Source organism: Halorubrum sp. CGM4_25_10-8A (assembly GCF_005435025.1).
GTDB classification, from domain to species: domain Archaea; phylum Halobacteriota; class Halobacteria; order Halobacteriales; family Haloferacaceae; genus Halorubrum; species Halorubrum ezzemoulense.
This window is the reverse complement of the sequence record NZ_SGTX01000006.1, coordinates 57,672-173,014: the sequence shown is the minus strand read 5'-3', so window position 1 is coordinate 173,014 and position 115,343 is coordinate 57,672. Positions and strand designations below refer to the sequence as shown.

At 57.1% G+C, this 115,343-nt stretch carries 98 protein-coding genes and 6 pseudogenes (2 of these 104 cut by a window edge); 37 read left to right on the top strand and 67 right to left on the bottom strand.

Annotation, left to right across the window (positions count from 1 at the left end; all coding sequences use genetic code 11):
* Together EXE52_RS09025 and EXE52_RS09020 are read left to right on the top strand one after the other, a co-directional pair.
* On the top strand, positions 1-345 hold the 3' end of the coding sequence (locus EXE52_RS09025) for a GTP-binding protein (protein WP_137692476.1). The gene continues 942 nt to the left of window position 1, outside the view; the window shows 345 of its 1,287 coding nt (coding positions 943-1,287); its start codon lies off the left edge, out of view; the stop codon is at positions 343-345.
* Between the two features lie 2 nt (positions 346-347).
* Complete coding sequence (locus EXE52_RS09020) at positions 348-614, top strand: hypothetical protein (protein ID WP_137692477.1); 267 nt, start codon at positions 348-350, stop codon at positions 612-614.
* Positions 615-947: 333 nt separating this feature from the next.
* On the opposite strand, the gene EXE52_RS09015 is transcribed toward EXE52_RS09020, so the two are convergent.
* The 10 genes from EXE52_RS09015 to EXE52_RS08970 form a co-directional block, all read right to left on the bottom strand.
* Positions 948-1,331: a hypothetical protein gene (locus tag EXE52_RS09015; RefSeq protein ID WP_137703697.1), complete on the bottom strand. Its 384-nt coding sequence runs from the start codon at positions 1,329-1,331 to the stop codon at positions 948-950.
* Between the two features lies 1 nt (position 1,332).
* On the bottom strand, positions 1,333-2,625 hold the full coding sequence (locus EXE52_RS09010) for an FAD/NAD(P)-binding protein (RefSeq protein ID WP_241988233.1): 1,293 nt from the start codon (positions 2,623-2,625) through the stop codon (positions 1,333-1,335).
* Positions 2,622-3,680, bottom strand: coding sequence for a metal ABC transporter permease (locus EXE52_RS09005; RefSeq protein ID WP_137692479.1), 1,059 nt, complete (start codon positions 3,678-3,680; stop codon positions 2,622-2,624). Before EXE52_RS09005 ends, EXE52_RS09010 begins: the two co-directional genes overlap by 4 nt.
* Positions 3,677-4,453 carry a metal ABC transporter ATP-binding protein gene (locus EXE52_RS09000; RefSeq protein WP_137703696.1) on the bottom strand — a complete coding sequence of 259 codons (777 nt, stop codon included), beginning with the start codon at positions 4,451-4,453 and terminating at the stop codon, positions 3,677-3,679. Before EXE52_RS09000 ends, EXE52_RS09005 begins: the two co-directional genes overlap by 4 nt.
* Positions 4,450-4,671, bottom strand: a complete 222-nt coding sequence (locus tag EXE52_RS08995; RefSeq protein WP_137692481.1) for a hypothetical protein — start codon at positions 4,669-4,671, stop codon at positions 4,450-4,452. Before EXE52_RS08995 ends, EXE52_RS09000 begins: the two co-directional genes overlap by 4 nt.
* Positions 4,668-6,263 (bottom strand): metal ABC transporter substrate-binding protein, encoded by a 1,596-nt coding sequence (locus EXE52_RS08990; protein ID WP_137703695.1) that lies wholly within the window; start codon positions 6,261-6,263, stop codon positions 4,668-4,670. Before EXE52_RS08990 ends, EXE52_RS08995 begins: the two co-directional genes overlap by 4 nt.
* Positions 6,264-6,664: 401 nt before the next feature.
* Positions 6,665-7,330, bottom strand: a complete 666-nt coding sequence (locus tag EXE52_RS08985; RefSeq protein WP_137703694.1) for a cobalt-factor II C(20)-methyltransferase — start codon at positions 7,328-7,330, stop codon at positions 6,665-6,667.
* 42 nt (positions 7,331-7,372) lie between these two features.
* Complete coding sequence (locus EXE52_RS08980) at positions 7,373-7,957, bottom strand: molybdenum cofactor biosynthesis protein B (protein WP_137692484.1); 585 nt, start codon at positions 7,955-7,957, stop codon at positions 7,373-7,375.
* Positions 7,954-9,285, bottom strand: coding sequence for a GTP-binding protein (locus EXE52_RS08975; RefSeq protein WP_137703693.1), 1,332 nt, complete (start codon positions 9,283-9,285; stop codon positions 7,954-7,956). The genes EXE52_RS08980 and EXE52_RS08975 overlap by 4 nt, the downstream gene beginning before the upstream one ends.
* Positions 9,285-10,502: a GTP-binding protein gene (locus tag EXE52_RS08970; protein ID WP_137703692.1), complete on the bottom strand. Its 1,218-nt coding sequence runs from the start codon at positions 10,500-10,502 to the stop codon at positions 9,285-9,287. The genes EXE52_RS08975 and EXE52_RS08970 overlap by 1 nt, the downstream gene beginning before the upstream one ends.
* A gap of 97 nt (positions 10,503-10,599) precedes the next feature.
* On the opposite strand from EXE52_RS08970, the gene EXE52_RS08965 reads away from it, so the two are divergent.
* The gene (locus tag EXE52_RS08965; RefSeq protein ID WP_137703691.1) at positions 10,600-11,031 is read left to right on the top strand and encodes a CopG family ribbon-helix-helix protein; all 432 of its coding nucleotides are present in this window, start codon (positions 10,600-10,602) and stop codon (positions 11,029-11,031) included.
* A gap of 7 nt (positions 11,032-11,038) precedes the next feature.
* On the opposite strand, the gene EXE52_RS08960 is transcribed toward EXE52_RS08965, so the two are convergent.
* The 13 genes from EXE52_RS08960 to EXE52_RS08900 form a co-directional block, all read right to left on the bottom strand.
* Complete coding sequence (locus EXE52_RS08960; RefSeq protein WP_137692488.1) at positions 11,039-11,428, bottom strand: CopG family ribbon-helix-helix protein; 390 nt, start codon at positions 11,426-11,428, stop codon at positions 11,039-11,041.
* Positions 11,429-11,562: 134 nt separating this feature from the next.
* Complete coding sequence (locus tag EXE52_RS08955; protein WP_137703690.1) at positions 11,563-12,450, bottom strand: energy-coupling factor ABC transporter ATP-binding protein; 888 nt, start codon at positions 12,448-12,450, stop codon at positions 11,563-11,565.
* Entirely contained in the window at positions 12,447-13,262 is an 816-nt protein-coding gene (locus tag EXE52_RS08950) for an energy-coupling factor transporter transmembrane protein EcfT (protein WP_137703689.1), read from the bottom strand. Before EXE52_RS08950 ends, EXE52_RS08955 begins: the two co-directional genes overlap by 4 nt.
* A gap of 2 nt (positions 13,263-13,264) precedes the next feature.
* Positions 13,265-13,588, bottom strand: a complete 324-nt coding sequence (locus EXE52_RS08945; RefSeq protein WP_137692491.1) for a cobalamin transport operon protein — start codon at positions 13,586-13,588, stop codon at positions 13,265-13,267.
* Complete coding sequence (locus EXE52_RS08940) at positions 13,588-14,268, bottom strand: energy-coupling factor ABC transporter permease (RefSeq protein ID WP_137703688.1); 681 nt, start codon at positions 14,266-14,268, stop codon at positions 13,588-13,590. Before EXE52_RS08940 ends, EXE52_RS08945 begins: the two co-directional genes overlap by 1 nt.
* A gap of 675 nt (positions 14,269-14,943) precedes the next feature.
* Complete coding sequence (locus EXE52_RS08935; protein WP_137703687.1) at positions 14,944-15,354, bottom strand: CopG family ribbon-helix-helix protein; 411 nt, start codon at positions 15,352-15,354, stop codon at positions 14,944-14,946.
* Positions 15,355-15,452: 98 nt separating this feature from the next.
* Entirely contained in the window at positions 15,453-16,241 is a 789-nt protein-coding gene (locus EXE52_RS08930; protein ID WP_137703686.1) for an ABC transporter ATP-binding protein, read from the bottom strand.
* Positions 16,232-17,074, bottom strand: coding sequence for an ABC transporter permease (locus EXE52_RS08925; RefSeq protein WP_137703685.1), 843 nt, complete (start codon positions 17,072-17,074; stop codon positions 16,232-16,234). Before EXE52_RS08925 ends, EXE52_RS08930 begins: the two co-directional genes overlap by 10 nt.
* A complete protein-coding gene (locus tag EXE52_RS08920; RefSeq protein ID WP_137703684.1) occupies positions 17,071-18,096 on the bottom strand; it encodes an ABC transporter substrate-binding protein in 1,026 nt (341 codons plus the stop codon). Before EXE52_RS08920 ends, EXE52_RS08925 begins: the two co-directional genes overlap by 4 nt.
* 164 nt (positions 18,097-18,260) lie before the next feature.
* Positions 18,261-18,689, bottom strand: coding sequence for a CopG family ribbon-helix-helix protein (locus EXE52_RS08915; protein ID WP_053770089.1), 429 nt, complete (start codon positions 18,687-18,689; stop codon positions 18,261-18,263).
* A gap of 151 nt (positions 18,690-18,840) precedes the next feature.
* On the bottom strand, positions 18,841-19,326 hold the full coding sequence (locus tag EXE52_RS08910; RefSeq protein ID WP_137703683.1) for a DoxX family membrane protein: 486 nt from the start codon (positions 19,324-19,326) through the stop codon (positions 18,841-18,843).
* A gap of 96 nt (positions 19,327-19,422) precedes the next feature.
* Positions 19,423-20,052: a nitrous oxide reductase accessory protein NosL gene (locus EXE52_RS08905; protein WP_137703682.1), complete on the bottom strand. Its 630-nt coding sequence runs from the start codon at positions 20,050-20,052 to the stop codon at positions 19,423-19,425.
* Between the two features lie 1,227 nt (positions 20,053-21,279).
* Positions 21,280-21,639, bottom strand: a complete 360-nt coding sequence (locus EXE52_RS08900; protein ID WP_199239143.1) for a hypothetical protein — start codon at positions 21,637-21,639, stop codon at positions 21,280-21,282.
* 113 nt (positions 21,640-21,752) lie between these two features.
* Between EXE52_RS08900 and EXE52_RS08895 the strand changes: the two genes are divergently transcribed.
* Positions 21,753-22,256 carry a helix-turn-helix domain-containing protein gene (locus EXE52_RS08895; RefSeq protein ID WP_137703681.1) on the top strand — a complete coding sequence of 168 codons (504 nt, stop codon included), beginning with the start codon at positions 21,753-21,755 and terminating at the stop codon, positions 22,254-22,256.
* Positions 22,257-22,358: 102 nt separating this feature from the next.
* Entirely contained in the window at positions 22,359-23,045 is a 687-nt protein-coding gene (locus EXE52_RS08890) for an SCO family protein (RefSeq protein ID WP_137703710.1), read from the top strand.
* 101 nt (positions 23,046-23,146) lie between these two features.
* Here EXE52_RS08890 and EXE52_RS08885 read toward each other — a convergent pair whose 3' ends face one another.
* Positions 23,147-23,956, bottom strand: coding sequence for a sulfite exporter TauE/SafE family protein (locus tag EXE52_RS08885; RefSeq protein ID WP_137703680.1), 810 nt, complete (start codon positions 23,954-23,956; stop codon positions 23,147-23,149).
* A 214-nt stretch (positions 23,957-24,170) separates the two neighbouring features.
* Between EXE52_RS08885 and EXE52_RS08880 the strand changes: the two genes are divergently transcribed.
* The 4 genes from EXE52_RS08880 to EXE52_RS08860 all read left to right on the top strand — a co-directional run bounded on the left by EXE52_RS08880 (position 24,171) and on the right by EXE52_RS08860 (position 28,658).
* Positions 24,171-25,046, top strand: coding sequence for a hypothetical protein (locus EXE52_RS08880; RefSeq protein WP_137703679.1), 876 nt, complete (start codon positions 24,171-24,173; stop codon positions 25,044-25,046).
* A 748-nt stretch (positions 25,047-25,794) separates the two neighbouring features.
* Positions 25,795-27,159 carry a DUF6498-containing protein gene (locus tag EXE52_RS08870; RefSeq protein WP_137703709.1) on the top strand — a complete coding sequence of 455 codons (1,365 nt, stop codon included), beginning with the start codon at positions 25,795-25,797 and terminating at the stop codon, positions 27,157-27,159.
* Between the two features lie 164 nt (positions 27,160-27,323).
* Positions 27,324-27,776: a PaaX domain-containing protein gene (locus tag EXE52_RS08865; RefSeq protein ID WP_137703678.1), complete on the top strand. Its 453-nt coding sequence runs from the start codon at positions 27,324-27,326 to the stop codon at positions 27,774-27,776.
* Between the two features lie 375 nt (positions 27,777-28,151).
* Positions 28,152-28,658, top strand: a complete 507-nt coding sequence (locus tag EXE52_RS08860; RefSeq protein ID WP_137703708.1) for a metal-dependent hydrolase — start codon at positions 28,152-28,154, stop codon at positions 28,656-28,658.
* Between the two features lie 53 nt (positions 28,659-28,711).
* On the opposite strand, the gene EXE52_RS08855 is transcribed toward EXE52_RS08860, so the two are convergent.
* Together EXE52_RS08855 and EXE52_RS08850 are read right to left on the bottom strand one after the other, a co-directional pair.
* Positions 28,712-28,993 carry a PadR family transcriptional regulator gene (locus EXE52_RS08855; protein WP_137689226.1) on the bottom strand — a complete coding sequence of 94 codons (282 nt, stop codon included), beginning with the start codon at positions 28,991-28,993 and terminating at the stop codon, positions 28,712-28,714.
* 156 nt (positions 28,994-29,149) lie between these two features.
* Positions 29,150-29,929 carry a DUF5821 family protein gene (locus EXE52_RS08850; protein ID WP_137703677.1) on the bottom strand — a complete coding sequence of 260 codons (780 nt, stop codon included), beginning with the start codon at positions 29,927-29,929 and terminating at the stop codon, positions 29,150-29,152.
* A 258-nt stretch (positions 29,930-30,187) separates the two neighbouring features.
* Between EXE52_RS08850 and EXE52_RS08845 the strand changes: the two genes are divergently transcribed.
* Both EXE52_RS08845 and EXE52_RS08840 read left to right on the top strand, forming a co-directional pair.
* Positions 30,188-30,859, top strand: coding sequence for a site-specific integrase (locus EXE52_RS08845; protein WP_137703676.1), 672 nt, complete (start codon positions 30,188-30,190; stop codon positions 30,857-30,859).
* A gap of 537 nt (positions 30,860-31,396) precedes the next feature.
* Positions 31,397-32,200, top strand: coding sequence for a hypothetical protein (locus EXE52_RS08840; protein ID WP_137703675.1), 804 nt, complete (start codon positions 31,397-31,399; stop codon positions 32,198-32,200).
* 1,017 nt (positions 32,201-33,217) lie between these two features.
* Here EXE52_RS08840 and EXE52_RS08835 read toward each other — a convergent pair.
* From EXE52_RS08835 to EXE52_RS08825, 3 genes are all read right to left on the bottom strand, one after another.
* Positions 33,218-34,015 (bottom strand): recombinase family protein, encoded by a 798-nt coding sequence (locus tag EXE52_RS08835; RefSeq protein ID WP_137703674.1) that lies wholly within the window; start codon positions 34,013-34,015, stop codon positions 33,218-33,220.
* A gap of 269 nt (positions 34,016-34,284) precedes the next feature.
* Positions 34,285-35,472: a hypothetical protein gene (locus tag EXE52_RS08830; RefSeq protein ID WP_137703673.1), complete on the bottom strand. Its 1,188-nt coding sequence runs from the start codon at positions 35,470-35,472 to the stop codon at positions 34,285-34,287.
* Positions 35,465-37,222, bottom strand: coding sequence for a DEAD/DEAH box helicase (locus EXE52_RS08825; protein ID WP_137703672.1), 1,758 nt, complete (start codon positions 37,220-37,222; stop codon positions 35,465-35,467). The genes EXE52_RS08830 and EXE52_RS08825 overlap by 8 nt, the downstream gene beginning before the upstream one ends.
* A 119-nt stretch (positions 37,223-37,341) precedes the next feature.
* Here EXE52_RS08825 and EXE52_RS08820 point away from each other — a divergent pair, with 119 nt between their 5' ends.
* The 3 genes from EXE52_RS08820 to EXE52_RS08810 all read left to right on the top strand — a co-directional run bounded on the left by EXE52_RS08820 (position 37,342) and on the right by EXE52_RS08810 (position 43,174).
* Positions 37,342-40,008: a DUF1156 domain-containing protein gene (locus EXE52_RS08820; protein ID WP_137703671.1), complete on the top strand. Its 2,667-nt coding sequence runs from the start codon at positions 37,342-37,344 to the stop codon at positions 40,006-40,008.
* A 135-nt stretch (positions 40,009-40,143) separates the two neighbouring features.
* Complete coding sequence (locus EXE52_RS08815) at positions 40,144-41,379, top strand: AAA family ATPase (protein WP_137703670.1); 1,236 nt, start codon at positions 40,144-40,146, stop codon at positions 41,377-41,379.
* Positions 41,372-43,174 (top strand): hypothetical protein, encoded by a 1,803-nt coding sequence (locus EXE52_RS08810; protein ID WP_137703669.1) that lies wholly within the window; start codon positions 41,372-41,374, stop codon positions 43,172-43,174. Before EXE52_RS08815 ends, EXE52_RS08810 begins: the two co-directional genes overlap by 8 nt.
* A 3-nt stretch (positions 43,175-43,177) precedes the next feature.
* Here EXE52_RS08810 and EXE52_RS08805 read toward each other — a convergent pair whose 3' ends face one another.
* From EXE52_RS08805 to EXE52_RS08795, 3 genes are read right to left on the bottom strand one after another with little or no spacing between them, the layout of a single operon-like run.
* Complete coding sequence (locus EXE52_RS08805) at positions 43,178-43,573, bottom strand: hypothetical protein (protein WP_137703668.1); 396 nt, start codon at positions 43,571-43,573, stop codon at positions 43,178-43,180.
* A gap of 36 nt (positions 43,574-43,609) precedes the next feature.
* Positions 43,610-46,240, bottom strand: coding sequence for a DUF1156 domain-containing protein (locus tag EXE52_RS08800; protein ID WP_137703667.1), 2,631 nt, complete (start codon positions 46,238-46,240; stop codon positions 43,610-43,612).
* Positions 46,241-46,279: 39 nt separating this feature from the next.
* A complete protein-coding gene (locus EXE52_RS08795; RefSeq protein WP_137703666.1) occupies positions 46,280-49,504 on the bottom strand; it encodes a DUF499 domain-containing protein in 3,225 nt (1,074 codons plus the stop codon).
* Between the two features lie 660 nt (positions 49,505-50,164).
* Here EXE52_RS08795 and EXE52_RS08790 point away from each other — a divergent pair.
* Positions 50,165-50,836 carry a hypothetical protein gene (locus EXE52_RS08790; protein ID WP_199239141.1) on the top strand — a complete coding sequence of 224 codons (672 nt, stop codon included), beginning with the start codon at positions 50,165-50,167 and terminating at the stop codon, positions 50,834-50,836.
* Positions 50,837-51,199: 363 nt separating this feature from the next.
* Here the strand turns inward: EXE52_RS08790 and EXE52_RS18495 are convergent, their stop codons facing one another.
* Both EXE52_RS18495 and EXE52_RS08780 read right to left on the bottom strand, forming a co-directional pair.
* The gene (locus tag EXE52_RS18495) at positions 51,200-52,387 is read right to left on the bottom strand and encodes a hypothetical protein (protein WP_199239140.1); all 1,188 of its coding nucleotides are present in this window, start codon (positions 52,385-52,387) and stop codon (positions 51,200-51,202) included.
* 625 nt (positions 52,388-53,012) lie between these two features.
* Positions 53,013-53,534: pseudogene (locus EXE52_RS08780) on the bottom strand (hypothetical protein); the annotation flags it as partial.
* An 80-nt stretch (positions 53,535-53,614) separates the two neighbouring features.
* Between EXE52_RS08780 and EXE52_RS08775 the strand changes: the two are divergent.
* On the top strand, positions 53,615-54,439 hold the full coding sequence (locus tag EXE52_RS08775; RefSeq protein ID WP_137703663.1) for an IS5 family transposase: 825 nt from the start codon (positions 53,615-53,617) through the stop codon (positions 54,437-54,439).
* A gap of 22 nt (positions 54,440-54,461) precedes the next feature.
* Here EXE52_RS08775 and EXE52_RS08770 read toward each other — a convergent pair.
* Positions 54,462-54,824, bottom strand: a pseudogene (locus EXE52_RS08770) (IS1595 family transposase); the annotation flags it as partial.
* Between the two features lie 205 nt (positions 54,825-55,029).
* Here EXE52_RS08770 and EXE52_RS08765 point away from each other — a divergent pair.
* Positions 55,030-55,632, top strand: coding sequence for a hypothetical protein (locus EXE52_RS08765; RefSeq protein WP_137703662.1), 603 nt, complete (start codon positions 55,030-55,032; stop codon positions 55,630-55,632).
* Positions 55,633-55,672: 40 nt separating this feature from the next.
* Here the strand turns inward: EXE52_RS08765 and EXE52_RS08760 are convergent, their stop codons facing one another.
* From EXE52_RS08760 to EXE52_RS08750, 3 genes are all read right to left on the bottom strand, one after another.
* Complete coding sequence (locus EXE52_RS08760) at positions 55,673-56,914, bottom strand: RNA-guided endonuclease TnpB family protein (protein WP_137703661.1); 1,242 nt, start codon at positions 56,912-56,914, stop codon at positions 55,673-55,675.
* 9 nt (positions 56,915-56,923) lie between these two features.
* Positions 56,924-57,064: a DUF2080 family transposase-associated protein gene (locus EXE52_RS08755; protein WP_137703660.1), complete on the bottom strand. Its 141-nt coding sequence runs from the start codon at positions 57,062-57,064 to the stop codon at positions 56,924-56,926.
* A 220-nt stretch (positions 57,065-57,284) separates the two neighbouring features.
* The gene (locus EXE52_RS08750; RefSeq protein WP_158413995.1) at positions 57,285-58,334 is read right to left on the bottom strand and encodes a PKD domain-containing protein; all 1,050 of its coding nucleotides are present in this window, start codon (positions 58,332-58,334) and stop codon (positions 57,285-57,287) included.
* Between the two features lie 771 nt (positions 58,335-59,105).
* Between EXE52_RS08750 and EXE52_RS08745 the strand changes: the two genes are divergently transcribed.
* Together EXE52_RS08745 and EXE52_RS08740 are read left to right on the top strand one after the other, a co-directional pair.
* Positions 59,106-59,630, top strand: a complete 525-nt coding sequence (locus EXE52_RS08745) for a hypothetical protein (protein WP_137703658.1) — start codon at positions 59,106-59,108, stop codon at positions 59,628-59,630.
* Positions 59,631-59,683: 53 nt separating this feature from the next.
* On the top strand, positions 59,684-60,832 hold the full coding sequence (locus EXE52_RS08740) for a signal peptidase I (RefSeq protein WP_137703657.1): 1,149 nt from the start codon (positions 59,684-59,686) through the stop codon (positions 60,830-60,832).
* A gap of 1 nt (position 60,833) precedes the next feature.
* Here EXE52_RS08740 and EXE52_RS08735 read toward each other — a convergent pair whose 3' ends face one another.
* On the bottom strand, positions 60,834-61,757 hold the full coding sequence (locus tag EXE52_RS08735) for a DUF5305 domain-containing protein (RefSeq protein WP_137703656.1): 924 nt from the start codon (positions 61,755-61,757) through the stop codon (positions 60,834-60,836).
* An 862-nt stretch (positions 61,758-62,619) separates the two neighbouring features.
* On the opposite strand from EXE52_RS08735, the gene EXE52_RS08730 reads away from it, so the two are divergent.
* The 3 genes from EXE52_RS08730 (at position 62,620) to EXE52_RS08715 (ending at position 64,518) form a co-directional block, all read left to right on the top strand.
* Entirely contained in the window at positions 62,620-63,153 is a 534-nt protein-coding gene (locus tag EXE52_RS08730) for a hypothetical protein (protein WP_137703655.1), read from the top strand.
* Positions 63,146-63,643, top strand: a complete 498-nt coding sequence (locus EXE52_RS08725) for a hypothetical protein (protein WP_137703654.1) — start codon at positions 63,146-63,148, stop codon at positions 63,641-63,643. The genes EXE52_RS08730 and EXE52_RS08725 overlap by 8 nt, the downstream gene beginning before the upstream one ends.
* A gap of 278 nt (positions 63,644-63,921) precedes the next feature.
* Positions 63,922-64,518 (top strand): site-specific integrase, encoded by a 597-nt coding sequence (locus EXE52_RS08715; protein WP_137703653.1) that lies wholly within the window; start codon positions 63,922-63,924, stop codon positions 64,516-64,518.
* Between the two features lie 91 nt (positions 64,519-64,609).
* Here EXE52_RS08715 and EXE52_RS08710 read toward each other — a convergent pair whose 3' ends face one another.
* Together EXE52_RS08710 and EXE52_RS08705 are read right to left on the bottom strand one after the other, a co-directional pair.
* The gene (locus EXE52_RS08710) at positions 64,610-66,289 is read right to left on the bottom strand and encodes a hypothetical protein (RefSeq protein WP_137703652.1); all 1,680 of its coding nucleotides are present in this window, start codon (positions 66,287-66,289) and stop codon (positions 64,610-64,612) included.
* Positions 66,290-66,312: 23 nt separating this feature from the next.
* On the bottom strand, positions 66,313-66,921 hold the full coding sequence (locus tag EXE52_RS08705) for a hypothetical protein (protein WP_137703651.1): 609 nt from the start codon (positions 66,919-66,921) through the stop codon (positions 66,313-66,315).
* Positions 66,922-67,723: 802 nt separating this feature from the next.
* On the opposite strand from EXE52_RS08705, the gene EXE52_RS08700 reads away from it, so the two are divergent.
* Complete coding sequence (locus EXE52_RS08700; protein WP_137703650.1) at positions 67,724-68,368, top strand: hypothetical protein; 645 nt, start codon at positions 67,724-67,726, stop codon at positions 68,366-68,368.
* 118 nt (positions 68,369-68,486) lie between these two features.
* The gene (locus EXE52_RS08695) at positions 68,487-72,044 is read left to right on the top strand and encodes a PGF-CTERM sorting domain-containing protein (RefSeq protein ID WP_137703706.1); all 3,558 of its coding nucleotides are present in this window, start codon (positions 68,487-68,489) and stop codon (positions 72,042-72,044) included.
* Between the two features lie 209 nt (positions 72,045-72,253).
* On the opposite strand, the pseudogene EXE52_RS08690 reads toward EXE52_RS08695, so the two are convergent.
* Positions 72,254-72,391: pseudogene (locus EXE52_RS08690) on the bottom strand (IS5/IS1182 family transposase); the annotation flags it as partial.
* Positions 72,392-72,524: 133 nt separating this feature from the next.
* Positions 72,525-73,001, bottom strand: a pseudogene (locus EXE52_RS08685) (hypothetical protein); the annotation flags it as partial.
* Between the two features lie 539 nt (positions 73,002-73,540).
* On the opposite strand from EXE52_RS08685, the gene EXE52_RS08675 reads away from it, so the two are divergent.
* Together EXE52_RS08675 and EXE52_RS08670 are read left to right on the top strand one after the other, a co-directional pair.
* A complete protein-coding gene (locus tag EXE52_RS08675; RefSeq protein ID WP_241988227.1) occupies positions 73,541-76,750 on the top strand; it encodes a DUF5817 domain-containing protein in 3,210 nt (1,069 codons plus the stop codon).
* A gap of 779 nt (positions 76,751-77,529) precedes the next feature.
* Positions 77,530-77,616 (top strand): annotated as a pseudogene (locus tag EXE52_RS08670) (IS5/IS1182 family transposase); the annotation flags it as partial.
* A 1-nt stretch (position 77,617) separates the two neighbouring features.
* Here the strand turns inward: EXE52_RS08670 and EXE52_RS19155 are convergent.
* Positions 77,618-78,079 (bottom strand): HNH endonuclease, encoded by a 462-nt coding sequence (locus EXE52_RS19155; RefSeq protein WP_137703649.1) that lies wholly within the window; start codon positions 78,077-78,079, stop codon positions 77,618-77,620.
* A gap of 294 nt (positions 78,080-78,373) precedes the next feature.
* On the opposite strand from EXE52_RS19155, the gene EXE52_RS08660 reads away from it, so the two are divergent.
* Positions 78,374-78,805, top strand: coding sequence for a TRAM domain-containing protein (locus EXE52_RS08660; RefSeq protein WP_137703648.1), 432 nt, complete (start codon positions 78,374-78,376; stop codon positions 78,803-78,805).
* Positions 78,806-78,870: 65 nt separating this feature from the next.
* Here the strand turns inward: EXE52_RS08660 and EXE52_RS08655 are convergent, their stop codons facing one another.
* A complete protein-coding gene (locus EXE52_RS08655; RefSeq protein WP_137703647.1) occupies positions 78,871-79,218 on the bottom strand; it encodes a DUF6788 family protein in 348 nt (115 codons plus the stop codon).
* Between the two features lie 657 nt (positions 79,219-79,875).
* On the bottom strand, positions 79,876-80,571 hold the full coding sequence (locus tag EXE52_RS08650) for a nucleotidyltransferase domain-containing protein (protein ID WP_199239139.1): 696 nt from the start codon (positions 80,569-80,571) through the stop codon (positions 79,876-79,878).
* A 247-nt stretch (positions 80,572-80,818) separates the two neighbouring features.
* Here EXE52_RS08650 and EXE52_RS08645 point away from each other — a divergent pair, with 247 nt between their 5' ends.
* The gene (locus tag EXE52_RS08645) at positions 80,819-82,096 is read left to right on the top strand and encodes a hypothetical protein (RefSeq protein ID WP_137703646.1); all 1,278 of its coding nucleotides are present in this window, start codon (positions 80,819-80,821) and stop codon (positions 82,094-82,096) included.
* 218 nt (positions 82,097-82,314) lie between these two features.
* Here EXE52_RS08645 and EXE52_RS08640 read toward each other — a convergent pair whose 3' ends face one another.
* Positions 82,315-82,974, bottom strand: coding sequence for a hypothetical protein (locus EXE52_RS08640; RefSeq protein WP_137703645.1), 660 nt, complete (start codon positions 82,972-82,974; stop codon positions 82,315-82,317).
* 667 nt (positions 82,975-83,641) lie between these two features.
* Between EXE52_RS08640 and EXE52_RS08630 the strand changes: the two genes are divergently transcribed.
* Positions 83,642-83,938, top strand: a complete 297-nt coding sequence (locus tag EXE52_RS08630) for an ArsR family transcriptional regulator (protein WP_137703643.1) — start codon at positions 83,642-83,644, stop codon at positions 83,936-83,938.
* 76 nt (positions 83,939-84,014) lie between these two features.
* On the opposite strand, the gene EXE52_RS08625 is transcribed toward EXE52_RS08630, so the two are convergent.
* From EXE52_RS08625 to EXE52_RS08615, 3 genes are all read right to left on the bottom strand, one after another.
* Positions 84,015-86,699 carry a hypothetical protein gene (locus EXE52_RS08625; RefSeq protein ID WP_137703642.1) on the bottom strand — a complete coding sequence of 895 codons (2,685 nt, stop codon included), beginning with the start codon at positions 86,697-86,699 and terminating at the stop codon, positions 84,015-84,017.
* Positions 86,700-86,951: 252 nt separating this feature from the next.
* Positions 86,952-87,137, bottom strand: coding sequence for a hypothetical protein (locus EXE52_RS08620; protein ID WP_137703641.1), 186 nt, complete (start codon positions 87,135-87,137; stop codon positions 86,952-86,954).
* A gap of 151 nt (positions 87,138-87,288) precedes the next feature.
* Positions 87,289-87,501 (bottom strand): hypothetical protein, encoded by a 213-nt coding sequence (locus EXE52_RS08615; RefSeq protein WP_137703640.1) that lies wholly within the window; start codon positions 87,499-87,501, stop codon positions 87,289-87,291.
* Between the two features lie 272 nt (positions 87,502-87,773).
* On the opposite strand from EXE52_RS08615, the gene EXE52_RS08610 reads away from it, so the two are divergent.
* The 4 genes from EXE52_RS08610 (at position 87,774) to EXE52_RS08590 (ending at position 92,537) form a co-directional block, all read left to right on the top strand.
* Positions 87,774-88,142 carry a hypothetical protein gene (locus tag EXE52_RS08610; RefSeq protein WP_137703639.1) on the top strand — a complete coding sequence of 123 codons (369 nt, stop codon included), beginning with the start codon at positions 87,774-87,776 and terminating at the stop codon, positions 88,140-88,142.
* Positions 88,139-89,377: a site-specific integrase gene (locus tag EXE52_RS08605; RefSeq protein ID WP_137703638.1), complete on the top strand. Its 1,239-nt coding sequence runs from the start codon at positions 88,139-88,141 to the stop codon at positions 89,375-89,377. Before EXE52_RS08610 ends, EXE52_RS08605 begins: the two co-directional genes overlap by 4 nt.
* 713 nt (positions 89,378-90,090) lie before the next feature.
* A complete protein-coding gene (locus EXE52_RS08600; RefSeq protein WP_089309333.1) occupies positions 90,091-91,248 on the top strand; it encodes a Fic family protein in 1,158 nt (385 codons plus the stop codon).
* A 902-nt stretch (positions 91,249-92,150) separates the two neighbouring features.
* Complete coding sequence (locus tag EXE52_RS08590; protein ID WP_049933511.1) at positions 92,151-92,537, top strand: nuclear transport factor 2 family protein; 387 nt, start codon at positions 92,151-92,153, stop codon at positions 92,535-92,537.
* Between the two features lie 43 nt (positions 92,538-92,580).
* On the opposite strand, the gene EXE52_RS08585 is transcribed toward EXE52_RS08590, so the two are convergent.
* The 6 genes and pseudogenes from EXE52_RS08585 to EXE52_RS08560 form a co-directional block, all read right to left on the bottom strand.
* Entirely contained in the window at positions 92,581-92,928 is a 348-nt protein-coding gene (locus EXE52_RS08585) for an Hsp20/alpha crystallin family protein (protein WP_089309331.1), read from the bottom strand.
* Positions 92,929-93,261: 333 nt separating this feature from the next.
* A pseudogene (locus EXE52_RS08580) lies at positions 93,262-93,558 on the bottom strand (zinc ribbon domain-containing protein); the annotation flags it as partial.
* Positions 93,559-93,621: 63 nt separating this feature from the next.
* Positions 93,622-94,941 carry a methyl-accepting chemotaxis protein gene (locus EXE52_RS08575; RefSeq protein ID WP_089309330.1) on the bottom strand — a complete coding sequence of 440 codons (1,320 nt, stop codon included), beginning with the start codon at positions 94,939-94,941 and terminating at the stop codon, positions 93,622-93,624.
* A gap of 111 nt (positions 94,942-95,052) precedes the next feature.
* A complete protein-coding gene (locus EXE52_RS08570; RefSeq protein WP_089309329.1) occupies positions 95,053-96,048 on the bottom strand; it encodes a CPBP family intramembrane glutamic endopeptidase in 996 nt (331 codons plus the stop codon).
* Positions 96,049-96,144: 96 nt separating this feature from the next.
* Complete coding sequence (locus EXE52_RS08565) at positions 96,145-96,462, bottom strand: hypothetical protein (protein ID WP_049933516.1); 318 nt, start codon at positions 96,460-96,462, stop codon at positions 96,145-96,147.
* Position 96,463: 1 nt separating this feature from the next.
* The gene (locus tag EXE52_RS08560; RefSeq protein WP_199237896.1) at positions 96,464-96,805 is read right to left on the bottom strand and encodes a winged helix-turn-helix domain-containing protein; all 342 of its coding nucleotides are present in this window, start codon (positions 96,803-96,805) and stop codon (positions 96,464-96,466) included.
* A 123-nt stretch (positions 96,806-96,928) separates the two neighbouring features.
* On the opposite strand from EXE52_RS08560, the gene EXE52_RS08555 reads away from it, so the two are divergent.
* The 3 genes from EXE52_RS08555 (at position 96,929) to EXE52_RS08545 (ending at position 99,745) form a co-directional block, all read left to right on the top strand.
* On the top strand, positions 96,929-97,852 hold the full coding sequence (locus EXE52_RS08555) for a glycosyltransferase family 2 protein (RefSeq protein ID WP_137703637.1): 924 nt from the start codon (positions 96,929-96,931) through the stop codon (positions 97,850-97,852).
* Between the two features lie 142 nt (positions 97,853-97,994).
* Positions 97,995-98,945: an ABC transporter ATP-binding protein gene (locus EXE52_RS08550; RefSeq protein ID WP_049933521.1), complete on the top strand. Its 951-nt coding sequence runs from the start codon at positions 97,995-97,997 to the stop codon at positions 98,943-98,945.
* A complete protein-coding gene (locus EXE52_RS08545; protein ID WP_089309326.1) occupies positions 98,945-99,745 on the top strand; it encodes an ABC transporter permease in 801 nt (266 codons plus the stop codon). Before EXE52_RS08550 ends, EXE52_RS08545 begins: the two co-directional genes overlap by 1 nt.
* Before the next feature lie 1,731 nt (positions 99,746-101,476).
* Here EXE52_RS08545 and EXE52_RS08535 read toward each other — a convergent pair.
* The gene (locus tag EXE52_RS08535) at positions 101,477-102,217 is read right to left on the bottom strand and encodes an HAD-IIA family hydrolase (RefSeq protein WP_241987264.1); all 741 of its coding nucleotides are present in this window, start codon (positions 102,215-102,217) and stop codon (positions 101,477-101,479) included.
* Positions 102,218-102,409: 192 nt separating this feature from the next.
* Here EXE52_RS08535 and EXE52_RS08525 point away from each other — a divergent pair, with 192 nt between their 5' ends.
* Complete coding sequence (locus EXE52_RS08525; RefSeq protein WP_096593637.1) at positions 102,410-103,660, top strand: RNA-guided endonuclease TnpB family protein; 1,251 nt, start codon at positions 102,410-102,412, stop codon at positions 103,658-103,660.
* A 504-nt stretch (positions 103,661-104,164) separates the two neighbouring features.
* Here EXE52_RS08525 and EXE52_RS08520 read toward each other — a convergent pair.
* The 10 genes from EXE52_RS08520 to EXE52_RS08470 all read right to left on the bottom strand — a co-directional run.
* On the bottom strand, positions 104,165-105,793 hold the full coding sequence (locus EXE52_RS08520) for a hypothetical protein (RefSeq protein ID WP_241988226.1): 1,629 nt from the start codon (positions 105,791-105,793) through the stop codon (positions 104,165-104,167).
* 44 nt (positions 105,794-105,837) lie between these two features.
* The gene (locus EXE52_RS08515; protein WP_089309443.1) at positions 105,838-106,707 is read right to left on the bottom strand and encodes an ABC transporter ATP-binding protein; all 870 of its coding nucleotides are present in this window, start codon (positions 106,705-106,707) and stop codon (positions 105,838-105,840) included.
* Between the two features lie 710 nt (positions 106,708-107,417).
* The gene (locus EXE52_RS08510; protein WP_089309444.1) at positions 107,418-108,473 is read right to left on the bottom strand and encodes a DUF4350 domain-containing protein; all 1,056 of its coding nucleotides are present in this window, start codon (positions 108,471-108,473) and stop codon (positions 107,418-107,420) included.
* The gene (locus EXE52_RS08505) at positions 108,470-109,585 is read right to left on the bottom strand and encodes a S49 family peptidase (RefSeq protein ID WP_089309445.1); all 1,116 of its coding nucleotides are present in this window, start codon (positions 109,583-109,585) and stop codon (positions 108,470-108,472) included. Before EXE52_RS08505 ends, EXE52_RS08510 begins: the two co-directional genes overlap by 4 nt.
* A 154-nt stretch (positions 109,586-109,739) precedes the next feature.
* A complete protein-coding gene (locus EXE52_RS08500) occupies positions 109,740-110,591 on the bottom strand; it encodes a hypothetical protein (RefSeq protein WP_307718958.1) in 852 nt (283 codons plus the stop codon).
* 418 nt (positions 110,592-111,009) lie between these two features.
* Positions 111,010-111,426, bottom strand: coding sequence for an SHOCT domain-containing protein (locus tag EXE52_RS08495; protein ID WP_179233699.1), 417 nt, complete (start codon positions 111,424-111,426; stop codon positions 111,010-111,012).
* A 245-nt stretch (positions 111,427-111,671) separates the two neighbouring features.
* Positions 111,672-112,913: an RNA-guided endonuclease TnpB family protein gene (locus EXE52_RS08490; protein WP_137703636.1), complete on the bottom strand. Its 1,242-nt coding sequence runs from the start codon at positions 112,911-112,913 to the stop codon at positions 111,672-111,674.
* A 3-nt stretch (positions 112,914-112,916) separates the two neighbouring features.
* Positions 112,917-113,057, bottom strand: coding sequence for a DUF2080 family transposase-associated protein (locus EXE52_RS08485; protein ID WP_137703626.1), 141 nt, complete (start codon positions 113,055-113,057; stop codon positions 112,917-112,919).
* 510 nt (positions 113,058-113,567) lie between these two features.
* Positions 113,568-114,062, bottom strand: coding sequence for a DUF3592 domain-containing protein (locus EXE52_RS08475; protein ID WP_089309411.1), 495 nt, complete (start codon positions 114,060-114,062; stop codon positions 113,568-113,570).
* 449 nt (positions 114,063-114,511) lie between these two features.
* Positions 114,512-115,343, bottom strand: partial view of an ATP-binding protein gene (locus EXE52_RS08470; protein ID WP_089309406.1) — the 3' portion only. The gene runs 800 nt beyond the window's last position; the window shows 832 of its 1,632 coding nt (coding positions 801-1,632); the start codon falls outside the window, past its right edge — the gene reads right to left on this strand; the stop codon is at positions 114,512-114,514.

The following is a 115,343-nucleotide window of genomic DNA, read 5'->3' as shown; positions in this document are numbered from 1 at the left end:
TCGATCCGAGTTGGGTCGGCTGGTAATTGGATTGCGATGCTGCCGGAGAACGAGCGCGAGAGCTACTTCGAGGCCAATCCGGAGCTCGAAGAGATATGGGACAACAAGTGGGGTGACAGGGGGACTCAGCTCGTGCTCATCGGTACGGACATGGACCACGACGCGCTCCGCACCGACCTCGATGCGGCCCTGCTGACCGACGAGGAAATGGACGCCGACTGGACCGCCTTCGACGACCGGTTCCCGACGTGGGACGACGGAGACTCCGCCACACCTGAAGAGGGGACCGAGGAGCCGACCGAGACGACCGACGACGGCGCCGAAGAGGTCGGCCTCGCGGACTGACGATGTCCTCGCCACGATCCCTCTTCCGGACTGTCGTCAACAAGAACGCACCGCACGAGACCCGTAAAGCGGCGATCGACGAGCTTGCCGAGCTAGACGCGACGACACAGCTTCGCGTGATCGTCGTCGCAGACGGCCTGAACGGGTCGTTCCGCCGGAATGCGTTGAACGCGCTCGGTCGATGCCGGGCTACGACAGAACTCGGTGCGCTGGTCGACGACGCAAGCTTACCGACAGCGCTCCGAGAGCGGGCGGACCAGCTTCGCTAGCGCTCGGTTCGGTTCGTTGGGTTTCGTTTTGAGCACGGTGGTTAGTTAGTGAGCGGTCCAAGTTAATATTCTAAAGCAGTCAACACAGACCATTTCTTAATAACATTCTTCTATATGCCCACCCGAGTTGTTAATGTAATGTCGTACACCTGCTCCAACTGCGATGCACAGTTCCAGAGCGCTGCTGGCGTGACTCAGCACGTTGCGCTTCACCACAACACGTGTGCCGAGTGTAACGAGGAGTTTGAGGAGACCGACGCCCTACGCGACCACATCCACGAGAATCACTGAGCGAGCGGCTCGTCACGAGTTCGCTGGAACTCCACTTCTCTGTCAGGGCCAATCATCGTCGGCTGTTGACACACTCTCAAGCTGCCAGCCTGCGGCCTTTGCAGCCTCCGTCACCGACTGGTAGGCCCAGTCGGGTACCGTCCCTATCACCCCGGCGGTCTCGTCTGTCCCGACGAGCACGTACCGTTCCGTCTCGAAGTGACCGCGGACCGCCGACAACGCCTCCGCTATCGAACGTGGTCCGGACAGGAACTCTTGGTGGTATTCGGCCTCTCGCACCCGTCGCCGTTCGATGTACGACGGCTCCGAGGAGACGATCCCGACGTGGCTGGTCCAAGTGGTGGCGTCTTCGAGAGCGTGAGCGGGCCGTGCGAGTCGATCGAGTGCGCCAAGCGAGACGGCAAGCGTGAGATCGGTCGAAGCCACGTCAGGACCCTCCTCGAGAGCTCATCGGGAGCGGGTCTGTCCGCGCCTGATCTGGTGGGTCGAGAATCCGTTCCGCGGCCCGACTGGCACCGACGATATTGCGAGCGAAGGGACCGACGCTGGGCTCCGCGAGCGCGCCCGAAACGTACACCTCGGAGTCGGCGCCGTCGGTGTGTCTCCACGCGAGGGTTCGATCGCTGAGAACGGGGAATCCTTCGGCTCCACGTGCAAGCGACAGAGATTCGCTGAGGCGGCCGACCAGCGGCTGCTCGGGAACCGGTTCGAGTCCGGTCGCGAGGACGACGCGTGCGGCCGTCGCTCTCGTGCCGTCGTCGAAGCGGAGGGACAGTCCCTCGTCTGTCGCGTTCGCAGACGTGATTTCGCCTTGCCGGTGTTCAAGCGCACCACCGTCACGAGCTTCGGCCAGTCGTCGTTCGACGTACGGTGGGATCGTGGCGTCGTTGCGGACGGCCCGGATCCGATCGAGACGGGCCTCCGATCCCGGAGGGAGTGTGTGGATTTCTTTGCCGATGTGACGCCAGTTGATCCAGTACGGGTCGGCCTCGGTCAGTTCGATCTCGAGTTCGTGACGCGACAGGAGTGTCACCGCGGTCCATTCTGCTAGACGGCAGGCGAGGTGCCCGGCAGTGATACCCCCTCCGACGACGAACGTTTGCCCCTCGAACGGGCCAGGCGTCGCCGGATCGAACGCTTCGTCCCAGACGTGTTCGAGGGGCGCGTCGTCCGGGAGCGACGCCGTCCACTCTGGGAGCGTCGGCGTCGCCCCTAGCCCGACGGCCAAGACGACGCGGTGGGCCTCAATCGCTCCCGCGTCCGTTTCCACCAGATACGTCTCTGTGCCCGCAGACTGGGTAACATCGGTTACCTTCGACCGATGATGACAGTCGGAGAGATCACGGCGCTCGATAACGTCGCGGGCGTGGTCGAGAAACAGGCCGAGAGTCGGTCGGTCCGGGTAGTTCTTCGTCGACACGAGTTCGTTCGCTCGGTGGTGTCCTTCTGCGAACGACTCGAGCGAGAACGACTCGGTGTCGATGTGGTGGACGAACGTCGATCGGAGGGTCTCCATGCCGCACTGATTGGCCTTCTTGGCGAACGAAGCGAGTAACTCCTCGCGCGGGTCGAGGATCCGAATCTCGTCGCGTGTGTATTCACCCTCCGTAATGAGGTGGTTTGCGAGGCAAGTGCCGTGAATTCCGCCGCCAACAATCACGTACTCGTAGGGGGAATCACCACTCAGTGGGTGATCAGCGGTCAACCTACCGACTGTCACTCTCGTTTTCCTCCGTCGACTTCCAGTTCTTTTCGGTGGTGCTTGGACTGACGATCACTGAACCGTTGTACGATCGGGAGCCGATACCCCAACTTTCGACTACTAAGCGCGACGGTGTACACGGCAATCGCCGCGACGACGATCGAGCCGCCGGCCGCAATTCCGTAGACGTACGACAGCGTCACACCGGCTATCGCCGCGAACTCGGCGGCGAGGATCGCCAGCAAGATAGATTGCTTGAAGCTCTCGGCGACTTGCGCCGCAGCAGCGACGGGAACGACGAGCATCGCAGCGACGAGGATGACGCCCATGATCTGCATCGCGCTGACGACGACTAGCGCCGTGAGCACGACCATGAGGCGTTTGTACAGGCGGACGTTCAGTCGCGCCGCGCGGGCAGCCGTCGCGTCGAACGTGACGTACAAGAGTGGCCGATAGGCCAGCGTGACGAGGCTACCGACGAGGACACTCATTAACACGAGGATACCGACGCTCTCAGTCGAGACAGTCGCCAAACTGCCGAACAAGTAGGCGTCGATACCGACCGCGATGCCGCCGTCGGTGGCAGTGATGAGGATACTGCCGACGGCGAACCCTCCTGTCAGAACAATCGCCAGTGACGTGTCGCTGTACGCTCCGGCGTGTTCGACGAGCAACTCTACGAGTAGCGCCGTGACAATTGCGACCACGAATGCGGTGAGCAGCGGCGACAGCGTGAGCGAGAAGGCCGAATTGAGGAATAACCCGACGGCGACGCCGGCAAAGGCTGTGTGTGCGAGCGTATCGCTGATCATCGCCATCTCTCGATGAACGAGGAACGTCCCGACGACCGGCCCAATGAGAGCGATACACAACGCAGCGAGGTAGGCACGTTGCATATACGGGTATTCGAGCATCGGTACGCCCAGCAGGTCGGCCAACACGTCCATTCCGGGACCGAAGACGTAATTGAGGAACCACTCGATAGGGGCGAAGACGTTGACAGCAAAAAGCGGAGCCGCTATCACGTTGTCGAGTGGAACACTCTCTCCGAGGCGACGTAGTGTGAACATCATTTGTGGTCGTGCTGGAGGATGTGTTGGTCTTTCCCATAGGCCTGCGAGAGGGCATCAGTCTCGACGAACTCCTCCGGGTCGCCGTCGAAGAACAACTGACGGTTGAGACAGGCGACATCCGTCGCGTGTGTGGTAACGACACCGATGTCGTGCTCGATCAGGATGACGGTCAGTCCGGTCGCGTTCAGGTCATGGATGAGGCCGTAAAACTCCTCCCTGGATTCGGCATCCACGCCGACCGTCGGTTCGTCGAGCGCGAGCAGATCGGCCTCTGAGGCGAGCGCACGGGCGATGAACACCCGTTGGCGTTGGCCACCGGACAGCCGACCGACCCGGCGAGACGCGAGGTCTGTGATTCCCACCTGTTCCAGCGCGTCTTTGATCGCTTGCCGGTCCGCTGCCGAGAATCGACCGAAAAGCCGCCGCGGGTACCGCCCCATCTCGACAACCTCTCGAACCGTGATCGGCATATCGCGCGCCGCCTTCGTCGCATCCTGTGCGACGTATCCGATCCGCTCACCGGCGTCGAACTTGTGGGCAGATTCGCCGAACAGCGACACCGTGCCTTCGTCTGGTCGACGAAGTCCGAGCATCAAGTCAAGCAGCGTGCTCTTGCCGCTTCCGTTCGGCCCGACCAGTCCGAGAAAGGAGCCGGGCTCGACGTCGATCGACACCGACTCGAGAACCGGGACCTCTCCGTAGCCAAATGTGACGTCGTCGACGCTGATGAGGGGGTCACCCGACTGTTGCCGCTCCATCGTTGCTGTCGTCATCGGTAGTCGTCGAGGTCGACGAACGAGTTGCCGTACGCCGTAATCCAGGTTGTTGTCCGATACGGAACAGCCACGTCCGGCGGATAAATCGTACAGACGGGTCTCTCCGCAGGGCCGACGACCAATGCCATCAGTCCCGAACGAGGGCTCTCGGATGGGCCGGGCTCGGCGTTCCCGTCCCACTTCGGTTCCGTGTCGCCAGACGTGGTGTCGCTCATTCTGCGTCGAGGGCCTGCTTCAGGGTCTCGAGATTGATGTTTTCCATGATCTCAATGTAGCCCCAGCCCTCATCGGCCCACTCTTGGGTCTGTCCAGGGATCGGCGTCAGCGGGAGGACTTCGGTGGCGTCGGTCTCTGCGACGAGCTGGTTCGCCGCTGTCTGGGATTCGAGCGGGTCAGCACAGACGTACTGGAGGTCGTGTTCGGCGATGATCTCTTGGGCCCGTTCGATGTCCCTCGGCGTCGGCTGGTCGTCCGGTGACAGTCCTGTCAGCGTCCGGACCTCGAAGTCGTAGCGCTGGCCGAGATACTGGAAGGCGTTGTGACCAGCGACGAACACGACGTCTTTCGAGGCGTCCCCTAACGCGGACTGGAACGACTCGTCGAGTTCGTCTAGGCGGTTCCGGTACGATTCGGCGTTCTCGGCGTAGGCACTGGCGCTGTCGCTGTCGATATCGACGAATCCGCTCCGGATGTTGTCGACCGCCTGCTTCGCTCGCTTGGGGTCTAGCCAGAAGTGCGGGTCCGCTCCGCCGGAGTGGTTGTGGCCGTGTCCCTCCTCGCCTTCGTGATCGGCTTCTCCCTCGTGCTCGCCTTCGTGTTCTTCACCACTCTCGTGGCCGTGTTCACCCTCATGCTCGCTATCGCCCTCGTGCCCGTGTCCGCCCGCACTCTCAGTCACTTCGGGCTCGATGACCGACCCACTGCCGTCGGTGAGCGTCGCGTCGAACTCAGCGGGAGCGTGCTGGGCAAAGAAGACATAGTGACCCTCTGTTTCGATGTCGAGGGAGAACGTCGTCTCACCGGAGTCCGCGAACTGGAGGTGATAGAGTGACTCACTGGACGGCGTGAGTGTCTCGCCGCCTTCGACCGGTGTGTGCGTGTCGTGGTCGCCGTAGAGGGCTGCCGCAGTTTCCTCGACGTGGTGAATGCCGTGGTCGCCACCCTCGTCGGTCGCGATGACGGCGAGCTGCATCTTCGGATCGGGGCCCTCGTGGAACGTGTGCGTGTAGGTGCCAGCTTCGAGGTGGTAGAGGCCAGCCCACTCCCAAGGAGTCTCCCCACCGTGATCGTGTTCTCCTTCGCCGTCGTGGCCTTCCTCGTGTTCCCCCTCGTGACCTTCCTCGTGTTCGCCCTCATGATCTCCTTCGTGACCGTGATCGTGGTTATGTCCGCCTTCAAGAAGGTTGATACCAGCACCGGCAGCGACCATGTCGACGTCAGCGTCGTCGTCACCGAGACTCGTCACGAGGTCGTCAGCCCACGGCTGGAATCCCTCCATCCCGTAAAGGAAGAGGTCAGATTCGAGGACTGTTCCCTGGATCTGTGGCCCCGGTTCCCACCCATGACCGTGTTGGCCGATCGGGACGAGCGTCTCTGCGGTCGCGGTGTCGCCTGCAACCTGGCTGGCTAAGTCCCCGAATACGAAGAACGAAGACTGGGCTTCCGGCCCGGTATTCTCTGTCGCTGTTGAGCCGTCATTCTCCGCCGCGCCGGAGTCGCCGTTGTTCGATGTACAGCCCGCGAGCGCACCGATGGTTGCCGTACCGAGTCCAGCTACGATGAGTCGACGTCGAGTGTATCGAGGCATCTGTTGATAACATTAGCAAATTAGATAATAAAGACTGTGATTTTAGTCAGCCAAGTTAATAAGAATCACTAACCAAAATCTGAGTTTAGTAACTGGTGTCGTGGTAACTAATGCGAGTCGTAGAATTGCTAATTATTGCTACCTCGAAATCCGTATTACACAACCCCGAGAATGGTGCTAACAGGCTTTTCCTACTCGCATCCCGAATGAATGGATGTAATGTGCCACTGTTTCAGCGACCTAGCCGAGATGAGTGATGAAGAGCGTACGGAAATCCTCAGCGAACACTCGACCAAAGAACTTCGCGCGGAATACTCCACGGAAGAACTAGAAACCCTCGGCGTTATCGCCTGAGGCTAGTTCACGTTGGTCTTACCCGGAGGACCGACACCGTCCGCTCGTCATTTAGACCTAGTCGCCTCCTGTTTCTCTGCGTACGCGAGCGTGTAGTAGTCTCGATCCGTCACCTCACCGGGGTCGTCGGTAACAAGAGTTTCTTGAGTATTCATGAAGAGTCGCCGGCCGAATGTCACCTCGTACCCCGCTTTGGTCATCTTGTCGTAGGTCGTCGGCGCGTCGGTCACTTTGAACAGGATCAACCGTTTCGGACCGATCGGTGCTTCTCCGTCGGTCGCCTCGCGGAGCGTCAGTTCAGCACCAGCGTCGATGTCGACTCCGAGGACTGAAGCGAACGCCGTCACACTGCTGACACCCGGAACGACTTCGATGTCGACGCTGGGATGCTGCTCGCGAAGCGTCCGACGCAGGTGTCCGAACGTCGAGTAGATACAGGGATCGCCGAGCGTGACGAACGCCGCGTCGGCGTCGCGCGCGTTCGGCGCGACTTCCGCGGCCGCCGCCTCCCACGCCGCCTCCAGCTCTTGGGGGTCGGTCGTCATCGGGAACTCGAGGTCACCCAGTTTCGAGTCGGGAACGTACTCGGTCGCGACGCGCCGTGACAGTCGTCCGGGTGAGTAGACGATGTCGGCCGATTCGAGCCGTCGCTTGCCGCGAACCGTGAGCAGGTCAGTCGCGCCCGGCCCCAGTCCAATTCCGTAGAGCGTCATCGTTGCTGCTCCCTCGGTAAGCTTGGGGCTCCGCGCACTTGCTCACCCATCGATCTCACCGACTGTGTGTCGCGTCGCGAGCCCGGCGAGATGCGGGGCCTCTTCGACGATGATCTCGGCCGTGGCGAGTTCAACGGCGTTTACGCTTCCGGGCAGCACGAACACTGGGACGTCGCGGGCGATACCCGCCGTCGCGCGGGTTGCGACGACGCGGGTTCCGACCTCCTCCCACGAGAGCCGCCTGAACGCCTCGCCGAAGCCTGGTAGCTCGCGGTCGAAGAGCTCGCTCACCGCGTCCGGACTGACGTCGTCGACAGTGACTCCCGTCCCGCCGGTAGTTACGACAAGGTCAACGTCCGACCGATCCAGACACCCGCTCACAGTGGTCTTAATCCGGACGTAGTCGTCCGGAACCGTCCGGCGTGACGTGACGACGTGACCCGCGTCGACGAGAGTGTTCGCGACGGCGTCACCGCCGGGATCGGTCGGGTCTGCTTCCGTGGCGGTTCCTCGGGACGACGAGACGGTCACGATTGCGACACCGAGTGGATCAACGCAGTCGTGACCGTCTTCGTCCGTCGTCCGTCGGTCCGCCGCCGACGGGAGCTCCGAGTGATTCCCGGTCACTGTCCCTCACCGACCACGAGACGCTGTTCCATCGGTGGCTGAGACCGGTCCATCGTCCCCGGAAACGGATTCTCGAGTTCGTCCCAGTTCCCCGCCATCTCCGGTTCTGAGAGGAGACAGTCGTCAAGGGCGGCGGCGATGGCCGAGTCGTCCATTCCAGCGCCGATGAAGACGAGCTTTATTTCACGGTCTCCCCACTGTTCGTCCCAGTGGAGATCCGGTCGTGACTCACGGTAGGAATCACGCTGGAACTTTGGGACCGTGACCGCCCATCGGCCGTTGACTTCGACGTGCGTCTGCGTACCCGCTTGGCTCAAGTCCAGCGCGTATCGCTCGCGTCCAGCGACCCACAGGTGTCCTTTCGCCCGGACGACGGACTCGGGGAACGAGCGGAGCCACTCGTTGAACCGTTCCGGGTGAAATGGCCGGTGGCGCTCGTAGACGAAGGAGCCGACACCGAACTCCTCCGGCGGGTGACGGTGATCGTGGTCGTCACCCTGACCATCGTGGGTACCGTCGTGACCGTTGTCACGCTCGGAACCCTCATCGTGACTATGACCGCCACCGTGGTCCATCTCTGCTGATTCCGGATCTCCGGTCCCTCCGTGGTCGCTCGAGAGCACCTGCTTCCACCGAGCGGACCCCTTCGCTTGTTCTCTGTCGGATCGTCCAGTTCCGAGAACGTCGTCGGGTTCGACGGCGCTCTCGGTCGTGCGGGTGATGTCGACTTCGGGGTGGAGCGTTTCGAGTACGCGTTCGACCGCCTCACGTTCGTCTTCCGTGACGAGGTCACACTTGTTGAGGACAAGTACGTCGCAAAACTCGACCTGCTCGGCGAGGAGGTCCGAAAGCGGCCGGGAGCCGTCATCCGTCGACTTGATCGGACGACCGTCGACGAACGCCTGATGGAACTGTGCGGCGTCGACCACCGTGACGGTCGTATCGAGATCGTACAGCGTCGACGCACGTGCGGGCGAGACGAACCGCTGGGCGATGGGGACCGGATCGCTGATCCCCGAGGCTTCGATGATTAGATAATCGAACTCCTCGTCGAAGGCCAGACGCAGCAGCTCCTGGTCCAGTTCATTCTGGAGGCCGCAACAGATACAGCCGTTCGACAGCTCCGTGACGCCGCCGTCTTCCAGCGAGAGCTCAGAGCCGTTCTCGATGAGGTTGGCGTCGACGTTTACTTCGCCGACGTCGTTGACGAGAACGGCGATATCGTACTCCTCGCCGCCGACGGTAAGGAGGTGGTTGAGCAGGGTCGTCTTTCCGGCGCCGAGCCCGCCACTCAGGATCGTGACCGGGGGTTGCTCGTCGACGGCCATCAGTCGTCAGCCAGTGCGAGTTCGCGCTGTTCGTCGGCGGTGAACGGATCCGGATACTCGTTCCAGTCCTCCTCCATTTCTCCGTCTGAGAGGACACAATCTTCCAGTCGCTCGATCAGTATCTCCTGATCGAATTCGCGGCCGATGAATACGAGCTCTGATCCCCGGTCTCCCCACTGGTCGTCCCAGTCCTCTTTGATGCCGGGACGGGCGGCGAAGTAGCGCTCCTGTTGGGCCTTTGGGAGCGTGGCGATCCACGTCCCTTTCGGACCGGCCCGAACCGACTTGCCCGCTTTGTCGAGACCCATCGCGATGTCTTCGCGACCGGCGGACCAGAAGAAGCCCTTCGCGCGAACGATGCCATCGGGGAGGTCGGCGAAGAAGCGAGCGATCCGCTCGGGGTGGAACGGTCGGCGGGATTCGAAGACGAACGAGGTGACCCCGTGTTCGTCGGCGGCCGACTCGTGGTGATGGCCGTGCTGGAGTTCACGCTTCCATCCGGCGGACTGACTTGCGCGATCGAAGTCGAACCGACCCGTACTCAGGATCTCTCTGGGGTCTATTGCCCCGTGTTCTGTTCGGACAATATTTGCTCGCGGTTGGAGCGCCCGTAACACTGCCTCTATCTCTTCAAGTTCATCGTCGGGGACGAGATCGCACTTGTTCAACAAGAGGACGTCGCAGAACTCGATCTGATCCATCAGCGCCTCCTCGGGGACGCGATTCCCTTGTGGATCGATGGAGTCATCGGTGAGGGCCTGACCGGAATCAAACCCCTTCCAGAAGCTGTGCGCGTCAACGACGCTGACCATTGTATCGAGTTCGTAGACCCCCGTAGGGTCGAAATCCGCGTCTTCGAACCCGCGAGCAAACGTCTGTGCGACCGGAATCGGTTCGCTGATCCCAGACGACTCCACGAGGAGGTACTCGAAGTCTCGCTCTTCAGCTAATCGGCCTACCTCGTCAAGCATGTCCCCGCGAAGCCGACAACAGATACACCCGTTCGACATCTCGATGATTTCATCGTCGTTCTGGGTAAGATCCGACTCGCGTTCGACGAGGTCGGCGTCAACGTTCACTTCGCCCATATCGTTTACTAAAACGGCGGCGTTGAGTTCCTGTCCGCTACTAAGAATGTGGTTGAGCGTCGTCGTCTTGCCAGCTCCGAGGCTTCCGCTGAGAATCGTTACCGGGATCGGGTCGTTGTTGGACGGCATACTCTAATTATGAATCTGCTACACTAAAATACTAATTATTATGGTTATACTTTATCGTCATAACAGAAACTAATAAGACTGAATAAAACTTTAATACATGAGCGTCGTTAGCATCTCGATGCCTGAGGCGTTGCTGGAACGCATCGACGAGTTCGCCGAAGAACACGGGTACAGTGGCCGAAGCGAAGTCGTTCGAGAAGGCACACGCACGTTATTCGAAGAGTTTCAAGAGCAACACATCGAGGGACAAAAGCAGATGTGTACGGTAACGGTCGTCTTCGAGTACTGTCAACCTGCCGTCCAGGAGCGTCTCACGAGAGTACGCCACGAGTACGATGCTATCGTCTCCGCAACTACCCACACACACGTCCAAGACCAGTACTGTATGGAGTTGTACGTTTTAGAGGGGGCCACAGAAGCACTATCTGGATTCGTCAACAGCGTTCGAGCAGTGCCGAATGTCCAAGCGGTGGATTACTCGATCACCTCACTGGGCGATGCTCACATCGATCAGCGCATCAAGTCTTGAACACCGCTCAGTGCTCGGCGAGGAGCATCAGTTTAACACGACTTACCGTATCGAAATCGCGCAAGCGATAGGTGAGAGTCCGGACACGCGAGGCTGGCCCGTTACAAAAGAGCGTCTCGAGACACCACTCTCCTTCATGGATATGATTCGTGGTCGTGATGACGTCCTGAAACTGGTGTTGTACGTCGTGAATGTCTTCAATAACCGCTTCGTGTTCGTAATCGAAGGCCATGACGACGACGACGTCGCCTTCGATATCTTCTAATCTGGTGTGTGCCTCAATGTACTCTTGCATCGCTTCGCGGGCGCCACGCGAGCGTGAATCTAATCCCTCTGCTTGCCACGTTACATCGAACTCAGACAGGAGGTCGTCGGGAATGTTGAAGCTCGTGCGCATTACGTTCTCTCTATTTTACCGGTGATTTGTCTCGGAGTGCCCCAATACTTTGAGTCGTGGGAGACCGCTCACGTAGGCTTCGACCACTCGCCTGAGTCTCATCAAGAAGTTGTAAGAGATGCCGAAGAAGGCGGTCAGTCATGTCTTTGTCCGTCTGTGGGGGGTATCGGTGCGGTATTCGAATTTCCAGCCTCTGTCAGGAGCGACACGAGGTCCGTTTCCGTCACCGGCTGTGCCGTCTCCTCGAGCCCTGCGTCACGAGCCACACGAACCGCGCTCGGTGGGTGAAGGTTCGCGTCCGCCAACAGCGCTTCGTCGTAGAACACCTCTCGAGGCGTTCCGCCTCCGATGATGTTGCCGTCGGCCATCACGCAAACTCGGTCCGCGACTTCGGCAGCAAATTCGAGGTCGTGCGTCGACAGGACGACACTGATACCGTCATCGTGAATGTGTTCGATCCGCTCCGCGACCAGCTGGGACCGGTCGGGATCAAGCCCTGCGAGTGGTTCGTCGAGCACGACCACACTCGGTTTGAGGACGAGCACACCGGCGAGGCCAGCGAGCCGTTTCTCCCCGCCGCTCAGGTAGTGTGGGATTCGGTCTTCGAGGTGGCTCGCGTCGACAGTCGCCAGTGCTTCACGAGCGCGTTCCCTCGCTTCGTCTCCGGGTACCCCGTAGTTCTGGAGGCCGAACATCACGTCGTCGAGGACTGTGGGCGCGACGAGTTGCGTATCGGCGTCTTGGAAGACGAAGCCGACCTCTTTTCGCGCGTGTGGCTTGTTGTCCTCGGTGATTGGGGTGCCGTCGACGACGAGCTCGCCGTCGTCGGGAATGAGGGTAGCGTTCAGATGTTCGAGGAGGGTCGACTTGCCGGCGCCGTTGCCGCCGACGAGGGCCACGACCTCGTCGGAATACACGGAAAAGTCGACCTCGTGCATACCAACCGTCCCGTCCGGGTACGTGTGGGCTTCACACTGTAGATCAACTAGGAGCCGCCGGTCTTCAGAATGATCCGTACTCATACTGGAATCACCTCGTAGACGCCGACCAAAGCGTAGGCGACGACGCCGGCGTAGCAAGCGGCGATAACGACGATCTCACGAGCGGGCGGTCGCGGGACGTCCCCATACAGCGTGAGGTCGCCGTCGTATCCACGGGCTTCCATCGACTTGACGAGTCGTTCGGACTGCTCTATCGCCGACAGCATCGTCATGCCGAGTATCCGGGCGTACAGCCGTTTGTTCGACCAGAATTCCGAGAAGTTCGCTCCGCGGGAGAGCGCGGCTTTCACCAAGTCCTCAAGCGTCTCAAGCATAACGAACGTGAACCGATAGGTGAGCAGAGCTATCTGGTCGATCGGTCGCGGGAGCAACCGACCGAGCATGTACGCGACATCGGTGTATTTCGTCGTCATCGACGCCGTCAGCGCGAACGTGACGACCGTGAGTGACCGACAACTGAGCTCCAAGAAGAGGGCGAGACCCTCCCACGTAACCGAGAAACCGCCGAAGGGTGTCGGAACTGCGCCGCCGATCGGCGTCCCCGGTTCGAGAAAGGCCAGCGGTCCGGCGACCGAGATGATAAACAGCATCGGGAGCGTGTACCAGCCGATGAGCCGCCGAAACGGCAGGTCCGCAAGTCCGTAGATCACTAGTACGGTTCCGTACAGACCGGCCAAGAGCGCGAGGCTGTCGAACACCGTGACGGCGAGGACGAGCACGCCAACGACGCCGACCTTTGTCCACGGGTTGATTCGATGTAACGGTCCGTCTCGCCGCTCGGCAAACGCCGTAATGAGCCGGGGATCAGGGACGTGATTTGAGAGCGTTGTCACGGTTACCGTGTCGGTCGTTCTCCGTCATCGAAGCCGCCGTACCGATCGACGTACACGTACAATCCGAGACCCAGGACGGCGAACGTGAGAACGACTGCGCCGAATTCGAGCATCAGCCCGCCCTTCCGAATGGGACCGGCAACGACGATGCCGCGGCCGAGGTTGACGAGAGAGCCGCCACCCTCTTGTACACCGCGTTGAAGTGCTTGCGAGGCCCGCTTTGCCCATGGAACGGCACCACCGGTCGCAGTGAACCCCCAGTAGCCGACGACGAGGAACGCCGAGAAGACGGCAGCCATGCTACCGTACTGCTTCCAGCGCTGCATCAGGCTGTCACCCCCGAGGGCTCATCGCGAGTGTCGCGGTCGGTAAGTCCGACGAGGTCGGGACGCACTGAGGCGAGGAATTGGACGATAAGACCCGTAAGGATCCCTTCGACGACGGCGACACCGAGGTTGAGAGCGGAAAGTCCACCAACGGCGATCAGCAGGTCACCACGCGGGAGCGCGCTCCCGTTGACCCCGCTGATAACGATGATCGCCCCCATCAGGAACGACCCCACTGAGAGACCGAGTGTCGCGGCACTCGCGCTGGCGGGGAAGACGTCCCACTCCATCCCCATCAGCGTCTTGAACGCGTAGTAGGCGACGATCGCTTCGCTGGCGTTGATCAGCGTGTTCGCCCCGATTAGGCCGACCGCTCCGTGTCCGAGCGCCGCTGAAAAGATGTTGACGACCAGCGCGACGAGCGCGCCGAGAAGCGGTCCGGCGATGATACCCACGAGCCCGGTGAGGTTCATATGAATTCCGCCCCACACAGGAATATTAAGCTGGAAAACCGCAAAGCTCGCAGCCGCGCCGATGCCTGCGAGCGCAATTTGATGCGTCTTTATTCCACCTTTCCGTATCCGGTAGACCACAGTGGAGATTAGTCCAGCGCCGATCAGCGTCCACAGCACGAGCGCCCAGAGGGGGAACGACCCCTCTCCAAGGTGAATGTGCGGCATGTCTGTTTGGCAATTACGAACATAGATATAATAACTTTGCTGTACTAGAATAGATGTTATAATAAGAAACACACAAACTGCTCCTGTGAGTTAACTCAAAGCGTGGCGAACGTGCTGGTGACAGCGATGCCGAGATTACCGAAGTTCGAGGAGAAAGCCCCGCGCTTCAGCGCGGGGATGAATCCGACAACAGGGCGACAACCGCCGGAATTAAGCCCTCGAACAGCGTATCTCGCGGTAAGCACAACGGGCAAAAACTGGCGGTTGGATTGGGGTCCGCCCGGCCGACGAAGGCCACCACACCGTTCCCGGAAGGGCGTCTCCGAGGCCGTGGAAACACGGCAGACAAAAAGCGACTCTCGCTCGATTGTGCCTGCCCACTGTGGTACGAAGGGCAGGCAGGCCGATGGCACGGCCCGTGCCCGGACGCGGGGAAACCCGCGACCGGGGGCATCCCCGCCGTCTCTCCGAGGCAAACGGGATACACGGTGCAAGCGGATACCGCGTCCGAATAGACGCCGAATACGCCACACCCCTCGCGGGGCCGACGTATCGCGCACACACCCGGTATCGCCTCGCCGGACCTCGTTTGGCAGGCGAGAAGTTGCCAACGAGGACACGGGAACGCCCCGCTGTCCCACGTTGGAACCCTCGCGCTTCAGCGCGGGGAGGATGTCAAGTGTCGCTCGCTGCTGTGCCGTTTCCGTCGACGGGCACGGCAGTGTATTCCACCGAGACAGACTCGTCAGCTCCTCGAACGGTCCCGATAAAATGGAGAACGTCTTGGTACGCGGCTTCGACGACGAATGTCTCGACACATCCGGCGTTCTCTCGGAGGCAGTTATGCGAGTTCGACCGGATGGACCCTTCGAACTCATGGCGGATATCCATCATTCGGCGCTCAATTTCAGGTTCGTCGTATCCAAATACCGCAGTGACCGTTGCCAATACGCGCCGGTCCTCGTAGTCGCTCTCTTGATACTCTTCGAGCAGTGATTGACAAGCCTCACGAATTACCTCGCTCCGGCCGGTGTAGCCGTGTTCTTCCGCAAACGTGTCGAGATCTTCTCGGAGTCGCTCCGTCATCGAGGAACTCACGATAGGCATATGTTAAAATTTTATTCTAACATAATAGATATGGCGGTCTAAAGAAAATAAATTAATAATTTTGCCGTGGGAGCGTCTCAGTGGTTAGTGTCGACAGGACTCCCGAGTTCATCCCTAATCTGTGCGACGTGGTCCACGAAGTCGCGGGCGGTCCGTTCACGTGGGCGTTCTAGATCAATGGGGAACGTTGATTGGACGGTTCCCGGGTCGGCATCCATAACGATCACGCGGTCAGCGAGGGTCACTGCCTCGTCGATGTCGTGGGTGACGAACACGACGGTCTGTCCGGTCTGGGTCCAGATGTCGAGCAGTTCCGCGTGTAAGCGGTCGCGCGTTCGAGCGTCGACACTACCGAACGGTTCGTCCATCAAGAGGATCTCCGGATCAGGGGCGAGCGCGCGAGCGATACCGACGCGCTGTTTCATGCCGCCGGACAGCTCTTTCGGGTACGCGTCCTCGAAGCCGTCGAGCCCCACCAAGTCGATCAACTCTTGCACCCGCGCCTCGCAGTCGGGACAGTCACAGGCGGGCCGGTCGAGGCCGAATCGGATATTCCCGCGGACTGTCCGCCAGGGGAACAGTGCATATTCCTGAAACACCATTCCCCTGTCCAGTCCAGGGCCGGTAACCGGGTCTCCGCCGACCAGTATCGATCCACCGTCCGGATTGTCAAGTCCAGCGATCGCTCGCAACAACGTCGTCTTCCCACACCCGGATGGACCGACGACACAACAGAACTCACCCTCCGCAACCGAAAAAGAAACATTCGCGAGCGCGTCCGTTGACTCGTAGGACCGGCTGACGTTCTGGATAGTGATTTTCTCACGTGAGTCTCGACTAGTAGACGAGTCCGAACTCAGCGCCATGCGAGGACCCTCCGTTCGAGCAGCCGGAACCCGACGTCCATACAGAGGAACGCCAAGCTGATCAGGAACATGTACGCAACGCTGGTCGCCATCGCGAGGTTGTTCGAGGCGTTGATGATCTCGTAGCCGACGCCTGGTGCACCGAACAGCTCGGCACCGACGACGATCATCCAGCAGCGACCAATGCTCGTCCGGAATCCAGTCAGTACTTGTGGTGCCGCACTCGGGAGCGCGACGAGTTTTAGCATCGAGAGGTCGCGCTCGACGCCGAGCGTCGACGCGGCGTCGGTCAGTTCGGTCGAAACGCCCTCGACGCCGCCATACGCGCCGTAGAAGTTGATCCAGAACGCGCCGACGAAGACGATGAACGCCGCGCCCGTGTGGTGGATACCGAACCAGACGATGGCGAAGACGACCCACGCCAGCGGCGGGATCGGTCGCAGGACCCGGACGAGCGGCCGCAGCCAGTCGTCGAGCGCACCGTTCCAGCCCATCGCCAGTCCGAGACCGACCCCACAGGTCGCACCGAGAAGGAGCCCGGGAACGTAGTGGAACAGCGTCTGCGAGAGATGTGCAAGCCCGGTCGGAAGTACGAGACTCGACCCCAGAACGGGGACCACAATCGTCGTCGAGGTCGCGAACAAGTCGATAAACGCGCGCACCGAATCTAGGGGGCCCGGCACCAGATACGACGGCTGGGTCGTCATCGCGCCAACCCACCAGACGAGCAGGAACGCGAAGAGACCTCCCAAGCCGCGGAGATACCGCCACAGGTCCCCCTCGAAGTTGCCGGCGACCACCGCGTTGGAACTGGTGTCGGTACGTGTACTCATTCCTGGATAGCGTCGTAGGGCTCGAACGCGAACAGATTGTCAGTCGCGACCGGGTCCTCAATGTTGCCGACATCGGCGACGAACTCGCCCATTGTCGCGGCCTGTTCGGTGATTGTGTGCGGGTTCGAGAAGAACTCGGAGGCCTGAGAGTCCATGGCCGCCGTCGCGAGGTCCTCGCTCACGCCGGAGCCAATGACTGAGGCGGCGTGGGCGGCGGCCACGTCTGGTGAATCCCTCGTGAATTCGGTCGCCGCGACGTGCTGTTCGACTAGCGATTGGGCAACCTCGGTGTCGTCGAGCACTCGCTGATTCGCGAACAACACCGTGACCGGGTGGTTCTCCAGTATGTCCCCGGACCAAGCGAGTTCGTCGAAGCCGTCATCTTGGCCGATGACCGTTGCAAACGGCTCCTGGATGATCGTCGCGTCGATGTCACCCGACTGGATCGTCTGAACTGCCTTTGCTGGCGGTACTTTCGACTTGTTGATCGCAGACTCTATCTCTCCGACGTCTAGGTCCTCCTGGATCCAGTATCTGAGGACGATGTCGGGGACGCTCCCGTCCGGTGGGGCACCGAACCGTATCTTACGGCCGCGCTCTTCCTCGAAGCGCTCGAACACGGCTGGGCCCTCCTGTTCGTAGAGATTGACGAGCTCGGTTGTCCCTATAATCTTGAATCCATTCCTCGAGTTCGCGGCGAGGATGCCGGCGTTGGTCCCTTTGTCAACAAGGACCATTGCGGGAGTGATCCCGAAGAGCGCAACGTCGACATCCCCACTCGCGAATGCCTTGACGACACTGGGGCCGGAGCTGAACCGCTCTATCGTGACATCTGTCGGAACGTCCTCGTAGTATCCCTCTTGTTCCATCACGTAGTGTTGCATGTTCGGGTAAATCGGGACGTACGCGACTGTGACGGAATCAAGGGACCCGCCTCTCTGACCGAGACAGCCAGCGACTCCCGTCGCAGCAATCGTGGTTGCGCCCGTCTGGAGTAGTCTTCGGCGCGAGATGTGAGTCATCAGTGTTGTTAACTCTAATAGCAATCATAATAATATCTGCGATTCTGTTAATCTAGATTAATAGCTTTAATCGATGGAGTCCGAAGATATTGATATAAATGGGGGTGAATTCAGCGAGAGAGGCGAAACAGATTGACCTCCTCCCGCGCCTGAAGCCGCGGGAATTAGCTCAGATCGGCCAGCGGGCTGAAATCATCTACTGGTGAGACAGAGTAATCAATTGTGAGTGTATCCTTAGTCGCTCGAATCTTTCCAACAAACGCCGAGATCTCTTCGAGAGACCCTTCGAGTACAAACAGTTCCATACAGTGATGTCCGCCAACGTGACTATGAAAATTCGAAGCGACGATATCCTCGTATTCGTGGCGAAGGTGCATCATCTTCTCTTCGACGGTCGTCGTCTCGTAGTCGAATAACACGGTGACCACTCCCATCAGTTCGCGGCCTTCGAGTTTCTTGTCCTCGAATTCGCCCATGAGGTTCCTGCTCGCCTCCCGAAGGACCTCACTTCGACCCGTGTATCCGTGGTCGTCAGCAAACTGATCAATCCGCTCAAGCAAGTCCTCAGGCATTGAGACGCTTACTACCGTCATATAACAACTTAACCGGCGATATATATTAAGATTTATTATTTCTTCTCACTGGTCGTCGATCGAGGTTCTTCTGAGAGAGAAGCAGAACGTCTCAGCTTCATCGGCTCTGGCTCAAAATTCGTCTTTCAGCACGAGCAGTTAAGTGTCTGATTCACACCGACGCAGGTTCGTCTCTCACAGTACTCCCCAGAACGAGTGCGCCGGCAATGATTACGAGGTTCTTTACGATATACTGACCCTCGACTGTCAACCCGTACGGGAACGTAGTATAGACGACTTCAGGGAGCAGTACCATCGGAAGGAACGTCCCCGGAAGCTGGAGCGCCAGCAATAGCAATCCGACGCGTGTAAGCGGGGGGTAGAGCAGACAGACCCCGATTATCACCTCCCACACGCCAAGTACCGGGACGAAAAACTCAGGCGGAAGAATGTACACCGTTGAGGCGACGAGGTCACTGGCCGGCGAGACACCGAGCACTTTGAGTGCGCCGAACCAGATGAACACCGCCCCGACAGCGGCTCGCAATGCTGGGACGCTCCAACGGTCCATTTTCGATGCGAGTGTCGCGTCGAGTGTATCCAACCGCTCTTGATACACGGTTATCGTGTCTTTCGATTCGTTTTCTGAGGTTGCCATCGCGTGTGTAATAGCTACGATTTTGCCGGACAAAAGGCTTCTAGCTCCTGATCGTCCGTGTCAGATTCGTTGACTAGATCCTGTGAGAAGGGTCAATTAGTTCATCCCAGTCATCTGGATTCCATCAACGAGTGACCGATCGATGTCGTCGTACCCGATCGTCCGTCCGCCGTAATTATCAGCGAACGATTCAGCTTCACTGGTTTCCGAGAACGGCATGAGATCTGGCCCCATTCCACCCATTACATCCGATTCGATGACGTATGTGAGGCCCGTGGCATCGGCGAATGTATCGGGAGCGGTCGGTGCTGGCATCTTCTTTCTCTCAGTGTCTTCAGGGATCTCCCAATCAACACGGGAGTAGTCCGTGACGTATACGACAGTCGCCTCCGCACCGTCAGCTACCAGATTAAAATGGTACGGAAAGAGGCCATGTGCGAGCGTGTGAAACCAAGCAAGGTTCCCAGTTCCTTCGGGGCCTTGGACGGGTCCCTGTCTGGGCTCTGGTTCTGTATCAGCGTAGAACACTTGCCCATTAGGACCCCCATGGTCTCCGATCACCATTCCACCTTGGTAGTCCGTCTTTTGACCAGACAGATCTACCGGTTCTGGGCTTGAGCCAGAGGATCCCCCAACGCAGCCAGCCGTTCCAATTACGACTCCCAAGCCGACTGTGTGAATAGCTTGTCGACGCGATAGCAAATACGAGTCTGATTCAGATTTCATAGCTATAATTCTTCATATAGAGTCAATACGGTTCTGGTGTAACTGTCGAACGTCGTTTGTCATAGGAAATAAACCACCCACAGGAGGGGTTCGCTCCGGGTCACCCAGCGCCCAGATCAGTCAGGAGTGGACGATGTCTGGCACCGATTAGTATACATTGGGGTTGGGTTGCTTAGGGCTCAGCGGCTCTGTTGAAATCCTCAACATATCACTGTTTGAGGATTTCAACAGAGCCGGATATTTATGATACCGTCAGTTTAGAAGTCACTATGGCCCTCTCTCTGTCAGCAACCATCGCTTACAGCTTTTTGGCATCTGCTATCGTTGGCCTTTCTCTTAGCCGTTTTACCGATCGAATATCTGTGAAGATGGCATTGCTCATAGCAGTTTGTACTACGGTTGGCACAGTAGTTGGGAGAATACTATGAGAAGTGTCTACTGAACGGCCTATGATCCACCTGAATTGACCGCAACCGGGTCAGAACATATCACTTGTTTCTGTTTTCGTGCTGAATATAGAGGGCTGTATTCAGTGTTAGCATCGAGTCAGATGTCTCATTCCACAATTTACATGACCTGCCACAATCACGCTCTTTCACGTAGCCTATGTCCGAAAAATCGCCCGACAAGTCCTCCATTTCACGATGGTGGTATGGCGTCGCGTTCTTCATCGTGGTTTTTGTCGTAGTGCAGGCCTCGTACGGTATTCTTCAGTTAGTGAGCGAGCCACAGGCCGGTTCTCCACCGAGCCTTCTGCCCTCCGGTCCGGAGACTGGCCTGCTATTCTTATTCTCCTTGCTCTCGGTGGCAGCGACCGTTCTAATCGGGAGCACGCTAGCCCCACTGTACTCGCTATGCCTCTATCTCGATGCCAGAAAACTCCGTCAGAAAGACAGCGACTGGATACCAAACCGAGTCCTGTGGGGAGGCGTTGCCATACTGCACTTGGGTTCGTTTGTGTTCTCGGCCGTGCAACTAATCACGATTCCGGCCGGTGTTGCTTATCTTTACAAGCGTCACAAGGAAATCGGGCTCGCATAACCACACAAACCGTTTAATTCGCAGTGACCGACTCGCGCCGTGTATTCAGCACGCCGTTTATATCAGTCTTAGAGGATTTCAACAGAGCCGAATATCCTATGGTCAATTCGCAGTTCTCATCGACCGGCTGTTTCAGGTGAGAATATGTCTGAAGAATAGGATTTCAACAGAGCCGGCTCAGCCAAGCTAGTCGCTTGTGACATTCTCACCAAGCGAACCCGGGGCATGGGCGTACACAGCGTATAGGATCATCGCAGCGATCAGGAAGTCGAGGCTGTGTTCGACGAAGTGGTGAACCGGCATCGGAACAGCTCCCAGAACAGTCCCAGCGCCAATCAGTGACCGTAGAACCAGCACCCCAACCGCGGCGCTGATCAGTCGGTACTGGCCGGTCTGGCGGCGTCGATACGCGACGAGGCTCACGACGAAGAGCGCACTGGTTCCGATCCCGGCACACGCGATGACGGCCAGCAGTACGGGCGACCCCTGAACGGTCAATGGCACGAGAGCCGAGAAGACGGCCCGAACGATGAGCGACGCGATCACGACACTGGCCAGTATGCGTTGGGAGTGATAAGAAGACACGGGTAAAACGTTCTCATGGGAGAAAATCTCCCGATAGGTTTTATCTCTCAGCCGATTACAGGCGACTACTCACGATGGCGACGACCAGAGATCGGGTGCGACGACACGTCCGCGAGACACCTGGTGTCCACTTCAACCAGGTGGAACGCGATCTGGACATCGCCACTGGACAGGCGCAATATCATCTCCGACGACTCGTGAACGACGACGAGCTGGTCGTCGAACGGATCGCTGGTCGATCTCACTACTTCTGTCTCACCTTCGACCCGTGGGAACGGCGTGCGCTCGCGTTCCTGCGACGCGAAACCGCCCGTGAGATCATGTTGCGGCTCCATGCGGACGGCCCTCGTCGTCCGGAGACGCTAGCCACGGAATTGGATCTCGCGCGGAGTACGGTTTCGTGGCACGTGTCGAGCCTCAGCGACGCCGGAATCGTCACGAAGTCCGACGACCGCCCGATGACGATCGCGCTGACCCGTCCGGACCACACGGCTGAGCTACTTGAGGTGGTGTCTCCCTCGCTGCCAGACCGGCTCGTCGACCGGTTCATCCGGACTGTCGACAGCCTCTTCGAATGAGGAGCCGACTGGCTGGACCCGCCCGGATTGGACGGAAGTGGCGCATTCGAAGGTCACACCAGATACCTCAAGACCGCGAGACAGATACGCGAACGTATGGACATGGACCGACGGAGTTTTTGTAAAACGGCCGGCGTCGCGGGAGTCACCGCCGGCACTGCCGGTTGTCTTGGCGTTCTTGGTACCAGTGGCGCCGATGGAACCGTTCTCGGACCGCCGGAGCGAGACCTCAGCGAGGCGTCATTCCCGAGCCACGGCGACGAGATGCCCGATTTTACCGTCCCCGACCCGATCCACGGCGAGGAGATATCGACGGCCCAGCTCGAGGACGAGCGCGCGGTGCTGTGGACGTCATTTTACACCAACTGTCCGGACGGGGTGTGCCCTGCACTTATCCTCCGACTCCGTCGTGGGCAGGCAGCCGCCGCCGAGGACGGGTACGGCGACCAAGTCGCGTTCCTCCCCATCACGTTCGATCCCGAGCGCGACACCGCCGAGGCCCTCCGCGAGTACGCTGGCCAACAGGGAGTTGACCTCGACGCGGGTAACTGGCACTTCCTCCGCCCAGAGACCTACGAGCGGGCCCAAGAGATACACGACGAGCACTTCGGTCTGAAGATCGAGAAGCAGCCGGCAGATGACATCGAGAACCTAGAGTATCGCTTCCCGCACTACGGGCTCATCATTCTCGCTAATAAGCAAGGAGTCATCGAGCGGGCGTATCCGCGGGGCCCGCGGACCGACATCGAGCAACTCGTCGACGACCTCGAACGAGTGGCTACTGCGTGATCTCTCCCGGGACCGGCAGATCGCCTTCGTCGTTTCCCGGGCGTGGTGACACCGGAGAGACCGGCTTGCGTGTCGAGCGCGGGGAGGGGAGTCGGTCTCGGTCAATGCCCCATGTGTCCCATCCCGCCACCGAGGGGTTGGTAATGCGGGAGCATCGGATGCGGGAGGTGAACACCGAGCGCCATCAGCCCGTGCGCGAACAGCACGTACCCCAGTACGACGAACACCACGCCGAGCAGCCGATGAACACGACGCCGGTGGGCGACGTCGATCGACTGGATGATCGTCCCATAGAGGAAGACGGCTGGAATCGTCCCAATACCAAGGGCACCGAGAGCGATTCCACCGGTGGTCGGAGAGCCGCTCGCGAAGGCGAACAGATACGCGGGATACAGCATCGGGCAGGGAAGAAACGCGTGGACGGCCCCGAGTCCAACAATGCTCGGGCTGTTCACGTGTCGGTGAACTCTCGCTGCGAGCCACGACGTGACGCGCTGGACGCCAGGGATACGAATATCGCCTCCACTTCCACCAATGACGTACCGAACGCCCGTCGCCACAATGAATCCCCCCACCGCAAGACCGACAGCACCTCGCAGGAGATCGGCGATCGGTGTCAGTTGATCAGCGGTGACGAACACGACGCTTCCGAGCGCACCGAAGAGGGCACCGAGAACTGCGTACGTCGTCGCTCGCCCGACGTTGAACAGGAAGTGCTGGCGAACCTCGTAGGTCGTGAGATGACCGGAACGCCCGTCGTTGGCTGTCACCGTCCCACCGTCTGGCTGCGGAGTCATCTGCTTCGAGTACATCGTCACAAGTGGACCGCACATCCCGATACAGTGTGCGCCGCCGAGCACGCCGATGAGAACGAAGAGTACGACGTCAATCCGGAGGAGTGACTCGATCATAGCCGTTCTCAGTTACGTACGGGTTTGTGTCGTCTGGTGTATCTCTCGAACGAACTCTGCGGATTCAATGAAGAATAGAAAGCGATGCTAGAATAAATATATTATTCCATATATTTAAGTAGAATATAGAAGGCACGCATCAAACACATCCTCCGAGGTTATGTTCGAGCTCGTGAACTTGATTAGTCAGCACTGACGAGTACTTCGTACGCAGATGGGCCACGTCTACTATCATCACCCCGGCGACAAGCAGTTCTCCCTTGACTTTGTCCATCCAGATCCTGACGAAATCGTCTCGCAGATCGTCGGCTACGGCGACGACGTCGCAGTGAAGGTCCAGAAATACGATATAGACGAAGCCTTCTACGTCATCTACACATCCCGCGTTGGCGGTGGACCTGTTCAGGAGATTGATTTTGACCTGAACGAGTCACTCTCAAAGATGAGTGCCGACAACAGCACCATCGTCGTTCGTCTCCTCGAGATTTACCGTGCACTGCTCGCTCAGAACGAAAAAGAAGAGGGAACACCCGTCGAGGCGTACAAGAATATCGACGTCGATGTATTACCAGACGTTCTCGATCGGACATCGTGGGAAGGACCAGCAACAGACGTTGCTGGCCGACTCGCCTCGAACCTGATCCTCAAACACGCACTTCCGAACGCCAATCATCGAACCGCTGTTGCGCTAATTCAGTTCTACCTTCGGCGCCTGAATTCGAACTTCGCTATGCCAGAAACCTCCGTAGAGACCGATCCAGAATCCTACGACTGGCGGGAATGGGTAAACGAGTACATCAACGAATCGAAGCGACTGTTGACCGTTCGACGGAAAAACGTCCTCTTCAAGCACCTGGTTCGCTTCGGTGTGAGAACGCTTGAGCGAAAACACGCGGTCGAGATCGACCTGACTGAATACGAGCTGGATATGTACCCAAGTGAGGCGAAAATCGTCTACGCGGAGAAGCACGAGGATCTCTGGGTCACGTTCGTTGAGGAGGCTGTCGAACGTGCCGGCTTTCCGGAGCTAAAAGAGACGCCGGGACTCTCAAAAGCAGAATTCGCGGAAAAAATCCGAGATATTGACTAAGCGGTTCTGCTAGTCTTGAAGCGTGGCGACTGTTCGGCCCGTTTCCTTGGCCTCTTCGCTGCGCGACATATTGCACGTCGCGAGCGCTTCGTCAACCGCTTGATCGAGACTCATTAGTTACCTGAACTTTGGTTCTCCTGCCGTATAAACGCTTGTGTCAGCCGATCTGTTGTGACCTATCCAATTACGATTCTTCTGCCCGTTCCACAGGGGAGATTCTTGACGGTCTGAAGCGAAGGGAGACGTGATGTTCCGCAAAATACTCTCGGTCGTCACTATCGTCGAGACGCTCTCTCCAGAGAAACTCATCGAGACTGCCGAACAGTTCGCACTCGAGAATCCAGAAGATTGTGAACTCCGGTCGTGGGTCCTCCCCGGCGCTCGATTGGAGGGGCTTCTCTTTCTCGTTCTTATGTGGCACAGCGAGAGCTCCTACTCGACGTTCAAGAAATTTCTCGGTGTCATCGGACACTCGCGTTGTTGTATCCACGTACCTACGTCGACTACGGAACCGAGTTTGCCTACGTCGATGGGACGAAGTGTAAATGGAAACCGTGGGTTTATTCCGGAACCCGAATTGTCGGGCTCCTCTACGTTAGTATCGCTCTCAACGAACTACGGCAGAATCGAATGTCGTACCAGTCGTAGTAGGTCCGGAGCGACGGACAGTCAACCCCACACCAACAGCTTATATTCGCCGCTATAACATGGTGAACCGATGGCGTCGTCGTCGTACGATTTGTCTGCCGTGTTTATGATGACGGTCGCGGCGAACGTCGTCCCGCTGGTCGGCGTATTCCACCTCGGGTGGAGCGCACAGACGTTCGCGGTCATCTACACGATCGAACTGGTCGTTGCCGTCCCGTTTGCCGGGCTGAAGGCGCTATTCGCTCGCTGCCCGCCGAACTACGACGAGCTGGAGCGTTCCGGAGAGGACGACCCGCCCAAGCCCGACGAGCGGGGCGAGGTCTCTGTCGGATCAAGCGACCTCACCCACCGTCGTGGGAGCGTCGCGATCGTTGACCCGCTCCCGCCGATCTACCCCCGGAACGTCCCGTTTGTCGCGCGGGCATTCGGGTCTGCCGTGGCGCTCGTCGGGATGTTCCTCTTCGTGTTGGGCCGGTTTGTCGATGTGCCGGCGACGCTTGCCGATCCGAGTGTGGCGGCGAGCGTTGTCTTCCTGGTCTTCTCCCACGTCGGCGTCGTCAACCGTGAGTACTTCCGGAAGCGACGCCACGAGACGAGCACTCCCCGAGACGTGGTGGCAAGCGCGACGACCGAGGCCGGGCTGGCCATGGTGGTACTCATGTTCGCGATTGTCGGTGGCCCGGTCGGCGCGCTGGTCGCGTTCGTCGCGGTGAAGCTGTTCGCAGAGTGGCGCAGTTACCGCGGTGAGGTGCCGTTCGACCCCGAGGAGGGGATGGGAACACTCTCACCCGTGGCGGCCCCGGACGCGCCGCCGACGGTGGAGGTCCGTCCGGACCGGCGTTCCGTCCGCGCCACCGCGCTCTGGTGGGGCGTGAAGTCCGCGGTTAGCGGCGGCCCGGCATATCTCTTCACATGGGTCGGACTCACTGCTGGGTCGGTAGGGACGATCGCCGCCACGGTGGTCTGTTTTGTCCTCCTGCCGACCGCCATCGGCGGGTTAAAAACCCTCGAGTACGGCCTCACCCACGGCACGCTGGCGTACCAGCGCCGCGATGACACGGTGGTTGCATACGACGACCTCACCGAGACGGTTCAGTGGGTGACTCCCGTCGACGACATACGGGACGCCGAGCTGTGTGAAGGAGAGCTCGTAGACCGCGCCTGCGGCACTCGGACGTTCTCACTCACCACTTTTGCGGGCGAATACGAACTCAGCGTCGCGCACCTCCGGGAGTACGGCCAGGCCGTCGAAGCGTTCGAACTTCCCGTCGAGACGACGGCGTTCGGCCCGCTCGACCAACGCGTGGCCGGGGCGGCGGCCGCGGTCGGGGCCTGTGGTGTCGCCGCCGTGGCCGGTCTCGCCTACTCCGCCCCCACCATCGCGGCGGTCGTCGCCGGGTTCGGTGGCCCGTTCGGCGTCGTCGCCCTCAGATCGGCGTGGCAGTGGGCGCTCCCGGCCGCCTGAGCCGACGCCGAGGGCGGGCGGAGGTGTAGCCCTGATTCAGGGAGAGGACGTCAGCGGCGCCGTCAGACACACTGTGGTACTTGTCGAGGAGGATAGACGTTCGGGAACTCTCTGTATAATTATTACCTACAATCTCTTACAGCCGACTACAAACAGATATTCTCATGCCCATCGACCTCCGAACACACGATTCTTCTGACGACATCCATATCGATCCGAGTACAAACAAGGCTGCGATTATCCAACTGCTCTATACGAACCCAAACTACGGGTTCACGCCCTCCGAAATCCACGACCGACTCGATAACATCCCAAAAGGAAGCATCACTGGTACGCTCACCCGTCTGTTCAACGATAGCGACATCGGCAAGACCGCTGACGGCTACTACCACGCCCTCGAGAGCCGTGACGATCTCCGGCGATTCGCCCGTGGTCTCGTTCAAGTCCGGAATCTCACTGATCGCTACGACGATGTCTTTTCTCCTGCCGACATCGAGCAAACGGATGAACGTTCCCCGAGCGGCGCACAGTCCGAGATCAGACAGGACAGTAGTGCCAACGACGAACCGGCACCCGAAGACTGGATCGCAAGTACCGACGATTCCGAACAGGCGTAGCGACCCGCTATATCCGGGTATTTCAGGGGTATCTGGTCTTTATAGTCGACCCAGACGGGAGCGCATACGAACCACGTCCTGTTGTATTCATCTCGGATGCTGACCAGCCCTACCTAGCAGAGGAAGCGACCATCGTTAGTCTCAGCACGAAGGTCGACGAGCGGTACAGACACTTGACGTTAGTTCTCTCGAACGACGCCATCGACAATGCTCACCTCAAGGAGGCCACGTACATCCTCCCCGTGGGCGACCTCTGCGATCTTACATTGGCTAAACACCAACCGGCACTGGTGGCCTTACAAACTGGTCGCGAGGGTGACTCTCACCGGAAATGCCGAAGGGCTGTTACCGATAGCGTTCGTCACCATAGACAAGATGCATCGACCAGGACACTACGGCGGGTCGCTGCTTGCGTATGCACCAGTCGGCTTTTTCGTAGTCGCGGCCGGTGCTGTGGAGCTCGCGATCGCCGGCGGCGCCGTCGCAGTCGCCGGAGCAATGATCCCCGACTGGGATCAACGTGTACCGTTTGTCCGCCACCGTGGGCCAACGCATACCGTGTGGTTCGCACTTCTTGTCGGTACCGTTCTCGGCGTTGCTGGGGCTCTCGTCGGGAGTAGTATGGGTGTCGGCAGTGCGATCGCGCTCGGCGGTTTCGGATTCGTGGTCGGCGCCATAATCGTCATCGGACACCTCCTCGCGGATGTCCTTACGCCGATGGGCATTCGTCCGTTCGAACCGCTCCGAGACGACACGTACACGCTTGATGTCGCGAAGGCAGCGAATCCCCTCGCGAACTACGCGCTCCTCGCTCTCGGGGCCGTCACCTCAGTGATCGCGTTCCTTGCCGGCAGTGTTGTTGCTGGCGCCCTCGGCGTCTGAACAGCAGGTGAAGCCCTCACAACGCCGAGAGTGGTCCGAGTACGGCAGCTCAGTCACTCACTGTGGTCAATATACCTGGCTTCCCATTCAACCCGAGCTTCAATCTCTCTCGTGCCTCGACGGGTAGTGCTGTACTCGTTGGTTCGTCGATCGCGCTGCCCCTTTTCGATGAGTCCCTTCTCAACGAGCGTATCGAGATTCGGATAGAGTCGGCCATGATGGATTTCTTTTTCGTAGTAGTCCTCGAGTTCGTCTTTGATCGCGAGTCCGTGAGGGTCATCGAGTCCGGCAATGACGTACAGTAGGTCTCGCTGAAAGCCAGTGAGATCGTACATATCATATGTTACGTGTTCGAGTTTTGAAATACTATTGGTCTGGAGACCACGTGTTATGGAACCCGTCTCATACCCTCTAGGCAGTGATTTTGTCCGTTTGATCTCACGCTTGAGTCGGAGGATGAGCGTATTCCCGTCGCTGTCGTCGGGTGGATGCTACAACGTGGACCGGAACTCGGTAGAGAGCGTTTTCAGGTCTACCGTAGCGATTTTGTCAGTTGCGAGAAGTCGAAGGCGTGGGCGGCCAACATCTATTGGGACTTTTTCAGTCTCGATGAGGTCAGCGTCTTCGAGTGCTGATTTGGCCCGTGAGAAGGTTGCTTTCGAAGCGATACCCGCATCTTCTCCCCATTTCGAGATATCGTAGAGGAGGGTCTCGTTGCGGGCTGCGAGGATGAGTATAATCTCGACGATACTGAGGTATTCGTTGCTCTTGGAAATCTCTTCAGCGTGTGCGAGGACTTGGTTGAGCTCGTCTGCGACGTCGTCGCCGATCTCTTCTCGGAGTGTTTCTTTCACTACTGAGTGGGCGGGTGTCCGGAGGTGATACTGCTCGGCGGCTTCGAAACGCGAGTCGAACTCACCGTAGACTGATGAGACCAGCTCGGGGTCCGAGCTCGAAATACTGTGCTTGTCCATCACAGGAACGACGGCCTCAGACTCGGTTGTGAAGATGGTATTCTGGACTGGCTCCGTGAGTGTTCGGAGGCTGAGTTGCTCCCGGTGGATGAGTTCGGCTATCTTCGAGGCCGTGAGGAAGCTGTAGAGGGCGTCTTTGATTTCATCTGAGTCTGCGAGCAGCCGGACCTTGGGCTGGTCTTCAACCGTTACTGCTTCCTCTGCGAAGGCTGCGATTTGTTCAGAGCGGGGAGCGATATACAGTGCTGGCTCGTCTCGATCGGGGATCATCTGTGTGAAAATATGTTGTTTGGCCATTTTCTGTAACTTTGTGGAGATGTACTTAATAGATATGGTATCTGAGTATTGGGCTCCTTCGCCAGTTACGGGATGGAGCTGACTATCCTGTTTCGAGTACGCTCATAGGAAGCAGATTGTTGGTCGCAGTAGCGAACCTCGATCTGGGGTAGTTGATTCCCTGTTTCGCCTACTGATGTGGCTCGATCTGTCCAAAATCAACCCCCTATTGCCCCTATTCTACATGGTTTTTTGTAGGCTCAACCAGTAGAGACTACTATGCGCCTCGACGACTATCCCGAGCGCGAAGATGCGAAGCGTGTCTGGCTCAACCAGACTGAAGCGAACGACGAGGTCGGAGCTCTCATCGATGAGGCGCAGTCTCCACAGCAGGAGATCGCCTTTCGGCTCGGTGCGCAGGCTGGCCTCCGGCGCGAAGAGATTGCGAGCGTCACGGCAAATGACTTCACGCACGCTCCCGACGGGTTCCTCCGCGTCTGGAACGACTACGCGAAGCGCGGGAAATACCGCGAGACGCCGATCCCAGAAGAACTCGCTAGCTCGGTTCGCACGCTCTCTTACGATCGAGATCCCGACGAGCCGATCGTCGGCGTTGAGCCGAATTCGATCTATCGATGGGTGAAGCGTGCCGCCGAGCGTCGCTACGCTGAGACCGGCGACGAGGGATGGACCTACCTCGACGTCCACGACCTACGGCGAACTTGGGGCGGACACCTGCTCTGGGACTGTGGTGTTCTCCCGGCTGTCGTGATGAGCTGGGGAGGCTGGGAAGACTGGGCTACGTTCCGTGACAGCTACCTTGGTGAAATGAGTCCGGCAGCTGCCGAACGGGAGCGTGGGAAGATCTCGTACGTCCCCGGCGACAAGGGAGAGAATTCTGACTCAGGTCCCGTATTCCGTCCGACCGTCGAGACGGCGTCGCCCTACTAGCGTGTAGGCCTTCGAATAGTCTAGTTCTCAGTCCTAATCCAACTGTTCAGATGACGGGGGGTTTTCTGTACGGCAACCACTAGATCATTCGAATATCATTATTTTATCAAATGAAAATTTCAACTGTTAAGCGAAGAGGCGGGTACGGGAATAAATTCGGCGAGTAGATACCTGTTGAACAGGGACTGAAAGTACCACAATCCGGGATAGAAGTCGAGATCGGTGATGGGTGGTCCTATTTTGTTAGTATATCTCTCAATCCGTTTTACACGTGGTCTGACGCGGTTTCAGACAGCTGCTGAAGGGTTTCAGTGGCACCCTGAAACGGTTTCAGGCACCGATTGAAGATTTTCAGAGATGGTCAGATAGTATTTCGAGCGGTAGTTGAAGATTTTCAGCAGTCCCGAGAACTGTTTCTGGCGTGTCAATACGATATGGGATGCGTCCAATAGGTGAGATAGAGCGACCCAGGGTGACGCGGGATGTCCCGTGTTCCTGAAGGCGGGTCGCGTGCGGACACAACGAGGTTACACAACAATGCAACGACGCAAGTTCCTCGCAGGTGTGGGATCGCTCGCCGCTGGCTCGGCGGCCGCAGTAGGTACAGGTGCTGTGACGATTAATTCACAAAATGGGTTTAATGCCCAGGTCGTTGGTAACGGTTCCGCAAATCTTGGTGTTTCCGCCAACACGAGCTCAGACCTCGTGGAATCAGGAACCCCGTTCACTATCGATCTCAACGGTGATCAGAGTAGCAGTACTGGTGGGCTCAACCCGAATAGCATCACGACTATTCGTCCTGCGTTCTCGGTTAGGAATAACCTCACTGACTCGCTCTACGTGGAGATTACTAATCCGCTGCGTAACAACGATATTAGTGGGTCGCAGGAAAACAAACACCCCGGTGCTAGCGGCAATAACAGATTCGACGTGCCTGCAGGTATTGACGTGCAATTTGTTGCTGCATCATCAAGTGCAACCGCAGGAGATACCTCAAATGGGCAGGCCGGTGAGGTTGACTTGATTGATCGATCCCAGGCCCCTGCCAGTGCTCCTGATTTCCAAGAGCGGTTGGATCCTACTCGGTTCAAGACCGATGTCACGGAACGTGGGGTGGTCGGTGGTAATACAAAAATCTTCGACGACTCCATGGCAGGATACATCGAGCTGACTCCCGGAGCATCAGCGGATGTTGTCCTCCGCGCCATCGTAAATGGGTATTCCGGCCCCTTCGACCAAGAGCTGACAAAGGGTGCACCGTTCAACATCCGGGCATTTACTGATGATTCACTGATGGGACTTGATGAGCAGGTAGCTACGTACGGAACTGTGAGCGAGTAACTCACTCCAACTAATTCGGTTTGACAGAGCACGCGAAGGGTTCTCACGAACTCTTCAATACCGATGGACAAGATCAAAACACTCAGTTGGGTTCTTGTACTTGTCGCGAGTACGGGGCTTATCTTCGGCTCATCCGGCTACACGAGTGTCTCAGCAGAACAGGGTATGTCGCTCCAAGTCGTTAATGACGAACCGTACGTAGGATACCAGTCTACTGATCAGTTTGTCCAAGATGGCGATACGACCGACTTGGTAACGATAACAAACCGAGCCTCTAGTAATATTGATGTAACGGACGTCACGATTGAGGACGGTAACTTCACGATCACTGACCCAACACTCCCTACCGATATATCACCGGGTGGAGACGGGACGATCCAGGGGATAGTAGCATGTACGCCGAACGAGACCCAACCGATCAAGTTGGCGGTGACTGTGAAAGGAAGTAATGTTACCACACAACTTGCTGGTGACACGACAACGCGAATATTTCACCTCACGTGTGCGTCAGTAAAAGAAAAAACATGAGAGACGCAGTCTAGTTCCCACAATTTAAGATAAATAGTCTGGTCCCGAATACTGAACCCAGCACACTCTCGCCGGCAGCCGTCGACCCCGACGCCCTCTTGCGTGTTTAATTCAATATGTAACTACTGGTAGATACATCTGACACGGGATCGTCGATGGATATGTCTGAAAAGATATTTTTGCGAGCATTGACGCCCCTCACGTGTTCGCTGTTACAGTTCCGAATATCGTTACAGGTTCTAAGACGTGTTACAGTCTATTCGTTGATGCCGTCGCACCCATCACAGGTAATAGCTTATTAATTGTAGTCTTCAAATCACTCGCTCCTACAGAACAGATAAGCAAATCTCTGACAAAAAAGTGGTATCAGTAATTATTAACGCTCTCATGTAGCAATTGTTGATTTCAGAGAGTAGCCCACGCGGGGGCTAAACCTCAACGAGTGGGAGTTTTAGAGCCGGTGAGTCCTAATCATACTGTGGACTGTGTTCAGTCAAGATTCTCGACCTTCTGTTCGAGTCGCTTGATTCGCTCGTTGAAATCTTCAGGAGGCTCAGCAACGGGTTCGCTCAGTGGGCGAACATCCTCGAGGGCGGCGTCAACGCGATCGTCGTCAGCCTCGCCGCGGAGATATAGCTCCGCGCGGTCGTTATACAGTTCTCGGAGTGTACTCGCAGCGACACCAATGTCGTCGGCGACGTCGGCGAGTGATTCGCCGCCGGCGACTCGCTCCATACCGGCACGGACCCTAAGGTACTCTTCGGGATCGACCCGGAGATACCCATCGACGACCTCAAAGCCAGTCGGTGGTCGACCGGTCCATCTGCCGGCCTCCTGAGCGGCGTCGATCCCTGATTGGATCCGGCGGACTTTCTGTTTCTGTTCGATCCGGGCAAGGTCGCCCATGAGCCCGGCGATCATTTGAGTGACCGCCTGATCGACCATACTGTCGTCGACATCAAGCTCGAGTCCGACCTCGAGGTCTCGGACGCTCGTCTCGTGCTCAAGGGCGTGTTGGAGGAAGTTGTGGATCTCACCCCCACCGAGCCGAGAGAGCCGCGACAGCTCATGAACAACGACGGCATCGATCCCCCCACCGGCGATCGCCTCGCGAAGCCGGCGATACTCTGCGCCACCCTCATCATCAGTCCCAGAAATAACATCGGCGAACCGCTCGACGCTTGCATCAGGATACTCTTCGACGACAAACTCCTCGAGCTCGCGGATCTGCCGCTCATGATCTTGGCGGTCGGTCGAGACGCGGGCGTACAACGCGACGTGGGTCACACTTTCCGTTTTGCCGGGTTAAGTATATAATAGCCACCCCCTTTTCGTGAGTGTCTAATATCAGTACCTTCTCGACGCGTTTTGAGAAAAGATAGCCTGTACTGGGAGAACAAAACAGCAGTATATTCCGGAGTTAGCAGGTTGGGGCTTAGACTCAGAGGATCTATTCAGAGTCAACCTCAACCATATTTTCGCGTTGGTGGCGATACGCACGTGGAGTACCGGCACGGGTTAGCGGCACGAACTCTAATCTCCGCAGGATACACTCGTTATTGGCAACACTGACAGCAAATGTGCCCCGCAACTACACGGATTGGATTCTCTCCGGAGAGTTGTTTCTGACAGTTCTCACACTGTACGTCATCGGTTACACCAACACCGACCGCATACGGCGCACGCACAGCTGTACTCCGACTACCAGTAGCCAGTTCGAACGTGATCTCCCCACGTTCGTACAGTACAATGGTGAACGCTTTCGGTTCAGTAGAAACTTTGATCGCGTGTCGTCGTTCGATCTCCCGTTGTTGTTGGGCATATCCTCTTGACTTCTCCTGGAGAGTCTCCTCGAGTTCGTCCTCGAGCTCCGCTTTCTCCGTCTTGAGTTCTTTCCGCTTCTCGAGCGCCTCTACCCGTTGTTGCGGTGACTCTGGTTCATCGACTTCCGTGCTGAGCTTCTGGAGGCGGGTCGAGAGAGAACTGATCTCATCTTGAAGTTCGTTTATGTGTTGTTCCTGTAGCTGCCGGTATTCCTCAAACTCCGAATCGGCAGCACGCGATGCCGACTGCCGAACCCCGGATATCTCATCTCGAACACCCTCTACTACAGCTTTTTGTCCAGTCGTGATTGCGGTGTTCAGTTTTTCCGACGAAACGCCACTTTCGTCATCGCCGTCTTCAGTTGAACCCGCTGGCCACTCCGACCCAGGCGTAAAGAACTCATCGACGAGTAGCTCCGTGACGTTGGGAAGCTGCTCCGTCGACTCCACGTCCACCGTCACTGCCTCCAAGAACTGTGTCTGGTACTCACTGACCGTCTCGATGTCGATCCGAACGAACATACAGACGGCCGTCCGGTCGTAGTACGGGCTGAACGTCGCGTCAACGACGTCCACATCGCTCTCACGGATCCATGGGGGGTACTGATACGTACCGTCAGTTACCGCCTCGGTAAGCGCGAGCTGGCCGACTGGAGCCGTTTCGGCCGCCTCATCGAGGAGCTGTTGTGTGAACCCGCTTTCGGGAGTGAGTACGTGTACAGAGTCCTCCAATCCTTCCTGTTCGCTATCCAGGGCTATGTCAAACTCGTGGACATCGGTGAAACCGACATGGGCGTGGCTTGGTAGCCGTACGTGCCATCGACTCCCGTCCTCTCGTATCGTCGTACCGAGGTTGCCGAAGTACTCGCGAGCGAACGCCTCCAGTGCGGATTGAGTTACCGCGTGTGTCACATCAGTCATCGTCAGTCCCCAGATCGAAGCTCTCGAAGACGCCGTTGTTGAACGCCTTGACTTTCTGAGAGAGCTCCTGTTGTTGCCCGAGATCGATCGCCATCGAGTCGAAGTCGTTCTCAAGATCCACCTCGGAGTCGGCGTTGACGAGCCGTTCGAAGATCTCGTCTTCGAAGCTCTGCCCGGAGTCCTCCATGCGGGTGAGGATCGTGCTCAGCTCGCCGACCGTCTGCTGGAACAGGTCGATCTTGTGGTAGAGCCGCTCGAGGACGTACTCCTCGATCGTACCCTTGAGCCCCATGTTGAAGACGTACACCTCACGCTTCTGGCCGATCCGGTGAATGCGTCCGATGCGCTGTTCGACCTTCATCGGGTTCCAGGGGAGGTCGTAGTTCACCATGATGTTACAGAACTGGAGGTTGCGTCCCTCGTTCATCGCGTCGGTGGACACCAACACGCCGCCCTCCTCACGGAATTGGTCCACGATGTCTTCTTTCTCCTGGCTGGAGTGGCCGCCGTGGAACGCGTGGGTCGTGTACCCCTGTTCGTTCAGTCCTTCGAGTACCTGCCGCTGCGTCGCACGGAACTGGGTGAACACGATGACTCGACCCATCTCGACGTGGTTTCGGGCCTCCTCGACGATGTCGAACAGTCGGTCCTGCTTGGTAACCGATGCTATCGAATCGATCTTGTCGAGAATAGTCTCGAGCTCGTCGCGGTAGGTGAGCTCGTGTTGTTCGTCGAGCTGTTTGCGGATCGTCCCCTCTAGTGCCGCCGGACTGCTCACGACCTCCTTCTGGAGCAGCATCAACACCAGTTTCTGGCCGCTGTCCTGGCTGTATGCGCCGCGGACGTACTCGGTCACCGCGTCGTAGAGGTCCTTCTCGGCCGCGCTAGGTTCGAAGGTTCGGGTTTCGATGATACGGTCGGTGAAGTCGATGTCCGTGTCCTCGCGTCGGTTTCGGATCATCACCTGCCCCAGACGTCGTTGGAGTTCGTTCTGATTCACCAGCGTGTCCTGACTGCTGTCGATGAAGTACTGATGGAAGGTGTCTCGGCTGCCGAACAAGCCGGGGCGAAGCAGGGTGACGATATTGTACAGATCGGTGAGTTCGTTCTGGATGGGTGTCGCCGTGAGGAAGAACGCGTAGTCGTAGGTGAGTTGCTCGATGAGTTCGTAGCGGTCCGTCTCCTCGTTTTTGACGTAGTGGGCCTCGTCCATGACGAGGACGTCCCAGTCGCGGGCGAGCACGGTCGGGCGGTGGCGCTCGCTTTTTGCGGTGTCAATGCTGGCGATGATGCGGTCGTGCGCGTCGAACCCCTGGAACTCGTCGTCGTAGTTACAGACGAACTCAAGGCCGAACTTCTCGCGAAGTTCGCCCTGCCACTGTTTGGCCAGTTGGGCCGGGGTGAGGATCAGCACGGAGCCGTCAGTTTCGCGGTAGTGCATCTCCTTGAGGATCATCCCGACCTCAATCGTTTTGCCGAGGCCGACCTCGTCCGCGAGCAGCGCCTTGCCGTCCATCTCGAAGAGGGCGCGATGGGCGGCGTCAACTTGGTGTTCGAGAAGCTTCACCTGCTCCGTGTCGACGCCGGCGAGCGACCGGAGTTCGGTGTCCGGCTGGCCGGCAAGGAGACGATTTGCGACGACAGTCTGGTGGTGAATGGAAAATTCACAGATCTCCAAGGAATAGGAGTCAACAAGATCGTCCGGATCATCGTGCGTGACCTCGATGTCGACGAGGTCCTGCTCTTCCATGCTTCGACGAAACAGGTATGTCGTCAAATAGGTTGTGTAGAAGGAGTCATGTTTTACGAGGGGGCTGTAAAGTGTAGTGGATTTATGAGACTTCGGTGGGTTGAGAGGACATATTCACAATGTCTGAGGAAGCCGGTCGCTCTGCTGATCGAACGGAACGGAAGGAACTCCCGATAGAGCGTGGATTCCCTATAGAGCGGGTCAACGAGATAGCCGAGAAAGAAACGCGCGCTAAACAGTGGTATCGGCCAATATATACCATGCACAAATGGTGGGCACGCCGAGATGGGGCTGTCTTCCGTTCTATCTGTCTTTATTCCTTGCTTGACGATCCTGAAATGGTCGATGTGTACGAACCTGGTGACAATGGAGATCTCTCGGATTTCGGTGGCGGTCACAACAACGTTGAAAATCTCATCGAAAACGTCGACCTTGCTGACCCTGAGAGCCTATGGGAACTCTATCCAAAGGATGTTCGCATTAAGAATAAGAAGATTCTCGACCCATTCATGGGTGGTGGAACTTCTCTTGTGGAGGCCTCACGCTTCGGTGTTGAATCAGACGGTTATGACCTGAATCCGGTTGCGTGGTTTGTTTCTAAGAAAGAACTAGACGCTGGTCAAACCGATGTTGAGGAACTTGAAGAAGCATTCCAACAAATCAAACAGGATGTGGCTGGTGAGATTCTACAGTACTACAAAACATCCTGTCCAAATGGCGACCATGACGCCGACGTGATGTACTACTTTTGGGTCAAAGAATTAGATTGTATTTCGTGCGGTAGCACTGTTCCCCTCTTCAAAGACTATCGTGTAGGCAAAGGTAGATATGAAAATGACGATAAATACAACGTCCTATGTCCGGATTGCGAATCTATTGTTTTAGTAGACGATTGGAAATCCCATTCAACTTGTGACGATTGTGGGCATGAATTTGTACCCTCAGAGGGAACTGTTGACCGAGGATACGTTTGTCAAGATTGTGGTCAAAAATACGGGATTTTAGATGGGACTCAAGAACAAGGTAAGGCCGAGGAACGTCTTTACGCGCTTGAATACTACTGTCCGACATGTGATTCTAATGGCCTTTCAAAATCAGATGTTAAGGGTTACAAATCAATCACAGAAGAAGATATATCACTGTACGAAGAAGCGTCAGAGAGATGGAACTCCTCAGAAGAATTGAGAAAATTCGTACCGTCAGAAAACATTCCTGAAGGGATAAAAACAGACAGTACACTTTTCGAAGGCAGTATAGGGGGAGGACATAATGTTCTCCGGCACGGAATAACTCGCTGGACAGATATGTTTAATGAGAGACAATTACTGTGCCTTTCAATATTAATGCGTTCCATTTCCGATATCAAAAACAACAATTTGAGAGAATATTTGTTGATGAATCTCTCAGAATCACTCAACTACAATAGTCTGATGAGTGTCTACAACCCGGCATATAATAAAAACACGAATATTTTTAAATCAAATTCTTTCGACCCGCCGACAAAGCCTGTCGAAAACAATGTGTGGGGTACCAAATTCGGGACGGGTACCTTCACAGCAATGTGGGATATGACTAAAAGGGGTGTTGAGTACGCTCAAGCACCAACAGAACGGTATATAGACAATGGGGAAACGAGAGAATCGGAACCGTTCAACCAGCCAATCGGCCGAGACTCGTCTATTCATTGTGGGGACGCGCGGAATATAGAGGGCAATAACGAGTATGACGCGGTCATTTCGGACCCGCCCTATTACGATAATGTGATCTATTCGGAACTTTCTGATTTCTTCTATGTGTGGCAACGTATTCTATTGAAAGATGAATACGAGTGGTTTGAAGCGGAGAAGACACCAAGAGACGAGAGTATTGTTGCTAACCCTGCTGCTGGGAAAGGAGAAGCAGAATTTGAAGATGAAATTAGGCAGGCTTTCAATTCAATATCGAAAGCACTCAAAGAGGATGGGGTCCTTGTTTTCACATATCATCATAGCGGAGTCGAATCCTGGGGTGAACTTCTCTCCGCCCTTTGTGACGTTGGATTCGAGGTGACCGCAACATATCCCATATCGGCAGATTCGAACAAGTTCTTCGAGGGTGAAGCGGTCGAGTTCGACATCGTGATTGTAGCCAGACCAGCAGGTGACCGACAACCTGTTTCGTGGAACTCACTCCGTCGGAACATCGTTCGGACGGCCAAGCAGACCCACCAGCGTCTTACCGAGGATCGTGAACTATCTGAGGGTGACATTGGCGTTATCGAAATGGGACGTGCGTTCCATGAATATTCAAAACACCACGGAGAGGTACAGCGGGACGGCAAAGTTATGAGCGCCAAAGAGGTGGTGGACGAAATCTATGGAATCATCCAACAAGGAAGCGACATTGGTGAGGTGGACGTGTTCCTTGACCTGCTGGAAATAGACGGCCCTACCTATAGCGACCTGAATATGTTAACTCGGGGAACAAGCGCGAACCCTGACGAAATGAAAGAGATACACCTCTACCGGATGGACAGTGGCGAGTTCATCCTTGGAACATGGGAAGATGAGAAGCGACTTGCGTACGTCCAAGAGCGTGTCAGCGAGGATGAAGATGGGTTGACTCCTCTCGATAAAGCCCAGTTCCTGCGCCACCGCTATGAGCATGGCAAGTCGATCCAAGATTATCTTGAGGCCTGGACGGTTTCCGATGATCTCCGCAAGCTTTGTGACGAGTTAGCAGATGCCAGTGGTGATGATGTCTACCGGCGCATCCTCGGAGGTGATCGAAGTATCGGTGATTACTGATACCCACGCTGGGGTCTTGGGGAAACTGGCTTGTCGCTGTTCTCTATTCCTATTAAGCTCAACCACTATATTGCCATCAATCGGACTAGAATATCTCATGTTGTTTTATGATAGCTCCCCGATACCAGTCGTGTAATGAGTAGTTCGAAGCCGAGTTTCCAGAACTACGACCGGGAGGAGGCCGAAGAGTACAGCGGGTTCCTCCTTACCAACGCTGCCACGGCGAAGGACTTCATCAATCAGACGACAGACCCGGATGCGATCCGATATCTCGTCGAAGATTACACCATCGACGTCGACGTCCCCGGCGCTGGCACCGAACTCAAAGAGGCGATCCTCACCTCGGAAACTGCCCCACTCGATGTGAAACAGACGGTCGCGCAGCGCAACGCCGACCTCGGCGACGTACTCGTTCCGGACACCGTCGAGCGTAACGCCCGCACCGCGCTCGCGGTCGGGAAGCCCATCGTGCTCTACGGGCCGACCGGGACGGGAAAGACCTACTTCGCGAAGCAGCTCGCGCTGGAGACTTGCGTCGACTACGAGGTCCACACCGCGACGCCGACGTGGACCCCGGCGGACATCACCGGCAGCATCCAGCCCGAGACAAAGGACGGGAAGATCACTTATCACCGCCGGGCTGGGTGCGTCTCGCAGGGTATCCAGGAGGCCGAGCGATACGGCGACAACTACGCCGTCATCATCGACGAGATCACCCGCGCCGACATCTCGCAGGTGTTCGGTCCGCTGTACACCGCCATCGAGGACCACGATCAGGTGATATTCCGCGATGAAGAGGGAACCGGGCTGACACTGACCGACGACCTGAAGCTGATCTGTACGATGAACATGTCCGACCGGACAGTGAACGAGTTGGACAACGCCATCACTCGTCGCTTCGCAATGGTTGAGCTGAGCCGATACGATGACGACGCCAGGACGGAACTGTTCGACGACTGGATCGGTGAGTTGGATCCGGGCCCGGACCGTAACATCGACACCGAAGAGCTGAAAGACCTCTTCGAGAATCACCATCGCGGGATCAACGATGGGACGACGACGAACAGCGAGGGCGGAATCATGGAGTTCGGCCCCATGCACTACGTCGACGTGACAAAATTCCTGAAACACGCTTGTGAACCGGGCGGGCCGTACGCAGGAGAGGCGATTACGGCGGTCGGACAGGCTTTCGCCACCTACGTCACACCGCGGCTCCTGAACACGGCGTCACTTCCACAGATCAACCGCATCGCGAGTCACTACGAGACGCTCGACGACCAGTTCCGGTTCGACATGAGCGCTCCGGCCGAGTTGGCGCGTCGGCAGGCTGCCGCCGAGGAGCGCGATATGGGCGTCAGCGCCTATGAGTAGGCCAGTACGGTGTGAGTACGGTACGTCGCTCTGTAGCGTCCAGGAGAACCAAAAGCTGGTTGTCGAAGACTGTGATCCTGATCGTGTCGCAGACGAACTCCGTGCGGCGAACTTCGTCCGCGAGGGGAGTCAGTTCATCAAGCGACGGACGCGACTTCGCCGTAGACGGTCCAGTACCGACAATGAGGAGGATGGGCTTCAGGTTCTCACCGCTCGGATCGTAGAGGATACGCTCCACGTAGAACCCTCTGACGTCGTCGGGGTCGTCCGGCTGCTGCCAGGGATGAGTGTTCAGATAGAGCCGAAGGTGGACTGGGACGACGTTGTCCGAATGCTGCTGACCGTCTACGAGATCGAGCGAACGGACTCCCCCTACGGGATCCCGCTGGACGAGATGACGGCTGGCGGGGTCGACGCGTCCAGAATCATCGCCATCTTCGCGATCAACTACGTCCAAGGATTGCGGACGATCAAGCGAAAGGGCTTCATCCGGAACCTCGAGATCCGCCGTCGGACCGGGTTCGAGGGAATCGGCTCGATCGACATGTCACAGACGCTCTTGAATCAGGCAAGTGGGAACCCGGAACCAACCTGGGTCGAGACGCAGGTCGAGTACAGCAATGTCGTCAACGAGACGATCCATATGGCCGGCAAGCTTCTGCTCCGGTTGCTCCAGCAGACTCCTCACGAGCAGGCACATCCCCAACAGAACGCGTTGTTCTCGATGGTTCACGCGGAGGTCGAGCAGATCGAAGAGCGGGGAGTCAGAAGTTCACAGAAGCGTCTCGGCGCGTATCGACGGGTTTCGCTGTCCGACCTCCCGCGACAGCGTCACTACTACCAGCGGGCACTCCACACATCCCGATCAATCCTCGCCTCGACACTTCTCGGACAAGCTGGGAGCGGCCCCGAAGAGCTGCTTGTGGACTACGCGCTCAGCATGAACTCGCTGTTCGAGGACTACACACAACGCGTGCTCTCCCGAACGCTCGACTCCCTCGAAGACATTGACCACCTCGACGAACTTGAGACGGTGGAGTGTGAGTCAGAGCCACCAGTCTACCCGTTCGAAGGGAACACCGATGCGACCTACTACCCGGACCATCTGCTTACGGATGACAAGGAGACGCTTGCCGTGTTGGACTCAAAGTACTACCGTGAGGGAAAGAATCCGGCTCACGAGTCCGGATCCCGGTCGCGGATGTTCTCCTACGCGTACCTGACTACAACCGATCGAATGGCGTTTCTCTGTCCGCTCTACCATCGGGCATCACTCGACGTGAACCGCGCCGATGCTACGGTGGACATCGTCTCTCCCGACGGGGAATTCTCCTGTGAGACGTACGAGTCGATCCTCCGAGAGTATCTGCTCGACGTGTTAGCCGAGTCGTATCCGGAGTTGGAGGTGTTCGACGCCGTCAACAAGGGGATGCTCTGTCTCGATACCGCCACCACCGAGGACCTTTCACGGATAGAGGACGTGAACGGACCGTTCAGTATTGCGAATCCATCGTCGTTCGCGAACAAGATCATCTCCGCGATCACGTTCTCTACGAGGGGGCCCAATAAACTCGATCTCGAGAACGGTGGCGGATGGACGAAATCCCGACTCAAAGACATCTGTACCGAACAGAACGACGATGGAAGTCCGAAGTATCCTTCCGACCGGACGACGTGCGTTCCGGTTTACAACCCCGACGGGAACGACGACTACGGAACGATCACGCTGTTTCTCATTCGACAGGCGGACGACGGAAGCACAGTTGCGGAATCGGAGACTCGTGCGCTACTATAATCGCTAGACACGGAACGGCGTGGCCAGCCATCCATCCCGCCGTCGTTTGATCTGTCGACCGAAGATCGGTTCAAGCGCATAGAACTCGCCAGCGATCTGTACTTCGAAACTATCGCCGACGCTCTGGAACTCCCCTTCAACGGCAAACTGGATTGATGGGAGTGGATGCTGATTGTTCAAGTAATCCATCTCGGAGCGCATGACCGAAACGAGCCGTTCTCGGAGGTCATCGTCCTCCGATAGCGCCTCCTCAAGCCCGACGACACAGACTTTCTTCGGGAGTGTCCGCTCCTCCAGTTGATGGATGAATTCGTCGAGCGGAAGTTGGTAATCGGCGGTGGTCCGGCTCTCTCGATTCACGATGTTATACATTCCCGCTACTGCGTCGATATCGCTCATCGTTCCCCCCGGATGTGTTTGCCGTCGTGACTGGTTTCACTCATGAAAGAGCCCTCGATAGCCGTCGTCATTCGTAAGCCTCGCTAGCTCTGTCGCCAATTCAACGAGCTCGTCAGTTGTGTCCATGTTCCGTTGATCGCGGAGTTCACCGGTGGTTCCCGACTTCTGGCGGAGCAGATGTACCTGGTCGAGAGGCGTCAGATCTGTGTCTGCCGTCGATGCGAGATACGCCTGTCGGGATTCGTCAGCCCAGGTCGCGATATCGAATGTATCACCGTCCGTAACGAGCCCCCTGCGCTGGAGGTCATCGGGAGAAACGTTGGTGCTGTAACAGAGCCGTTGGAGATCCCGCCGTGATGGCGCGTCTATCTCGAGGAGGCTGAGATAGATCTCGTCAGGCGTGATCTCACCAGAGACGAGGTTCTGGAATTCAGCGACCACTTCGACTGTATCCATCGTCTCTCTCCTCCGGTGGACCTGCCCATGGTGTTGGGAGTACTCTCGAAGGCATCGTCCGAGTTCCATCAGTGAGATCTCTCCCTCGGAAGGCGATTGGTCGCTTTCCTCGATCTGCTCTCTCGCACGCTTAGCCGATCGATGTGCTTTGCGTCGGAGGGCCGACCAGCTAATCGGCTCTCCCTGTGGAGAAGTTACGGGACGCGCGACGACGATGACCGTTACGTTCGGCTTGTTATCACCGAAGAGCTCGCTCGCGTTAGCGGCGATTGGGTACATCGCTGTCAGCTCGAACTGTTCCGAGCAAAGTGCGTCGACGAGACCCCCCCACGCGTCGGCGTCGCCGTTACGATAGGTGAACACCAAGATTCCGTCGTCCGCGAGTAGCTCCCGTATCCTCCCGAATGCGGTTCCGAGTTCGTCCTCGAACGTGGCCCCGTCCTTTCCTGTCGCGGGATTAGAGACGATACTGTCTGACCGCGGGGTCGTCTCGGGCTCGAAACAGTCGTACGAATCCGACAGGAGAAGTCGCTGCCAAACGTAGAAGAAGTCGGACACCTCCGAGTAGACGACGTTGTCGTAGTAGGGCGGATCCGTGATGACCGCGTCGTACTCCTCCTCCAATGAAACGTCACGCATATCGCCCTGAAGGAGCGTATACTCTCCACTAATCAGTTCCTCGAACGATTCCGTCTCGTGGAGTTCCTCATTCTCGAGATACCGCTCAGTCGGGTCATGAGCGAAATCGACCGCGTCTAGTAGTTTCTGCCAAGTCGTGGTGAAAGTCCCTCTCCCAGCCCTCGTCCCCCAGACGTTGTTTTCCGCATAGCTCGTCCGTGGAGTGTAGGAGTTTCGGCCGAGCGCACCCTCGATCTTGCTTCCGGCACTGTTGTATCGCGCGAAGTTGTTCTGGAACAGCAAGGAATCACTAAACGCCAACAGAAGGAACTCTCTAACGTCGGGATCGTCAATCTCGTCAATTGATCGAAGAAGTGTGGAGAGGCAGTATAACTGCCTGTCATTGAACATGTCCCGCCACGTCTCGTACCCATGCTGGAAGATATCGTTTCCACTGATCGAGGAGGCAGCCGTGATCGAACCATCCGGAATCTCTCCGTCCGGAGAATACTCCGATAAGTCGTCGTTCTCCGCCCACTGCTTAGCAGCGTCCTCGTAGCGTTTGACATCCCCCTCGCTCGGGGACGTATATCCCTTGTACGTCGACCGCTCTGCTCCCTCGTCCTCACAGTCAGTACAGTAGTACTCTATCGCGTACAGCTCCTCCTTGTACGACTGACCTTCCGCAATCGCGTCGACGATCGGATATTTGAGTCCGCACGAGGGGCATCCGTACATCCCACCCTGGGACACCGGTCCGTTGGCGGGAACAAACTCATACCCACAGTCCGAACAGACCGATTCCGTCGAGATGTCGTCCGTCAAGAAGATCCCACCACAGTCCGGACAAAGGACGTGGTCACGGTCGCTATCCTCGTATCGCCCCTTTGCCACACGATAGTCTTTGAACAGCGGTATGGTCTCGTCACAGGAAACGCAATCGAGCGAACGGACCCAGAGTGCGTACACGACATCGGCTACGTGGCTACCGTCGTGCGGACAATCCGTTTGGTATAGCTCGGTGAGTTCGTCCGAAACGTCCGCTTCGACCTGTTCGAAGGCGTCCTCGAGTTCATCCGGATCGATTTCGGCTGCCTCGAACTCCTTTTTTGTCACGAACCACGCGACGGGGTTCAGATCGACTCCGGTCACCGATGCTCCGAAGCGACCGGCTTCAAGCAGGCTGGTTCCTCCGCCCATAAACGGGTCGAGGACGGTGCTATCCGCTACTTGGACATCTTGAGGATATAGTTCCCAGAGTTCAGCCGGAGTTTCCAGATCCACACTGTCAATCAGTGCGCCGATATCGAGTTCATCGTCTTCGTTCCCGTCTGTAAACTCCGAGAGGGATGCGTCGTCTCCGTTCCCCGGATAATCGCGGATACTGACCCGAGTTGGATCGTCGAGTAGCGTGTACAGACAGATCGCTCTGAAAACGCTTCCCAGCTGACGAGCCCACCACTTGTGCATCGTGGTCAAGGGACGGTAATGGAGCTTCGCTCGTCCCTCCCGCTCGGCCAGAGCGCTGACTTCTGAGATGGGAAATCCGCGCTCTATCGGCCGCCGCTCAGACTCTTCAGCTGGATCAGTCATGTCGAATCGTGGTCCGGAGATGGTATTTGAATCCTCATCTCATTCGAACTCAAGGCTGATATCGATGCCCGCCGCACTCTCAGGGATCCGTTCGAAGATGTTGGCAACCGTATCATGAGACTGCCCGACCTGTAGTTGTAGCTCTGCGTGGGTTTTTTCGAACGTCGCGTCATCGCCGAAGCCAGCCGGCGCTGCGGCGTCCCCCTGGCAGGTGAATGAGATCGCTCCGTAGCTAATCGTACCTGCCTCGTGAGATTGTTGCCACTCAGAGCGAAGATCAGCCGCACTGTCCCCCTGGTATTCGAACGTCCACGTGTCGTCTTTCGGGACACGGAAGCCCGCACCGGGGAACCAGTCAGACGGATCTGTCGAGCCCATCGTTCCGAGTTCGTATTCGGGGTCGTCCCCACCGAGATGAGCCAACAGGAAGTGACGCACTTCGTCTTCAGTCGCGTCCGGGGCACAGTCCGTCTGAACGTCGCTGATGCTAAACGTCGTTTCGTCGTCGAGACCACCGATGTATTCGAGGATCCGCTCTCCGGTCTCCTCGTCGACCATCGGAACAAGCGTGACGGATAGCGGATCCCGGTTGCCAAGCGAACTGACGTAGTCGCCGCCGGTCTTGATCCGATAGCCATCAGAAACGAGGCCACTCACTGCTCCCCGGAACGCAGATTCCGTCTCGTCGTCCGGAAGGAACACCTCGGGATCGTTCCGAATCGCAGTGAGGACCTGACCGGTGTCTGCCTCGCCTGCCGCATCAATGGCAGTCTCGATACGGGATCGAACCTCGGTAACACCGAGTCGATCAGCGTCGGACACGTCACGGAGCGTTGCGTCCGATCGAGCCTTGGGGATGATCTCACTCCCGCTAAACAGTACGTACTGGTCGTCGGCCGCGAGCCGTCCCACTGCCATCATGATGTTGTCGTGGGGATCGTCGCCCTCGATCCAGACATCCGTTCGTTCCAGAAGCTCCAACTCGAACGTTCCGACATCGACTTCTGTCGTACCACCGCTGAACTGCCGCCGGAGTTCGTTTTCGATGTCATCGACTGTCCATCGCTCGACGTCGTCCTGTAACACCAGAATCGTGTCGGGACTCAGGTTCTGTAACTCGTCGGTGAACCCGGTACTACTGTGAGCGAGAACGGGCTTGTCTTCGAGTCCATCCTCGACCGCGTTGACGACCGCCTGCTTACTTCCGGGGATGGGGTACGTCGGATCCATCAGGAACTGCTCGTAGATGTCGTCTATCGTCGCCTCACCGCGACTACGCAGTCGGTTCTGGACCAGATCCCACACGTGGCGCTGGAGGTCGAACGGGTCCGCTTCGGCGGCCGCGGCGATGTTGCTCGCGCTCAGTTCGTCCTCCGCGGAGACGAAGTTCTCGAGTGTCATCTCCGCGGCGTAGTCGAACTCGTTTAGCAGGTCGTCGCCGTCGATAACCTCACCGTACGCGCTCCGCAGGCGTTCTTCGAGGTCTTCGGTGTACTCCTGGTGGAGCTCCTCGATCCCCTCGACAATCTCGTCGCTCAGATTCGGGTCATCCTTCCGGATCTCCGCACCGATTACTTCCTTCGCCTTCCCGAGGAACTTCTCCTGTTGGTCGGTCGGCGAGATTCGGTTGTCGTTTTTTGGCTGGACGAACACCAGCGTGTTCCGCCACTGTCTACCCGCGGGCTGGTTTTTGATGATCTCGGCTACAGTCGACCCATTCCACGGGCCGCTTTTAACGACGACCTTGATGTTCTGGCTGTCTGGGACGCTTCCAAGTTCCCCGTTCGCGTTGAATCCGACGGGGTACGAGCCGGCTCCGAAGATAGATTCCACCGTCTCCCCGAGGAGTGTCATCGCGTCGGCGTCGTCGACGTCTCTCGCGGCGTTCTTCACCAACGACCGGGGGTTCTCGTCCTCGCGAATGACGAACTGATCATCGTTGCGCCAGAGGTGGTACACCTCCCCCTGGAGACGCTCCAGATCAACGATGATGTCGTTCACTCGGTCATCGGCGTGGTAGGTACCGAGGATGATGTCCGACGTGGTCGCCCCCTCGGCGAGTCCCGGCGTGAGCGAGTAGATGAGGACGGTACTGAGAATCGGGCGTCCGAACGGGATGTCCGTGTCGGCAAGCCGGTCAACGATGTCGTCGTAACAGCGGTCCGGCCGCGCGTGTTCGACGTTGATTCGGGTGAGCTCGTCGTTGTACTCGACCGCATCGACTGTCCCATGGGTGACGATGTCTGTCCCCTGGTAGTTGTCGACGAGTACCTTCGCGAACAGGTACAGCATCCCGCGGGTCGCGCCGGACTCGGTCTCCGCGAAGTAGCGCGTCTTCAGCGAGTCGATCAACTCCGGATGGAACGGGTAGGTCTCCTCCATATCTCCCCGGAGCCCGTCCGGCAAGTCGACGTAATCTGTGCCGTCGTACGCCTCGATATACTCGTCGACGAGCGATTCGACGGCGGCCGTATCCACCGAACCCGGTTCGACAAGGCGGTGACGGAGCACGTCTCGGATGTCCACCTGATTGGACATGTTCACCTCGACGCGGGTCTGTCGCGAGAGGATGTCGTGGACATCGGAGCCTTCGCGTAGCACAGAGACAATGGCGAAGAGGTTCGTCCGCGAGGTGGTCTCCAAGAGCGCTTGGAGGAACCCTTTGTTGGCGCTCAGGCGGCGTCCCTCAAGCGTCCCGAACCAGTCCTCGAGTTCGTCCATGAAGAAGGCGACCGTCCGATCGCCGACCGCGTCCTCAATCACGTCGATGGTCGGATAGCCGCCCTCCTTGTCGTAGTCCTCCTCAGTGACCTCGTAGTCGAGCGCCTCGAACAGCGGCTCCCAGAGGTATTCGTACTGCTCTTTCTGGAGTGAGACGACGACTGGAAGGGCGTTACGGGGAAGGACACCCTCGAAGTCCTCGATCCGGCCGTCTGCCCAGTTTTCGACGACATCCGGCGAGTTGAAGCAGTGGTACATCGCCACCATCTGGTGAGACTTCCCCGTCCCGTACGGCCCGTACATCTCGTGGATTCGGGTGTTATCCTCACCGGAGAACGTGTCGCGGAGTCGTTTCAGCGAGTCTTCGAGTCCGCCGGTCAACAGCGTCCGCTGGAAGAATCGTTCGGGATCCGCCTCCAACGAGCCGTCGTCGTCCTCAACATCATACAGCCGAATTTGGCCTTTAATCAAGCCATCTCCCTCAGTGAGCTCCCTGCTGAGCGTGAGCACGTCGTCGATGCTCGTATCCACTGATCGTTCCATACTCATGTTATTTCGATTCGTCGGCAGGGACGGTTATGAAGGTACGTATCTTGGAGCCGTTCACGTCGTGTGGTTTGTAAAACAGGAAGGACGGTTTCGATGACTGCGACGGTACCAATAGGATAGTAGTACCTGAAGAGATCTTCTTCGTCGGGTTGTCGGTCGGCCTGGAACTCGCTGACGTCGGCGTCGACACCAGACACTGTGAGGTAGGTCTCGTCACCGCTTCCCTCGACAAGCCCCTCACAGAGTTCGCGGTGGCCTTCAGATCGGTTAGATTGGTTCGGTTCGGACATGAATCGGACTTATCTGGAGTACAGGTATCATATATAACACGGTACTGCTGTCCCGGACTTTCTCCGAAATCCCTATCTCACCGAAGCGACGTACGTCTTCCATACCGGTGTGCCTCACGTGGACCTCCCGATAGACCCGACGCAGATCGACGCCTCGCCACAGGAACTACTCCGTGACCTCCCCTCGCAGGTCGCCCGTAGCCGCGTCCTCCAAGCGGCTGACCTCTCCATCGACGTCGACAATCGCGGCTTCGCTGAGACACTTGACGAACTCTCGCAGATCGAAGTTCGTCGCGTCGCGTCGCAGCTCCGATTCGCAGGTGCCCGAACCGTCTACTACTATCGTGTCGACGGACTCCGACAGGTGACGCTCGACGGTGCCACGGGCCGCGTCGACGATGTCAGTTCGTCAGGAGCATACGGTCCCGAGATCCAGACGACCATTAGGGACCTGGATCGGATCTACGTCGTCTGTGACGTCCCCGACACTGGAACACAGACGCAGCTGACCGTCTCGGATACAGACCGGACGACGACCGTAGCGACGTTCAAACCACACACTCCAGTCCTCGCGGTTCGTGCTCCTGACGACGACACTGCCGACGCGACCGTAGGGGCCGTCATAGACTACTTACAGATCGACGACGCGAGTCGGATCTCGTTTCTTGACGGCGGGTTCCGCGGCCGCTTCGAGGACGCCTGCGTGGCCGGCTACTCGACGCTCCGACTCCAGACTGCGGGCAACCGTCACGAGGCATCGCGTATCGAGGTCCGTCCCGAAGAATTGGGAGGTGATTCGTTAAATGACGTTTGCGTCGACCCCGTCGTGAGCGATATCCTCGAACGTGAGGACGTCCGTCTCAACGAGGCGGAAGGCCTCGTGACGGTGGCAGGGGGGATCGATCTGCCGGAATCAGACGGTCGTTTCAGGCCCCGAGTGACAATCGGGTTTTCCGGGGGTCGCGTACGCTTCGAGCAGTTCGTCCCCGAACAAATACTCCTCGAGTTTGATGATGTCGTGCGTGACTCACTGTGATCGGTGAAATTCAGTCAGTACACACGATCTCGAGATGAGGGTACGTGTAGCAGTTGATGTTGTTATCCGCACAGTAAGTCAAAAGATTTTGCTCGTGATTATTGCGCTAATTCCTCCCACTCGGTAGCACAACAGACCCGCAACAGGCGTTTTCGATTGCGTTCATATGACGTCTAGGATCAGCTTCGTACACAACACGTAATGATCTTGTATCGTTGGTTGCGGATGTCGAGCTGTCTTGCGGTTTTTCGAGGTCTCAGTTTCTTGAACCAGCTTTCAGAACGGACGTGGCTTTGGCTGAACTATGCTTTCTCGAGACTGACCGGAGCTAACAAACACTCATCAACGGTCTTCTACTCAACGTCAAAGAATATCATCGGTTGTTTCTGCTGTTCGAAACCGACCCAGTTCGGTATATCGGAGTGAATATGGGACTCGACTTTCGTAGGGGATCGGATCAGTCAGCTCGTATAACGACTCTGGCTCAAACACGACTACCTTCTTATCTTGCCCAAACTCTGCCTGCTCGCCACCATACGATTCCAATGTCCGGGCTAACTCCGCTTCCGGTGCCGGGACGATTTCTTTCGCTTCAGCCACGTACTGCACGGCCTGTACATCATCGGAAACATACATCGCGACGTACTCCGGTTCGCGGTTGATGCGGACGAATCCCCACGCGTTATTCTCTTTTAGAAATTCAACGCCTGAGAGCTGCGACGGAAATACAGCTATCGTAGCATCATCCGGTCCCTCAATTGCGGTCCGAGAGCGCTGCCCGACCACCGCATCGGCCCCTGTCTTTGGCCCTGTCCACTTTGTCGAAGTTGATGCCGGATCGTCCTCAGTAGTGGGGTCGGAATCATCACCCGCAGTCGTCGACGTGATCTCTGTGTTTTCCGTTCGAAACTCGATCACGTCCTGAATCAATGTCACGAGTTGCCCTACGTCGACAGCGTTGATCGGTAACAACACGTCGGCAACCTGCTCGTGACGGAGGCCCGATTCCTCCTGAATCTCCAAGAGCGTGAGCAATTGCGTCGCCGTGATGACTCGCATTCGATCGCGGTACTCCGATCCGAGAATCGTTTGGGCGACTGTTTCAACATCATCGTCGCCGATAACGTAGAGTCCGTACACCTGCGAGCGATCAAGATCCGCGGTTTCAGCCAGCGTCTTCATATACCCGCCTGCTTGCCCCGGATCAATCGAATACGCCGTGGTGGTTTTTGTTTCGACGACAAGATGTGTTGGTGGGTCAGTTGCTGTCGATATCCAATGGCCGTCAAAGCCGATCGTATCAGGACGGCCTTGATACACCCCATACTCGATATCGAACCCCAGTCGTCGGCCAATATTGTTGACTAGATCCTGTAGTGCACGGTTGTGATATGGCTCTGAGCCGGCGATAGCCTCGTCCACATAGTCTGTGATATCCTCGGTAGTTGTCTGTTCGTCGTCGATAATCGCGCGAAACTGCTCGCTCGCTCGAGAGTCGTCAGTCCACTCCCCAGCTAATCCAACGATCCGATCGAGAGTAAGGTCAACCATAAGCAGGGTATGAATTGCCGTCAGGTAAATTACCTCGGGAACAACGAGACGAGTGACTACAACCCTATCTGATTCTATTTACGGCTCTCGATAAGCTAGACGTCATACGAGCCCCATCCGCGATCGGAGGCTTCCTCACAGAGTTCGGATGAAATATTGACTATTTTGCTATCATCAAGGCATGAAATAACTGTAGCACCTTGTCTAACCCCATCCAAATCATGTGCAGAATCAAGATGCCAAATGATTCCCATTCGAAGTCTGGGTTCACCTAGCTCCGCTCCTTTTGCGCCGCAGTATGGTCGCTGGCGGCCACAAATGGGACAGGTTAGTAGGACTGCTTCCCGATGATATTCGTTTTCCAGTTCAGCCTCAAACTCGCTAGGCTCACAAGATTCACAGATCCATTCCTCGTCGATTTTAACCATCATGGAGCCGCAGTCATCACAAAATTCCATATGTGTGAATTTGACGGTGATATATTTCCTACTGATTTATTTATTTTCCCAGTGTGAGAAAACTGGTCGTCCGACTGGGTTGATACTCTTGATCGGTAGCGGGAACACCCACGTCAAGGGCGATGTCGATCATGGCGTGTCTCCCCTCGTCACGCTGCCAGACCGACTCACCGGTCAGCACTTGAGCGCGTGTGATACGACTGTCCAGACTTGAATTCGGTCAACTCCTCGATCCGGGATTCGAGCTCTTCGACTTCGTCACGAAGCTGGTCAGCGTCATCAGCCTCACTCGCCGCAAGCTGGTCTTTCAGCCCTTGGAGCCGTGTTTCCTTGCGATCCTCATCCACCTCGGCTTTCCGGACGTACTCGGTTTCTTCAGTCTCGAAGACATCGCTTTCGGCGACGTCAGTCACCTCAAGGGCATCGTCGACCTTCCCGCGGTCAACGCTCACCACCCGGTCACGGTCGATCCCGGCCGATTCGAGCGTGTCCAAGACCGCTTTTTCGTCTTTGAGCGAGCGGTTCGTCCGAGCAGTCCGCTGGACCGAGCCGTACGATCCCGAGACGGGTCGGTCGTGATGGAGTCGGTCTAAGAGCGTGTCAGCAATCTCCTTGCGGAGATCGTCGGCATTCCGTTGGACATCCGAGAGCAGAGTATACAGGTCGATGAGCACCCCTGTCTCCACTTCTTCTGCTCTGTTGAAGAGCGATCTATTTAGCCGATATCACGGGTTTAGAAGGATGAAGCCGAGGAATTCGATTCTTGCCTATGGAAGTCGACCTCCTCGACTTCGTTGAGCAGTGTCGTCACCTAGCTAAACAAGCGTTGGGGAAGCACGCGGGCGAGCCCGCCAGCGGCGGGTTCGCCCGCTGGGTCCACGTTGTGCTGCACTGCTTTCGGCTCGAAGAAGGTCATAGCTACCGTGAAACGCCGAATCGGCTGAAGTACATGGACGAAGTTCGTGACGCCCTCGGCCTAGATCGGGACGATCTGCCGGATTACAGCACGATCTACAAGTCGTTTGATCGGCTGAAAATGTGGGTGTGGCGGGCGCTGCTGCGCGTTTCTGCGCAGCAGCACCCGCAGTCTGGTCACGCCGCCCTTGACAGCACGTTTTTCGACCGGCGACGTGCATCATCGTACTTCCGCCAGCGGGCGGGACGGACAATACAGACGCTGAAAGTGACGACATTGACTGATGTGGAATCGCTTGCTGTTCTTGACGTTCACATCGCAGCTCGGTGGAAGCATGACACAAAGACTGGACCGCAGGTCGTTCGCCGAAACGCGAACGACCTGCAGTTTGTCGCCGCCGACAACGGCTTCCAAGACTGGCACACCGAGTACGAAATCGCCGCACATGACGTTGAGTACCTCGTTCATTACCGCGGTTCATCAGCGAAAGCAGCCGCGAACAACGCGCTCAATCGAGCAAATGGCTACACTCAGCGGTGGATGGCCGAAACGTCCTACTCAACAACGAAGCGCTCGCTCGGCGATGCCGTGCGAGCGCTGGGCTGGTATCGACAGTTCCGTGAAATTGTCCTCATGTTCGCCATCACTAACATAGAACCGCTGTGTGAACCGCTGTAACCGTGACCCAGCATCTATTCAACAGAGCAGTGTGAACGGTTTTGTAAGCGCGATCAAGTAGCGGCGCGATCTGGTTGATACTCAGCAGCGTGTCTGCGTAGAGGAGAAAAGCGAGAAGCACCTCACCGCAAGAGAGGTGCTTCTCGTGAAACGGTGTTCCGTAGGTGTAGATCGGCTTAAAGTTACAGTCACGACATCGAACCCGGTCACGGGTCTCCGATGTCATGAGACGCTGGTGACCGCAGCGTGGACAGGATGTATTCTCCCAGAACTCTTTGAGTCGTCGCTCGATACAGGCATCGAGCGGCTCCGTGTTGATTTCGATAACTCCCAGCTCAATCAGCTGTCGAAACATCCCGCCGAACGCTGGCTGAGTAGAAGCCATATTGCCAGATTAGTACCGGCTCAGTGTAATTATACGGTCTTTCCACATTTCTACATAAGAGCGCGACGTATTAACCAACAATGGCTGTTACTGTGACAGCGTGTTGGTTAATACTCAGAAGCTGGAGAGTGGACTCCTCGGCGCGACTGACCGACACAGCTGAGAGCGGCCGTATACATTTGTTTCTGCAGTGGTAGTATCTGGTATGTCATTTCATGCTCGCTGGCACGAGCTTCTTGAGCGGCTCCATGAGCTCCCAGAGAAGACAAGACTTCGAACACCGAGAACAGACGTTCTACTCACGATTAATGACATCCAGGAACATCGGATTATCGTCAGGTACGAGCGTCGTGGGGAGACAGAGCCACTCGAAAAAGCGCAGTTCGAAACGTTGTATCGGCGTCTCACTAATTCTGATGGCGGCTACGAGTTGCGACGGCTCCCGCCTGAAGCAGCCCCCTATCCAGCGGTGTTGAGTCTGCATCCGCGGATCAACATTGCTACTGACCGCAGTGTGATCATCGAGACAGATAGTCCGTCCCCGTCCCCATTGCGTGAGGATTCGCTTGGGCCCGGTAGTAGGTCCTCCTCACGGACTGACCCAGATATCGCCGTCTACGCGGATGCCTTGGTACTCGTTGATACGCTCGAGCGTTACGACCCTGACTCTCTAGCTAATCTCGAAACGGAGGTTCTCGTCGATCTGGACACGCTGCTCTCGGACGTTCAGCACCGTGCCGACGAGCTGCGACACCAGATCGGGGACGCACTCGCTGACCGGGATCGACACTCAGACAGACAATTTTGAGACTAGCCGTAGCGCCCAGTTTCAGGTGAACTACCCCACCCTACTCGCCCACGGCTGACGCCGTTCGCTTCTTGAGGGTGGGGCTTCCTGCTTCCACGACGCGCTTTGCAGACACCGAGGTATCCACAGGGAGCGCAGTCTCCACAGGCGTTGATTCGGAGTATCCCACTCCTAGCTGGTCGTATCCGCGAGAAAGGATATTGATCGCTGCGTTCGCGTCCCGATCCGTTTCAAACCCGCAGGAAGGGCAAGAGTGTTCACGAACCCACAGCGGTTTCTCGGTTTTCACGCCACAGGACGCACACTCTTTGGTCGTGTCTTTCGGGTCGACCGCCACAAAGTGCGTGCCTTCACGGTCGCATTTGTATTCGAGCATTCGCTTGAACGTCCCCCACGCCGCCGACGCTCGGTTTCGAGAGTTCCCCGGTAGTTCAACCAACCCTTTCGCGTCCAAGTCCTCGACAGCCACCAATTCGTACTCGGTGGCGTAGTAGTTCGACAGCTTGTGCAAGAAATCACGTCGCTTCCGTGTTAGATCGGAATGGCGCTGGGCAACGACTTTCCGTTGTTTCTCCCAGTTGTTCGACCTATGTTCTTTCCGTGAGAGGTCGCGCTGGGCGCGTTCCAACCGTTCGCGTTCGTCGGACAGGTCAAGCGACCCAACAGCAGTTCCATCGGTATCGTGGGCGTATTTGAGTATCCCAACGTCAATCCCAACACATCGCTCGGAGTCGGTTGGTTTCTCCGGTGTTTGTTTGCCGTCGACAGCGAATGAGGCGAACCACTCACCGGTCGGCTCTTTCTTGATCGTGACCTCTTTGATCGTCACGTCGTCGGGGATCTCTCGGTGGTTCACGATTGGAATATCCGCGAGTTTCGACAGTGACAGTACAGGCTGGCCGTTCTTACTATCGAACTCGAAACCAGACTGTACGTAAGTGAAACTACGGAAGTCCTGTGGGGCTTTCCAGTTGAGACTACCGACGTTGTAGCCCCGCTCTTTCAGTTCGGAGAGAGCTTTGATACTGTCCTCAATTCGCATGACAGCTGCCTGTGCAACTGTCGAGTACAGATCATTCAGCTCATTCCACCACTCTTTGAGGTCAGTGAGTTGATCCCGAACCTGCCGCACTCGTTGGTTGAGTGTCCCCGCCGAGTCTGGGATTTGCTCAAGTTCGTTGAATGCGTGGTTGTAGAGTTGCCTACAGGTGTCACGGTGGTAATCCAGTTGCTCACGTTGTTCGAGCGTGGGATTGAGTCGGAACCTATAGGCGTAGTGCATTGGGAGTAGCTATTCGTCGGGGTCAGACGTTCGGACGATTTTCACGTCTGCGCCACGCCACTGTTTCGGAACGAGGACGTGTGCGCCGTTTCCGGTGGCTTTCACCTCGCCTTCGATGACTTCGTGGCCTTCGACTTCGTGTCTATCCATCACCTGTATTTATATATTGTTTCAACATAAATGCGTTGGCACGTGGGGTGTGGAGTAGTGATAGAGAGCAGTGTATGAGAGACGATGACGGCGGTGTATCCCCTTCCTACTGCGCTACTCGCTTCGCTGCGTTGCTCCTTGAGGAAGGGGGCTTACCGCCTGTATTCAGCTAAAGACGCAGGTATTCTCTTCGATTCCCTATAAAATAGAGAGTAGTCCGTTAGGACCGCCGGCGAGCGAGCACGACACCAGCCACGGCAAGAATCGCTAAGATGACAATCACGAGCACCACGCCCCAATTGAAGCCATCTGGTTGCTCAACACCGTCAGCCATGGCTCCGTCGCCGGCGGTGCCATCATCGGCCCTGACATCACCGGCTGTTCCGTCACCACCCGTCTCAACGGTGAGATTAGCGGTCGTTGTGTCCGTCTCACCAGCGCCGTTGATCACGGTGAGTTCAATGGTGTACTCGCCGCCTTCGTTGAATGCCGTCCGTGCGGTCTCACCCGTGAGCGTCTCGCCGCCAGCAGCCCACTCGTAGGCAACAATCTCGCCGTACTCCGTCGTGGAGTTGATTCCGGACAGCGTGATCTCCTCGCCAGTTTCGACGACACCAGCATCAACACTGATGGCGGCGTCTGGCTCGCTCACAGCGTTCACTGAGAAGACGGAGAAGCCTGGCGTCTCTGCTGTGACAGTGATCATGTCGGCACCACTGGTCTCAACAGTCGTCTCAAGTGGCTCTTGTCCGCTGTCGACATTACGGAAGACCTGCAGGGCCTCCGGAGTCGCTCCGATCTCGTTGAGCCGGTCCTGTGGGATGGTGAATTCGATTGTCGCGGGCGTATCAGCTGACTCATCTGGGACGGTGATATCTTGCACCGCCACAGCAACGCCGGGCGTGTCAATCGCCTCCGTATCGGGGTCGATGGTCGACACTTGGACGTCTCCCACCTGTGCGTCCGTCTGGAACGTAATCGTCTGGACGGTCTCGACTGTGTCGAACGCAGCGACGGGGGTGTCTCCAGAGATTCGTCTTGGAACTTCTGTCTCGGTTGTGATCACGTCAGCCTCATTAATCGATTCAGGTGTGTCACCGGCTGGGACGCCACCACCACCGCCACCGCTACTACCAGCACTATCGTCGCTCCTGGCATCGCCATCATCGTCGCCACCGTCGGTCCTATCACTGCCATCACCGGGTTCATCACCGCCGCCGTTGAGGCCATCGTCACCGTCCCTAGGTTCAGGCGGCTCCGTGACGTTCACGTCAACGGTCACGCGATCCTCATTAGTTAATGAGTCGCCTGAGGATCATCTTTGGCTGCCTGATACCCGATCAGGCGGTCTTTGATCCGTGTTTGTGCCGGGCCACGCCATGGCTGTCGACACAGGCGTAGGACACCATTTAGCTGTATGCAGGTGCTAAGCCCCACCCTCAACGAGTACCGTAGTCCGCGCCAGCGGACAAGGAACGCAGTAGGGGGGATACAGCGCCGTCATCGGTTGTTTGCACGTTCTGCGCCACACTTACTACCCCTGCCGTTGAATGGTGTAGTACGATGCTCACCACACTGCTGACGGTGTTCAAGCGCGACGAGAAGCGCGCACTGTCAGTTGTGGCTGAGTGCCCACCCGGTAGGAGTGGGACACTCCGAACCACCCGTAAAGGGAAGCCGCCTGCGGAGTCTAGAGCCGCTGTGTCCACGTCGGATGCAAGCTCTGACACAGAAACAGGAAGCCCTGTCCTCAACAAGCGAGGGGCGGGTAGCCCCGAGCGCAGTAGGACAGGGTAGTTCACATCCTCCCACGCTTGAAAACGTGAAAATCCCACGGCATGGCACCGCTGAGTTGAGCTGCTGCTATCCCAGATCAATGAGAAGGCCTCGCGCCTGAGCGCGGGAAAGATATCAAACGCCGCGTTAAATTGACGGCCACGACTTCAGTCGGGGGTCACTGACGCCCCCGCCAACTGTCCCGATCGAGGTTGGTGAGCGGAACCACTATATGTCAGTACACAAATATCTAAGGCGGTAGACGATGGAACCTGACACGACGAACACGGGAATGCGAGATGACGCCACAGCGCTGGTCGATCGACTCGTGGCATCATCAGTTGTGACTCTCGATGATACCGGGTCGGATCTCACTCTCACCGAGTCATTTCGCTCGAACTGGCGTCAACGAATCGAGCATCTTCGGGGTCGGGACCGCACCGAATTTTTGGGTCTCCTTCTGGACACCGACCCTGATGTACTAGTCGTTGATGAGGATGAAGACGAATCAACGGTGACAGTAACTAACGAGTCGACGACAATCGGCACTTGGCCTTCTGATGGTGCGCTCATCGCAGACGTGGCTGCGTTCATCACGCTTGGAGAGCACGTGCCTGGATGGGATGACCTATCTGGTGCAGAGCGTGACGAACTCACGGCCAGACTACGTGTTTTTCTTGAGGTGTGCCCGGTCTGCGATGGTTCGGTCCAGGTGACGGTTCAGTCAGTAGACGGCCATGACCGTCCGACCGTCACCTGTGAGGCATGCGAGTCGATCCTTCTTGAGTAACCGATCGATTGTGAACATATACGATAATCACGCAGAGACACCCGACAAAGAGTATGCTCCAAACAACAGCTGAACGCGCCGGGACTGCACTCTTAGTCGTTGTGCTCGTCTCGCTCGTACTTGGCCAGGTGCTCGGACAGCCGGTCTTGTTGGCGTACGTTGACTCCGGGAGCATGGAGCCGACGATCGACGAGGGGGATGGCTTTCTGACGATGCCTGCAATCGTCACCGGCCCACCAGCCGAGGGTGATGTGATCACGTTCCGCGCACAGGAAATCGAAGGTGGCGGACTCACCACACACCGGGTTGTCGAGGAGACAGGTCAAGGGTACATCACTCGTGGGGACGCGAACCCATTCACCGATCAAGACGGTGGCGAGCCCCCGGTTACCCAAGATCGGATCGTCGCCACAGCCGTCCAGGTCGGTGGTACGGTGATCACGATACCTGGACTCGGAACGGCCATCGAGGCCATCCAGGGTGGACTCCTCACCACTGCTACCGCTATCGGCAGCGCAGTTGGACTTACCGGGACTACTGCACCGGGGTCAGTGGGCACCTGGGTGTTTGGACTGGGGCTCGTGTTGTTCGTGCTCTCGTTTCGGCCCGATGACGACGAGGAGCTCGAACGTGACGTGAGCCGCACGACAGACGATGCAGGGCTCAATGGTCGGGTCGTTGCGGCCGTGCTGCTGGTGATCGTGTTGGTACCGGCTAACGCCGCAATGGTCCTCCCGAGTGGCGAGACAACGATAACCGTCGACGGAAGCGAGGTTGCCGAGGCTGAGAGCGTCGCGCCAGGGGATCCAGTAGAAGCAGCGTTCGACGCCCAAAACAACGGGCTGATCACGCTGTTGTTGATCTTCGAGCCGGCCGACGAGGACGTGATCGTAGAGCCTACAGCCCCGGGCATCCCGAGCGGTGAGAGTGCGACAGCCACCGTAACCGTTCCCGCTCCCGAACCATCGGTCGACCGCGACATCGTCGTGAGAGAGTATCGGTATATCGTCGTCCTGCCGGAGTCTATTATCCTCGCGCTGCACGATATTCACCCGTTCGCTGCACTCGGAGCGATCAACCTGCTCATCGGCGGCGGTTTCGTCGGCTTCGTTGGCGGGTTGATCGGCTTCGGCGACGTCCGTATTCGCGACACCTCACGAGAGCTTCCGCTGCGCGTGCGGGTCAAACAGTGGCTACGGTGATTCACTCCGCGTCCGGTGGCGCGTTGCGGCTCGGATCGCGAGTGCGGTCGTCGGGTGTTGTGCCGCCGGTGACGGCCGGTGAGTCGTCGGTGTCTTCACCGCGTGCGGCCGCAGGTGGATCGTAGATGTACCGCACATCGTCATCAAGTACCACGAACCGGGGTGTCGCATCGGGGCGCTCGATCACCCGCCGGTCGCTGTCGATGGCGACGTTGGCCAGATCACGCAGCGAGCTCAACTCAACGATGGTGCGCCCCTCCCGAGGTGGGACCGTTCCCACCGATATCCACTTGTCGAGGTCCGACCGGGCCTGTGAGTACTCAAGACGGACACGCTCGGGATCCGTCAGGGCAAGCGTATCCTCACGCCAGGCGGATCCGGTGGCGACCATTCCAACGACTCCAACAATAATGAGGACCGGACCACCGTACTGCTGGAGCGGGGTTGGCCCGGCCGGTACCTCAATCGTCTCGGTCGCCTCGTACGTCTGGCTCTCTGTGAGCGACGACGAGACGGAGTAGGTGCCTTGACTCGGCTCTAGTGCGAGTCGGTCGGTGCGGGTGTCGACGAAGCGATCGTCTGCGACACTCGCCTCCAGTGTGGTTTCGGCGACGACCGCGATGCGGGTGGTTCCCGGAGACGCACCCAATGCGTCCTCAATAGCTGTGACGCGCTCGTTCAGTTCGGCGACGTCGGCGTCGAACGAGACGCGCCGAGTCTCACCAGGCTCAAGTGAGTCAATCGAGACGCTGTCGATAGGACGGGTTTCACGCCAGTAGGCAGGCGGCTCAGTGGTCTCTCCCTGGTCTGAGCCACCGCTCTCGTCGATGGCTTCGAGCACCAACCGGAGGTCCACGGTCCCGCTTGCGGTCTCGGCGTCTCCACGATGGGTGACGAGGTACTCGCCCGTCAGCTCAGGTGACACACGGGTGAAATACAGCGATCGGTCTTCGAGTCGCTGACCCTCGGTGAAGGTGAACGTGCCGTTCGTGACGACCGCCGCGTGGGTGAACGTCGCGTTGGCGCTCCAGGTGCCAGTCGTCTGTGTCTCGGTCGTCGTCTCCGGAGCGGTCTGTGCCCCGTAGACGAGGAACCCACCGGCAGCAGTGATTAGCAGGAAGACAGCGAAGATGGCTGGGAGGTACTTCTGAAGTACCGACCGATCGCCAATCGAGAGGGCCTCACGAGGCGTGATTCCGGCGCGAGCAACTATCTGCGTGACGATAGAATCGCTCTCGAAACGCTCAGATCTGTTCAATTTCGAGTCGAAACTGTCCTTGTTACGTGTTGGAGTAGTGAACGAATCTTCGTCTGTCTCTGATTGCCCCTCCTCATCACTGGAGGCGTGCTGATCACCCCGACTCACGTCGTCGCGGTCGTTCGAGTCGGACCCCGGTGACGAGTCTCTGTCTTCACTGGTGCCCCCGTCTGGGCGGTCGTCTTCAGTCATGTTCTCAGCGTTGATATCGAGTGCTTCGAGCTACGAGACGCGCTTCTATTACCGTTCGAGTGACTAGTCGTGTGGCAGTGTCCACAGAGCGTAGAGAGATCAACGGTGCGACACCGCGGACGTGGCCACGCGTGACGGCAACTCCTCATACCACCGACAGTAGTGGGAGCGGACTTCACTCTTTGGTTAGGTCGTCAATAGCTTGGTTCGTTACTTCCACCTCGGTTCAGGCACCATTTCGCGTTGATAGATTATCAGTTTTGAAAATTGTGTCAGCCGATAAGTTAATATCGATAGACAGTATTGATATTTCACACACCAATCCAGGATCCCTGATATGTATGCCCCCCACACTAACCGAGAGGACGTGTTCAGTCTGCTCAGTAACCAGCGGCGACGATATGCGGTGCGGGCGTGCCAGCAGCTCGAGACCCCGATCGAACTCGGAGAGTTAGCGGAGTACGTTGCGGCCGAAGAGTGCGACAAAGACATCTCGGCCATCACCGGTGAGGAGCGCCGCCGTGTATACACCTCACTGCAGCAGGTGCACATCGATAAGCTCGAGGAGGCAGGTGTGATCGAGTGTGAGCGAAAGACGATCACACCGACAGAGCGCTTAGAGGAGTTAGAGTTCTACTTGGAGGTCGTGCCCGGCGACGAGATCCCGTGGGCGCAGTATTATCTGGGACTCTCCGGTGTGGCTGGCGTAGTTGTTGTGGCGGCGTGGCTCGGCGTGTATCCGGCGGTCGTTCCGGGGCTCGGATGGGCGCTCGGCGTCGTGGCGTTGTTTGCGATATCGGCCGCGGTTCACTACTATCAGACGCGACGGCATCGGCTGGGTCTCGGTCCCGGGGTGATCGGAAATGAGTGACGACAGTGATCTCCGTAGCTACACACGGCGTGGGGCATTGGGATTGATGGGAGCTGGTGGAGTGTTAGCGGCAACAGAAACGCTTGGATTTAGTAACTTCACTCGAGATAGAAATCTCAATATTGCTGTCACCAACGATCTCAACTCGCTTTTGAAAGTATATGTTGAGAATGAGGCCATTGACGGGCAGACGCTTAACAAGGAGTCGGTGACAGTGTATTTTGAAAATCAGTCGGATATTGAGCTGACCGACATAGAGATAGACATCAGCAACAGCGGGGGAGGATCGGTGGAGTATTATCCTTCATTCAGCGATGCGACTGACCCATTATTTACAATCAGTTCACTCTCTCCCAATGCTACTGAAAATATAACAATCTCGACGCAGAGTAGCGGCACAGCTGACATCACACTTGATGTCTCGTCCGACACACTCCCAGAGCTGTCCATTGAGCTAAGCCGCGGTTTCCACATTGACAATTCTTCTTGACATCCTCCTCCGGCTGGAGCTGGAGTAATCCCGAGTGTTGGGATATTAGCGTTTACAGGCACCTATTTTCTCCTATTGAATGTCTTACTCTCGTAGTCAAGCGGGAAGACTCCAGTCTGTGCTAACCAACCGGTACTTATCTGACCCGTCGGCGGACTCTGCATTATACTTCTGCGAATATTTACCGCACCGTTCAGGTATGCGTTCATCGCCGTCTTGCACGACGAACAGACATATAGACCGGGCTCCATGCGCATAAACATCATCGGTATTTTGGGGTGTTCTTCAGGGATTTCCTCAGTCGGGATATCATCGATGCGTTCGAGACGCCAAGCAAGCGTGCGAAGCCCACGGAGGTGCCGTTAAACGACGACTTCCAGTTGTTTTACAGCGCGTTGGCGAATCCGATGTACAAGACGGCGTTCCTCTTCGCGGCGACGTCGGGGTTGCGGCTAAGCGGACTCTGCCAATTAGCAATAGACGACATCGACGAGGACAAGCGGATGGTCGTTCCTGACAAAGAGTCTTCGACGAAGGAAATTTGGCCCACCTTCTATAATCATGAGGCCGCGGAAGCGTTCGAGCAGTTCAGAGAAGAGTGTGACCCCGGTGACGACCGCGTCTTCCAGACAACAAAGCAACCCCTGAATCGCAAGTTCCGGCACGTGTCCGAGGGGTTCAGTCTAAAGGTCACGGTTCAGCGGCCTCGGCGGTGGTTTGCGACCGCGGTGAGTCGGTGCGGGGTGGACGCAAAGTACATCCATACCTTCTGCGGCCGGACGCTGTCGTCAGTACTGGAGAAACACTATCTCGATTACTCGCCGGACAGGCTCAACGAAATCTATGATGAGGCTGGGCTCACCGTGCTCAAATAGCGCTGTCGCTTGTTGGTGGGTGAAAGAATGGAAGAGGGCGGGTAGTTAGCGAGAGGTGCGAAGCGAGAGTAGATGACGTACCTATCCTAACTCACACAACCTCGAAATTCTGGATAATGATGTCGTTACTGGACAAGTCAGCCCAGGTGCTGGCATCACTACTCTGGTTGAAGTTACCCACAGCGAGGGTCAGCTCTTGTCCCGAATAGGCGTCAGGGACGAAGAAGTATGCTTCCCCACCACTGAGAATGACGTTAACGTACAGCACTTGGCCAGTTTCAAGCACGTAGGCACCAGAGATGGCATTATCACCCCGATTCACCGGAGTATAGGAGTTGTCCGTGTTGATATCATCCGGCTCGATGTCCACGCGGACGTACCCAGGCGGTAAGCCGCTCCCCGAGGTTTGCTGACTGGCAATGCTCTGGCTATCCAGTCCGTCAGTGTAACTATCTGATAGGGCGAGATACCCACCAGCCACTGGATTACCCGCGTCCAAGTCATCGGTAAGCGCCTGCGTAAACTCTCCGTCGGTGGTCACGGGTACGGCCGCTTTTAATAGATTATCAGTCTGCTTAACTCCCGGCTCAAACGTGTTTTCTGACTGGATAGCCCCGAGGTCAACCCGCCCGTCGTCGTCCACGAAGGTCGGAGCGTACTGGTTTCCAAGGAAGTTGTCAGCGTTAGCCTGGAAGGTGTTGTCTTCAATCGTCTCGGTGACACCAGCCCCGCTTCCAGCTTGGATGCCAACGGCCGGATTGTCGGTACCAGTACCAGCGGTCAGGTCAAACGTGTTGGCCGTTAGCGCGACTGCCGCACTGTCGCTGACACCACCAATATCCACGGCGGTCGTGCCGTCGCCGGCTTCAACGGTGAGGCCGTCAACGGTCACGTCATCGGCGTTAACGTCGATGACCGTACCGCTGTCCTGCGTAATCGTCGGACTTGAGCCATCACCGGCTTCGAGTGTCAGGCCCTCGACACCGATTGTCACTGAGCCAATTTGATCGGTCCCGACCTGTATTAGATCCCCTGTGTTGGCCCCATCCACCGCAGATTGAATCGACGTATGGGTCGTGTCCTGCGTGACGTTCACGATTCCACTGTCACTCACCGTCGCATCGGTCGGGAACTCATTGGTGAGGTTCGGCCCAGCGCGGAACCGGACAGTCCCCTTGATATCTTCCGGCTCAGTTGTGCTGGCTGTCTCCAAGAGAATCGCAAAGTAAATTTCGCTATCGTGCGCGACATCATTAAATATGGCTTGACTGCCACCAGAAACGACCTCGGTGGTAGAATTATCACTCCCAGGATCGACCGTCCCAATAAACGTGAGGCTGCTTTGTGGTTCGTTAGTTGAGTCTACAGCAATATCTTCCAAATTGATGGCGATATCGATTCCATCGTTGCCATCGTCGTCACCGGGGACGGTCTCAAAGTTGTTCGTGAGTTTGAACGCGACTTTCGCGTCGTTTCCGACCACAGACGCACTGCTCAGATCTGACGGTATCCCATCTCCGGCTGTCTCGCCAAGTAATACGGTCGATCCGACACTAAATCCTTGATTGCCACCGTTTGTAAGGCGTTCAGTGTCGATAACAAGCTGGCCACTTCCGTCTGTATCAACCGATCCAACCCCGCTGCCGGGTGTGAGCTGAAGCAGTGCGGCGCTGTCCTCGTCAATACCGATCGTGACGCTCCGTTCCGCTTGTACTTGGGTGAACGCACCCGACCCGAAGACAGCCCCAGCACCAGCCGCAGTGGTTCCCATTCCGAGGAGGAGACGTCGTCGGTTCATGATTCTGGCTCTGGCTCTGCGCTAATCGTTACATTACCCGTGAAGTCATCCGGATTCGTTGCTTCATCAGTGTCAATATACAACGCAAAGTAGATCTCGTCCTCGTGACTCATGGTATAATGTGTACTTTGATGCGTTCCGTCTGACCTTTCAATTACCTGTGTCTCTGTAGCCGACTCGCCATCGTACTGCGTTCCAATAAAGTAGAGAGAAGCGTCGAGTGTTCCGTCACCCTCCTCACCAGCTGCGCTTATCTTATCTGTATCTATCGTGACCCGAACCTGATCATCACTAGTCCCTCCAGGAACAGTCTCGAAATTATTTGTTAATTTGAAAGCAGCATCACTATCTGTATCCGTCACTACGTTGTCACCAATTGAGGTAGGATCTACAGAATCAGCAGGGTTTCCCGAGCCGTCTTCTATCCGGCCAATTTGAACCGTTGCCCCGACATTGAACCCTTCTCCATCTGTACTCAGTTCCGTCGTGTCAATGACGAGCTCCCCAGTGCCATTGACATTATTATCCTCGGAGTCATCATTGTACACCGAAGCAACGTTATCGCCGGCGTCCAACGCGAGTAACGCGCTGTCGTCTTCGCTCACGCCAATAGTAAGGCTTCGATCCGCCTGCACCTGTGTGAACGCGCCCGAGCCGAATACAACACTCGATCCCGTTGCCGCTGCCGTCAGTCCGATCAAAACGTTTCGTCGATTCATACGGTGTGTCACCGTACAAGACAGTCATGACTGCCCACCACTTATTCATGAGTTAGCACAACATCCTCACCGTTGCCCTGAACCTCAGGCCATAGAGTGATGAGCGATGTCACGCACACCCGTATGACGCTCATGGGGCCCCTGAGATGTCCTCATATGGTCACAATACACCTCCTGGCCCGCGTGTAAGCGCTGTCTTCTTAACCACTGAGTGGCCGAACAAGTAGATACTCAGTAGCTGTCGAGAATCCCAATCGGCGAGCAATCTTCTCTCTTGATACAAACCGCACGCGCAAGGCCATAATTCGCGATTTCAGGTACGCACTGATCCGGTTTGGTGATACTCACTCACTGCCTGAATTGGCGTGGCAACCGAAGCGGTCACCTCAGGCCACTCATTAACATAACCGTCTGTCCACATACATGACCCAGACGCCGAACTGAAAACCAACCCTACTCACATGCTACGACCACGACACAGCCTGATGGCTTACACTCCCACACGTGACCACAGCGGCAACACAGTCTCGGCGCAAGTGCCACCAGAACTGTCTCTTCTCCCGTGGCAGCAGAACGCGTGGGCACGTCAGCGACCCACATTTCACCATCAGATGAGGGTGTGCAGTAGACACAGTACACCGGTCAAAACTCGAGAGGGCTCAGGTCGGCTACAGATGGAGGACACACGATGGACCTAAACAAGCGGACGATACTCAGCGGCATCGGTGCAGTGGCAATGGGCGGCGCGACAGTCTTTGGCTCGGGCGCGTTCACCCAAGTCGAAGCAGATCGGACATTCAATGTGACCGTCGCCGGAAGCGATACCGAATCCCAGTTAGTGATCGAAGATATCGGCCGCGAGTCTACCGCAATCACCACGAACGAGGACGACGGGACGTTCACAATCGATGCGAGTGGAGCCCAGCCGGGTGCGGTAACCACGTTCGGTGAGTTTGCCACGACAGCCGACGCAACCACGCTTGAACAAGGTACCTTCGCTGTCCGGAATGCAAACGAGACTGGAGAGCCTATTGACCTCACACTTCAACTCGGACTCGACGGGAGCTCAGAGGCCGTCGTCACGTTGGCTGCCGCAGTTGACCCAGCAAATGATACAATCCAAACGACCGATACAACCACTGGTATCGATGGCGGAGAGTCTATCTCCCTAGTAGATATTCCGTCTACAAACGCCGAGAGCACCAGCGACGGCGAGGCAGAAGTCGAATGCGGGCTTGTAATCGATACGACCGAAGGGGGAGTCGGTGAAACACTCAATCTCACGTTTGCGGTCAAAGCCGTGCGCTCTGCTGTCACAGATGAACCAGTATAATTAGTATGACACGAGACACCGCCACAGCGCAGCCACCGCACATCTTACGTTTAGCTGCTCACCACACAGTGGGCCGGCGCAATCCTGCTGACAAGACACCACGTCGCTGGGGGCCACAATGAGACGACTCCTCCTCGCACTCGCCGCCGCCGTCCTCGTCGTCGGGTCAGTCTTCGGGACCGGTGCAGTCGATGACATCGTCGCCGATGATCCGACCGTCACGCTTGACGACGGCGTGATTCTCGAGCCCGCGGACACCCCAGAGGGGCAGACCTACGTCCGCGGTGGCGACGGTGAAGACGTCTCTGTGTCGATCGGTAACCTCAGTCCGGACGCGACGACACAGGTCGATGACCTCGTCCGAGTGGCCTTTGACGACGCGAACGCCACGCAAGCACGCGTGTACGTCACAGACGGAGGCAACGAGAACGTCCAGATCGTCGCCACGAGTGCTGACGAGGAAGTGAGCTTCCTCCAAGCAGAGAACCCAGAGGAGCCGCTACGTGTGCCGGTCGAAGGCGAAGATAACGCAGTCGTGATCCCCGCGACAGAAGGGACGGCAAACGCGAGCGTGCTGCTCGGCGCGGAAGTGGACGCGACCGGTGACACCACGAGTGTCGACATAGACGATCTCACCTTCGTCGCCGAGATCCCTGCCGACTTCTCGATTGAGGCGTTCGAACCGACCCAACAGACCGTCGTCGAAGGCCAAGACATCACCCTCCAATCGACGGTCTCGAACGTCGACACGGTCCAGTCGTTCAGAGAACTGGAAGTCATAAACACCACTGGCGAGTCGTCCACTACCATTGATACCGTTGAGGGTCGCTCTATCGACGCCGGCGCAAGCGGATTGAACACCTTCACGGTAGAGACCGCGACCGTCGACGAAGAGACGCCCCGAAGCTTCGAACTCGTTGTTCGTGACTCACGCATCGCGGCTCGAAACCCGGTGAACGAGGCGCAGGCTATCGATGCCACCGCAAGTACCGAGGTCACTGTCCGACCAGCTAACCCTGCCCTTACACTGTCAACCGACCCGGCGTACGGAGCTCCGGAAGCCGTCTCGGTCGCATACCAGGCCCAAGAGACCTTCCAGGTTCAAACGTTCGAGTACGAACTCGAGCTGCTCGAGGCCGATAACGAGACCAACACGAATCTCGAAGGGACGATCGGCACGGTACCCGTTGAGGATCTTGCGGCGACCGACACAGCGGCTGGCGAACTCCAACCGGCTGGAAGCCTCGACACCGAGCTCGTTGATGGCGAGTATCAGATCACCGCAACCATCGATGAGGGAGAGGACGGCCAGACGGTCACCGATACGACCACCTTTACGATCGACTCTGGTCTCCCGTCGATCGACACTACGATCACCCGTGAGGTCGGGAGTACCCAGCGACCAGCTGAGATCGACGTTGCACTCGACTCGGAGAACGCCAACTCCGGAACGCTCCGAGTTCGTGATGGCGGCCCCGATGGTGAGATATTGTTCGAACAAGACATCACCGGCGCGTTCGTCGACACTGAAACGGTCCAGTGGGACACGACCGACCAGGGCGGCACACCAGTCGCTGACGGCGAGTACACCGTGGTCGTCACGGCGAGCAACGACTTCGACGGCACGGTGAGCCGGACACGGACCGTGACGGTCGATAATAGCCCGCCGGTCGTGGAGAACGTCGCGGTCGGTTCTGACGTCGCGAACGAGGAGGTCACCGTTCGAGCTGACGTCTCGCAGGTCAACAGTCCTCTCGAGGATGTGCAACTTGGTCTCGAAGCCGACTTCACGTCCTTCCAGACCACGCCAGAGACCGCGAGTATCGACGGTGAGAGCGGAACTGTTGAGGCGACAGTTGACGTCACTGCCCTTCCAGCCGACGGTGACTACACCGGTGTGGTGACTGCCACAGACACCGCAGGCAACGATGCTGAAGACACTGGCGGGTCGGTCGCCGTCGATACCACGGCACCAGTGGTACAGGCGCGTGCAACGGGATTAGGCACCGAAGACGGCTCACTGGAACTCGAATCGAGTGAACCGGTGAGTGTGACAAGCTTGGAGGTGACCGTGGACGGTAGTGACCGGTCACCTGCTCCAGAGGCGTTACCCGCCGACAGTGCAACCGAGTTTAATCTTGGCTTTGACGCGAGCGAGGGGACCGGTGATGAGACGACTTACGATATCACCGTCACAGCAGAAGACCCCGCAGGCAACTCGGCGAGTGACAACGTAGAATCAAGCGTCCTCAACACACAAACCGACGAGAACGGGACTGCGAGGATTGATCCATCGAACACTGAGGGGCTCATCATCGTCAACACTACTGTTGACGACGAACCGATCGTCGCCGAGATCACACAGACAAAGGCCCCGCCTGCTGGTACGGAGGTCGAAGAGAACCAAGTCCCAGCAGCCTTCATCGACGCGGGTGTAGATGTCGATCCTGAAAACATCATCAACGCCTCCATTCGGCTGCCCATTGACAGCGACCTCGTTGTCGACCCCAATGCTGGCTTCGATCCAAACGACCTCGTCATTTACCGCTCACCCGACGGTGACACTGGATACCAGCCAATTGAGTCGACGACAGCGGTCGACACAGACGGTGATGGAGAGATTGATGAACTTCGGGCCACGTTCCCCGGATTCTCTCAGTTTACCAGCGCTGGGACCGTCACGAACCCACCCAGTATTACCGACACTGCTGTTGAAGAAACCGCTGAAACCGGTGGAACGGTTACCAAAATTGTGACCTTTCAGTACGAGCCGGCGAACCCGTCAGTGTCGACGATAGATGTCCCGGCAACCGAGATCAATGCCACCGTCGACGGTACGCGTCTAACTCGTCAGATAGACACTGATAACGCACGCATCGAGATCAATGGGACTGCTCCAGACGAGACGATAGAAGTGACACTTGACGTCGCTGACAACCGTGGTAATGTTCGGACCGAAACGGTCACGCTGAACCCGCCTGAGCCGGCGGACACCAGTAGTAGTAGCAGCAGTAGCGGCGGAGGTAGTCCCCTCATCGGAACGACCTCCACGTCAAAATCCATCACCGACGCCGACGCTGATACGCCGGGAATAACGGTCACCCTCAGCCAGACTGCTGTCCAGTCGATCACGTTCGAGAACGAGGACCTCACCGGTGTGGTGTCTGTAGACCAACTGGCGTCGCCGCCAGCTGGAGCCCCATCGCTTGGAGAGCGACCGTTCTTGACCGGCTTCGAGGTCGGCACCTCAGCCGAGTCTGATGACCAAGCCGCGGCCATCGAGCTTGATGTGCCGAGTGATGAGGTCAATGCTGCATCGGCTGCGCCCGAAGACCTCGTCGTGCTCGCGGTTACCGGAGATGGCTACCAGCAACTTGAGACGAGCGTTGTTGACACCGAGACCGACGTGACGCTCTCTGCAGAAGCCTCAGACCTCGGTGCATTTGTGGTCACGACTCAAGCCGACGATACTGCTGATCAACCAGCTGCCTCCGATACGGACGAACCAACCGGCGAACCAGCGAACGAGACAGACGAGGCTGCAGACGATGAGCCAATGACCGATGCTGAAGAACAGGCCGATGGTGCCACTGAAGACGGTATCCCCGGCTTCGGCCCACTCGTGGCCGTCCTCGCGCTCGTCGCACTCGCACTCGCAGCGCGCAGAAAACAGTAACTACCACCCGCGATTCGGCTATTTTTTCGCTGGCAATCGCACTCTCGAGCACCGCGTAGGTCCCACGGTAGCCAGATCATACTGCTGTCGTTGTGGGGCCGTGACTCAACTCGCATTCACAGATGTCCAGGTAACGACTCAAAGCTGAATACTGTCAACGATCGCGGATTCCTCGACTCAGTGCTGGTTTATTGCTCGTCTCAGCCCGGCCGAACTTCGCCCATGTACTTCAGCCGATTCGGCGTTTCACGGTAGCTGTGACCTTCTTCGAGCCGAAAGCAGTGCAGAACAACGTGGACCCAGCGGGCGAACCCGCCGCTGGCGGGCTCGCCCGCGTGCTTCCCCAACGCTTGTTTAGCTAGGTGACGGCACTACTCGACAAAGTCGAGGAGGTCGACTTCCATAGGCAAGAATCGAATTCCTCGGATTCATCCTTCTAAACCCGTGATATCGGCTAAATAGATCGCTCTTCAACAGAGCAACTTCTTCAAGTGCTGTAACCTCGTGACGTTCCAGCGCGTCGACGAGCAAGAGCGCATCCGCGTAGACATCAAGATCAGGCTCTGTTCGCTCGTCGGGAGCTGAGTCAGGAGAGGCGCTTTCACCGAGTAACAGGGAGGTCGTTGGCTCCTCCGTTTCGATGATCACACCCTGGTCGTCGTTCACCTCGAATCGTGGATGGAGACTCAATACTGCCGGGTATGGGTCGGCATCGGATGGGAGTCGGTCAAGTTCAAAGCCGTCCTTAGAGTCAGTAACCTGCCGATACAGTGTCTCGAACTGGTCTTGCTGGAGAGGTCTCGACTCACCGCTGTCAGCAAATCTGATGATGACACGGTGTTCCTGGACGCCAGTGACCTGAAACCGATCGTTCGAGAGTGGTGTTCGGAACGTGGCTCCTTCCGGGAGTTCATCTAACCGCTCAAGGAGATCGTGCCAGCTGACCCGAAACGACATATTCGTACTGAGACCGTTGGACGCTAAATGCTTGAGGCTGCTTACAGAGCTCACAGCGGTACCCGAGTGCGTGGACTCTGATCGGATGAATTCGTAGGAGGGCTCCGACGCGGAACTCACCCTAATTGCCAGTTACCTGCTTTAGAGGCGTGTAAATCACCCGAATACGGATACCGAGACGAAGTAACAGTAATTGTATGTATGTCTGACGCTCGGCGTGAGTATTAAGACGGAGGCCGGCGCAACATCGCAGTATGCACGGCTAGGCGATGTTTAGAAAGGGGGGAAGTTCCCCTGTTGGCAGCAGGGGCCGCTTGGGAAGGGACAGGATGGCACCTGTCCGAGGAATTCTCCTACTCCTCATTTCTTCCGAAGTGGTCTTAATGGTTGCGGTGGTGAGAGTCATCTCCGGCTTTCGCCGATAATCTGACCTGCTGTCTCTGAGACGGCCGATTACCCGATCTCGGCCGTAGCGTCGAGCACGTGCGCGGAGAGCGCACTATGCAGGACCACCCGGCTCATGGAGGTGTGCCAGCGGCGTGAGTCGCTTCGCTGTCGTTGGCTGTTCCAACTGTAGCCAACACTGGGTCATCGAGGACGCCGTCAGTAGTGGAGCTGCTACCGCTCGTGAGTGCCCCCGGTGTGGGAGTCAGCACTCAGACGATCAGTTGCGACGTCGAGCGAGAGCGGACACGTGGGAGAACGCTGTTGAGCAACGGTCGGCGCTTCTCGCGACCACTCGCAACGCCAGCGCTGAGTTCGACGAGGTTGACCGCTACGCCGATCTTGAAGACGAGTGGGACCGCGGCCTCGTCGGCCAACCGCTCGGCGTCCAAGTGCTTACAGGGGCCTTCTCAGACGACCAGCACCTCGACACAGAACAAGGAGAGGCACCCGACAAACCCGATCACAGCTCTCGTCAGCTTGGAGATCTCCGCTGTGATGAGGACGCGGGCCTCTGGATGGTTCAGCAGTACCCAGCTGTGTCGTCTGGGACAGTCCGCCTCGATAAGGAAAGTCGGCCGGGTGAACTCTGGCAGCGTCTTGTTGGGGTCCTCGAAGCCGATATTGCGCTCGCCGTGCGCGAACTCGTCGGTGGTGTCGCTGATGGGGTCGCCTGGCAGAGGCTTGAATCGATTATCGACGATCAGCTGGGGGCAGTCGACCGAGAGGCGCTTCCAGACGCAGAGAGCCTGAACGGGTCGATCGTTGCGTCCACGCTGTTGAGCCTGTGTAAAGACGTCGAGTCCGAACAACACCAACAGGCGCTCGAACTGCTCGAGAGCTTTGGGAGCGCAGAGTTCGGCCCGCTTGGCATCGGGTTCCCTGGTGAGCTTGCGGATGTTCGCCGGGTTGTGAAGCCGTTGCTCGCAGCCGCAGACCATACGCCGACACTCACCGTGCGTATCAACGAATCGTTCCGAGAGATCGACCATGCTGACCAGCGCCGGCAGATCGTCCAGCTGCTCAGCTGGCTCGGGCACGGTGTGGATGTTCGCGTTGTGTTCGAGTCGTCCATCTGGATGCGGCGCTTCGCTTGGAGTTATGATCCGGAAATCGACGTCGACGAACTGGATGGGAACGTCCCGGACGTGGCAGCGTTCGATGTGAGTTCACAATGCGATACAGGCCAGCGCGCTCACGGAACTGTCGACGACCACGTTGCGGCTGCCTGTGAGGCGCTTGAGACGGACGGTGAGGTTGTCGCAACCCTCGCCCGTATTGGGGCGGAAGCCGGCCAGACAGCTAGCTACGAGGCGCTCTATGAGGCTGCTCCGTACGACGACCCCGACCAGTCCCGGAACAACGTCGCGTACCACCTGCGGCAGCTTCGCGAACACGAACTCGTGACCGATCGCATCGCGACCAGCGACGGGAGCAAAGTCGCAATTCGCCCGGCTGGCGTGCGCTTCCTCGAAGAAATCGGCCGATCTGGGACGCGACAGAAACCCCTTCAGAATGTTGTGAGTCGGACCGGAAAATCCGCCGACAATCTGGAGTCTAGACCCGCGCACACACGTGAGAGGGGGACCGGCTGGAGCCGCGACCGCCTCCCAGCACTCCACACCATCCAGCCGCTTCCCCGTTCTACGTACCAGGCCGCCGTCGCGGCGACCCCCGAGAATGGCGTCGCAACCGTCGATGCGGCGGTCTCCGAGTGGGACGATCGAGCGGCTCCCCGCCGCTACATGGACTGGGACGAGAATCGCCTCGCTGTGGCCGCCGAGGTCGACAATCCGATGCAGTGGGCGGTCTGTACTGCTCGCTCGTTGGGTGATATATTTGTCTGGAACAATCTGCTAACTGACGAGCGGCTCGACGAGAATGGCGACTTCCGGCGGCTCCTCCAGGAGGCACCTGGCGTTCTCCAAAATAGTGCGTGCCTCGGCTGGATTGCTGAGGAAGACGAACTTGTCGACGATATCGATGAGTTTGGCGACCGGATACAAGATGTCCTTGAGGAGATCTGCGAAATGACGCGGGACATGACTCACGGCGAGTACCGCGAGTATAACTCTCGGACAGCCTTCCGGACGAAGATCCTCACCGAGTCTCTCGGCGTGATCGGCGTGATGACCCGATTGCTGGACTTCGCTGGCGTCGACATCCTCCGTATCGGTCGGATACCCCGGTTTAAGAGCGATTTTGCCGATGAGAAGCTCTCAGCTATCGCGAAGTTCGTTGGGATCAACTCGGCGATCGCGTCGAAATACGGGATGGCATCGGTGTTCCGGCAACTGTTCGAGGACCGTGACGAGGTCCTCCGTTGGTCGATGGACGTCGATGTCGACGCCGCAGAACCGTTCGGTGAACTCATCGGCTCGTGGTGTCTGTTTGCCGATTACGGCAATCGCCAGGAAGTGTTTGCTGAGAAGCTTCGATCTAACGTTTCGCCGAAAGATATCCGGGATGACGCCCCCGAGATCGGGGTCCGCGTCCCTGTCCAAACGTCCACGAGTCGGGCGCAGTACCGGAATTTGCTTGAGGAAGCGCTCAAGGCGAAGAATCTCCTCGCGACTCCAGAGGCAGTATCGGTGCTTCACGGGTTGTGCCGGTCGCCACTGGCTATCGCGAACGGCGTCGCCCGAGGCTTGGAGCCGGAAACCGAGACGCGACACATCCGGTCTGTCGAACTCCGGCGCATCATCGCAGCCCTGTCACCAGAACAGGTCCTCCGGGATGCGTCGTCGACGCCACGAAAGGCGCTCGTGGCGCTTGCTGACGCCGATGAATTCGTGACGCAGTCAGCACTCGCGGAGAGAGCTGGTGTGTCGGCTCGCTCTCTTCGTGACCACCTTCCCGACCTCGTCGATGCTGGGATCGTCGCGACGGCAAATGCTGGCTATCGACTCCAGCTGTCGTTTGAAGAGACGGACCGCGGCGACGGAAAACTGCCTGAACGGTACCGGGATATCTACCCACAATGGGTGAGCGATCCGACTGTTAGCAATGACGTCCACGCTGCGGCTGGAGCGTTACGGACAGCTCGGGATCATCACGGACCGGATGGACCAGTCTCATCAGAGGAAGTCGGCTTCGCTGGCGACGTCTTGCTGGAACTCACAGAGCCGTGGCCGTTACTCGATGAGGTGCTGCCAGCGCTGTGGGCAGTGACTGCGAGAGCGTGCTATCGAGAGGACGCTACTGTCGCTGGTGGCGCTCTGGTTGAACGCGAGACTGAGATAATGGGGAGACGTCCGCGTCAGCTGAGTCTTCAAGAAGCGACCACTGGGAAGCCTATCAGCTGAACTCTGGAGGAGTTTTAGCGCCTGTCACCGATGATTTGTCGAGGCTCGGCACCTTGTCCTCGCTATCATATACCTCACGAGATTGTTGCGCCATATGCCGTTCCTCCTAAATCGCTCACCAACGTTTACCCCGTTTATTTCGTCTTATTTTCGATGAACTAGCCAGTAGATTGAGCCTGCGTATTGACCAGCATAAATTCTGCCAGTTCGAATGTATGTTCCAACAGCGTGCGAGACACAGCGCGAGCCTTGTACCGAATTATCCTCAGAATCAATCAGACAGGATCACTCACTGCACAAAGGGTAGAGAACGTTGTGGTCGTCAGAGGCACACGTACTCCTACCCCAACACAAATGAGTAGTCAATTCCAAAAAATTCTTGTTATGTATACAAATATTACTACAACTTTATAAAACACTCTTGTATTTATTACACTCTGTGTGCTTCTCATAATCTTCTGACATAATGTGGATTAGTTAGTGCGTTATCCGATATGCGAGTCCTCTGTATTGACCGAGCCGACCTGCTAGTTTTCAGAGGAGCTTCTGTTCGAGATACGCGCGTTCTCTTCAACACACACTAGATTACCATCTCAGAGGACCGTAAAACGCGAGATTTAGGTACTTTGGGTAGCTTATCCTCGTGATACTTGATGATCGAGATTCCTGATTCGCTTCGCTCTGTATTCAGTGCTCAACTCGAATGCCGTGTTGAATAGCGATCTAATCGGCAGATATTACTGAGTAGAAGAGCGAAGCCGAGGAAATCGATTCTATCCATGGAAGTCGATCTCCTCGACTTCGTTGAGTAGTGTCGGCACCTAGTCAAACAAGCGTTGAGGAAGCACGCGGGCGAGCCCGCCAGCCTCAATCTGGATAATATCCATAAGTGTGGATAATATATTGCCCCACTATAGCACACAATAACAAAGAAAGTGAAACCGCTAAAAGCGGATCCCCTATTACCCATGACAAGGAGAAAATTAAGCCTATCCACAAAATGAGAAGGAAAACTACCCATTTGAAATCTACAAGCTTCTGGTCGAATTCAGGTTCAGATCTTGTCCCGCCACGATAGAGGCCGCTTTGACGGGATTTGTCAGTTGGGGCCATAGCATTTGTATGAATAGCATTGTGACAGTCCTTACAAAGCGTCTTCAGATTTGAGATATTGTGTGAGCCACCCTTCGAGACTGGTACAATGTGGTGAGCGTGTAATTCGATGTCCCTTGGAGAATTGCCACCAGCTTTACAATTTTGACAGCGATAGCTGTCACGTTCGTAGACTTCGCGGCGGCGAGTATTCCAGTCAGGCGGATAGTTTCGCATAAGAATTTCGTCAATACAGTCTCTCTGTCCAGTTACTTAAATTATAACAAAGGATTATTCATAACCTTTCAAATACAGAAGCATTCATTCGATTGTCTTGAGGTTGTTTCAGGGGAACAAATAGATACTCGAATCCGACAGGAAGGGGCGCGTTGTGTCTACCGCAACGGAATAAAAGACGGACCGGACGGATTGTTATACGTGATGCATCAACTGCTCTGAATGGCGGTAGTTTGTAGCTCGGCTAAATCTGAGCCACCTTGTGAGCGGTTGGGGGGGGTGGTCTCAAATCTGGTGTCGCTTCATCATCGCTTGGAGGGCGCTATTCAACACAGCAAACTCGAAGAACGTGATGGGTCATATGTCGTCGATATTCCGGCGAGTGAAATCGAACATGACACGCTCGCTGCCAACGAAACGTACCGCGTCGCGATCTTGGCGTCGGAATCCTCGACAGACCAGAAGACTCACCAAGAGCAACAGCAATCGACTACACAAGATACGGCTCCAACGTCGGACGGTCCTCCCGTAGACGAAGGTGAGGTCCGCGACGTGACGATCGAAACGACTGGTGATCAGGGCGACGGCATCGCGAAGGTTGAACGCGGCTACGTCGTGATCGTCCCCGGCGGACAACCAGGTGATGAGCCGACAGTCGAAATTGAGCAGGTCCAAGAGAACGTCGCGTTTGCTAGCATCGTCGCACACGACTCACGGGCGCTCTAACGTCGATTTATCACCGACCGCCTGTAGGGCCGGCGTCGTCGAATTTTGGCCGTCTCGATCCACTCCTACTCACTTCCGGGTTTCCCGACGTACTCCGATTTCATCGTCCCATTCTCGCGATAGTAGCGATAGAGATACGGCCCGTGCATATCCGCGGGGTTCCCGCTGGCGCATTTACAGCTGTCATCACCACAGGTGACCTTCTCTTTGACAACGGTTCCGTTGCCGCCGTTATCAGGCTCGTCGACGGGCTCGGCAGTCTCGGGAAGTTCGTCGGTGTCGACCGACTGGTCACGGTATTCGATAAGCGCCTCGACGTAGCTTTGTACCTCTTGGAGTGTTTCCGTATCCTGTTTCGGGAGCCCCTCCGCGAGATACTTCGGTAGCGAGGCCGGTGGTGATGGCTGCTTCATACCTTATGTAACAATTGGAGCCACTTTAGCGCTTGGATGATACATAAGGTATTGAACCCACTCTACCAACTGTGAGCTCTTCAGCGATCACTCGATATCGTAGGCCGCAATCTCGTGAGAACCACACTGTGGGCATTCATCGACGCCCTTCTCCACGCTGTATCCACAGTGGCGGCATTCGTGGTGAACTGTTGATGACGGCTCAGGTCTGACGATCTGCTGGATGAACTGTTTACTGAGCATCGGTGGGGTCAACGATCTCGCCACAGCCTGGACATTCGGCCCACACGCCCGGTTCTCCGTCAGTCGTTTCATAGTGGATGATTGCGTGTCGATCGGTAACTGTCTCGCCGCAGAATGAACAGCTGCCACGGACGGTCTCTGGGTCATCAGTGGTCATTCTCACGAGTTCACGGGCTACTTCGAGGGGGAGAGGGAGCGTGTGACACTGTTTTGGAGCTGATCCGGTTGTTGAAACCGACTCAGCGGTGCTCCCTCTGCTCAAAATTAGAGACTCTGTGTCTTATAGTTCGGGCAAGCGGGGCGAAAGTACTGTTCCGAGACAGTAGCGTGACCGCGGATCATGAGTAGCCATCTCGCTCGCGGCGTCATAGAATAGTTCACAAGCCCGGATCAAGATCGCTCAATACAGACCTGTTACTCATCGCTACCACCCTCCTCGAGAAGGAACTTTTCGACCGTCTCAAACTTGTTAGTGCTGTAGATCGGGATTCCTGAAACGACAATTTCCCGGATGTCTTCGGTATACGTGGGGATCGCTTGGACCGCTTCAACGTCGATGTCGTACGCATACCTGTTGCCGTCGAACTCGGCGTCTTCGAGGTCGCGGCCAACAGCGTTCGCCTCCCGTTGGTTTGGGGCTCGTTCGTTCGTGGTGAGCACCCAGAGGTCAATGTCACTGCGACGATCGGCTTCGCCACGCGCCACGCTTCCGTAAAGGACGATTCCGATGACGCCGTTGAGACGGCCAGAGAGCTCGTCGACGGCGGCCTTCACGGGTTTGTGGAACTCTAGTTGCGGTATTCGGAGGAGAGGATCGTCTGGAACAGTGAGTCGGTCGCGGTTAATCTGAACGAGCCGTTGATTACCCTCGGGCGATTCAACCACTAATCCGTTCTCTATGAGGGTATTGACCGCTCTCCGAACCGTCTGTTGGGAATGGTCAATCTGGTCAGCTACCTCACGCTGTGAGAACTGTTTGAATCGGTGGTTCGTTAAAAATAGCAAGATGTCGTTCGTTGCCTTGCTTTTGAATAAATCTGCGTCTGAGGCGGGTATTGGAACAGATATGGACACACCCTGTGTGGGGTTCGATTCTGTCTCATGGCTCATGTGCCATGAGACGGCTCACTACTATATGAACTTTATATATAAATACGGGCTGTAGTTAAGAACAACCGGCTTTGTTGAAGCAAACAGTAATTGACAGTTTTGCTTCCTCAATCGCTCAGTACAGGTCTCTCACCGATTCCAGAAACTATTCCTCCAATAACACTATCACTGACTAGACTCAACAGCGTGAACTGACCAAATGCCGTTCATTGCTACGTTAGACAGCCGACGAGTAATTCCAGAAGGCGTGGAAGACGGAACGACGGTTCAATGCCCAGACTGTGGTGAAGCGATGTTTCCATGGGGTCCGGCATCCGACGGTACTGCTCGCCACTTCAAACATCACAGTCGTGAAAAGGACTGTGACGCAGTCGGCGGTGAAAGCGCAGTCCATGCGAAGTTGAAGAGCCTCGCTGTATCACAACTCCGGATTGAATTCAACGACCTCGAACGTCACGGCCCGGAAATCAAACTTGATGCACCGGAGAGTGATGAGACGAAATACCGACAGGCAGACGCATTAATCGAATTTGAGGGGCGCGATCCTCAGTTGGGAACTGGGTTGATCGCTGAAGTCCAGTACCGAAACTTCGGAAAAGACAAATCAGATGTCCTCGCCGACTATCTCGCTCAAGACTATGCAGTTGTCTGGCTCTTTGAAGATGACTTCTCTACCGAACGGTGTCTTCTCGATGCCGATAGATTCCGTGACCGAGCGCAGAACGTCGTGTGGCCTGACCACGTTGCGCCACACACCGATTGGGAGCCACAGTTCGAAGTAAGGCAGATCGGCGAGTATCAGAGCGAAGTCCCGGCGACGATGCCGACGGAGTGGCACCATGACCTCGAACGCTCTGTGTGGAACGATCGACCATGGGAAGAACGATTTACTGGCGAGTCGGACCCAGTGAATCGCGCGCTCGTCGAATGGACAATGGAAGATGACGTCTGGAATCCCCAGCAGTCCGTTCCGGTGACGATGAACCTCTCAAAGTGGCTCGCAGACGACGGTGTAGTACTGTTCGTGAACTTCGAAGCAGATTACCCTGATCAGCACAAGCGAAATGGGCCAACTGTCACTGAACGACTGGACCATGTCGTTAGTCAATACGGGATCGACATGGCCTACGACAACATCTTCTCAGAATTCGATATTACTATCGAGTCAGTAACTGTATCCTCCCCGAGTGAATGGGACACACAACTTCGATCGAAGAACCGGCAGTTTAGATTCGTTCCTGCGGATCTCTATGAGGAGTACGTCACAGTATGGGAGGACAACGAGAGTGATCCGCTGCGAGATTCAGGGGAAGAGAATACAAAGACCTACGATGTCGAGAAACCGGTTTCACCTTTTGAGGACGTTCAGTGCCAGAATTGCGGATCGTATACTTATGCACCTTCCGCGGGTGAATATTGTGGAAAATGCGGTACAGCGTACGACTGGGTGTGGAACGTCAAAACCGGACGAATTGATTCTGAGTCGATTCCTGACTCGATTTCTGTGAGATTTAACAGTTCATAGTGACGGGAATCAACTCTTGTGCTGCGACGGTCGCAGTTTAGCAGTTCGCTCCCGCGTTCAACTTAAGATAGTCCATGGGGTTTCTAGCATCTAGTGTCGGTCAGTACGCACACTCGTTTTCACGGCTAATTCGGTTGTGAGATCCTGAAATAAACACTGTGACAAGAGTTCTAGTGTACCCTCTAAAGACAGATGGGTTACTCGCTTTAGGCAAGCAATCACCCAAAGTTGTAGTCGGCGTCGTAGGCGTTGGCGTACTCGTCGTTGCCGTCTCGATCTGGCACGTAACATGGCCCTCGTCCGCCACTGAAGAACACGGGTGCCTCGATGTCCAGTTCGCTCGGTCGCTTCAGTAGGTATGGCAGGTGATTTCGGAGTTCGCTCACGCATGGTTCCCGACGAGTCCGGAACGTACCCGTAGGCGGCCGGTGTTCGGTCAGTGGTGGGAGTGAATCCTTGGATAGATCACCAATGGTGACGATCCGGACATCGAGCAGTTGGGCAAGACACCACGCAGGTGTGGTCACGCCCCATGCGACGACCAAGACGGGCATCGCCCGAGCGAGCAACGCTCGGTGAGAGATAGACGCGACAGCCTCGCGTCCGACTAGGGTCGTGTGCCAATCTTTGCACTCGGCGACGATGAAGTCATCTGGATCGTTACGCATTCGAGATCGCCGCCCGATAACGTCAGTTTCGAGCCCGAAAAGATGCTTATTGCGGGCCGTGTGATATCCCCATCGCTCAAGCGCTTCTGCGAATTTCTTCTCGAGCCACCGCCCGTTCACAGGGTCGTGATCGACATCGATATCGACCCTGTCGTCAGTACCACCTAGTGCGTCGATCTCTGTGCGGAGTTCGTCTCTGAGGTCACTCATGTTGCGCGTCCTCCGTTCGGGTAGCGGCTGCTCGTACTGCCGTGTGTTCGAGCGCAGTTGCGACGGCCCGTGCTTCCGTAGGTGTGAGTTCTGCGTACGTCGTTCCCCAACCGCCGCCGAAACTGAGCGTGATTAGTGACGCGTCATCCTCGTCTTGACTTACTTGGATAGACCCCTCCGTTTGTGTGATGGGACGATCGCGTGTGACGTGTGTTTCGAGATCGATCGCGGGCCGTGTCATTATGCCTCACCCCTGTCCTTCGTCTGGAGAGTCAGTGGTGTCGTCGGAGTTGCTGAACGCGGCCGCACACGTGTGCAGTGCAGGCTGCGGAAAGTAGCGTCGCACCTAACGTGGGGGTTTCCATAGAGGAGGCAGCCATGGTTGTGGGCGTTCGGTTCGCTAGTCGTCTCGCAGGGCTTAATCCCCGCAGTCGGCAGTATTAGCATGATTCTGTGGTTTCAGCACAGGACCCGACCGGCTGGGTGGTGATGTCACCGCAGCAAGGACTCCTACAGTTTCTTACAAGCCAAGAGTTCACCACTCGGGTTCCATGGTTTCTGAAAAGAAACGAAATATCTTATAGTTAATGGATAGTCCAAGAAGAACTGAGGTTTCTTTTTAGACCTAATAAGAGGGGTAAAGTTTCCACATGGAAATATCGTTTCCATGAGGAAGAGTGCGAGCTGGATGACTATTTGGGATGATCGCATTCTGGAGATCATGCGGGAAGATGGTCCTACCTCTCCAACTCCGCTCTCCAAACACGATTATATCCGTATTGGCAAATCTGGAGTCTCAAAACGTTTGAACCGTATGAGGGAACACGGCCTCATTCAGGAACTAGGTAATGGTGTCTACTCGATCACCGCAACAGGAGAATCATATCTCGACGGTGAAATCGATGCAGAGGATCTTAGTGAAGATAACGACTCTAAAAATGGTGACGAGAGTGTTGAGGCCTGAGTGTATTTAAGATATCAGCGAACCAAATGACACACGTAGGCGATCGCTATCCTAAGTCATCACCTTCAGTTGTTTCCTAGAGCGCCGTCTGTTCGATAGACGGCCCGGCATGAAGTGGAGCAGTACTCCGGGCAGGAACGATGTCTGAGTCAGTGACGTACTCCTCCCGGTTACGGACCCCCCACAGTGCCGGGAGGATGTCATCAAGATATGGCCGTGGTGAGTGGAGCTCACGAAGGTCAGGCGGTTCACTGATGCCGGTATACGGCCATCCTACCGTCTCGACAGCGCCATCCGGTCCGTGATGGTCGCGACCGATGCGGAGAACCTTCGCAGCGACGTGGACTGTCGGCCTCTCCGGATCTACGACGAGTGTCGGCCATACGTCGGTGTAGCGCTCGGCATTCGGTCCATCGATGGTATTGAACGAGAGAACAATACGATAGCCTCGCTCGGTCTTCTCAACGAGACCAACCTCAATGAGATCGGCGAGGTGATCTCGTCGCGACCGGCTGGAGACTCCGGCTCGCTCATCGAGTTCAGCACTGGTCACCGGATGGTCAGCCTCGAGGAGCGTCGAGACAAGTTTGCGGGGCGTAGTCTGCCGGCCGTCGAATCCACGGAGAAGTCGTCCAGGATCCAGCTGGGCGAGGGCATAGCGAATCTCAGCCGCGTCGACGCGACGGCCCTCATTGTCGCCAGCGAGATACTGGAGTGCGTCGGCAACATCGAATGGTGTCCGAGCGAGGCCGTGGAGGATGGACGTCGCCTCCGGGGTGAGCCGGAGATCCCTCGTCTCAAGCATCCGGCGGGCCGTCTCAGCAACCTGCCGGCGCGTCGGCTCAGTCCGCACCTCACTGCGGATGGCGATCTCTGGAGCGTCGTCATGGGGATCGAGACCACTGAAATGCTCGCGAAGGGTGTCGGCAACTGCCTCGGTCTTCCCAGCGAAGTCTCCGACCAGCGTCCAGGAGCCGATGAGTCGAGCCCACGGGTCGGCGGCATCAACGGTCGGATCGAACGCCTGCCGTCGTTTGTCAGCACGCTCCTCAAACAGCTGCCGGTAGGCAACGTGGTGACCATAGCGGCTCCCGATCGCTGAGCCGATGGAGAGCGACCGGAACAGGGCGTCGCGACGATCGTCATCAAAGCGCCGGGAGAACTCGGGGAACTTCACGACTCGAGTGAGTTCCACGTCGACGAGATCAAGAAGATGCGTCAGCGAGCCAGCCAGCCCGAGAGCATCCCGAGTGATTGGGCCGCGGAGGTCATCATCTTCAGCTTCGGCGTACCTTTTGGTGAGATCACCGAGTTCGTTCGCAGCCTCGAGAAACACCTCCTGGAAGTCGTCGTAGGAGCTGATCTCTTCAGAGAGCCAGCCGATATTCCGCATTCCGCGGAGGACTGTCTTACCGTCCTCGAGCATGTCGAGTACCTCGTGATCCTTGAGGCGCTGTTTGGTGAGGACTTGGTTGAAGGTCCGATGATCGGCGAGAGCTAACGCTAGCGTCGTCCACACCTGTAGAGGGTTATCACCTTCGGCACTAATGACGAGGTGATCGTCCTCATGGTGCCAGCGGCCTTCCGCCCGATCATCTTGCTTGGCGATTGGGTAATTGACTACTGATACCCCTGGTTCAACCGCTGTTCCAAGGGCTGCCGCAGCCGTACGGCGGTTGCTATAACGGGTCTCGTGGTGAGACGGGAGGCGGTGACGATCAGTGGTGCTGGGTGGTGCGGTCTCAGGCTGGTCCGGCCCCTCCCCGTGTGTACGCGGGATTACACGGCTATTATTGCAGAGCTTTCGAGAGTTGCTAACGCACTCCCCAAGCCGCTTCTGTACGGCAATTTCCTGCTCATAGAACTGGCGTCCGGCCGTTGTCAACTCGACGCGCCGGTTCTGCGTGGAGCCGAATGTCTCGACGAGGCCGACGTCGACGAGGTCGCCGATGATCTGTCGGATGCGTGAGCGCCCAACGCAGAACTCGCTGTAGAGGCGGCTGTAGGCGAGCGTCTCAGTGTCGTCTGTCGCGAGGAGCCGCAGTGTCTGTGCGTGCCAACTGCCGTCGTCGACCACATCGAGTGCCGCTGCGAGTTCGGTCTCAGGAGGGGTTGAACCCAGACGCTCGCTAACGCCGGGGAGGTCGTCGCGATGATGTTCAGCGAGCCACGCCCGCTCAACGCCGGAGCAGACGAACCGGACGTCACACGCGCGCCCCAGCGCCGCGACGAGCTTGCACCACGACTGTCGCGTCTCTGCGTCGGTGTCACGGAAGTTAGCGGGGAAACGAATGGAGATAGTCGGTGTGCGTTCTGTCGCGACAAGCGGACCAAGCGCGGCGCTACAGTCCTCGAGATTCGACCGGAACCCCATTGGACGGCCACTTCCTAACTGCGAGAGTAGTGTGACTGCCTTCCAGAACCAGCGGTCGTTGACATTGCCGGTGAATGAGAAGAAGACGTCTACCAGCGCGCCATCAAGCGCACCCTCTCTGAGGGCGTCGACGAGCTGGGCGCGCGCCTCTGTAGGAGTATTTCCACGAGTGAGATCGCGTACTGCGACGATTATCTCCTCGACGAGGCTGCCATCGGTCCACGGATCTGTAAGTTGTGTCCAGAGTCCGGTTGCTGTCGACTCTGGGTCACGAATGTCGATCCCGTCAAGACTTGATGTCTGCAAGTAGGTGATCCCGGCGTCGATCCCCGGAGTTGTACCGGCCGATCCGGTGTCTATCGCACCGCTAGTGGTGGGTTTACTCACAGAACCCTCCAACTACGGGGCTACTGGTCGGACAGCCGTCGTGATCAGCAGCAGATGGGATCGCTGTTCGCGTGCTACCAGGGCTCACGACACTATTGGCATCAGCCCGTAGGATCAGGTCTAGTAACAGTAAGACCCTAATACCCAGGACGACAAGCAAGAGGTGGACATAGCCCGGCCAAGGTAGTCCACCTGGAGTGGGGTAGATCCAATTTCTCTGCCCCAGTCCACTCGCCGCAACCAGCGTCAGCTCTAGCTGTCACCCCCGTCGTCTTCAATCTCCGCCCACTTGAGCTCCACTTCGACCCAGATCTCTTTGCCTTCCTCTGGCTGGATCTTGTGCTTCTCCCGGATATTAGCTGGAATCGTCACCCGCCCTCGAGAGTCCATTTCGAGCGGCTGCTGACGGCCAATCTCGATCTTCTCAGCCATGCTCATACCACATACATGGGTAAACATGGGTGAAAAGTCTACTGCTGCCCCATATCGAGGATACTGATGGTAGTTACCCAGTTTGTCCAAAGTAGACAGCGCTGAACAACTAGTGACCCGTGTCAGCCCCTCTTAGGGCTAACACGTACATTCTCAGCTACAGTTCTTTCATGTAGACATTCGTGACTTCGAGTTCGCCTTGGACAACAACCTTTTCAACTCGCTCACCTTTCTCATATTCCAGATTCTCATCGATTGCCCCGATCGCTCGCCGAGCTTTAAGTGGAACTGCTGCGTTGTATTTCGGCGGGCCAAACTCGAGTTGTACGAGTGTTTTGTCCCCCTCCTTTGGTTTATCAGAATCGGCCATACAACACTGTTAGACCCAAGATGCTTAGTATTACTGTAGAGTACTGAGGGCCCGATCAGTAGTTAAGTTTGTGTACTGAAGTAAAAGATACCGTAAAAGCATGTTTCAATCTGTAGAACGCACCCGCTCCAGTCTTGCGTTTTTGTTTTTTGATATTTACTAGGCGATGGAGTATTGCTTCAGTACACAACACTTTTTTGCTGAAGCAATATATATAATAGACTTTATTTTCATCGAGCAACATTTTTATCCCGTGATCAGTAATACTGTGTATGGAACCTGTTTCGATTACTCTACCCCAACAAGGTGGAAGATTCCAATTAGGGATTCCAGAGCCAGAGAAAGATTTGTTTGATAAACTGAAGGAACAGTACGGGTTCGGCTCTGATGCCGAAGCTGGGCGATGTTTCCTAAAATTGGGTATGATGTCGGTTGTTGATAACGATCCTCGCCACTCAACAACATTACAGTCATCTGAGGAGTTCACGCCAATCACGATTCGGGAACTTCTCCCAGAGGGTGCCGAGAATGCTGTCGATATGACTGACGAGTTCTGGGAGGAGATTCTTCGAGATGAGATGATGGATATCGTTGAGGACGACCCCGAAATAAAGCGAGATGGGTTCGGGATCTACAGATGACTATCGATTTCAAATCTGACACTCGGCCCCGGCAAGACGATGAGTCCTTAGTTGAATACTATCTCTATTTTCGGGGCAATGAAATCGGACCAAGATCAAAGAGGAAGTATGAAACTGCGTGGGATAACCTACAGCGATTTCTCAAACAGGAGGGCTACACGCTGCCTGAGATCACGAAGAAAAAAGCTCTTGAGTGGTGCGAGTTTTTACGCGCACAGAATATCAAAGAGAGAACCGCTGAATATAATGTAAGTGCCATCCGTAAAATGGTGGATGACCTGAAACAAACGCCAGAAGTTGGGGAGGGCAACCCATTCCAAGAGGCACTCGACACTGACCCATTCAGCTACGACGACTCAACCAACAAGTTGGAGGTTCCACTCAATTATCTCCGCCGAGCGATCTTCAATATTGACCATCCTGTCACGCTATTCGTATTCGTAGTGCTGTTGAAGACTGGATTACGACGCTCTGAGTTGTCGAATCTTGACGAACGTGGCGTAAATCTTGACCGGCCAATTGCTGCTGCACTCGACACACCACGGCCAGAAATACGAGATAAACCGAATACGATCTACATTGATTCGTCGATTAGTGAGGGTGACACAGTCAACGGTGAGAAGCGTAAGAATGGTAACAAGCCAGAATCGTACCGCGAAATCCCGCTTGATGAAGAGACAGTCAACCTCTTCGAGTGGTACCTAGGGCTGGCTCCCACCTCAAAATCGCCAGCCAATCCGATTGTCAGAGTCTTCGGGAACGGAGGGCATGACGTTAAAATTGGGGACAGGTTGGGGACGCAGGGAATATACAACAGAGTTGTCGGTATTGCAGAGGAGCATGGTTGGGACGTGGAGGGGGGTGTGACGCCGCACTGGTGCCGGCACTGGTTCACCACGCAACTGAGAGCGCGTATCAACGATGACGAGGTGCCTATCGGGTCTGCAAAGGAATATGTCCAAGGGCTTCGAGGAGATTCAGATGATTCCGTCATCGATACCTATACTCACGAGTGGGAGATCGACGACGAGAGTAAGAGCTACCCCGAGGTCTACAGAGATAACATCCCTACGTTGTTGCTCGATCCGCACGAGGACGGTGAACTCACATGCCCGTCGTGTAGCCGTGAGCCGCCTACTGTAACGTTCTCGACAGTGGGACCTGCCGACGGTGACGGCACCGACAGAATGCTCTGTAACACCTGTGCGCGGCGCGAATACGTCTCGCTGGATTAGCTTTCAGAGTAAGCTGCTCTGTTGAGTCCGCAGAAGGCGTCGGGATTGGGTCACAATACGGTTGGTTCAGTGTCGCTATCGAGTGGATCCTGAGAGACAATCTTGCTAGAGAGGTGAGAAGGGAGTCAGTATCGGGGAGCTCGACCCAGCACATCAGCGGTGAAGAGCAACCGAGTCAGTCCTTCAACTGTTGGTATCCCCGTGCCGTCGTCGGATTCAACAAAGCAGAACACTACGTAACATCGCAGACCAGTCTGGAGCGGAAGACTTTGAGAAGTGGTGTTCGCTGTGTGGGACTACTGTTCTGGATAGTCGTTCATATCTCCTTGACAAGGACCTCGAACTATTTCGCACGACTTCTGAAACAGCCAGTTCATAACCCTTGTCGAGATGAAAGGGGTGGTGTCGATATGAACACCCCTTCATCGAAATGAATTCTCTACCTCTTCAATGTCATCACACACCAACTTCGAAGTGAAGACCCCGCCATCGATATGAAATCTCAGACATCACAACACACCGCCGGCACCGTCGGTATCCACTGTTCATGTGGGATTAGCGCAACCGTCGACACTATTTGTCTCAGCTAGATTAAGCGGATATAGTTGTAGCACAACGACTGGAATTTGATTTGGAGCGGTCTTCGATCCCGCTTATCCAAATTTGTTTATAAGCCGTATGATTAAGTCGTATCAGAGACAAAGTAATTCAAAATGAGAGCAGAGGATTTGCCACCAGATGCGCCGGGGCACTACCAACAGTCGCATCCGCATCCCTACTATATTCCAGAGAAGTTGCCCCTCTCATCGCGGGTTGAGATTGACGAGGATCTCACAGCGACGATATCAGATGCGACGTTCCAGTTGGGACGTATCGACGGGATTAGTCCCACTGTCGATTTCTCGCCGGTACTGTATACGTCGCTCCTCCGGCTCGAAGCAGTCGAAACAGCAGAAATTGAGGGCGCAGATGTCGAGATGGACGAAGTCTACGCGTATCATACACGCCAGAAATCAGGCAGTTCTGGGCGTGTGAGCCGTGACTTACAGGAGGTTCTGAACGCTGAGCGCGCACTCAGTGATGGATTTGACGCGATTAAACAAGGAGAGTCGATTTCGGTCGAACTGCTCAAATCACTCCACGAAACATTACTCGACGGAGTTCGGAACGAGGGGGACGTTGTTGGTGAGTGGCGAGATGATGATGTTCATATTCCGTCGCCCCGTCCCGGACAGTCCCCATTTGTGCCACCACCGGCGGATCATGTCTCGGAGCTAATGGACTCGCTTGAAGCATATATTCAGATGGACGGCGAGTACCACCCCCTGGTTGACCTTGCGATCACTCACTATCAGTTGGAGACAATTCACCCCTGCTCGGACGGCAACGGTCGTCTCGGACGGATTCTAATCGTCCTCCAGTTACACAAGGCTGGCTATCTGTCTGAGCTGTACCTCTATCCGAGTGCCTATTTTAATCGAAACAAGCAGGAGTACGTCGAGACGATGCGTGCGGTTAGCGAAGAAGGCCAATGGCGCGACTGGATTGCGTTCTTTATCAAAGGCATTGAAGAGCAAGCGAAGGACTCCTACGAGCGAACATTCGAATTACTCGAACTCCGGCGAGAGTACGAAGCGCAGTATCCGAATCAAAAGACAAGTCACAAACTCGCCCGCGAACTGTTTGAACTGCCGTACTTCACCGCAGACAACATCACGGATCGGTTCGACGTAAGTCGACAGACTGCCTACAATGCGATTGAAGAACTCGAATCGGATGGCATTGTTATCGAAGTGACTGGCAAGCAGCGAAATCGTGAGTACAAAGCTATCGATGTATTCGATATTCTTGAACGGCCGGTACAACGGTAGCAAAGCTTAGTCGCCTATCCCGGATGCTGGATCGGTACCCATCGCTCCCGCCCCGAACAGTAGCATAGCACCGCCAATGACTGTCAAGAACCCGAGCACACGTTCCGAGTCTGGCTCTTCGGAGAGAAGCGACGTCGTGCCTGAGGTGTACACCGCGTAATATCGCCCGCTAGCGTCAACTACAATCGCTTCTTGAAGATTCGTCCGAGACTGACTACCCCCAGTCTCAACCGCCTGCTTGACTGCTGGTGAGTACTGGTCAACGGGGCGAGAAACGTCCTCTAACGCCTGTGTGGCATTTACTCGCTCCAAGGTGAGACGATAAGATTGCGCCGACTCGTTCCAGCCTGTAACACGTTTGAAGACACGCCCGTCGCTGGGGAACGCAAGATACCGATCTTGGGAAGCAAGCGACGGGTCTCCGGCGACGTGCCGAACCCCGGGATACGGTGCGAGACCCGATGTCTCACCGGCCAGCCCGGATTCAAAACCACAGATTCTGGTCGGGGACCGCTCTCTGAAGCAGTCGAGTCCATCGATTTGTCTGAGTCTCGGTGAGTCTTGTCGAATCTGTATTCGGTCATCTTCAACGGTGAGCTGTGTGGCGCTATACTCGTATTCTGTTCCTGTTATGTCTAGCGGGGGTGCCCAGAATGGAACTGTGATTAAAACCAGTGCGAGTATAATGAGAGCAATTCGAGGAGGGCTGTCGACCATACCAATAGATATTGTTCTAGCGTTTGTATGGATTTTGCCCAATAGCAACATTAGCTCCTCACTGGTCCGCTCCGTTGAACTCGATGACGGCGTGGGAATCCTTGCTTGAGACCTTGTTTAAGATTGTAATCTCGGTCTGGTGAGCGACCCGTGAACACTTGATTATTGGACTCCTCGTCTGTCACATGGATGCCCGATCGACAGTCAAAGAGTACTACGACGCACTACGGGCTGGTGACCCGCTTGCCCCGTACTTCGCCGAGGAGCACGATGGCGACGACGCATTCGTGAAGTTTGGTATCTCGGAGCGTCTCGTCGGGAGCGAACAGATCCAAACCGGCCTCCGCACCCAGACCGAAACAACGGCTGAGTGGACCGTAACTAGTCACGCACTTCGAGTCAGTGAGCGCGGGACTCACGCCTGGTTCAGCGACACTGTGTCAATGGGCTGGATCAATACAGAATCTGGAGAGCGTCACGAGTTCGACACACGGTGGAGCGGGACACTAACGAAGTCGTCTAATGGGTGGCAGTTCGTCGGAATGCACGTTAGCACGGCTGACGAGCTGTGAGATCCTCGATCGTTCGCGAACGCCACCCCTCGGGGCGATCAATTCAGTGAAATCCGATATTCGCGGGGTCCGTATCGCGGTCGAAGGTCACCTCAAGGATACCGTTGTTGAACTGCGTTTCCCCAGAGGTGTCATCGACGTAGGACGGGAGGTCGACGCGCACAACAAACGGTCGTGGGTCACTCGCCACCCGAATCGCTGCGGTTCGTCCGTCACACTGGACGGTAATGTCGTCCGATACAGCGTGAGGGATGTCTGCAACTACCCGGATCTCCTCGTCGTACTCGTGAACGTCGACCGCGGCGTCGTCGCCGTTCGTTCCGGACAGCAGGTCTTCAATCCCGTTGAATTCACCACCGGGTTTGTCCTCGTCGTCCGAGTTCCGCCTCATTATTATCTACAAGGGACTGGCCGGTATAACCCTTCGGCGAGACTGACCGAGCGTACCCAGAGACGCCGACGCCATGCGGGAGCGAACGACCCCACTCGTGTCCTCGTCGAGGCGTACGTTGAAGTGATGGATTAATATCAATCAGCGGGCAGAAACTTACGGAGAATCGAGGAGAAAGCCCTGCGCTTTAGCGCGGGGAGGGTGTCGATCTTCAAGCGTCCGAGAGACGGAAAATCATCACTGTACGGGTTCCCGCGCCAAGTTCTCGTGGTTACCGAGCGATTGACCGAGTGAGAGTGAACACGAAGAGGGCGGTCGTGAATCGCCTCGGGGTCAAGCCCCGAGGCTTCCCGTTTCCACGACATGACTTACAGACACGGACTCGAAGTGAGTCGTGTCCGTAGCGGTCACAGTCTCCATGGGCGTGTCTTCAGGCCATCCTAGCCCTAATTCAGCAAAGCCTCTCTGCAGGACGTTCATCGCCGCATTCGCGTCCCTGTCTGTCTCAAATCCACACGACGGACAGGAGTGTTCCCTAACCCAGATTGGTTTCGCTGTCTCCATACCGCACGACGCGCATTCTTTGCTCGTGCCTCGAGCTTCGACCTGCACGACGTGACTGCCGTACAATTGGAGATTTGGAACGAAACGTGGGGTCTGGCTGTCTGTCGGTCCGATTACGATATGCCTGCCTCAGACAGACGTGTTCATGACCTCCGCCAGTTCGTGGTCAATCTGTTCGACCTGCTGGGTCAGCTGCGAGACCATCTCTGTCTGGCTCTTATTTTCGTCTGCGATCTCCGCAATCTCCTCACTCACAACAGTAGCCCGTTCGGAGACATCGTTGACGGCACTCGATATCTCTTCGGCCACACTTGCCTGCTCGTCTGTTGCGGCCGCAATCTCGCTGATACCGCTTTCGGTCTGTTCGACTGCCGTCAGGATCTGTTTCTGGTTCTCGAGGACGCCTTGGATGTCGTCTCTCGCAGACTGGATCTCGTCGTTGGCTGTTTCGACTTCTTCGGTCGTTTTGGAAGCCTTCGCTTTGATCCTCGCGACGATGTCTTCGATCTCGTCAGCTTGGTCCTGCGAGCGATTCGCGAGGTTCTTCACCTCGTCGGCGACGACCGCGAAGCCGTCACTGTCGCTGCGTGCCGCTTCGATGTTGGCGTTTAACGCCAGCATGTTCGTCTGTTCGGCGATATCGTTGATCACGCCGACGAGTTCTTCGACTTCTTCGATCTCGTCTCTAAGGTCCGCAACGTCGTCTGCGACGGAAGCCGATTTTTCGGCTGTGTCGTCTACCTGGTCGATGACCTCACCCGCAGTGTCGACGGACTCTTCGGCGAGGGTTCTCGACTCGGCGCTTTGGTTGCTGACCTCTTCGGCGCTGGACGCGATCTCCTCGACGGTCGCGCTGAATCCGGAGACATCGCCTTGGGTACTTTCGAGTTCGGCTGCTTGCTCGTCGACGAGCTGGGTGATCTCGTTCGAGCGATCCGCGACTTCGGTTGTCGACTCGCTCAGCTGTTCCATGGATGTCTCGACATTGTCCGAGAGCTCTTCCTGGAGGTCGGCGAGCGTCTGCCGCTGTTCGACGACGGTGGTGACGTCGAAGAGCAGCTCGACAGCCCCAACGACCTCGCCAGTGGGTGTCTGGATCGGGGTCGCAATCGCTCGGGCGTGTGCCTGTCTTCCATCTGGACGCTCGGCAGATCGGAACTCGTCTTCGCGGATGGGTCTTCCGGTGCGGACGACTTCTTCAGCGAGGGTCTCGTCTTCGCCCTCGGTACCGAACACGTCGTATGCGTTCATCCCGACTGCCTTGTCTGCGGGGAGGCCGAGGAGATCGGCTGTTGCCGTATTCCACTGGGTGATGTCGCCGGCGTCGTCAACGACAAACGCTGCCTCAGGGAGTGTCTCGATGAACTGCTCGAAGGCATGGCGCCAGAAGTCGTTATTTGGTTCTGTATTTCGGTCTTGGAGGTGATCGTTCCGCGTGGCTGTGGCCATGCCGAGTGGGGACGATCAAGGTATGTGTGGGTTTTGCTCCTGTTATTGCTTTTGATAGGGCCCCAATTCGCGGGAGGGAATGATTGTATTCACCACGACTAATTGTTGATATTATGATAGCCGCGACCCCAAGTCACCGTTCCGGAGAGCAACGTATCCGACAGTGAGCGCAGCGACACAGAGCACCGCTGCGCCGTTGACTGCCCCGTACACCCCGACGAACTGTGCCGGGCCGGTGAACGTCGGCCGGACCAGCATCGGCAGAACCTCCGCAGCCTCACCGAAGTTCGCCAGCCCGTAGATGTTGTTTATCGCAAAGTTGATCAGGAAGTGGACGCCGATTGGCAGCGCCAGCGAGTCGGTCCACACGTACGCGGCGCCGAGGAGGAGCCCCAACATCACCCGGAAGCCGAACTTTTCTAGCGTCCCCGGGAAGTGCCCGAGACTGAATATCAGCGATGACGCCACCACCCCTGCCACGGCCGCACCGCGGTCGGACAGCCACCGACTCCGGAGTCCTTCGACGGCATTCGTCAGAATGAGGCCCCGATAGACCAGCTCTTCCCAGAAGGCCACAAACGCCCACTGGAGGGTGTACGCTCCGAACGCAGCGACGAACGGCAACACGTTGGCGCCAACGCCGCCCGAAAACAGCTCGGAGATGGTCGCCCACCCGGCGAGCGGACTCGCGGGGAGTGCCACACCCATCCCTACCAGAGCCACGACGCTGCCAGCGGCGAAGTCCTTCAGGAATGACGGGCCGAACGCCAGTCCGTAGTCGGTCAGCGGTCGCCGGTCAACGTACTTCGCGAACACAACTGCGAGGAGGAGTCCAACGAGCGCACCGATCAGGTTGGTCGCGGCTCCGTTGACAGACGGCGGGAGTTCGGTGCCCGCGAGCGCCAGCGCCGGGAGCACGAAAATCCCCACGAGCGCGGCGACGTACACTCCGAGGATCCGCCAGAGTGCGCGGGGGCGATTCTCATTTCGATTCCACAGCACGGAGGCGACGCGTCCGATGATTCCACCGTAATTAGTTCGCCGGTCGTCATCGGCCGACCGGGATCCGGTTCCTTCGAAGTTGGTGTCGGTGTCTGCTTCGGTCATCGACACCTGAACGCATGGACGCATAGAAAAAGGCCGATTTCCCTGGCTTCACTGGTTGAAGTCAACCTACCGTCGTATATGGGCTCGGGCGTGGTATCAGTCTCGGCGTGGCATCCACAGTCCGTAGAGGATCAGTCCCAGACCGGTGAATTCGGGGATTTGGAGGAGGAGATTGAGGACCGCGGTGGGAAGTTCCAAGACGTAAGTGAAGATGAGGGCCAGCGGGGCCTGAACGAACAACACCAGTATGAATCCGATCGCGATGTACAACATCGGACGGCTCTGATTCTGCCGGTATGCCGTGTAAGCGAGGTAACCGATCCCCAAACCGATGATCATCGGGATCACCTCGCTCACCTGTCGAATCGTTCGTAGCGTTTCGAGATCAATCGATTGGAGCGGTGTATCGAGCATATTAGCTTCCCTCTACGAACTGCGTGAAGCGGTCTGCCATCCGTTTCCGCCGTGAAATTGTAATCTCAAAGCCGTCTTCGCTGAGATCGAGTTCGATGCCATCGAGATCCGTCCGGTAGAGTTTGTAGTTCTTCCCGTCGGTGACTGGCTGGATATCTTCAGTAACCAGATCGTACTCGCGGAGTCGTTCGAGTCGACGGTAGACAGTCGGCTCCGAGACCCCGGCGCAATCGCTGAGCTCCGCCGCCGAGCAAGGTTCCTTCTTTGTCTCGACGAGAATCGTGCGCGTACACTCGTCCCCAAGCAAATCTGCGAGCGCTTCGGGATCTCCCACCCCGGACACTGTGCGTGTGCCATCTCTTGTTTTGGCAATATAGGTTGTGCCGTTCTGGGCTTTCTGTCCGGCTTCACTCAGAGAAGCCGTCGGAAACTCTCATTGATACCAGCGATCACGTTTCAAGTACGGATGTCGGACGGACAGACGCACACCCCAACGAGCATACTCCTCCCGACGGTGTCTTGGACTCCCGCCTGCGGCGATGTCGCCGCACAGTTGGGTTCAGAAGACGAGCTCCTCATCATCCACGATACCGAGGACGACCCGGTTACGGACCGAGAGCGGTTCCCTGAGAACGTTCGGTTGGTCCCCGCTGGCGACCCCGTCGGGTGTTCCGGGAAAGCGAATGCCATCGCTGCTGGGATGGAGGCCGCCAATCACGACCGTCTCGTCTGGACCGACGACGATTTTTACCATCCGCCCGACTGGCTCGACAAGCTCCGCCGTGACTACGCTGACTACGGTCCGACGACGGAACTGCCGGCGTTTGTGGGTCAGGACCCACTCGCGATCCTGTTGGTACCGATTTACGTTCTCGGCGGCACGCTCGGGACGTATGTGGGTGATCACGCTTGGGGCGGAGCTGTCATCTTTGACCGAAGTGATCTTGATGAGGCAGGGTTTCTTTCGGAACTCCGCCAGACTATCAGCGACGATGGCCTTCTCGGGGAGCACACCGACGTGACGTCCGTTCGGCGTGTACGCAAAGTACCAATGGGTGGGAGTCTTCGACAGGCGCTCGAACGACACGTTCGATTCAATAAAATTTTCGCAACCCACGATCCCGGAGTCGCGAAGCTCTCCTTCGGAGCGTTGACCGCCGTTCTCGTCGGGTGTCTATTCTTTCCGTTCCTCGCAGTGGGGCTTACCGCAGTAACAGCAGGTGTGTATGCTGCCTTCGGCGTTCGCCGAGCGTCACTACTCCTCGCTGTGCCAGCGCTTATCGCAGCCGTTCCACTGGGAGTGTATGGCTTTACCCGAGATACGTTCATCTGGGCAGGTCGGCGTTATCGCTGGCGCTCAAAGTTTGATGTCGAGGCAGTAGACGAGTAGTTTCCATTCAGTGCGTGTCAATCAATGGTGAATGGGCGATATGTAGCAGCGAATTCCGCGATAATGCTGTAAGCAGAGTTTCACAGTTAGAAGCACTGACCTCCGGTTTAACAGGTTTCCCGCGTTCGGTGAAGTTGTGACAATGACAGGTCCCGCGATTGAAATAGACGGATTGAGCAAACGGTTCGGTGACGTGACCGCTGTCGATAGTGTTGATTTGACCGTTGAATCGGGCGAAATCTTCGGGTTTTTGGGTCCGAACGGGGCTGGAAAGTCCACCACGATCAACCTGCTGTTGGACTTCGTGCGACCGACGAGTGGAAGTGCGTCCATGCTTGGACTAGATGTCTCGAAGGACCGCGAAACGCTCCACAGCCGGATCGGCGTCGTTCCCGAGAACTACGGATTATACGACAGACTGAGCGGTCGGCGACACGTGGAACTCGCGGCCAAACTGAAAGACGCTGACGACGATCCCGACGAGCTACTCGATCGGGTCGGCCTCTCACAAGAAGACGCGAACCGGGCCGCCGGGGACTATTCGACGGGGATGAGCCAGCGACTCGCCCTAGCGATGGCACTTGTCGGTGCGCCTGATCTGCTCATCCTCGACGAACCGACCAGCGGTCTCGACCCGAACGGCGCCCGGGAACTCAGAGAGATCATTCAGGCGGAAAACGATCGCGGCGTGACGGTGTTCTTCTCGAGTCATATTCTCGAACAGGTCGAAGCCGTTGCCGACCGAGTCGGCATCATGAATGAGGGAGAGCTCGTTGCGATTGACAGTATCGGCCGCCTCAGACGCCAGCTCGACACTGGCGCGCAAGTGATACTCGACGTGGACCGACAACCGGAGCGCAGTCTGGGTGACCTCCCGAACGTACGCGACATCGATGTAGGCGGCGGGACCGTTCGGGGAACCTGTCTTGAACCAGCGGCGAAACTCCAGTTCATCGACCGGGTTCGCGAGCTGACGACGGTCACCGACGTGCGGATTGAGGAGTCATCGCTTGAGGATCTGTTCGCCAGCTACACCGGTGAAGACACGACGGACAGTCAGACCGAGACGGTAGTCCCGGGTGGTGTCGCGTAATGAGCGTTCGCACCATCGCCCGGAAAGACTTGGCCGATGCCAGTCGTTCGAAGGCTCTGTGGGCGGTTATCTTAATCGTCCTCCTGTCGACGGCCGGGATCACGACACTCCTCGCAGTAACCAGCGACATGGCAGCCGGTGAGGTGTTCTCACTTTCGTTCCAACTCGCTGTGACGATGCTTCCCATCGTTGCGCTCGTGCTCGCCAAAGGGGCAATCACTGCCGAGCGGGAGTCCGGGTCGCTCCGAGTCTTGCTGAGCTTGCCGCCGTCACGCCGGGACGTTCTCGTCGGGAAGCTCCTCGGACGGACAGCCCTGATGCTCGTCGCCACGCTTATCAGCGGGTTCGTGACTGGTCTCGTCGTCCTCACGATACTGGGTGGGACGTTCGGTTCACTGGCGGCATTTATCGGGTTTCTCGGCCTCATGGGCGTGGCGTTCGTCGCTATCGGAGTGGGGATCTCCGCGGGTAGTTCGAGCGACAGTCGTGCGACCGCCGTCGCCGTCGGAGCCTACATGATCTTGGTCGCGTTGTGGAACCTGATCCAGAGTGCTATCCAGTACGGCGCCATCGAACTGGGTCTGATGACCGAGGGCAGCGCGCCGGCGTGGATGAAATTAGTCGGGCTGTTCCCGCCCAACCGCGCCGCGAGGGCTGCCTATCGGAACACTGTTGCGGGGCAGCTCTTCGGAACGGACCCGTTCGCGTCGGTCTGGCTGCCGGTTCTCCTCCTGTTGGCCTGGATCGTGGTTCCTGTTACGATCGGGTATCTCCGTCTCCGTGACGCCCAGATCGGGTGATAGGTTAGCCAAGTGGAGCCGGATCCCGATCCTCATCGCCGATTCGGGTATCGCCTCTCGCTCCAGAAAATCTAACGCGATACGACTGCTATCACCGCTGAGGCGGTCGAGCGAGGAATATCAGGCCGTACTATCATCAGTTGGTTGTGTCAGCGACTGTCAGATTCATCCCCGGCTTCAGGGCGGGGCTTTCTTTTCGCACTTCCGTAACGATGGACCGACCGAATGAATGCTCCGTCGAGACTGCTTGCTCACGGTTGGGTTCGGCAGGCACTGCTTCAACTGTCGACCCACTCGACAGTTGTCTCTAGGAACCGGAAATCTACTCGAGGACAGAGAGGTTGAATTGGAATCTGAGCTGTGGGAGGACAGCGATAACAAGAGCGCGGAGTACTCGTCGTGTGCCTCGACACCGCAATTTATAGAGGCTAGAAGGCGAATACACCCGCCTTCAGGCGGGTGATGAAGCCGACATAGTGGGAAGCAATCCACTAGCCGAACGTCTGTACCGAGTTTCACAGACAGAGATTTAACTGACAGGCCGCTATATACAAAGGTAGGAATCGGTCGGAACGGAGCGGATTCCGAACCGTCCTTCGGAGGCGGCCCGTCCGCCCGCGTAACGAGGCAGTATCTGAAAGGTCAGTCGGTGAACGCCATATCCTCGAAGGGTGTGTCTGTGCCGACTGCTCAAAGCAAACCAGACGATACCCCCAAGTCCGTTGACGCTTGCCGGCGTCCCCGTGGCAAAAACAACACTGGGACGCCGTACACGGTTGAGGATAGGGGTAACGGCCAGTTGGCATGGCCAGCAGTCCACCAGTCCGACACTGTGGGACTACCCGTGCCCGAAAGGGCTGGTAGTCCACTGACTGGACTGTAAACCTGAAACTCCCACCGCTCGGGATTCCTCCGCGTTTACCCGGAGGAGGATGTCAATACTAATATCTGAATCTTAAAAACCGAAGTGATATTGGATTCAGCAGTATTCAGCCGACGAGAGGTTCTCTTCTTCGCGCAGTGGCAATTTAACAGTTTGGCCCGTACGTTGGGGTGGTCAGTATGGCTGCCAGACGTATACTACGATACCGTATAGTATGCCGGAGAAGGCACCGTAAGAGATGGCCTCCACTGGCGCGTCTCCTAGAAGGAATGAAACGGCTGAGACTGTAACGATCCAGAGAAGACCGTGAAGGAGAGCGGTTCGTTGTCGCTCAGTCGTGGGCAAAAGACTGCTCGGCAGGCGCTGCTTGGAAGGCATAAATGATCGTGGAGCAGGGATCTCCTTGAGTCTAAGCACACAATACGACAGGGCCGCTGGCGGTGGAGGGCCGATACACAGGGTGAGTGGCGGCCAGTGAACGCCAAAGCGGGGGAGGGGGAGGTGATGAGAGATCCCACCAACTGTGCCACGGCGATGGGACGAGCTCAACAGTCGGATACTTGTTGTCGGCCGCCTCCGACCGGCGGCTACGTGAACCATATAGCCCTCGAAACATCAACCCATCAGCAGTGTTTCACGCCGCGAAACAACAACGCTTCTCGTCAAGAATGTCGATGATCCGTTGGTGTGTCTCGTGGAAGCGAAAGCAGCAAACCGCAAATTAGTGCGAGTTTCGAAACAAGACGCTACAGGCGATGTCCGGCAATGCTTCGAAAATATACCTTTTGACTCTGCTGAAATTCTCAGCAGGTGAGATATTCTGGCCCGGTTGTGGTCAATACAGGAGATTATATAGTCTCAACCAATTCAGCAACTGATTCGACGACATCGTCCGGGCGGTACGCGAACTCTGTGAGTTCGTCACGACTAGTCGACCCAGTGAGTACGAGGTACGTAGTCAGGCCAGCCTCGATGCCGGCCACGACATCGGTGTCCATGCGATCCCCTACCATCGCCGTCGATTCGGAGTGCGCGCCGATCCGATTGAGGCCACTCCGGATCATCACTGGATTGGGTTTGCCAACGAAGTACGGCTCTTGCCCAGTGGCTTCCGTAAGGAGCGCAGCAACGGAGCCGGTAGCCGGGAGTGGGCCCTCAGGTGAGGGTCCGGTAGCGTCCGGGTTCGTTGCGACAAACCGCGCGCCCTGATCAATCAGTTGGACGGCCTGTGTGATATTCTGGAACGAATACGTGCGGCTCTCCCCGAGAACGACGAAATCTGGGTCAGTATCGGTCAGCGTGTAGCCCACCTTATGGAGCGCTGTCTTCAGTCCAGCCTCACCGATAACGTAGGCGGACGCATCTGGGACTTGATTTGACAAAAACTGTGCCGTGGCCACGGCCGAGGTCCAAATCCGCTCCTCTGGAACATCAATACCCACATCCGCAAGACGGGCAGACAGATCGCGACGCGTGTAAATTGAGTTGTTCGTGAGCACGAGAAACTCCTTGTCCTGCTCTTGAAGCCGGCCGATGAACTCTTTCGCCCCCGGGAGAGCAACCTCCTCATGTATCAGCACTCCATCCATATCAAGGAGCCACGTGCTGGGTTGGTCTTGTGTATGAGACATAGGAAGAAGTTATCAGAACTGTGTTCGCCGTGGACTTGAAAGTTTACAGGCTGTCGAGGCGAATGCCACGGGGCTTGACCCCGTGGATGAAGCCGACACTCCGTGACACAAGCCATTAACTAGCAACACAGCGATAATCGAGGTACGGCGATGTGGTATGACTACCGCTTCCGCGCCTACCCTGACCGAACAGGTGTGACTGCGGAAGTGGAACGCCACATCGACATCCACCGCCAAGCATACAACCACACCCGCTACGAATACAGTGTCCTCGACACCGACGAGGACAACATCGGTTCGGCGTACCAACACCAGAAACGCCTCACCGAATGGAAGGACGAGTGGCCTGTGTTCTCCAAAGTCCACTCGAAGGCGTTACAGAAGACCGTCGAACGCTTCTACGACAACCTCTCGAACCTCTCCGAGAAGAAGCAGAACGGGCACAAGGTCGGGTGGCTCAACTGGAAGTCCCCAAGCGAGTACCAGAGTATGACGTATTCGCAGTCTGGCTTCGAACTCAAAAACACGAGTGGCCGGACTGCCACAATCTGGCTCTCCAAAATCAGTGACATCCCCATTCGATATCACCGTTCCATCCCCGACAACGCAGACATCAAAGAGGTGACGCTGAAGAAAGAGACGACGGGTGAGTGGTACGTCACGTTCGGCCTCGAAGTCGAAGACACCACGCTCCCCGAGAAACCCGCTGTAGACGACGTGGATGTTGAGGACTGCGTTGGCCTCGACCTCGGCATCCAGAACTACATCTACACGTCTGACGGCAACAGCGTGGACTGGCTTGACCTCTCCGACGAGTACGAACGCCTGCGTCGGGAGCAGCGCAATCTCTCCCGGAAAGAACACGGGAGCAACAACTGGGAGAAACAGCGCCGTGGGGTTGCCAAGATTAAGCGCAGAATCAAGCGGAGGGTTGAAGACTTCCAGCACAAGCTCACGACGTGGCTCGTCACGACGTATGACGCCGTGTTCGTGGAAGACTTGAACGTCTCGGGAATGCTTCAACAGCGTGGGAACGCTCGGAATAAGCAGGATGCCGCGTGGCGCAGATTCATCGAGATGCTGGAGTACAAGGGCGACCTGTACGGTACGCACGTCGTCCAAGTAGATCCTGCGGGGACGACCAAAGAGTGCGCTGAATGTGGTGTCGAGACGGACAAACCGTTGTGGGTGCGGGAACACAGTTGTCCGAGTTGCGGGTTCGAGGCGGATAGAGACGCGAATGCGTCGTACAACGTTCTTTTTCGCGGCCTTCAAGAGTTAGGTCTGGGACAGGCCGAATCGACGCCCGTGGAGACTGCGACCGCTGTGGAAACCGATGGAGGACAGTCTTTGTCGGTTCCTGTAAGTCGCGTCGTTGAAACGGGAAGCCTCGGGGCTTGACCCCGAGGCGGTTCACGACGCGCTTGACATCCTCCCACGGCTGAAGCCGGGGGATTCGTCCGCGTTTACGCGGAGGAGGATGTCAACTGTAGCGACGCCGGACACCCAGCGCCGGCGACGACAGTTTCTCCATGACAGAAAATTCGGGGCGAAAACCTCGCCTTTCAGGTCAGGGAGGATGTTAAGATCGGTTTCGGTGATGAAGGATAGTGGACTACAGACCTGCGTTTCCGGCACTGAAACGCGACAGTACAATTTTGAATCAACCGCATCAGTACCTATCCGGATGCTGGGGGGGATACAATCGAAAGAGCTGGCACTACTGGTTTGGTTGGTGGCGACGTTCGCTATTGGAACAGTGGTGTATTCGCCGTTGAATGGGCTTGCGCTCTCTGTGCCAACGACCTGGGGATTGTGGGCGCTGTTGATGTTGCGTGAGAGAGAATAGAACATTCGTAATCAGAGGAGGGCCCAGGATAACTTGCGTCGAATTTTTGAAGGAAGCTAGCCCAGATTCGTGTACACCCGTCGTGTCTGTGCGGCGACAACAACAAGACCAACACCGACGGCGGCGAAGACAATCGGGACTCCCAACGACGTGCCCCGAGCGGTGACGCCGGCAAAGTCAGCAACGAATCCACCGTTGAGCGGACCGATGTACCAAAGTCCGAGATACAACGCTTCGAACAGCCGAGGCGATCCAGTCCATAACCCAGCAGCGAGTGCGAGCGACGGCGGGAAGATGACGAGACCCGTCACTCCGATGAGTGCGGTGGGACCTCCTGTGGCCACAGCGATCGCAAACGCACCGGCCCCGACGACGATGGTGATTAAACAGCCGGCAATCCACTCGCCGACAAGCTGGCCAACCGGGTAGTCGGACGTGAGAACTTGAGGGCGAATCCCATGACGAGCGGTCTGTGAGCCGATCTGTGACCAAACGAAGAGTGGCCAGACCGCGACCAACGAGAGCAGCCCCCGGGCAGCTCCCTCAGTGCCACCACCAGTGAGGGCGATTCCAGCTGGCACGACCGCCAACAGCCCCGCACCGAGATACCACCAACGCGGTTGTCCACGCAGGAGACGACGAAGTTCCATCGTGAGGACGCGCCGAAACCCGCCGGCACCACGACGGGTAACCGGAGGAATCGTGACATCATCACCAACAGGCGAAGGGGACACAGCCGGATCAGCCGTGTCTGTTGGAGTTTGTGGATTGGACGCTGTCTGTGTCGCAGTCTCAGGGGGAGTCTCGTCGAGCGGGAGGCGCCGACGTACCTTCTCCACTACCCCGCCGGTCGTCCGAAACCAATTAAATGGCAGTGCCGCGACAAGCGTTACGGCCAGTCCGACGGCGACGGTACCCAATCGCTGAGCGAAGAACCACGCCGGCCACGGGCCTCCCTCGTACCGGAACGTTTGCGCGTTGGATCCACCCGTTCCGAAGTTCGCGAAGCTACTCTCGAATCCCGGCACAGCGGCCTGTATTGATTCGAAGGTGAGATCGTACGCGAGGGTGAGCCCGACAATATCGAGCGCTTTCACAGTCGTCGGGACAGCGGCCGGGACTGCCGTTTCCGGACGCGCCGACTGTGCGGAGAGCAAGAAGATGGCCCCGAAAAAGTACGCTATCCGACCGAGGGTTCCAGCGAGCAGATTGATCGTGCCAAACAGCATCGCGACCGCGCCAACAAACACGGTAAGTGGAACGACCATCACAAAGACTGGCCAGCTGATGGCAATTGGGTCGGTGGCACCGACCCCGTAGATCGAGTGGTTGACGACCGCTGCGCCTGCGAGTACCGCTGCGGTGAGAACGCCGACGGCGGTGTTGCTCAGTAGTTTTCCGAGTAGGTACACCGGTTTACTGGTCTGTGAACTGGTTACCACCGGGAGGTGCCCGTGGCGGTCATCGCGTTCAATCGACCCGCGAAGCACGTAGAATCCGGCCAGAAGCATGACCGCTGATCCGGCCATCCCAGCGTTGAGCCCGACGAGGTGAGAGGTCAGCGCGCCGTTGACGTTCGGCCCGTTGGAAACCGTATAGAAGACGCCAAACGAGCCCGAGTTGATCAGGTATCCGACATAGATGACAACGGCAAAAAAAGATGAGTAGCTTTCGCGACCGAACACGAGCGATAATGTCAGTCCGAGCAATATGATAGGCTCGGCGGACGTCAGTTCGCATGCGTAACCGTTTGGAGATATGCGTCTTCGAGCGATGCGGTGACCTGCTCGGCGTCGGTGGTCGGCGGATCCTCCGCGACGAGCCGAACATCGACGCCGTCTGCCCGCTGGACGGTGTTACAGATGGGGAACTCTTGTCCGAGTTGCTCTAGCGTCGACTGGGAGACCCGGCATTCGTAGACATCGCCGTCAACGGACTTGATCAGCGACTCGGTTGGTGCGTGGGTGAGTAACTGCCCGTCTTCTAACACGGTAACCGTGTCAGCTGTCGCCTCAATGTCCGCGACGACGTGTGTCGAAAAAATCACGACGCGATCATCAGCGGTGTCAGCCAGCGCATTACGCATGCGAACGCGCTCCTCCGGATCGAGGCCGACGGTTGGTTCGTCGACGACCAACAGCTCGGGGTCGTTAAGCAACGCTTGTGCAATCCCTGCCCGCTGCCGCATACCACCAGAGAACGTGTCGAGGCGCCGATCACGCACGTCGGTGAGGTTCACGAGGTCGAGCAACGCTTCGATCCGCGCGCTCGCCGCTTCGGAATCAAGCCCCCGTAGCGCCGCCACGTACTCGAGATACTCCTCAAGCGTTAACGTCGGATAAGTGTCGAAATCCTGTGGCAGATATCCGAGTAGGCTTCGGACGACACCGGGCGATTCGCTCACCCGAGTTCCGTCCCAGTAGATCGCTCCTTCTGTCGGGGGCGTCACCGTCGTGAGCATGCGCATGAGAGTAGACTTCCCAGCACCGTTCGGACCGACGAGGCCGTGTACACCAGCACCGAGTCGAAGGGTAATGTCTCGAACCCCCCAAAGACCCTCTGAGTACTGCTTGCCGAGCGATTCTATCTCAAGTCGCATGTGTGCCCCAGAGTGTCGAGATGACATATACATGGGTCCGGTGTTTCTGGGCCAGTGACAGAGCCGGCATAGGTCAGCAAAGTCGCGAAATTGGTGTTTCACGTCCGGTAACGGTGACTCAACTTATTATGGACTGGATTTCCACCGTCTGTACATGCCCGCAAAAGAGGCTTACCGCGCTGCGCATCGCACAACCGACCACTCAGGAAACCCAGATACACGTCGGGTTAGTGGTGAGAGTCTGGTACTGAGGAGTTACGACGATAGTACCCACAATGTTCACGTCACAATCACCGACGACAACGGCGAAACCGCGTTCACTCGGACCGTCTCTGTCGGTCCACAAGACACCGTCAGCATCCAGACACGTCTCGAACGCGCAGTCTACCGAGTAGATGTCCGACTGGATAACGGTGTGGGTGACCGCGCAGACTGTCTTCTCGGCAGCGACCCGAATGAGTGTGCCAAGATCGAAACTGGAAACGGAGTGGTTAGTGTCGTTGAAGGCTATTTTTGATCGGCTGGTGTGCGCGGCGAAGAGCTACTGAGAGTTGAGAGTTAGTCTCGTTTTAGGGGGCAGATGGCTGACTCTGTATCGTCTCCAGAACTGTGACTAACCCGTTGGTTTCCCCTGAACACACGAATAGCACCGGCAGTTAGCCCTATGGAATATTAGAGCAAAAATCCACGCAGCGGCTGATGAACCGATGCTAAGCCGTCGCGTTCTCTGGCGGCTCAGGCGGCTCGGGCGGCGTCGGGCCACCGGGCGGCATACCCCCACCCGGTGGAGTCCCGCCGCCCGGTCCGGTCGGCGGTCCGAACGACACGTCAGGCGCGTCACCGCTCACGAGGAAGTCAGCGAGGTTCCCGATGAAGACGCCGTTATCGGCGCGACGGGCGTTTTCGGGCGCGAAGAAACTCGAGTCTCCAACTACTGCGAGAGACTCGCTCCGTACTGCGACCGTGTATGAGCCAGACTCCCGAGTGGTCGAAAGACGCGATGTCTCCGCCGTGGTGAGCGTTGCTGAATCGTCAGCAGAGCCAACGGACGCCGCGCCACGAAGGACGACCTGCTCAACCCCCTCAGTAAGCGGCGTCGACTCGGGCGGCTGTACGAGGACGCTGAGGTAGCCCGCGTCGTTGTGCTCCATGTCGTACACGTAGCCGGCGTCGCCGTAGACGCCGAACGGGGATCCGAAGTCGGTCAATGCCCCGGCGTTGCCTGGGTCACTCGCGACGAGGGTTCGGCCGCCCGCCTCAACGAACGAGTTGACGGCATCAGCATCTGGTCCTGAGAGTGCGCCGGGGGCGGTCGTCACGAACGCATCCGCATCAGCGAGCAGCGACTGGAGCCGCTCACCGCTTCTGATTCCGCCGTAGAACCGAACCTCGTGGCCGTTCTCGATGAGTGTCGAGGTAAGCGGTGTGACGCCACGCCGGGCGCCACCGAGCGTCCCAATATCTGCCTCCGTGGGGGCATTACCGTCCTCAATCGGAAGCACGGGCAGCCCGCCACCGGCGCCAGTCGTACTGCTTCCGAGGTGGACGACGACCGTGTTCGACGGCTCGCCGCTCTCCATTTCGATGTCACCGCCCTCGCTGACGGTTTCCGGTTCGACGGAGTCGAGCCGCCAGTGGTCGTCTGTAACAGGCTCCGTATCCGGTGGGGCCGTATCTAAGAGGACACCCCCGGCTGCGGCGACGCCGACAACAGCCAGGAATATGAGCGCGAATGCGCCGATTGCCGTTCGGAGATTAACGCTCATGCGGGCTCACCTCCGTTCGTCGCGCCGGTATCGTCGTGTTGCGTGCGGGCGTCGTCGGCGTTCGTCTCACTACTGAGTTGGTCCGTGGGCAGTCGTCCAGTGTAGCTTGTCATGACTATTTCCTCGCCGACAGTCTCGTCCCATGTTTGCGGTGCCACCGCGAGGATAAGATCGTCGTTGAGATCGCTTTCAGAGTCGTCGACAACGACGACAGTACTGTCGTCCTGTTGTAAGAGCGGAATACCCCCCGGAACGCGATTCTCGGTACGACGCGTGTCGACCGCGTAGTCGTCAATACCGGCTTCAGTTGCGGCATCAGCGACTGCTCCATCGACAAAGCCAAATCGGTCCGCGAATCCGTTGGCAACGGCTTCGGTTCCGAGATAAGCATCGGCGTGCGCGATCGCTTCTCGGTCAAGCTCGATCTCTTCGCCGCGCTGTTCGATCACGTTCTCGATGAAGAGGTTGGCGAGCGTTTGTCGCCGCTCGCGTTGTGTGTCCGGATCGCTACCTCGTTTGTCAGGGCCGGTCGTACCCGCACTTGGCCCGTTTGGAGCCGGCGCGGCCCCCGCAACACCGACGCTACCGACCGCCTGCGCGGACGGAGCTACGTAGATGCGATCGGCAGGCGCAATCGCGAGATACGCGCCGGACGCTCCGAGCGTATCTACTGCGGCGTATACCGGCATCACCGAGGCAGTACGGTCGACCGCAGCGTACATCCGTTCGCTCTGTGCAGGCAGGCCGCCACCGCTGTCAACTTCCAAGACGACCGCCTGGATGGAGTCGTTCATGCGGGCGTCTCGGAGGTTGTCTTCGACGTGCTGTGCTGTCGACGAGTCTATCGCTCCGTCGATTTCGATCACAGCGACGGTGCCGTCGGGACCGGTTACGGCGCCGTACACGCTGGGAGCGACGAACAGCCCCGCAGCAAGCGCCAGTATCACTGCGACACCAACGGCGTGTCGAGTGGTCAGCCGGTCGACAACCGATCCCGACTCGGAGCGTGGCAGAACACGGTCGGAAGTTGTCGGCGAGTGGCGCTCGGTTCGTGTGTCCGTATCCGGCGTCGATTCATCTGGAGATTCTGTGGGGCCCTTCTCAGAACTCATTGCCCTGTCCTCGCTCGGTCTCGCGGTCGTATTTGGAGGTTTTGTCGGTCTTGCATCGTCGAACTGATTGTGCGGTAATGGAGTACCGCTGTAGCTGCGTTGGGGTCATACGGCAACCGATGCCGTGTGTCGAGAGTGGACGCAATGTTGGAACTCATGAGTCTGACAGCGACTCAACGTCGCCGACGGTAACCCCCGCCAGTTCGGCATGTGGCGCAAATATATCGCCGTCGGCGGCAGTTTCTAGTATTACTGTACGCCCGTGTCTAGAGACGGTTGCGTCACTAAACGAGGACTCTCCCTCGCGTGCGGCGCGCGCAATCGCCTCTGCCGTCTCTCTGTCGAGCCGTTTCGGATCGGCTACTGCGCCGTACCGAAACGTCGTCATCGGAGTATCGGCAGTGTCATGCTGGCTTGTCGGGGGCGTGGCTGACAGAGACTTCGAAGGCCCTGAGCCGTCTGGGGTCACACTACAAGCGACGCCAACTGCGGCTGCCGCATCAACCGCCGTCCGGAGCGCTTTCGGTGCGTCCGAGAGGGTGCGTCGCAGATACTCCCGCGTCTCTGTCCCCAAGTCGACACAGACCGTCGCGTCTCCGTGGAGCCGTGACGGGAGCGATCCGTAGTCTGTGTCTGTCCGTGAGTGCTCCGTGTCGTGACCGCTGATACCAGCGTCGCGGTGGGCCACCGCACTGCTAATCGATGAAGCGTGCCCGATGACAACTTCGTCCGCGCGGACACCAAGCGTCGTGGTGGTGCGTTTCGACTTGAACCGGGTAAAGCCGGCCTTGGTGGCTGGCTCTCGGATGAGATCGGCGTCTCGAGTGAGTTCTCGACGGAGTGTCCGTGCGTCGATGTCACCGACGATGACACCACAGCCCTCAGGGCCGTCTGTCGTGAGTGCGGTTCCGCCAACCACCTGTTGGAGTCGGTCAAGCGATACACTGTCGTACCGAGAGAGGAGGTCACGGATCGGGGCCGCAACCCCCTGTGGGACCCCCGTCATCGTTACCAGGCTCGGGTTAAACCGCGCAGTAACCACGGTGTCAACTCCCCGTGATGTAACTGCGGCCGGCTTGTACGCCCCGTTAGCAACCGCTGAGTGGAGTTGCCGCGCAGGGCTGTGTTTGGCCGAGCTACCTGTCGCCGCTCCCGTTTCACCGGATCCGTTGATTGCGAGCGTTCCAGCGGGCGGGGGTTCTGAAGTCAGTGCTCCAATGGGCCTATTAACACCGAGCCCGGTTGCCACGAGCGCACCTAAGCGCCTCGCGAACGTCCGTTTGGAGGGCATCGTTTCAGAAGACGTGCGCTCGGTGATAATGCTCCGAGACGTGTTTCAGGTTCGGAAGCACATCCGTCGGGCGCGTGTTCATCAACCAACGCAGGGAGGAAGTGCAGAACTAAGTTACGGGAGCCGTCTACAGTTACTTTTCCAACTTTTCCGTGACAGAATCTTCTTCCAGATGCGATTGCGCGTCATCTCTGTCGGACTCAAGTAGTCGTTCAACTTTGTCTTCAAATTCCGCATCGTTGAGCTCACCGCTGGCATATCGTTCTTGGAGTGTTGACAACGCATCATCCGTAGAGTCGGTGTTGCGGCCGTCGGTTGGAACATCACCCGAATCCGCGGCTGCCCACAGCGGGTACTGTTCCGGGTCGTACTCGTCGGTGTCAGGCGGTACCTCCTTGATCGCAAATTCAAGAACGCCAGACACGATCATTCCCGCGATCAACGCCGTGTACCACACTGCCGGAGTGAGTACATACACTCCGGCGACGGTCACAAATCCGGCCACAAGTGAGACCGGGTGATCGTCCAGTTGGTTGAAGATGGAGGGCATACACATGCCGACAATTAGCGGTTGTAGCTGAAATACATACGGCTAAATGTTTTCCACCAAAGGCGTACTACCAGCGTACAAAAGGCTGATGCCCCCTGTCCCTCCGGCCCTCAAAGGAGGTTCGTCCCCGTAATCTGCGGAGGGCATCAGCAACTGTGTGTATGGTATCATTTCACAAAAATCGGTCGACGCTCAAGCGCTCAGTGTAGACCCTGTGTAACTAGCGTACGGTGAACTACCCCACCCTACTCGCTCACGGCTGACGCCGTTCGCTCCTTGAGGGTGGGGCTTCCTGTTTCCACGACGCGCTTTGCAGATACAGGCGTATCCACAGGGAGCGCAGTCTCCACAGGCGTTGATTCGGAGTATCCCACTCCTACTTCTTCAAGACCACGAGAAAGGATGTTCCACGCCGCGTTCGCATCCCTATCCGCTTCAAATCCACACGCCGGACAGGAGTGTTCGCGCATCCACAGCGGTTTCCCAGTCTTCACACCACAGGAAGCGCACTCCGTTGTCGTCCCGCGCGGGTTCACGGCGACGAAGTGCGTCCCTTCACGTTCACACTTGTATTCGAGCATCCCCAGGAACGTTCCCCACGCCACTCCCGCCCGATTTCGCGAGTTTCTGGGGAGTTCTACCAGCCCTTTTACATCCAAGTCCTCAACAGCCACCAAGTCGTACTCGGTGGCGTAGTAGTTCGACAGCTTGTGGAGAAAGTCGCGGCGCTTTCGCTTGAGATCAGCGTGGCGTTCCGCCACGGTTTGTCGTTGTGTCTCCCAATTCGTAGAGCCGTGTTCCTTCCGCGAAAGGTCGCGTTGGGCGCGTTCCAATCGTTCGCGCTCGTCGCTGAAGTCGGGACTTTCGATGACGTACCCATCGGTGTCGTGGGCATACTTGAGAATCCCCACGTCGATACCAACGCACCGATCTGGATCGGTTGGTTTCTCAGGTGTCTCTTTCCCGTCGACAACGAATGAAGCGAACCAGTCCCCAGTTGGCTCCTTCTTAATCGTGACTTGTTTGATCGTCTCGGTGTCGGGGATTGTGCGGTGTTTGATGAGTGGAACATCCGCAATTTTCGACAGCGACAATACGGTCTGACCGTTCTTACTATCGAACTCGAAGCCAGACTGTATGTAGGTGAAACTGCGGAAGTCCTTGGGAGCCTTCCAGTTGAGACTTCCGACGTTGTAGCCGTTCTGTTTCAACTGGGAGAGGGCTTTGATGCTGTCTTCGATACGCATGACAGCGGCTTGTGCGACCGTTGAATAGAGGTCATTTAGTTCATCCCACCAGACTTTAAGATCGGTGAGCTGATCGCGTACTTGGCGTACTCGTTGGGTGAGTGTTCCCGCCGATTCGGGGATTTTCTCAAATTCGGTGAGTGCGTGATTGTAGAGTTGCCTACAGGTATCTCGGTGTTGATCCAACAGCTCACGTTGTTCAGGCGTGGGATCAAGCCGGAATCTGTAGGTGTAGCGCATTGACTATTCGTCGGGGGTTGAGGTTCGGACGATTTTCACGTCGGCACCACGCCATTGCTTCGGAACGAGAACGTGTGCGCCGTTGCCGGTCGGCTTCACCTCTCCCTCGATGACTTCGTGACCTTCTACTTCGTGTCTATCCATCATCTGTGTTTAAACATTATTTCAACTTAACTCTATCGGTGAGGTGGTTAGGCAGCGAGTACGAACGTGTTTGAGACGTGATGACGGCGGTGTATCCCCTCCCTACTCGCTCCCGCTGGTCGCTCCTTGAGGAAGGGGGCTTACCGCCTGTATTCTGCTAATACCGAAGATATGCTCCGCTACCGACACAGATCGTGGCGATGAGTAATAATCCACCACTGAGAACACCCCTCAGCCTACCTGAAACTCCAGAGCTTTCGACGATGTTGAACGCCCCTTGAAACACGATTAGTTGGAATACTAGTAGAAGACTTCCCCCGGAGACCAACAACTGGCTCTTCGAGCTTCTGTCCATAGTTCAGCCAGCATCCGGCAATTGTATAGGTGTTACCTGTACTCTCTGGCTCAGAAACAGATAATGTTCCTAGGTTTAACGCTTACTATTCCTGATCAACAACGAATATATTCTGCTCCACCCCCACGGATTACCCTCAGCGCAGTTCCAGCGTGCTAGAGTTTCCTTACGGCGGAAACCGCGGCGAAGAGGGTGAATAGTCCACCGAGTACAATCGCAATGATCGGTGCGTTCGACGTTTGATTTTTCAAAAACGCATCTCCCGGCTCGTCGGGAGAAACATATGCGGTTGTCTGTGCCCCCTGTTCGTACTCCTCAATGGCTGATTCGGCGCCCGATTGCGTCTCGTAGTTCTGTTCAAGATCTGCGGGGTATATTTTTGTCCCAGTATATTCATTTCCGTTATACGTGTACTCAAACTCAACCACCGGATCGAAATCGGCGCCCGGATTTGATGACGTTCCGCTATCAGCCTCGATATCGAGTTCGGTGATAGTCGCATCAACCTCGACTGATTCTCGGACTGCCTCCGTCTGTTGAACGTAATCGTATCCTCCGTAGCTGGCGATAGCAATCCCAATGAGGATGTACAATAAAGCACCCTTGAGGCTATCGGGACCCTTAACATTCACACCTGAATCGTCGTTCATACTGTCAATCACCACGAGGCCGCGTACAATGAGGAGAATGTCGGACGTTGCTGCGGGGTTCAGCTGACTGTAGACGCATCTTCTCACACCACCGAGAGCGGTATGACAGACGAAGTAGCGATACCCGCTGTATGCGTCGTCCGAATGTCCGAGTGTTCTGTCGGAGGACTGAATACATCAAGTCGTCTTTCAGACACCTAGTAACTAAAAATGCTGGCTCTGTTAAAAACCATTCAGCAGATGATATATCGTGATCCAGTCGTTGTCAATTTGAGTTGCTAGGGATAGCAGCCCCACTCTGTGAGCGCAGAGTGTGGGCTATGTGCCAAGAGCGGAACGTTTGTCGGCCTCGTATAGGTATCTCGATAAGAGAGACGGACACCGTGGTCCAGGTGGCCCAGGCTGCTACGACGCTTGATACACCTCACCCGAATGCTCTCTTTTCATTGTCACACGTCGGAGACTTCCACGTCTCTGAGGACAACCTCAACGGCTGTCCCGCCGAGATCACTCTCATCGAAGGAGAGTGACCCGCCCATGCTCTGGACGGCCCAGTTGGTCCCCCAGAGGCCCAAGCTACTGGCGTGTTCGAAGGGGGTCTCGACGCCCCCCTCGATCACTGCCCGCTCTGACTCTGGTATCCCTGGACCATCGTCCGCGACGACAAGACGGACGTCCGCCCCGGTCCGTTCTACACGAACCACGACGCGTGGGGACTCCCCGTCGTTGTGTTCGACTGCGTTCTCGACGAGGTGATCGATCACGTATCGGCACCGTTCCGGGTCGATGTTTACCGTCACGTCGGGGGCAGTGAGGGTCACGTCGGCGTTTACACCAGCCGTTGCGTCGGCGACAACATCTTCGAGAAGCGGCCGTAAGCTGACTTCGGTTCGATCGGCCGCGGACCGCTCCATGAGATCTTGGACCCGCCGTGCCTCCGCGCTCAGTGCGCTCAGTCTGTCCGCGCCGTCGACGGCCGGGGCGAGGTCGGCCTCCTCCGCGTGCGCCCGTATCACGTCCAGTTCGTTCCTGACGTTGTGACGGAGGATGCGGTTGAGTACCGCCAGCCGCTGTCGCCTGATTTCGCGGTTCGTCACGTCGATCAACATGACGGTGTAACCGAACGTCTCCCCGTACTCGTCGACAAGCGGCGAGACGCGCGGTTCGAACTGTCTGTGGCCCGTCGTCGTCCGGCAGGTGATAGTATTGAGTTCGGTCAGGGATGTCACCGAGTGATCCGTGACATCGGCCAGCGTCTGTGCGCCGCCGAACATTCGTTCG

Bases quoted from the DNA above. Each gene is read 5' to 3' on its own strand.
- EXE52_RS09020 (WP_137692477.1), top strand. From the start codon at position 348: ATGTCCTCGCCACGATCCCTCTTCCGGACTGTCGTCAACAAGAACGCA.
- EXE52_RS09005 (WP_137692479.1), bottom strand. From the start codon at position 3,680: ATGATGTTCACACTACGTCGCCTCGGAGAGAGTGTTCCACTCGACAAC.
- EXE52_RS09000 (WP_137703696.1), bottom strand. From the start codon at position 4,453: ATGACGACAGCAACGATGGAGCGGCAACAGTCGGGTGACCCCCTCATC.
- EXE52_RS08995 (WP_137692481.1), bottom strand. From the start codon at position 4,671: ATGAGCGACACCACGTCTGGCGACACGGAACCGAAGTGGGACGGGAAC.
- EXE52_RS08990 (WP_137703695.1), bottom strand. From the start codon at position 6,263: ATGCCTCGATACACTCGACGTCGACTCATCGTAGCTGGACTCGGTACG.
- EXE52_RS08985 (WP_137703694.1), bottom strand. From the start codon at position 7,330: ATGACGCTCTACGGAATTGGACTGGGGCCGGGCGCGACTGACCTGCTC.
- EXE52_RS08975 (WP_137703693.1), bottom strand. From the start codon at position 9,285: ATGGCCGTCGACGAGCAACCCCCGGTCACGATCCTGAGTGGCGGGCTC.
- EXE52_RS08970 (WP_137703692.1), bottom strand. From the start codon at position 10,502: ATGCCGTCCAACAACGACCCGATCCCGGTAACGATTCTCAGCGGAAGC.
- EXE52_RS08965 (WP_137703691.1), top strand. From the start codon at position 10,600: ATGAGCGTCGTTAGCATCTCGATGCCTGAGGCGTTGCTGGAACGCATC.
- EXE52_RS08960 (WP_137692488.1), bottom strand. From the start codon at position 11,428: ATGCGCACGAGCTTCAACATTCCCGACGACCTCCTGTCTGAGTTCGAT.
- EXE52_RS08955 (WP_137703690.1), bottom strand. From the start codon at position 12,450: ATGAGTACGGATCATTCTGAAGACCGGCGGCTCCTAGTTGATCTACAG.
- EXE52_RS08945 (WP_137692491.1), bottom strand. From the start codon at position 13,588: ATGCAGCGCTGGAAGCAGTACGGTAGCATGGCTGCCGTCTTCTCGGCG.
- EXE52_RS08940 (WP_137703688.1), bottom strand. From the start codon at position 14,268: ATGCCGCACATTCACCTTGGAGAGGGGTCGTTCCCCCTCTGGGCGCTC.
- EXE52_RS08935 (WP_137703687.1), bottom strand. From the start codon at position 15,354: ATGACGGAGCGACTCCGAGAAGATCTCGACACGTTTGCGGAAGAACAC.
- EXE52_RS08930 (WP_137703686.1), bottom strand. From the start codon at position 16,241: ATGGCGCTGAGTTCGGACTCGTCTACTAGTCGAGACTCACGTGAGAAA.
- EXE52_RS08925 (WP_137703685.1), bottom strand. From the start codon at position 17,074: ATGAGTACACGTACCGACACCAGTTCCAACGCGGTGGTCGCCGGCAAC.
- EXE52_RS08920 (WP_137703684.1), bottom strand. From the start codon at position 18,096: ATGACTCACATCTCGCGCCGAAGACTACTCCAGACGGGCGCAACCACG.
- EXE52_RS08915 (WP_053770089.1), bottom strand. From the start codon at position 18,689: ATGACGGTAGTAAGCGTCTCAATGCCTGAGGACTTGCTTGAGCGGATT.
- EXE52_RS08910 (WP_137703683.1), bottom strand. From the start codon at position 19,326: ATGGCAACCTCAGAAAACGAATCGAAAGACACGATAACCGTGTATCAA.
- EXE52_RS08905 (WP_137703682.1), bottom strand. From the start codon at position 20,052: ATGAAATCTGAATCAGACTCGTATTTGCTATCGCGTCGACAAGCTATT.
- EXE52_RS08895 (WP_137703681.1), top strand. From the start codon at position 21,753: ATGGCGACGACCAGAGATCGGGTGCGACGACACGTCCGCGAGACACCT.
- EXE52_RS08890 (WP_137703710.1), top strand. From the start codon at position 22,359: ATGGACCGACGGAGTTTTTGTAAAACGGCCGGCGTCGCGGGAGTCACC.
- EXE52_RS08885 (WP_137703680.1), bottom strand. From the start codon at position 23,956: ATGATCGAGTCACTCCTCCGGATTGACGTCGTACTCTTCGTTCTCATC.
- EXE52_RS08880 (WP_137703679.1), top strand. From the start codon at position 24,171: ATGGGCCACGTCTACTATCATCACCCCGGCGACAAGCAGTTCTCCCTT.
- EXE52_RS08865 (WP_137703678.1), top strand. From the start codon at position 27,324: ATGCCCATCGACCTCCGAACACACGATTCTTCTGACGACATCCATATC.
- EXE52_RS08860 (WP_137703708.1), top strand. From the start codon at position 28,152: ATGCATCGACCAGGACACTACGGCGGGTCGCTGCTTGCGTATGCACCA.
- EXE52_RS08855 (WP_137689226.1), bottom strand. From the start codon at position 28,993: ATGTACGATCTCACTGGCTTTCAGCGAGACCTACTGTACGTCATTGCC.
- EXE52_RS08850 (WP_137703677.1), bottom strand. From the start codon at position 29,929: ATGGCCAAACAACATATTTTCACACAGATGATCCCCGATCGAGACGAG.
- EXE52_RS08845 (WP_137703676.1), top strand. From the start codon at position 30,188: ATGCGCCTCGACGACTATCCCGAGCGCGAAGATGCGAAGCGTGTCTGG.
- EXE52_RS08840 (WP_137703675.1), top strand. From the start codon at position 31,397: ATGCAACGACGCAAGTTCCTCGCAGGTGTGGGATCGCTCGCCGCTGGC.
- EXE52_RS08830 (WP_137703673.1), bottom strand. From the start codon at position 35,472: ATGACTGATGTGACACACGCGGTAACTCAATCCGCACTGGAGGCGTTC.
- EXE52_RS08825 (WP_137703672.1), bottom strand. From the start codon at position 37,222: ATGGAAGAGCAGGACCTCGTCGACATCGAGGTCACGCACGATGATCCG.
- EXE52_RS08820 (WP_137703671.1), top strand. From the start codon at position 37,342: ATGTCTGAGGAAGCCGGTCGCTCTGCTGATCGAACGGAACGGAAGGAA.
- EXE52_RS08815 (WP_137703670.1), top strand. From the start codon at position 40,144: ATGAGTAGTTCGAAGCCGAGTTTCCAGAACTACGACCGGGAGGAGGCC.
- EXE52_RS08810 (WP_137703669.1), top strand. From the start codon at position 41,372: ATGAGTAGGCCAGTACGGTGTGAGTACGGTACGTCGCTCTGTAGCGTC.
- EXE52_RS08805 (WP_137703668.1), bottom strand. From the start codon at position 43,573: ATGAGCGATATCGACGCAGTAGCGGGAATGTATAACATCGTGAATCGA.
- EXE52_RS08800 (WP_137703667.1), bottom strand. From the start codon at position 46,240: ATGACTGATCCAGCTGAAGAGTCTGAGCGGCGGCCGATAGAGCGCGGA.
- EXE52_RS08795 (WP_137703666.1), bottom strand. From the start codon at position 49,504: ATGGAACGATCAGTGGATACGAGCATCGACGACGTGCTCACGCTCAGC.
- EXE52_RS18495 (WP_199239140.1), bottom strand. From the start codon at position 52,387: ATGGTTGACCTTACTCTCGATCGGATCGTTGGATTAGCTGGGGAGTGG.
- EXE52_RS08775 (WP_137703663.1), top strand. From the start codon at position 53,615: ATGGAAGTCGACCTCCTCGACTTCGTTGAGCAGTGTCGTCACCTAGCT.
- EXE52_RS08765 (WP_137703662.1), top strand. From the start codon at position 55,030: ATGTCATTTCATGCTCGCTGGCACGAGCTTCTTGAGCGGCTCCATGAG.
- EXE52_RS08760 (WP_137703661.1), bottom strand. From the start codon at position 56,914: ATGCACTACGCCTATAGGTTCCGACTCAATCCCACGCTCGAACAACGT.
- EXE52_RS08755 (WP_137703660.1), bottom strand. From the start codon at position 57,064: ATGGATAGACACGAAGTCGAAGGCCACGAAGTCATCGAAGGCGAGGTG.
- EXE52_RS08745 (WP_137703658.1), top strand. From the start codon at position 59,106: ATGGAACCTGACACGACGAACACGGGAATGCGAGATGACGCCACAGCG.
- EXE52_RS08740 (WP_137703657.1), top strand. From the start codon at position 59,684: ATGCTCCAAACAACAGCTGAACGCGCCGGGACTGCACTCTTAGTCGTT.
- EXE52_RS08730 (WP_137703655.1), top strand. From the start codon at position 62,620: ATGTATGCCCCCCACACTAACCGAGAGGACGTGTTCAGTCTGCTCAGT.
- EXE52_RS08725 (WP_137703654.1), top strand. From the start codon at position 63,146: ATGAGTGACGACAGTGATCTCCGTAGCTACACACGGCGTGGGGCATTG.
- EXE52_RS08710 (WP_137703652.1), bottom strand. From the start codon at position 66,289: ATGGGAACCACTGCGGCTGGTGCTGGGGCTGTCTTCGGGTCGGGTGCG.
- EXE52_RS08700 (WP_137703650.1), top strand. From the start codon at position 67,724: ATGGACCTAAACAAGCGGACGATACTCAGCGGCATCGGTGCAGTGGCA.
- EXE52_RS08695 (WP_137703706.1), top strand. From the start codon at position 68,487: ATGAGACGACTCCTCCTCGCACTCGCCGCCGCCGTCCTCGTCGTCGGG.
- EXE52_RS19155 (WP_137703649.1), bottom strand. From the start codon at position 78,079: ATGCGAAACTATCCGCCTGACTGGAATACTCGCCGCCGCGAAGTCTAC.
- EXE52_RS08655 (WP_137703647.1), bottom strand. From the start codon at position 79,218: ATGAAGCAGCCATCACCACCGGCCTCGCTACCGAAGTATCTCGCGGAG.
- EXE52_RS08650 (WP_199239139.1), bottom strand. From the start codon at position 80,571: ATGAGCCATGAGACAGAATCGAACCCCACACAGGGTGTGTCCATATCT.
- EXE52_RS08640 (WP_137703645.1), bottom strand. From the start codon at position 82,974: ATGAGTGACCTCAGAGACGAACTCCGCACAGAGATCGACGCACTAGGT.
- EXE52_RS08630 (WP_137703643.1), top strand. From the start codon at position 83,642: ATGAGGAAGAGTGCGAGCTGGATGACTATTTGGGATGATCGCATTCTG.
- EXE52_RS08620 (WP_137703641.1), bottom strand. From the start codon at position 87,137: ATGAGCATGGCTGAGAAGATCGAGATTGGCCGTCAGCAGCCGCTCGAA.
- EXE52_RS08615 (WP_137703640.1), bottom strand. From the start codon at position 87,501: ATGGCCGATTCTGATAAACCAAAGGAGGGGGACAAAACACTCGTACAA.
- EXE52_RS08610 (WP_137703639.1), top strand. From the start codon at position 87,774: ATGGAACCTGTTTCGATTACTCTACCCCAACAAGGTGGAAGATTCCAA.
- EXE52_RS08605 (WP_137703638.1), top strand. From the start codon at position 88,139: ATGACTATCGATTTCAAATCTGACACTCGGCCCCGGCAAGACGATGAG.
- EXE52_RS08600 (WP_089309333.1), top strand. From the start codon at position 90,091: ATGAGAGCAGAGGATTTGCCACCAGATGCGCCGGGGCACTACCAACAG.
- EXE52_RS08590 (WP_049933511.1), top strand. From the start codon at position 92,151: ATGGATGCCCGATCGACAGTCAAAGAGTACTACGACGCACTACGGGCT.
- EXE52_RS08585 (WP_089309331.1), bottom strand. From the start codon at position 92,928: ATGAGGCGGAACTCGGACGACGAGGACAAACCCGGTGGTGAATTCAAC.
- EXE52_RS08575 (WP_089309330.1), bottom strand. From the start codon at position 94,941: ATGGCCACAGCCACGCGGAACGATCACCTCCAAGACCGAAATACAGAA.
- EXE52_RS08570 (WP_089309329.1), bottom strand. From the start codon at position 96,048: ATGACCGAAGCAGACACCGACACCAACTTCGAAGGAACCGGATCCCGG.
- EXE52_RS08565 (WP_049933516.1), bottom strand. From the start codon at position 96,462: ATGCTCGATACACCGCTCCAATCGATTGATCTCGAAACGCTACGAACG.
- EXE52_RS08555 (WP_137703637.1), top strand. From the start codon at position 96,929: ATGTCGGACGGACAGACGCACACCCCAACGAGCATACTCCTCCCGACG.
- EXE52_RS08550 (WP_049933521.1), top strand. From the start codon at position 97,995: ATGACAGGTCCCGCGATTGAAATAGACGGATTGAGCAAACGGTTCGGT.
- EXE52_RS08545 (WP_089309326.1), top strand. From the start codon at position 98,945: ATGAGCGTTCGCACCATCGCCCGGAAAGACTTGGCCGATGCCAGTCGT.
- EXE52_RS08535 (WP_241987264.1), bottom strand. From the start codon at position 102,217: ATGGATGGAGTGCTGATACATGAGGAGGTTGCTCTCCCGGGGGCGAAA.
- EXE52_RS08525 (WP_096593637.1), top strand. From the start codon at position 102,410: ATGTGGTATGACTACCGCTTCCGCGCCTACCCTGACCGAACAGGTGTG.
- EXE52_RS08515 (WP_089309443.1), bottom strand. From the start codon at position 106,707: ATGCGACTTGAGATAGAATCGCTCGGCAAGCAGTACTCAGAGGGTCTT.
- EXE52_RS08510 (WP_089309444.1), bottom strand. From the start codon at position 108,473: ATGAGCGTTAATCTCCGAACGGCAATCGGCGCATTCGCGCTCATATTC.
- EXE52_RS08505 (WP_089309445.1), bottom strand. From the start codon at position 109,585: ATGAGTTCTGAGAAGGGCCCCACAGAATCTCCAGATGAATCGACGCCG.
- EXE52_RS08500 (WP_307718958.1), bottom strand. From the start codon at position 110,591: ATGACGGGGGTCCCACAGGGGGTTGCGGCCCCGATCCGTGACCTCCTC.
- EXE52_RS08495 (WP_179233699.1), bottom strand. From the start codon at position 111,426: ATGCCCTCCATCTTCAACCAACTGGACGATCACCCGGTCTCACTTGTG.
- EXE52_RS08490 (WP_137703636.1), bottom strand. From the start codon at position 112,913: ATGCGCTACACCTACAGATTCCGGCTTGATCCCACGCCTGAACAACGT.
- EXE52_RS08485 (WP_137703626.1), bottom strand. From the start codon at position 113,057: ATGGATAGACACGAAGTAGAAGGTCACGAAGTCATCGAGGGAGAGGTG.
- EXE52_RS08475 (WP_089309411.1), bottom strand. From the start codon at position 114,062: ATGAACGACGATTCAGGTGTGAATGTTAAGGGTCCCGATAGCCTCAAG.